We start from the raw sequence: 114,108 nt of genomic DNA, 5'->3' as shown, positions 1-114,108 counted from the left end.
TCCAGACACACCGCCTCAAGCCGTTCAACCTGCTGCAGCGGCAGCACGCGCCGCGCCAAACTGCGGTACTTCGCCAGCAGCGCCTCAAGGCTTAACGGATTAGTTGGCGCACCCGACGGCACCGGCACATGCAGCTGCCACTGCGCGCCCTGCACGGTTTCCAGCCGCACCCACGGCTCGTCGTCGCGGCTTTGCTGCTCATCGATCACCAGATCAATGCGCGCTAGCAAAGCTTCGACATCAGGATGCAGGCGTTTGGCATCGTCATAACTCGCCAGCTCTGCCGAACCGTACAGCGCACGCGCTGCCAGCGCATAAGGTAGGCTCATCTGCGCGGCCGCCAGACTGTGCAGCTCGCGCCCGCCGCACATCTCCAGCAGGAAGGGATTAACGCCCACCACAATGCGCGCAATCTGCTCTACCCGCACAGCATGCTGCTGCAGCAACATCCCCAGTGCATCAATCGCCGCATGGGTACCACGGCACGAGGCGTAGGGCTTGATGGAACAGCGCGCCAGCTTCCACACCTCGCCAAGATCCGCCGTCAGCGCCTGCGGCTGCTGCGTCTCTGGCGCGACGGTTTGCAGGAAGCCGCCCCAGCGTGGCTCAAACACGGCGGAAGGCCCGCTGATACCGCGTTGTGCCAGCAGTGCGGCCTGCACGCCACCTTCCGCAGCCCGCGCGGCATGCAGCTTTTTGGTGTGCGAGCCGTCGTGGATAAAGCCCCATAAACCGCCGCTGAAGCTGGCAGCAATCCCCAGCGCGGAAGCACACTGCGCGCGATCCAGTTGCAGCAGCGAACAGACCGCCGCTGCCGCACCAAACACGCCGCAGCTGGCGGTGGAGTGCCATCCTGCGCCGTTGTGCGCTGAATAGCCGCCGCAGGCTTCTAACACGCGGCGGCCAACATCATAGCCAATCACCATCGCGACGATCAGCGCCTGGCCATCCACCGGCTGCGTCGCCAGCGGCAGTGCCGCCAGCAGCGCCGGGATCACCACCGCGCCGGAGTGATCGCAGCCACCGGTATCGTCGAGTTCATACATGTGCGCGGCCACGCCGTTCAGCCATGCCGCCTGACGCGCATTAACCTGCTGCGCGCTACCCCAAACCTGCGCCTGTTCGCGTCCACCTTCTGCCTGCACCAGCGCCAGACATGCACGCCAAATCGGGCTGTCACAGCCGGCCAGCGAGGCGCCGAGCGTATCGAGCAGATGGCGCTTCGCCTGCTCGACGAGCGGTTCGGGAAGCTGCTCAAAGCGCGTATCGGCGATAAACGCCGCCAGTTGATCAAGCGTGTTCGCCATGCGCACCTCCAATGATGCGGGTAAAGACTTCGGCCGGATGCGAGACTTCATTATCCGGCTGCGTCTGCCAGTGCGTCGCCGCCTGCTCAGCGGTGGCGATCCACACGTTGTGCTGTTGCAGCGTATCGAGCAGCGAGCGCAGCAGCCCAATGCGCCCGGCGGTGCCGATAATTTCCGGGTGCAGGCGCAGCAAATAACACAGGCCAAAGCGGTGGAAGCCGTGGAAATCCTGCGTCAGGTTAGCCAGCGTTTCGGCATAAGGCGCAATGCGCGATTGTCCAGGCGGAATCGCCGGGCTGAGGTTAAAAGCAAAGTACGGCTCATCTTCCAGCGTATAGTGCATCGGCAGTTCAACTAAGCGCGTGCCGGGATGGAAGTACGGCAAATCATCGCCGCGCCAGCTCGATGACCAGCGAATGCCGCGTGCGACCAGCGCCTCAGCCAGTCCTGGTTTCCACTGCCCGGCGGGTGTACGGAAGCCGATAATAGGGCGGCCAGTGATGTGCGCCAGTTTGTCGCAACCGCGCGTGACGCTGGCGATCTGCTGCTCCAGCGTCAACGCCGAGAAATCTTCATGGCTATCGCCGCTACAGGCAATTTCATGGCCATCCGCCACCATGCGCCGCACTAATTCCGGCTGCTCTTCAGCAACAATCGCTGGCATACACCAGGTTGCTTTGAGCTGCTTTTCCGCCAGCAGCGCCAGCAAGCGATCGACGCCGCGCAGGGTGCCGTAGCGCCACACCGACAGCGTTTTATCGCGCCCCGCCACCGCCGGCGCCTGAGTGAGAATGCCGTGAATGTCGTTGAAGTCGATGGTGAGGATCGCCGCCGACTGGAAGCCCAGCGGCCAGCGTGAAGGGTCAGTCATGCTGTTGCTCCTGCAAATACCATTGCGCCACCGCGTCGCAGCGCGCAAACCACACGTCATCGCGCGCCGTCATATGTTCAAACAGCTGTTCGAGCAGCAGCAGGCGTCCCGGCTGACCGGAGATTTTCGGGTGGAACAGCGTAGTGAGGCACAAACCTTCATCCATCGCGCCATCGAACTCGCGCTGCCAGTTATCCTGCGTATGCGCATAGCTGGCGATGCGGTCGCCGCCTTTGGGGAAATCGGGCTGGCGCGTATAGGCCAGCGAGGCGTAATCGTCCATCTCCCATTTGCCGGGGATCTCCACCAGCGGCGTATGGCCCGCCACCGCAATGCTGTAAGGGCGATCGTCGCCGCGCATGCTGCTGGAGTAAATCACACCCGCGTCGCGAAGGATCTGCGGCGTTTCGGCATGCCAGTCGCCCGACGGCGTCCGAAACCCGCAGGCGGTGATGCCGAGATAATGCTTAAAGATCTCAGCGGATTTCGCCATTACCGCGCGCTGTTCTTCCGGTGAAATCGCCCAGAAGGATTCGTGACGATAGCCGTGATAGGCCACTTCGTGGCCCTGTTCGATGATCGCCTGACACTGCTGCGGCCACTGCTCCACCACCCACGCCGGCACAAAGAAGGTGGCGGGGATCTGGAAGGCGCGCAGCAGATCAAGCAGACGCCCGAGCGCGCGGTACGGCCCGTAAGCGCCAAAGGTAAAATACTCTGGCGTTGACCACAGGCTGCCATTCAGCATGGCATCGCCGGTGGGACCGTCGAGGTCAAATGCCAGCGCCATACAGCCGCGTTTACCCTGCGGCCAGCGCACTGCGCCCGGTTGCTGCATCTGTGTGCTCCTTTAGCCTTGGTTGACCGTTGCTTTCGTCACGCCGTTGTCGGCCAGGCCCCATTTGCTGAGGATTTTCTGGTAGGAACCGTCGGCAATCATCGCGTCGATAGCGGCCTGCACCGCCGTGGTCAGCTCGCCCGCATCTTTGCCAATCGCCATGCCGGTGTATTGGAAGGAGAAGGCTTTATCGAGTGGCTTATATTTGCCTTTTTCCAGATCCATGATGTACGGCAGCGTTTCACTGCCCTGCACCACGCCATCGAGACGATTTTGGCGCAGCTGAGTACGCGCATCAGCGGTACCTTCGGCGCCTACGACAATGATCGCGGGCTTACCGGCGGCTTCACAATGCGCTTTGGACCAGTTGGCAATCTCTAACGGGAAGGTGGTGCGGCGGCTGGTGCCGACTTTCTTGCCGCACAGATCCATCGCGCTATTGATATCGCTGCGCGCGGATTGGGTGTAGAACTGCGGGCCGGTTTTAAAGTAATCGATAAAATTCACCACCTGCTGACGCTCTTTGGTGTCAGTCATGCCAGACATCACCAGATCAACGCGTTTGGTCACCACCGCATTTACCATCTGCTCGAAGGCGATCTCCTGCCAGTTGATCTTCACGCCCAACTTTTCACCAATCGCCTGGCCGAGATCGTAATCCACGCCGGTCAGCTGGTTGGTCGCCGGATCTTTGAAATCCATCGGCGGATAGTTCGGCATGATGGCAACCGTCAGCCCTTTCTCTTTAATGGCGGCAGGCACGGCGATATCTGCCCAGGCAGAGGATTGCAGCAGCACGGCGGCACTGATGGCACTCAATAACAGCTTTTTCATATTCACCCCGGTCACGTTAAAGAAGAATCGCGTTAATAAAGTTTTTCATCCGTGGATTTTGCGGGTTCAGCAGAATGTCTTCCGGTGCGCCCTGCTCGATGATGCGTCCCTCGTCCATAAACACCACCTGATTGGCCACCTCGCGGGCAAAGCCCATTTCGTGGGTGACCACCAGCATGGTGGTGCCCTCTTTTGCCAGCTGGCGCATCACCGCCAGCACTTCGCCCACCATCTCCGGATCCAGCGCCGAGGTAGGTTCATCAAACAGCATCAGTTTGGGTTTCATCGCCAGCGCGCGGGCAATTGCCACGCGCTGCTGCTGGCCGCCGGAGAGCGACTGCGGATAGTCGTGCGCTTTGTGCGCCATACCAACGCGATCCAGCAGCGCCATCGCCTCTTCACAGGCTTCGCGTTTCGGGCGCAGCATCACGCGGCACGGCCCTTCGATAATGTTCTCCAGCGCAGTTTTGTGTGGAAACAGGTTGAAGCGCTGGAAAACCATGCCGGTTTGCAGACGCTGACGCGCTATCTGCTTGTCACTTAACGCGTGCAATTTGTTACCGGCGATGCGATAGCCCGCCAGCTCGTTGTCGACCCAAATCCCGCCTTTATCGACTTTCTCCAGCTGATTAATGCAGCGCAAAAAGGTGCTTTTACCGGAGCCGGACGGACCGAGGATGCACATCACCTCGCCGTAATTCACTTCCAGGCTGACATCTTTCAGGGCGTGGAACTGGTCGAAATATTTATTCACCTTAACGGCGCGCACGATGTTTCTCATGTTTGGCTCCTGATTACTGACGCTGACGATGGCCGCGTGAGAAATAACGTTCCAGCCGACTCTGTCCAAACGACAGCAGCGTGACCACAATCAGGTACCAGATGCCCGCCACGAACAGCAGTTCCATTACGCGCGCGTTGGCGAAGTAGATGGTTTGCGTGTTGTAGAGCAGTTCGGAGTACTGAATCATGCTGGCAAGGCTGGTGGTTTTAATCATGCTGATAAATTCGTTGCCCACCGGCGGCAGAATCACGCGCATCGCCTGCGGCAGAATAATGCGATGCAGCGCCTGCAGACGCGGCATGCCGATGGCTTTCGCCGCTTCGTATTGCCCGGTATCCACCGACAGCAGGCCGGCGCGCACCACTTCCGAGGTGTACGCGCCCTGATTGATGCTCAAACCGAGCAGCGCGGCGAGGAACGGCGTCATGATGGTGACGGTTTGCACGCTGAATACGCCGGGAATGCTGATGGTGGGAAACACCAGCGCAAGGTTGAACCACAGCAGCAGCTGCAAAATCAGCGGCGTGCCGCGAAAAATCCACGCGTAGCCCACGGCGATATAGTGCAGCACCGGATTCGGCGACATGTACATGATGGCGGTGATGACGCCAAACAGCACGCCGAGCCCCATCGCCAGCACTGACATGATCAGCGTATTGACCACGCCGTTGAGGATTGCCTGGGCCGTAAAGAACTGGCCGACAAACGACCATTCAATATTGCCGTGAGCAAAGGCGTTCACCAGCAGCGCCAGCAGCACCAAAATCACCGCTGATGCTGTGATGCGGCCGTAATAGCGACGTGGCACCACCTGATAGCGGTCAAGATCGTAATGCGTCTGCTCGCGGCTGTTGTTCAAACTCGGCTCAATGGGCGTTGTCGACATAGCGATCTCCTCAGGCGCGTGGGCCAGCGTAATCTTCAGTCCAGCGCTGCTGGTCCTGCATCAAAGTTTGCAAACGAGCCAACTGTTCACGCACCCGCACCGGCGCGGTGCCGCCGTAGCCGCTGCGCGCGGCCAGCGCGGCTTCCAGCGTCAGCGCGCTGCGCACTTCTGGCGTTAAACGCGCATCCACTGCGTGAAGCTGCGCATCACTGAGATCCGCCAGGCCGCAGCTTTCGCGCTCGCACAGCTGCACCAGTTGGCCGGTGATCTCATGCGCCTCGCGGAAGGGCACGCCGCGCATCGCCAGCCAGTCGGCCACTTCGGTCGCCAGCGTGAAGCCGTCCGGTGCCTGCTCTCGCATCACCTCGGTGTTGAATTTCAGCGTCGCCATCATGCCCGCCATCGCCGGCAGCACCAGCAGCAGCGTATCCACGGCATCTATCACGTTGCGTTTGTCGTCGCTGAGATCGCGGTTGTAGGAGAGCGGCATCGCTTTCATGGTGGTGAGCAGCGCCATCAGGTTGCCGACCAGACGTCCAGATCGACCGCGCGTCAGTTCGGCGATGTCCGGATTTTTCTTTTGCGGCATGATCGAACTGCCGGTGGCGTAGCTGTCGTGCAGCTCCACCCAGCGGAACTGACGTGACGCCCACATGCACACCTCTTCACACAAGCGCGACAGGTTGATGCCAATCATGCTGGTGACAAACAGGAATTCGGCGGCGTAATCGCGACTGGCAACGGCATCGATGGAGTTTTCGCACGGCGCAAGATAGGCAAGATCAGCGGCGGCTTGCTCTGGCTGGCGGGCAATGGCGGAACCGGCCATCGCCGCAGCACCGAGCGGACAACGCGCGCTGCGGCGATCCCAATCCTGCATACGTTCAATATCGCGGGCAAAGGATTGCGCATGCGCCAGCAGTTGATGGCCAAACACAATCGGCTGCGCCTGTTGCAGGTGGGTAAAACCGGGCGCGACGCTTTCGGTATGCTGCGCCGCCTGCTCGACCAGCGCCTGCTGCAAACTCAGCAGCGCGCTAACCACCTTGCGGCCGTTGTCGCGCAGATAGAGACGCAGGTCGTTGACGGTTTGATCGTTACGTGAACGCCCGGCGCGCAGCTTGCCGCCCAGCGGTCCTAAACGTTCGGTCAGCGCACGTTCGATAAAGGTGTGGACGTCTTCGTCAGCGGCAATCGGATGCAGCTGACCGGCGCGGTATTCGGCGTCCAGCGCGTCAATCGCCGCCAGCATGGTGCGGAGTTCTTCTGCGCTCAGCAGATCCCCACGCGCCAGTTCACGGGCATGCGCCCGGCAGCCCGCCAGATCGTAAGGTGCCAATGCAAAGTAATAATCCGGGCTACGAGACAGCGCGGTTAAACTCGCCGCCGGTGCCGCTTTAAAACGCGCGCCCCATAACAGTTCGGCATTATCAGACATGCTATTTCCCCTTACAGATAATTCAGCGATATGAAAAAGATATGAATAATCAATCAGCGATAACAAAAACTTATTTCCTGGCTACGCTGGTATTAAAGTCACATTTCAGGTTCACTGTACAATCACCGTATTTATTCCGGAGTTGAATAGCAAAAATGGAAAGTAAAGTTTCCCAGTCCGGAAACAATGCAAATAATCGCAGCGATAATGCAGTTCTGGCACTGAGTAATATCGATTTAAAATTACTGCGGGTATTTAAATGCGTGGTGGAAGCGGGCGGATTAACCGCCGCCAGTCACGAATTGAATATTGGTCTGGCAGCGATCAGCAAGCAGGTGTCCGATCTGGAGATTCGTCTCGGCATGACACTTTGCAGCCGCGGACGCGAGGGTTTTGAGCTCACCCAATACGGCATCAACGTCTACCAAGCCACGCTGGAACTGTTCGTGTCGTTGAATCTGTTTCGTGAGCGGCTGCACAATAGCCGCAACGAACTGCTGGGCGACATTGCGATTTGCGTGGTGGATAATACCATTTCGGATCCGCAATCGCCGGTCACCGCGGCGGTGCAACAGCTGCACCAGAAAGCGCCAAAAGTGCAAATTCGACTGCAAACCGCCCAGTTAGATGATATTGAGCGCGGCATCAGTGAGGGCCGTTTTCATTGTGGTATTGCACCGGTTTATGAAATGAAAAGTGATTTTGATTACTTTCCGCTTTATACGGAATATTCAAAATTATATTGCTCCATGTCACATCCTTTATATTCAGGCTCCCGTGATAAAACTATCTCTTCCGACATATTACGTGAGCAAAAAATTATTAATCATTTATATGTGACGCCACGCGACGATCATCGCATCGTTCCGTTGCAGGACAGCGGTGCGCAAGCGGTTCAGGTTGAATCTGTCGCCATGTTGATTTTAACCGGCCATTTCATTGGCTATTTACCGGATCATTATGCCGCCACCTTTATTGCGCGCGGTCAGCTATGCGAATTGGGTGATGATTCGATTCGCCGGGAAAACCCGTTTTGTCTGCTGATGAAAAAGGGCCGCAAAATAAACCCGATCATTCGGCTGTTTATGCAGTCGCTGGGGATTGCTGAGGCGGAAGCGGCGCACTGAGTTGGTGCAGGGTTTGCAGAGGTCGCCATGAATGGCGACCCTACGGTAGGGGCGGCATTTATGCCGACCTGGTCAGCGCAGCTGCTTAAACATCACCGTGGTGGCATCCAGCACGCCTTCAGTTGACTCCGCATAATGAGGAATCGATCCGGCAATCTGCCAATCCATCGACAAATACAGATCCGTCGCCACGTCGCCGCTGCGCGTGTCCAGCACCAACAAGGTTTTGCCCTGCTGCGCCGCCCGCTGCTCGGCCTGTTGCATCAAGCGGCGCGCAATGCCCTGACGCCGGGCCTGTGGATGCACCAGCAGCTTGCTGATCTCCGCACGATGGCGACCGTTGGGCATTGCGCTGAAACCCACCATCACCGTCGCCACCATCACGCCCTGCTGATAGGCCACCAGCAGTTGATTATCACCGCTCGCCAGACTGTAAATTTTGTCCTGCCAGAAGCGCTCAATGGCGTCGCGATCGTCTGCATCAATAAAGCCCACACTGGCGCCGTCGGCCACACAAGCTTGCAGCACATCACTCAATGCCGCCAGCAGCGGCTGCGCCTGAGTGGCGCTGAGAGGTTCAATTTCAATCATGGTTTGCATACCACCAAAATGTAGCGCGCGCCGCCTTCCGCATGGGCGGCAAACGCAGATTTGCCGGTGAGATGGAAGCGCAGACAATCGCCCGCCTGCAGCGTCCAGTGCTGATCGTCCATGCTGATGGTCAACTCGCCTGATTGCAGCCAGATATGCTGCTCCAGTCCCTGAATGGGCGGCGCATCGTAATCAATACGCGCGCCCGGACGCAGCACGCCTTCCACCACTTCCGCTTTAAAGTGGCTGGCGGGCGGCGATACGTTACGGCGCTGGAAACCGCTGGCGTCGTCATGCCACACCGGCTGCTGCTCCGCTTTCAGCAGCAGCGCCGCCTCCTCTTCCACCTCGCTGAGCAAGCGCGACATGGTCACACCATAGGCCACGCAAAGTCGGTTAAGCAAAGCGGCTGTGGGGCTAGTTTCGGCGCGTTCAATGCGCGACAATGATGCCCGACTGATGCCGGTCGCCATCGCCAATTCATCTAATGACCAACCGCGTTGTACGCGTAATTCGGCCAGTCGCGCCGCCAATCTATCGTCGGTATCCGAAGCAGACATCTTCACCTCTCATTTATGGGAAATTAATCTCACATATGAGATATGACCGTATTTAAGCCAGCCGGTCAAGTTGTACAACTAAAAAATCATTGTACAACCCAAGCATGGGGGTTAAGGTGTTGTTATGCAGGTCAGAATTTTTGAGGACTTTATGGCCTTATACAGTATCGGGGATGTTGCCGAACGCTGTGGAATCAACCCGGTAACGCTTCGCGCCTGGCAGCGACGTTACGGTCTGTTAAAACCCCAGCGCACCGAAGGTGGTCATCGGCAGTTTGATGATGAAGATGTTCAGCGTATCGAAGAGATAAAACGCTGGATAGAGAGCGGTGTGCCCGTCGGCAAAGTGAAAGCGTTGCTGGAAGGTGCCACCATCAATGTGCATGACGGCTGGTCGGCGTTACAGGAAGAGTTGATGAGCGTGCTGCGGCACGTTCGCCCAGCGAAATTACGCACCAAAATTGCCACCATCGGCCGGGAACATCCGGTGGATGCGCTGATCGATCACGTGTTCGTGCCGGTTCGTCAGCGTCTGGGGTTGGATCAGAATACCGCGCGCACCATGTGCAGCCTGCTTGACGGCGCGCTGATTGACTATGTGGCGTTTTGCCTGGCCGGTGCGCGTAAAAAAGCCGGTAAAGATGCGCTGATGGTGGGCTGGGCGGTGGAAGATCGTACCCGCATCTGGCTGGAAGCCTGGCGCTTGTCGCAGCAAGGCTGGCGCATGGATGTGTTGGCGGAGCCGCTGGACATGCCGCGCCCTGAGCTATTCCCCGGTCAAAACCTGTTTATCTGGACCGGCAAAAAACCGACACGTCGCCAGGTTGAGCAGTTTGAACACTGGCAGGCACAAGGTTTTGCTGTTCACCTGCACGATCCCGCATAAGTAAAAATCGCACACACGGCCTTTGCCTGGCGTGGTGTGCGCGTTATCATGCCGCCCTAAATTTCTTTTCTCAGGTCTCCTCATGAACTGGAATAAACTCCTTATCGGTTCCCTGTTTGCCATCATGGCGCTTGGCGGCATGGGCGGCATGATGCTGGTTGGCTACAGCCTTATTGTGCATACCAACTAAGTTTGCGCTGCACGCGCTCTAACAGGCGATCGCAAATTAACGCCAGCAGCGCCACCAGCAGCGCGCCCTGAATCACATAGGCGGTGTTAAAGCCGCTTAAACCGATGATCACCGGCGATCCCAGACTTTCCGCCCCCACCGTAGAGGCGATGGTTGCTGTGCCGATGTTGATCATCACCGAGGTCCGCACGCCCGCCATGATCACCGGTGCCGCCAGCGCCAGCTCAATCTGCCACAAGCGTCGCCACGGCCCCATGCCAAGCCCCACAGCGATTTCACGATTGCTGGCTGGTACGCTATCTAAGCCCGCCAACGTACCCTGCAAAATCGGCAGCAAACCGTAGAGAAACAGCGCCATCACCGCCGGGGCAGCACCAAACCCCATCACCGGCACCGCAATCGCTAATACCGCAACGGGTGGGAAGGTTTGCCCGGCCGCCGCAACGGTTTCCAGCAGTGGACGAAAGGCGCGTCCGGCATGACGCGTGGCAAACACCGCGCAACCCACGCCGACCACCAATGCCAACACACTGCCGCTCACCACTAACGCCAGATGCGCCAGCGCCAGACGCCAGAAACTCTCCTGCTGATACAACGGGCGCTCCAGCTGCGGAAACCAATGTGCAAACAATGGACCGCTGTGCGGCAAGCCCCACAGCAACAGCAGAAATGCCGCCAACAGCCAGTAAAGCGGATCGCGTAACAGCCGCATCAGCTCGCCTCCCGCTGGCGCAGCAGATCGCTGAAATGCAGCACGCCGAGCGGCTGTTGATGCTGATCGATTACCGGTAATTTGTCAGTGCGGCGTGCAATAAACTGCGACAGCGCTTCACGCAACGTCAGCGATTCGGCAATCGGTTCGACATCAAGCCATTCCCCGCGCCGCGCCGCGTTGCCCGCACGCCCCAGCGCCAGCAACCGCACGCCCAGCTCGCTGCGACCAAAAAACTCACGGGCAAAGTCATTCACCGGTTGAGTCAGCAGATCGATCGGCCTGCCCTGCTGCACAATTTCGCCGCCATCCATCAGCACCAGCTGATCGGCCAGCGTGAGCGCTTCGTCGATGTCGTGCGTCACCAGCACCACGGTACGACCGGACATTTTCTGAATACGTAGCATCTCGTGTTGCAGCGCCAGACGGTTGACCGGATCGAGCGCGCCAAACGGCTCATCCATGAGCAACAGTTCGGGATCGGCCGCCAGCGCGCGCGCCACGCCGACGCGCTGCTGCTGTCCGCCCGACAGCTGATGCGGCATGCGCGTTGCCAAATGGCGATCGAGATTGAGCAGCGCCAACAGTTCGTCGACGCGTTGGTTGATCTTCGCCTGCGGCCAGCCGAGCAGCGATGGCACGGTGCCGATGTTCTTCGCCACGTTCCAGTGCGGAAACAGACCAATTGACTGAATGGCATAACCGATGCGGCGGCGCAACGCACGGGCGTCCATACGTTCGATGGGTTCGCCGGCAAAGCGAATTTCTCCGCTATCGTGTTCCACCAGCCGGTTGATCATCTTCAACGTGGTCGATTTGCCGGAACCTGAGGTGCCGATCAGCACGGTAAAACTGCCCTTCTCAATCTTCAGCGATAAATTGCGTATCGCCTCTTTTCCGGCGAACACTTTGCTCACCTGGTGGAATTCAATCATGACGTCTCTCCAGCAGTGCCGACAGTAAACGCAGCAGTGCATCAAAAATTACCGCCAGCGCCACCACTGGAATCACGCCCAGCAGCACCAGATCCAGCGCGCTGCTCAGCAATCCCTGAAAAACAATGGCGCCGAATCCACCTGCGCCAATTAACGCGGCGACCACTGCCAGGCCAACGGTTTGCACCACCACCACGCGCAAACCGGAGAGCCACACCGGCAGCGCCAGCGGCAGCTCGGCGTGCCAGAACTGTTGCCACGCGCTCATGCCCATAGCGCGCGCGGTTTCACGCACTTCCTGCGGCACCTGCTGCAAACCGGCCACCACGCTGCGCACCAGCGGCAGCAGCGCGTAAAGTACCAAAGCAATCAAGGCCGGTGCGATGCCGATACCGCTAATACCCCAACGCGCCAGCAGTGGGAAATGCGCCACCAATCCCGCCAGTGGCGCAATCAGCAAGCCGAATAGCGCCACCGACGGCACGGTTTGAATCAGGTTGAGCACGCTGAACGCTGCATTTTGCCAGCGCGGACGACGCGCAATCGCCAGACCGAGCGGCAAACCGATCAGCACCGTTGGCAGCAGCGTGCCGCCGAGCAGCCACAAATGCTGCGTGAAGGCCGCATCAAACACCGCCGTGCGGTTAGCGTACTCTTTCATGAGCGAGAGACGATCGAGATGGCCGCTGAGTAACAGCGCCAGCGGCAATAGCCAGATTTGCAGGTTGAGCACAATGCGCCACGGCGTACTGCACGTGATTTGCCGTACCGCTTCCGCCGCCAGCAGCAGTGTTAATGCTGCCGCACACCACAAACCGCTGCCAAACGCGGTGCGTGCAAGCGGGCTGCCGTTGTTCGCCAGTTCGCTGGCCTGCGCACCCGCCAGCCAGATGAGTAAGGCCAGCAGCACTTCGGCCGCCAGCAGCAAGGTAACGGCGCTGATGCGGCGCGGTGGCCACCATAAGCCCTGCCACAGCCACACCAGCGGTAGCAACAACAGTGCGCTGTTGGTCACCTGCCACAACGGCAGCGGCTGGCCGGAGACCAGCCGATTGGCGGCAAAGCTCAGCAGCGGCAAAGCAAACAGCGCCAGCGTGATAAGCACGATCAACACCAGCAGCACCGGCTGCTGGCGCGGTCTCAATAACAGCGACAACACTGCTTACAGCAACTTATTGGTCTGTAACCACTGTTTCGCCACCTGGCTGGCATCCTGACCATCCACCGCGATCTGCGCATTCAGCTGCTGCAGGGTTTTCTCATCCAGCTTGCTGAAGACCGGTTGCAGCCAGTTGCCGATGTCAGGATATTGCTTGAGCACGCTTTCGCGGATCACCGGCGCAGGGGCATAAATCGGCTGCACGCCTTTTGGATCGCTCAACGTTTGCAGACCCAGCGCCGCCACCGGACCATCGGTGCCATACGCCATCGCCGCATTCACGCCGGAGGTTTGTTGCGCCGCCGCTTTGATGGTCACTGCGGTGTCGCCGCCGGCCAGCGACAGTAACTGCGACTGCTCCAGCTTGAAGTTATAGGCTTTCTCAAAGGCCGGAAGCGCGTCGCTACGTTCAATAAATTCGGCTGACGCCGCCAGTTTGAAAGTGCCGCCTTTTTTCAGGTAGGCGCTGAGATCGTCCAGTGAAGTGAGGTTGTTTTTTTGCGCCACATCGCCGCGTACCGCAATGGTCCAGGTATTGTTGGCGGGCGCGGGCGTCAGCCATACCAGATGATTTTTCTCGGCATCGAGTTTTTTCACTTTCTCGTAGCCCTGCTGCGCGTTTTTCCACGCGGCGTCTTTCTCATCGTTAAAGAAGAACGCGCCGTTGCCGGTGTATTCCGGGTAGATATCCAGCTCGCCGGCGGTGATCGCGCCGCGCACCACTTGCGTGGTCCCCAGCTGAATTTTGTTAACGGTTTTCACCCCATGTTTGTCCAGCACCTGCAGGATGATGTTGCCGAGTAACGAGCCTTCGGTATCAATCTTAGAACCGACTTTCACCGCATCCGCTGCATGCGCCGCAGACACGCTCATTGCCAATGCCATCATTCCCCATAAACCCTGCTTTATCATCTCGCTTCCCTCATTTGTTTTCGTTGTGTAACGATCAAGCGTAGCCTGGCGAATGGGGATGGGCGCGGTCAAGCGGCTTACTTCGTGCTTTTTTTGCTATCAATATCGCTTCGGTTATAACCAAATCGCAGCACTTATACCCAAATTGAATTTTCGATGCCGGGCCGGCGGATTATGCTCACAGGCCCACTCATTACAATAAATTACAAAACATCATGACCGATTTAGCATCTCCGGCGCACGTCGCGCAGGCAGGGAATACGCCAACCGGTGAGACCAAGTGGATCCGCAGCGCGGCCGATGTCTCCGGGTTGGTAAATAACAGCAACGAATCGCGCAGCAACGCGCGCATTGTCATCGCCATTGCGCTGGGCGGCGTGTTCCTCGACGCCTACGATCTCGGCGCCCTGGCCTTTGGTATTAAAGACGTCACGCGCGAGTTCCAGCTGACGCCCGCGGGCACCGGCATGGTGGCGTCGGCGATTACCTTTGGTGCGATCGTCGGCGCGCTGATTGGTGGCTACCTCACCGACAAAATTGGTCGTTATCGCGTGTTCATGGCCGATATGTTTTTCTTCGTGGTGGCAGCGTTAGCCTGTGCCTTTGCGCCGAACGAGTATGTGCTAGCGGGCGCGCGTTTTGTGATGGGCCTTGGCGTTGGCATCGATTTGCCGGTGGCAATGGCGTTTCTCGCCGAATTCTCGAAGCTGCGCGGACAAGGTAATAAGGCCGCCAGCGTGGCGATGTGGTGTCCGACGTGGTACGCAGCGATCAGTATTTCTTATCTGCTGGTACTGCTGCTGTATGCGGTATTGCCAGAAACCCACACCGATTGGCTGTGGCGTTTGATTCTGGGTTTTGGTGCGGTGCCTGCGCTGCTGATCATCGCCATTCGCAGCCGCTACATGAGTGAATCGCCGATCTGGGCGGCAAACCAGGGCAACCTTGCAGGGGCGGCCGAGATTCTGCGTAAAGCCTATAACATTAACGCGCAGGTGGCGGATGATGCCGATCTGACGCCGCAGAAAGCGGTACGTAAAGCCAGCTGGCGCAACTACGGCGCGCTGCTGCAGGGCGTCTATCGCCGTCGTACCATTCTGGCTACCGTCACCTCCATCGCCTCGTCATTTGCCTATAACGCGGTGGCGTTTGGCCTGCCGGTGATTATCTCCAGCTTCTTTGCGCAATCGATGCTGACCACCATTCTGGTGTCGCTGGCGCTGAATTTGCTGTTTGCGTTTGTCGGCGGCTTACTGGCGGTGCGGCTGGTGCCGCGTCTCGGCGCGTGGAAGATGTCGGTTGCGGGTTACGCCTGTCAATGCGTGGCGCTGCTTGGGCTGGCGTTGATTGGTCGTCCGGAAGGTGGCGAACAAGCGGCGGTGGCGATTGCCATGCTGGCGCTATTCCTGTTCGGTCAGGGCTTTGGTCCCGGCTCGCATACCATGACGTTTGCGTCGTTGAGTTATCCGGCTTCGCTGCGCGGTGTGGGCGTCGGCTTCAACCAGACGCTGATGCGCGGCAGCTCTACCGTGTCGCTGTTCGCCTTCCCGCTGCTGGTGGCGGCGTTTGGAACTGGCGTGTTCTGGGTGATTTTCCTCGCACCGCTGATTGGTTTACTGGCGCTACTGGCGATTCGCTGGGAACCGTCAGGATACGACGTGGATGCGGAAGATTTTCAGTGATACCTGAACACTGACGTCACCGAGCACATGTTGTAGCGGCGCAATTTATTGCGCCGCTACGGAATGTGCAATCATGCAGTCAGACGGAAATCACCCAGCGTATTGGGAATGCGCGGAAACGTGTGCAGGAACCACGGCGTGAATTGCTGTGGATTTTCCGCCATCTCCTGCTGGATCTGCGCAATCGAGCGATAGCACCATGCATCGGCCTCTTCCGGATTGAGAACCGGCTGCTCGTCGCTGATGGCGAAGAACACGTGGCCGTATTCATGCTCGGTTAAGCCGTTGCTCAGCGGCAAGTTGTAGCTCAATTCAAACACCGGCGTTAGCGCCACATTCATGCCCATCTCTTCACGCAAGCGGCGTTCAGCGGCATCGCGCGTGGATTCCTGCGGATACGGATGACTGCAGCAGGTGTTACTCCACAATCCACCACAATGATATTTACTGCTGGCACGGCGTTGCAGCAGCACTTCATGTCGCGAATTGAATACGTAAACCGTCACCGCGCGATGCAGCAATCCTTTTTCATGCACTTCCAGCTTTTCCATTTTGCCGATAGGGCGATCGAGGTGGTCAACGAGAATAACTTCAATGGCGGACATGACATCTCCTTCGGAAAATTCGCAACTATTGTACACAACCGCCAAAGGGTTGATGGAGGAAATAGCGCACATTCCGTGCGTTAACGTGGGCACATTAAAGCGTAGCAGCCTGCGGAGAATTCAGCATAAAAAGGCGGGGAAAGGTGTTTAGAGAGGAGATTACGGTGTGGCACAGGGCATTAATCTGTAGCGGCGCACTGAACGGCGCCGCTACGATGGGTGTTATCAATTACAACTTAAAGCTCTGCACCACCAGCTCCAGCTGCACGCTCTGCTGCTCCATCGCTTGCGCGGCGGCAGAAACCTGCTCGACCAGCGCGGCGTTTTGCTGGGTGCTGCCATCGAGTTGGGTAATGGCCACGTTAACCTGATCGATACCCAAACTCTGCTCGCGGCTCGCCGACATGATCTCGCTCATCAACGTGGTGACGCTGCTAACGCCCTGCATCAGCTCATCCATGGTTTGACCAGCCTGCTCGACCAAATCGCTGCCGGTATCAATGTTGGCCACCGACTCTTCGATCAGCTTTTTGATTTCACGCGCCGAGTTAGCCGAACGCTGCGCCAGGTTACGCACTTCCGATGCCACCACGGCAAAACCGCGTCCCTGTTCCCCGGCACGTGCCGCTTCTACCGCCGCGTTCAACGCCAGGATATTGGTCTGGAAGGCGATGCTGTCGATGACGCTAATAATATCCACCACTTTACGCGAGGAGTGGTTAATCGCGCCCATGGTACTGACCACCTGACGCACCACTTCCGTGCCGCGTGCAGCAACCTGCGAGGCGCCATCTGCCAGCTGGTTAGCGTGCGTGGCGTTGTCGGCGTTCTGGCGCACCGTGCCCGTTAACTCTTCCATCGACGCGGCCGTCTCAACAATCGAACTGGCCTGCGATTCAGTACGCGCCGAGAGATCGGCGTTGCCGCTGGCGATTTCACGCGAAGCCGCCGTGATGGCCAATGCGCTGTCGCCCACCTGGCGCATCAGGCCTTGCAGATAGGCGATAAACTGGTTGAAGCTCTGCGCCACGGCGTTGAATTCCGGGCTGTTGCTGGCGGGCAGACGCTGCGTCAAATCGGCGCCGCCGGTTGATAAAGCTTCGATGTTACGATGCAGCAAGGCAAGGCGTTTCATCATGGCGCGCACGAAGCCAAGCAGCACCAGCAGCAGGATCACCGCCAGCGGGATTTGCACCAGACCCAGACGCGTCAACATGCTATGCGTTTGCGCATCCAGCAAGCTGGACGGCACATCGCTGGCGAGATACCACGGGCTGCCAGCAATCGCCTGTACGAACAGCGTGTGTTCGCCATCTTCACCCTCAAAGGTGCTTTGCATCGGTTGGCTACCCGCCTGCGCTAACAAACCTTTCAGCGCAGATGCCATCGGCAATTGCGTATCAGCAAGGTTTTCCAGCTTCGGTGCGTCATCCACCAGCGCGGCGTTACCCACCACTTTGCCGTCGGCTTCAACAATCAATACGCGGCCCTGAATCGCCTCGCCCATCTGTTTTGCCAGCTGGTTGAAGAAGCCGAGTGTCACGTCAATCGTTGCCACGCCCCACGCCGTGCCATCGCGATAGATCGCCATGGCGCAGTTGGTTCGCGGCTGCGGGCTGGCGGCATCCTGATAGGCTTTCGCCCAGGCACACTGGCCTTTCGGCGCGGCTAAACCGTCTTTGTACCAGGACTGCTCCCAGTATTTGTCGGCGGCGTCAGAGTTCCAGTAGGTATTAACCTGCAGCTGGTTGCTGGCGTTTCGCGCAAAGAACGAACTGTTTTTCTCTTTCGCCGGATCGCGACGATTAGGTAACGGCCAGATGCCGCCGCCGAACACGTTGCTGTCCTGATATTGGTTGACTAAGGCGGGCAGCAAGATGTCGATGGCGGCGCTGTCCATCACGCCAGCGGCTTCAGTAATAGCGCGCTGCTGCGCCTGCACACGGTTCATCTGCTCGACAATGCGTCCGGCCAGGCCGTCCACTTCGTAACGCACCAAACGACTTTCATTATGTGAGAGCTGCGGAGCGATGAACTGATTGATTACCAGCACGGTAATCAGCATCAGACCCGCAAAAAAAGCGACCAGCGTCGCGGTGAAACGGGATTGTGTTGTTTTGAACATGTTGTGTGCCCTTACCCTGGTTGGCGAGTTGCCTGATCGAGGTTAACGGCGTGTTAAAGGGGATCTTGAGGTGAGCGAGATCACAAAGAAGTGAAATAGTTGATTTGGGTGATAATTTAAAAATCGCAAGGTCGGCACGATGCCGACCTGATTTACGGTGCGGGGGTTTCCACCACTTCCTGCCGTGGCCGAAACACATGGTTATTCCCGTCCACCAGCAAACGCTGCAGCAGCTGCTGGCCACCGCGATCGTCAGCCTGCGCGAACTGGCGTTCGGCTTCGGTTATCGGCGTAGACCACAGCAGATTTACCCGATCGCCCTCGCGTTTCGGCAGGCGGAACTGCGCCGCTTCCGGAGCGAGATCATTCGCCAGCAGGAAACTTTCAAAGCCAACCGGCGCCACTTCTGATGCCAAAGTATGCCCTTCGCCAATCCAGGTCAGACGCGCCCACGGCAGATGAGCAAACTCCGCCAGTGCACTCGCCATCTGCACCGCATTCGCTTCGGTCATCACTTCTCCGTCCACCGCCATCGCCAGCTCAACACGGCGATACTGCGGGGCCAGCTCGTCAAACAGGTGATCGACCTGTGGCATCGGGCGGATCCCCATGCCAAGCGTGAGGAAGTACCAAACACCATTATGCCAATGCTGTGAAATCGCCATCGGCGGCCAGTTACCTTGATCGATGGCGTAATATTTTATCGACTCGCCAAACTGCGCCTGATAGCACTGCATGAGTTCACGCTGCACCACATCCCACAGATGACCGTCGTGCCAGTCACGCCAGAAGTGACGCTGCTGTTCAGCGCGCGCATAGTAATCGTTGGTGGAGGCCGAACCGAGCGGCGCCGTCAGGCGATTCTCTTTGATGCAGGCAGCAGAAAAACTCACCTGCTTATCCTGATACAGACTCCAGCCGGGGATCACCGCCAGCAGTTGGCCGTAATACCACAGCGCGGCGCCGTCATCGCTGGGCTCCCACAGCACCTGTAAGCCGGCGGGATCGAGCATCGGCTCAGCTTCCAGCGTACGGCAATACTCGGCACTCAGCAGCGGCGCAATGCCCTGCTCCATCGCTTCACGATCTTCCTGCGCCGGCGCAGGCAGCAGATTACGCAGCCAGCAGCCGCGCACCGCGTATTGACTGCGAAACAGGTCGTTCGGCCAGATGTAAAAATAGGCCGTACGCGCATCCTGCTCAACGATAGCGGTTAGTGTGTGTTGCTGATTCGGCACCTCAGCAATCAGAGGTTGGTGGGTCATAACGCCTCGATATTACCTGGAGGAATCCATTTTCCCCGAGAATAGAGCAGGATCGGCACTCGTGCCATGTGACACAAGGGTAAAACTCTCAAAGTGCAGGGATGAATAGATGAGCGTAGCTGATGAATAGCCGCATAACGCGCTGACACGCTTCACATTAATTCGCGATTCTTTTGTCATGCCGCATGATATTGTCTGCGCACTCGCCTCAGTGGATCTGTCAACATGGTGCTGCAAAACCTTGATTTGAACGTGCGCGATGTGGTGATTTTCGCGCTTTTGGTGTGGCTGTTTATCCGCTATACGTGGGTGATGTCGGCGCTGAGCATTGTGCTAAGCGGCGTGGCGTTGCTGGTGTTGTTACCCATTGATATCTATTACAGCTTGCTGCCGCTGGCACTTATCGGGCTCGGCTTGGGGATGTTGCTGCATCATTACCAACAGCGTCAGCTGGCGCTGAAACGTGAAGCGCGCACGCCGCGCACCTACACGCAGAAGCAGGATGAGCTAAACCTGTAACGCTAACGGCCCATGCGCTGCATGGCGCGTGAATAAGCGCCGCGCTGAATCGACCAGCGCAGCAGCCCGCCGAGCACCGCAATTTCCCGATCGACTCGCCACTGGCTGAGCGGACCAACCGGCTGCTGGATTTGCTGTTGCGCCCAGTCAGGCAGTAATCCCATCCCCGCTTTCAGCATCACCCGCATTGCCGGTTTTGCCTGCCAGCTCGGTGCAGGCGCGTTGATTAACAGCTGCATCACTTCCCGGGTGCGCGCATCGTAGATCAACGCGGGCCGCATCCTCTGTAGATACTCCTCAACCGCCTGCACGCTTTTTGGCACCTGCTGCGCGCCAAGCGCTTCGGCCACCCGCGCGGCTTCCTGATAATAACGATTCTGATCGGCCAGGCTGAGCTGCGGATTTTTGTAGCGCAGATGTGCCGCCAGAAAGCGGCTGGTTTCGGCGACGTGCACCCAGGTAAGCAGATGGGGATCGCTGGCGGCATAGGGCTTGCCAGCATTATCGACGCCGCTGACGCGCAGATGAATCCGTTTGACGCGCTCGATCAGGATGTTGGCATCTGCGGTATTGCCGAACGTGGTGACGGCAATAAACTGGCTGGTGCGACGCAGGCGGCCCATCATGTCCTGACGGAAATTGGAGTGATCCCACACGCCCGCCAGCGCTGCCGGATGCAGCATCTGCAACATCAGGGCGCTGATGCCGCCACACAGCATCGAAGTGAAGTCGCCGTGTACGCGCCAGATAACATGATCCGGGCCAAATAAGCCGGGATCGCCAGGCGGCTGCGAGATATCGAATTCGTTGAGCGACAGGCCGTTAAGGCGGAAAACTTGCTGTTGGATGCGTTCGCGAATGTTCATGGGTTGATGCGCTCATTGGCCTGGTCGGCATCAATGCCGACCCTACAGATCTGTGAAGCATAACATGTAGGGTCAGCATTCATGCTGACCTGGCCAAACGGCGTTGCCTTACTTAGAGATAATCAAACTGCGCATCCTGGGTGCGCACCGAATCCAGTCCAATCATCACGTTAATTTTGCCTGGCTCGGCAACGTGCTGCATCTTCTGGTTCCAGAATTTCAGCGCATCAACATCGATCCTAAACTTCACGGTCTGCGATTCACCGGCTTTCAGCATGATGCGCTGGAAGCCGCGCAGCTCCTGCACCGGACGGCTAATGCTGGCCACCGGATCGTTAAGATAGAGCTGCACCACAGTGGCACCGTCGCGTTTGCCGCTGTTGGTGACGGTCACTGACGCTTCCACCGAGCCGTTACGCGGCATGGTACGCGAGGACATTTTCACTGGCGACACGGTAAACGTGGTGTAGCTCAGACCGTAACCAAACGGATAGAGCGGACCATTCACCGCGTCGTAATAATGCGAAGTATATTTATTCGGCTTGGCGAAGTTATACGGACGACCGGTTGGCAAATGGTTGTAGTAAATCGGAATCTGACCCACCGAACGCGGGAAGGAGACCGGCAGCTTGCCCGACGGGTTGTAATCGCCAAACAGCACATCGGCAATCGCGTTGCCGCCTTCGGTGCCGCTAAACCAGGTTTCCAGCATCGCATCGGCTTGCTGATCTTCCTTCACCACCGTCAGCGGTCGGCCGTTCATCAACACGATCACCAGCGGTTTACCGGTGGCTTTCAGCGCGGCCAGCAGCTTCTGCTGACTTTCCGGAATCGACAGTTCACTGCGGCTGGATGCTTCGTGCGCCATGCCCTGCGCTTCGCCGACGGCAGCCACCACCACATCGGCTTTTTTCGCCTGCGCTACCGCGTCATCAATCAGCTCCTGCGGTGAACGTTTGTCCACACTCACGGCTTGCTCATACAAATTGAGGAAGTCCTGAACGCCTTTGTTATCGCTAATGTTAGCGCCTTTGGCATACAGCACCGTGCCTTTGCCCGCCATCGCATTACGCACGCCTTGCAGCAGCGGAATCGACTGTTTCGCTACACCTGCGGCCGACCAACTGCCCATAATGTCGCGCTGGCTATCGGCTAACGGTCCCACCAACGCAATGGTGGCGTCTTTCTTCAGCGGCAGCGTTTCACGCCAGTTTTTCAGCAGCACAATGCTTTTACGCGCCACGTCACGCGCTTCAGCGCGATGCAGACGGCTTTCGGCGTTGGTGTCCTGCGGATCGCTTTCTTTCGCGCCCAAATGGCTATAAGGATCGTTAAACAGGCCCATGTCATATTTGACGTTCAGCACATGCCGCGCGGCATCATCCACTTCCGCCATGCTCACCGCGCCGCTTTTCACCAGGCCCGGCAGATATTTGCTGTAGTACTCGTCGCTCATGCTCATGTCGACGCCGGATTTCACCGCAATGCGCACCGCGTCCTGCGGATCGCTGGCCACGCCGTGTTTCAGCAGCTCTTTTATCGCGCCGTGATCGCTGATGGTGATGCCTTTAAACTTCCAGTCGCCGCGCAGCACCTCTTTCAGCAGCCAGCCATCCGCGGTTGCCGGCGTGCCATTGAGCGAGTTGAGCGCCACCATTACGCCGCCGCTGCCGGCATCAAGCGAGGCTTTATACGGGGGCAGATAATCCTGGAACAGCCGCTGCGGACTCATGTCGACGGTGTTGTAATCACGCCCACCTTCCACCGCGCCGTAGGCGGCAAAATGTTTCACGCTGGTCATGATGTTAAAGCGATCCGCCGCGCTTTTGCCCTGCATGGCTTTCACCATGGTGCTGCCCATTTGTGAGGTCAGGAAGGTATCTTCACCAAAACCTTCAGAAAAACGGCCCCAGCGCGGTTCGCGTGATACATCGACCATCGGCGCCCACGTCATGTTCAAACCGTCATCTGCCGCTTCGTAGGCTGAAACGCGCCCCACCTCGGCCACGGCATCCAGATCCCAGCTCGCCGCCAGGCCGAGTGGAATCGGGAAGATGGTGCGCTGACCGTGCACCACGTCATAGGCGAAGAACAGCGGGATTTTCAGGCGGCTGAGCTGCATCACCTGATCCTGCATGGCGCGGATATCCTGGCGCGTCACGGTGTTGAAGATTGCGCCGACCTGACCGTGCTGAATCATGTCGCGAATCGCCGATTTTGGCGTATCCGGTCCTACGCTGATCAAACGCATCTGCCCGATTTTTTCATCAAGGGTCATTTTGCTGAGCAGCTGATTCACAAAGGCGTCGCGCGCCTGTTCAGTCATCGGGTGTGGGCCAAATAGGTCGTCCGCGAAAGCGGGCTGAATGGCTAAGGAGACAGCGAGGCTAACAGAGTAAATCCATTTCATCAGGTCGGGTTCTCTTAAGTGACTGCGCAATATCGAAATAACCGGGGCAGTTTGCCACAAGATGAGGATAGCAGGTAGCCGCCAATGTCACACCGCGCCCCTTGCGGCTTACGCATGCTACAGTAGAAACGCCACGTTAAAGACAAGGACAGGCCAATGAATAACAACACTTCGCACCCTACTCTGCTCGCCGACCTGCGTCGCCTCGTTGGATCGACGAACCTGTTAACCGACGCGGAACAGACCGCACGCTACCGTAAAGGCTTTCGCTCTGGCGAAGGTGAAGCGCTGGCGGTGATTTTCCCCGGTTCACTGCTGGAGCTATGGCGTGCGTTGCAGGCGCTGGTTAGCGCCGATGCGATCATTTTGATGCAGGCCGCCAATACCGGCCTGACGGAAGGTTCCACGCCGAATGGTAACGATTATGATCGTCCAGTGGTAATCATCAGCACCTTGCGTCTGGATAAGTTGCAGCTGATCGACAACGGCAAACAGATCCTCGCCTTCCCTGGCAGCACGCTGTATCAGCTGGAAAAAGCGCTAAAACCGCTCGGGCGTGAGCCGCATTCGGTGATCGGCTCGTCCTGTATTGGCGCGTCGGTGATGGGCGGGATTTGCAATAACTCCGGCGGCTCGCTGATCAAGCGCGGTCCGGCCTACAGCGAAATGGCGCTATTTGCGCAGATTGATGCCAGCGGCAAACTCAAGCTGGTGAACCATCTCGGCATCGATCTCGGCCATTCGCCGGAAGAGATGCTCGGTCGCCTGGATGACGATCGCTGGCAGCAGAATGATGTGCGCTGGGATGAACGTCACGCCTCGGATCACGAGTATGCCGACCGCGTGCGCGATATCAATGCGGATACGCCCGCGCGCTTCAACGCCGATGAGCGCCGCCTGTTTGAAGCGTCTGGCTGCGCCGGTAAGCTGGCGGTTTTTGCGGTACGTTTGGATACCTTCCCCACTGAACCGCAGCAGCAGGTGTTCTATATCGGCACCAACAATCCGGCTGAACTGGGCGATATTCGTCGTCATATTCTGGCGGAATTTACGCATCTGCCGGTGGCGGGCGAATATATGCACCGCGACATTTTCGATATCGCCGAGGTGTATGGCAAAGATACCTTCGTGATGATCGACAAGCTCGGCACGGACAAAATGCCGCTGTTTTTCACCCTCAAAGGCCGTGTTGATGCCTGGCTGGGCAAGCTCAGCTGGGTGAAACCGCATCTCAGCGATCGCCTGTTGCAGCGCGTCAGCAGCTGGCTGCCGGCGCATCTGCCTAAACGCCTGAAACAGTATCGCGATAAATACGAGCATCACCTGATGCTGAAGATGTCTGGCGACGGCGTGGCCGAAGCGCAGGCCTATCTGAGCGAATATTTCCGCGAAGGCGGCGGCGCGTTCTTCGCCTGCGACGCCAAAGAGGGCGCGCACGCGTTCCTGCATCGCTTTGCCGCCGCTGGCGCCGCCGTGCGTTATCACGCGGTACATGCTGATGAAGTGGAAGACATTTTAGCGCTGGATATCGCGCTGCGTCGTAACGATGAAGCGTGGTTCGAGCACCTGCCTGCCGAAATCGACAAGGACTTAAGCCATCGCCTCTATTACGGCCACTTCTTCTGCCACGTGTTCCATCAGGATTACATTGTGAAGAAAGGCGTGGATGCGCATGCGCTGAAAGAGAAGATGTTGGCGATTTTAGCCGCGCGCGGTGCCGAATATCCGGCTGAGCATAACGTTGGCCACCTGTATCAGGCAAAACCGCAGCTGCAGGCGTTTTATCAGCAGCTGGATCCCACCAACAGTTTTAATCCGGGGATTGGTAAAACCAGTAAGCAGAAGGGTTGGGCGGTAAAGGTTTGAATACGTGCGGTTGTTGAAAAGGTGGCCATGAATGGCCACCTTACATGTAGGGTCGGCATTCATGCCGACCTGGTCATATGGGGCGCCGGAATTACGGCAGTTGCTCGCCCTGCTGCTCTTGCGCAGCCGCTGCCAAAGCGCGGCGTTCAATAATCATGGTCTGCGGCGTTGACAGCATAATGCCCTCTTTACGCAGACGCGTCAGGATATCAAACAGCAAATCACTCTTGGCACCGGAAATCTGGCGCTGACCCGAAACGTTACCGGTGACGCTCAACACGATGCCCGCAGGTGTCAAATCTTTGAACGATACCGACGGCTCTGGCGTGTCGAGAATACGCTCGTTCTCCTGATACACTTCCAGCAGGATTTCACGTACTTTCACCGGATCAATATCCAGCGGGAAGGTTAGCTGGATGGTCACCACACCCTGCGCGTTGCCCATGGTAGCGTTACGCACGTTTTGCGAGATGAATTGCGAGTTCGGTACGATCACCGTCGATTTATCGCCCAGCTGAATTTCGGTGGCGCGCACGTTGATACGGCGAATATCCCCTTCAATGCCGCTGATGCTGACTAAATCGCCCACCTTCACCGGACGTTCCGTCAACAGAATCAGACCGGAGATAAAGTTCTTCACAATCTCCTGTAAGCCGAAACCGATACCGACCGACAAGGCGCTGACGATCCATGCCAGTTTGTTCCATTGCAGGCCCATAATCGACAGCGTCAGCAGGATAATCAGCACGTAACCGATGTTACTGAACAGCGTCACCAGCGACACACGCATGCCGACATCCATGGTGGTTTTTGGCAGGAAGTCTTTGTCCAGCCAGCGACGCACCGAGCGCAGCACGTAAATTCCCACCACCAGACACAGAATCGCATTGACCATATGCGCCGGCACAATGTTCAGCGACTCCAGCCCTTTGCCGCCCCAGAACTCAATCACCTTCTGGATCAGCTCAATTGGCGTTGAGGAGGCAAACGTGCCGTTCAACAATGCCAGCGCGAGGATGGCAATCAACAAGGTTTTACCCAGCGCGCTCAGCAGCGTTGCCGCCTGCTGTAAATGACGCTCGTCGATGTTAAGCGACGTTTGCAGACGCTTGCCGGTCACATTACTGGTGGAGAACAGACTTTCGCAGCCGTCCTGCACCAGATGGCTGAGGAAATAGAACGAGCCAAACAGAATGCCGCACCAAATCAACTCATAGCTGAGGAAGCGCGCCAGCGTAACATAACCGATGATCAGTGAAATCAGGACCGCCAGTGCGGTTAGCATTAACGCCAACTGCACCAATCCCACCAACGTCGAGCGCGCTTCGGGCTGATTGCCTTCCAGCGCCATACGGCGACGCACGCGGTTTACGCGCATGCTAATAGCAAGACCGGTGCAGCCAATCAGCAGTGCGGTCAGGCCGTTAGCAAAAATGGTGGTGTTAAGGCTGGTGCCCACGCTGTAGTTAAAGGCTTCAACCGTCTGGAAAACAAACACCAGCGCCGCGGTAAACGGCGGGAACGGCTTCAACGCCTGCGCCACTTCGTTGGAAATGGCAGGTAAACGCCAGCTTGGACGACGCGTAGAGAGGAAGGCGCGCCCTAAACCGGCAATCAAGCCGCAATAAACGCTAAGCTGCACCAGACGATCAACAAAATCCTGCACATCGCCAGAAACTTCATCACGGCGCGTAAAGGCCAGCGCGATAAAGTTGAAAGTCAGCACCACCGCGGCCAGCGTGGTCAGTGCCGTTGTTGATGCCAGGAAGCTACGCCGTAAACGTCCTTCCGGCATTTTATGAATGCTGACCCAGGCAAAGAACTCTTCGCTGTAACGGCGACCCAGCGTCATCACCAATACCGCCGCCATCAGCCAGGCGACAGTGCCAACGCGCCAGCCTGATTCCCATGACAGCGCTGCCGTGTCTTTAAGTTCGTCGCGGAAGTCACTGATTTTTTCGCCATCAAGATCCTGACTGCTGACCAACGGCGCCCAGAAACGCGGGCCGAGAATACTGCCGGAATTGAGCGCCAGTTGGCTTTTCAGCTGGTCACGCCGCAGGTTGACAATCTGCGACGACAGCACCAGCGCGCCGTTTTTGATGCCATCGGCCTGCTTGATTTGATCGTCCAGTTTGGCTTTCTGGCTCTCCAGCGCCGCACGTTTGCGTGTGACTTCAGGCGTCTCTTTCACGCCGCTGTCGGCTTTTGGCGCCGGGCCAAGCACCGCCAGTTGCGCATCCAGCTGCTGACGCTGTGGGACCAGCGCCTGGCCGAGGGTTTCGGCATTTCCGGACAGCTCCAGCGCCATCTCATTGAGTTGGTTAAGCTGGCTTTCATTGGTATCGCCCGACACCTGACCTTTAATTTTGTCGAGAATTTTCTGCATTTTAGGCAGCTCGACCGACGCATTAACTTTCGGTGCAGCGTCCTCTTGCTGGTCGGTGACGGCACTATCGGCCGCAAAGCTCAGCGCCGGGGTTAACCACACCAGCAGCAGTAAAAACGGGGTAAGTAAGCAACGGAACGTGAACATATTTAATAAGATTCCAGCGTAATAACAGCCGATAAACGCAAGTGCGATGGTGAATGGCGGCTAGTTTAAGACGTTGCCGACACTGAAACTATAGGAATGAAGGTGTAAAACTTTGGCGCTAACGATAAGCGTTTTTGCAGGTGAGCCGAGCTGAATGGAGTCGCCATGAATGGCGACCCTACGACATACCGCCGATGACCTGTAGGGTCGCCATTCATGGCGACCAAAACAAGCGCGCTATTCCGCCTCGCTATTGCTGGCGGTCAGACCCGACTTCTGCTTTTTATACGCCAGCGCAGCGGCCGGAACCGGTGCGGCTTTGCCCGTTTCCAGCCAGTCGCGCAGGCGATTGGCATCTGCGAAATGGGTGTATTTACCAAAGGCATCCAGCACCACCAGTGCCACTGGACGGTTATTAATCACCGTGCGCATCACCAGGCAGTGCCCGGCTTCATCGGTGTAACCGGTTTTGGTCAGCTGAATACGCCAGTCGTTTTTGTACACCAGATGATTGGTGTTACGGAACGGCAGCGCATAGTTCGGATGCTTGAAGACGGCGGTGTCTTCTTTGGTGGTGCTCAGTTCGCCAATCAGCGGATACTGGCGCGTGGCTTTCACCAGCTTCACCAGGTCTTCCGCGCTGGAAACGTTCTGAGTCGACAGGCCCGTCGGCTCGACATAACGCGTATGCGTCATGCCCAGCGCACGTGCTTTGGCGTTCATCGCGCGAATAAAGGCATCGTAACCGCCCGGATAGTGATGCGCCAGGCTGGCAGCAGCACGGTTTTCCGAGGACATCAGCGCCAGCAGCAGCATGTTGCGGCGACTGATTTCACTGTTCAATTTGACGCGGGAAAACACGCCGCGCATTTCAGCGGTATGGCTGATATCCACCGACAGCATCTCATCCATCGGCAATTTGGCATCCAGCACCACCATCGCCGTCATTACTTTGGTCAATGAAGCAATCGGACGCACGCGATTAGGATGGCTGGAAAACAGTACTTTGTTGTTTTCCAGATCGACAATCATGGCACTCCCCGAGGCGATTTGCGGTTGAGCAATCGGCGCGAGGTTAGAGAGTGCCGCCGGCGCAGCGAGCGCGGGCGTCACAGCGGCTGGCGCGGCGACAAACAGTGCCAGCGACAGCAAGGAAATACGCATTTTTGCAGACATCGTGTCAAAAAAGTCCGGTAAGGAGTTTTGCGCTGTGTTAGGACACAGGCCGCCCGCAACAATCCAGACTGGATGCGGGCTGGCAGCAGTATCATACGCACTTACCTGAGAAATTTCTTAACGAGATTGTTTCTGAGCGTTAAAAAGGTCGCCATGAATGGTGACCTTTTGGTTTGGGTGCAATTTTACGTGTAGGTCGCCATAAATGGCGACCCGGCGAGCGTTAGAACAACCGTGGCCCATAACCCCACAGAATTACCGTCAGCGCCAGCAGCACCTCAAACACCAGCACACCAATCGCCAGCGTTGAACCGGAGAAGCGCAGGCTCTCTTCACGATCGATACTCAGGAATACCGGAATGCCGACGTAAAGCAGATAACCGGTGTAAACCAGCGCAATGGCGCCCACCAGTACGCACAACCACACCAGCGGATAGAGCGCCACCAGCCCGCTGAGGAACAACGGCGTCGCCACATAGCCGGCAAACACCGTACAGCGCTGCAGACTGGGACGTTGCGGGTAATTACGCGCCATCCAGTGGATCACGCGGCCCATCACCGCCACACCGCCGAGAATAATCAGATAGAACAGAATGCCCAGACCGATACCGGTCAGTAGATTGAGTTGTACGAATTGCCCTTCGCCCAGATTCCAGCCCAGTTGCGTGGTGCCGATAAAAGCGCAGATCACCGGGATCGCCGCCATTAGCAGAACATGATGGGTGTAATGGTGCGAAACGCTCTCATTTTCCTGTTTAATATCGCGCATTTCCTGACCTGGATGCGCCAGTAAACCCCAGACATGATTCATACAGTTGCTCCTCTCATGCTATGGGCTGCCCCTAAAGCAAAAGACCTCGTCAACGCAGGCAGCGTCCCTCAAGTATAATCGTCGCCGTCGTTTTTGCGGGCCGCCACACAAATTAAGCCGCTGGTATACACTAATAGCGTTTTCACTATTTGCAGGGAGAAAAATTTGCATCTTGATATCAATGGATTAATCACGCAATACGGTTATCTGGCGCTACTGATTGGTTGTATCGCTGAAGGGGAAACGTTCACGCTATTGGGCGGTGTGGCGGCGCATGAAGGCTTATTGCACTTTAGCGGCGTGGTGCTGGCGGCGATGATCGGCGGCATTATTGGCGATCAGTTGCTGTTCTGGCTGGGACGGCGTTATGGCACGCGTATTTTGCGTCGTTTTAGTAAACATCAGGAAACTATCGGCAAGGCCAAGCGCCTGATCCAAAAACACCCGAGTTTATTCGTGATTGGCGTGCGCTTTATGTATGGCTTCCGCATTGTCGGACCGATTATTATCGGCACCAGCCGCCTCAAGCCGCTGCGCTTCTTTATTCTGAACGTGATTGGGGCAGCGCTGTGGGCGCTAATCTTTGTCTCGCTCGGCTACTTTGCCGGACAGATTGTCGCGCCGTGGCTGCATAAGATCGATCAGCATCTCAAGCCGGTATTATGGTTGGCGGCGGCGGTGATTTTCGGCATCGTACTGCGCTACATTATTCGCCACTGGAACCACCGCCGCGCGGGTTGATTACGGGTGGTAACCCTTGAACTGCGGATTGGCCAGCATAAAACCACCGTCGACAATAAACGATTGTCCGGTGGTATAAGTTGCCCACTCCGAACAGAGCCACGCCACTAAACTCGCCACTTCACGCGTATCGCCGGGACGCCCAATCGGGATTTCCGGCATACGTCGCCCTTGCTGGTCATCTTTCATATCGTTCATCGCCGTGGCAATCGCGCCCGGTGCCACCGCGTTGACCAGAATGTGGTGCGGCAACAAACTCAGCGCCATCGACTTAGTCAGGCCGCCGAGCGCATGTTTTGCGGCGGTATAGGCGGTGGCATCCGGCAATGGCGTGTGTTCATGTACCGAAGTAATGTTGATAATGCGTCCGCCGTCGCCCTGATCGACCATATGGCGTGCGGCAATCTGCCCGCAAATAAATGCGCCATCGACATCCACATCGAACACTTTGCGCCAATCTTCAAAGGTGACATCAAGAAAGTCGGCTTTGGTCATCACGCCCGCGTTACTCACCAGCACGTCAATGCGCCCCAGCGAGTTGATCAACTGCGCCAGTTGCTGTCCGCCGGCTTGCGGATCGGCGAGGTCGACCTGCCGCACCTGCGCGATCTGTCCGCGGCTCTCCACCAACCGTGCGGTTTCCTGGGCGCCCTCTTCATCCGCACTCCAGGTGATGCCAAGCGTATAGCCCGCTTCGGCCAGCATCACCGCACAGCTGCGACCAATGCCAGAACTGGATCCGGTAACCACAGCGACTTTCTGTTTTCCTGCGCTCATAACGTTCTCCTGATTGAGGGTGTCTTAACAGTATAGAAGTTATCCTTCTGTGCCTCGTGGCCGCCGAATCTGCCGTTTCGTCTATAGTTAACAATTACATACGGCGAAGGGGGCACGATGAGCGAGATTAAACGCAGAATAGACGACCACGGCGTGATTGGTGATTTACGCACCTGCGCACTGATTGCCAACGATGGCACCATCGATTACCTCTGCTGGCCAGCACTCGATAGTCCTTCCATATTTGCCGCCCTGCTCGATAGCGATGAAGCCGGCCTTTTTTCCCTCGCACCCGACTGGAAACATGCCCGCCAGCAGCAACTCTACTTGCCTGATACCAATATTTTGCAGACCCGCTGGCTGGATGATGCGGGCGTGGCGGAAATCACCGATTACATGCCGATCTGCGATGAGCACCGCAAAACGCCGCGTCTGGTACGCCGTGTGAAAATGGTGCGCGGCACGGCGAAATTTCATCTGCTGTGCGCGCCGCGTCACGACTATGCGCGTGCGGAAACCACCACCGAACTGCGCCCCGGCGGCATCGCCTTCCTGGCCAGCGGTCAACCCACGCTGCGCCTCAGCGCTACGGTGGTGATGACGCGCGAAAATCACAGCGCGGTGGCCGAATTTACCCTTAAAGCCGGCGAATCCGCCGAATTTGTTTTCGGCAACGATGACGATCCTCACGTGGCAGTGATCGCCACCGAGCAGTGTTTCCACGACACGCTGGAGTACTGGCGCCGCTGGAGTAGCCACAGTTCATATCGCGGGCGCTGGCAGGAAATGGTCACGAGATCGGCGCTGGCACTGAAACTATTGACGTCGCATCAGCACGGCTCAATCGCCGCTGCCGCCACTTTTGGTTTACCGGAAGAGTTGGGCGGCGAACGTAACTGGGATTACCGCGCCTCGTGGATCCGCGATGCCTCATTCAGCATGTACGCGCTGATGCGCCTCGGCTACACCGAGGAGGCGCGCGACTTCACCAAATGGGTCGGCCGTTGCGTCGAGCACAGCCACCACGACACGCCGCATCTGCAGGTGATGTATCGCCTCGACAGCGGCACCGAATTACACGAAACCGAGTTGCTCAATCTTTCCGGCTACGCCAATTCGCGTCCGGTGCGCATCGGTAATGACGCATGGCGGCAAACCCAGCTCGATATTTACGGCGAATTGATGGACGCCATCTACCTCGCTAATAAATACGGCGAAGCGATTTCGCATCGCGGCTGGAAGTACGTCTCCGATATGATCGATTACGTCTGCGTGAACTGGAACCAGCCCGATGCCGGGATTTGGGAGATGCGCGGTGAGCCAGAGCATTTCCTGCATTCACGCCTGATGTGCTGGGTGGCGCTCGACCGCGCACTGCGTCTCGGCCTGAAACGCTCGCTGCCAATGCCCTACGAACGCTGGGATAAGGTGCGCAGCGAAATCCGCGACGATATCTGGCAGAACTTCTGGAACCCGGAACTGGGCCATTTCACCGCCACGCGCGGCGGCAATTTCCTGGATGCGTCGATGCTGCTGATGCCGCTGGTGCGCTTTGTGAGTTCGACCGATCCCGACTGGATTTCAACGCTGGACGCGATTAAAACCCATCTGGTGAGCGATGGTTTAGTCAGACGCTATAACATTCACGAGACGCCTGCCGATGCTTTAGAAGGCGGAGAAGGCTCGTTTGCTGCCTGTTCATTCTGGTATGTGGAGTGTCTGGCGCGAGCGGGTCGCGTGCATGAGGCGCATTTTGAGTTTGAAAAGCTGCTGAGTTACGCCAATCCACTGGGTTTGTATGCCGAAGAATTTACGTCGCATGGCGAAGCATTGGGTAACATGCCGCAGGCGTTAACGCATCTGGCATTAATCAGTGCCGCTTTTTTCCTCAATCGTAAACTGAGTAATGAAGTGACGCTGTGGCAGCCGTGAAATTCACATTTTGGGCGGCGGATCCAAGAGAATATTCGGGTAAAGACAAGGATTTGAGTAAAGTATCCGCAGCCAGCAAAAATCCTGATTTCCATCAATGCACCAATGCACATATAATGCGCAGCGGGTCATACTGACCACGATGGATTCGACACACTGACAAGCCTGAAACATGGCCATAACGACTTGAAAAACATGAAAATGAGCATTCGCGCGTTCGCTTCACTCGCCCTCGCACTGGCGGCGTTCAGCCAGTCGGCACTTGCAGTAGTCTATCCGCTGCCGCCGGCTAATAGCCGTCTGATCGGCGAAAATATTGAAATCACTGTCCCTGATGACAGCAAACTTCCGCTGGAAGCCTTTGCTGCGCAGTATCAGATGGGCCTCAGCAATATGCTGGAAGCCAATCCGGGTGTTGACGTTTATCTGCCAAAAGCTGGCACTAAAATGATCATTCCTCAGCAGTTGATTCTGCCTGACGCACCGCGTGAAGGCATCATCATCAACAGTGCTGAAATGCGTCTTTATTACTATCCGAAAGGCACCAAGACCGTGGTTGTGCTGCCAATCGGCATCGGTGAGTTGGGTAAAGACACGCCAATGAACTGGACAACGAAGGTTGAGCGTAAGAAAGATGGCCCAACCTGGACGCCAACCAAAGCGATGCATGCGGAATATGCGGCACGCGGCGAGAGCATCCCAGCGGTGTTCCCTGCGGGCCCGGATAACCCGATGGGTCTGCACGCGCTGTATATCGGCCGCCTGTATGCGATTCACGGCACGAACGCCAACTTCGGTATTGGTCTGCGCGTGAGCCACGGCTGTGTGCGTCTGCGTTCTGATGACATCAAATGGCTGTTCGATAACGTGCCGGTCGGCACACGCGTTCAGTTCATCGATCAGCCGGTGAAAGCGTCCGTTGAGCCAGACGGTTCGCGCTATGTGGAAGTCCACAACCCGCTGTCGACCACGGAAGAGCAGTTCAACTCGCGTGAACTGGTGCCAATCAACCTGACGTCTGCCGTGACCAAAGTGATTGCCGATGCCAGCACCAACCAGGATGCCGTCAACAACGCTATCCAGGCGCGTAACGGTATGCCGATCAAAATTAACGGTCCAGCAGGCGAAGTACAGCCAACACCGGTTCCGGTGCAGGAATCTTCTGATGCATTGCCGAAAGAAGAGCCCATGACCCCGCAAGGTGCAAACGACGCTGCGCCTGCTGCGCAGCCGGCGACCAGCCTGTAATCGCGATTCAAGCGCAATAAATTGCGCCGCTACAAATACGTGCACATACCGTAGCGGCGCGATTCATCGCGCATTATGACTCAATCCCGCGGGCGTCGAAACGCCAGCCAACCCGCCACCAGCGTAAACGCCAGCACCACTAATACCAGCAGCAGAAAACCGTGCGGATTATTCGCCAGCGGAATGCCACCCACGTTCATGCCAAAAAATCCCGCCACGATATTGATCGGCAGCGCCAGCACGGTAATCACCGTCAGCAAAAACAGCGTGCGGTTGCTTTGCTCCATCAGACGCGCGGCAATCTCTTCCTGCAGCAAGCGAATCCGCTCCATCAAACTCGCCAAATCATTCAATGCTACGCTGAACTCTTCGGTGAAAATCCGCAGTTCGCCTAACGGTTCGCGCTTCAGCCATTTAGGCGGACGATTCAACAGGCGAAATAGCGCCGCCGGTTCCGGTGCCAGCAGACGCTGCACGCGCAGCAGCATGCGCCGCAGTTGCCCCAACTCACGGCGATTGGTTTTGATCGCCGCACTCAGCAAGCGCTCTTCTATGGCATCCACCGCCTGACTGGAGCGGCGCACCACCTGCTCAAGCTGCGCTTCCTGCTCGCCGAGCAGCCACAGCAGCATCGCATCTGGCTCAGCGAACGTCAGACGATCCATCTGCTGATGCATACGTTCGATCATGCCCACCGGGCGAAAACGCGCAGTAACCACCACACGCGGGCAGCACCACATCCACAGCGTGGCGTTCTGCGTGCTGCGTTCCTCTTTACTGAAGGTGACGTCGTTGAGCACCGCCAGCAGCGCATCGTTTTGATGAGCTAAACGGGTGCGCGGCGAAGCCGAATGTATCTCGTCGAAAAAGTCGTGGTCTACGCCAAAGTGGTCCTGAACCCAGCGCTCCGCACGCGCGTGATTAAGGTTGATATGCAGCCAGATAAAGTAGGACGCGGGCAGCTGCTGCTGCGCCAGTTGGGCCGCTTCACGGGCATTCAGCCGCTGTGGCGGCAACGCGGGGGTAAACAGATAACCGTGGATTAATCCGGCGACTTCGTTATTAAAGTCCGGCAGAGAAGTAAGCGGTAATACGGGCTGGAGCATGGCAACAGATCATTCCGTAGCGGTCAGATCCACAGCGTGCGACAGGGATGTTGCAGCAAGATGACATTGGGCGTGCGCCATCATCATTCTGTCATACAAACCCCGTATCACACTGGAAGTCACAGGGTGCCGTTCGAGCATCGTGATTTAACACTGAGGTGTTTTATGGCTGAAAACAGTTTACCTGCATCGACATCCTCGTCCCACAGCGGACGCCCGAACCTTAACCGCGGCAACGGCCCTGCCTCACGCCTGATCTTTGTGCTGTTGCTGATTGCTGGCCTGATGTATGCCGGCATTAACCTGTTCAATGACGTTGAAGAGACTGGCGCGGTGGTCACCAGTTACACGCCGTTCGTGCTGCTCGGCGTCGCGCTGATCATTGCGCTCGGTTTTGAATTTGTGAACGGCTTCCACGATACCGCCAACGCGGTTGCGACGGTGATCTACACCCATTCGCTGTCGCCGGGCGTGGCGGTGATGTGGTCCGGTTTCTGTAACTTCCTCGGTGTGCTGCTTTCCAGCGGGGTGGTGGCATTCGGCATTATCTCGCTGCTGCCGGTCGAGCTGATTTTGCAGGCGGGCAGCGGCAACGGCTTTGCCATGGTGTATGCACTGCTGTTCTCAGCGATTATCTGGAACCTCGGCACCTGGTATTTTGGTTTGCCAGCCTCCTCTTCGCATACGCTGATCGGTTCGATTATCGGCGTCGGCGTGGCGAACGCGTTGCTACATGGCCGAAGCGGCACCAGCGGCGTGGACTGGGATCAGGCGATCAAAGTCGGCTACGCGCTGCTGCTGTCGCCGATTGTCGGTTTTATCTGCGCTGGATTGCTGCTGCTGGCAATGAAAGCCTTTATCCGTAACCGCCAACTGTATGAAGCGCCAACAGGCAACCAGCCGCCGCCAATATGGATTCGCGGCTTGCTGATTCTCACCTGCACCGGCGTTTCCTTCGCACACGGCTCGAATGACGGTCAGAAAGGCATGGGCTTAATTATGCTGATTCTGGTCGGCACCATGCCGATTGCCTACGCCCTAAACCGTTCGCTGCCGCCGGATCAAATCCCGCGCGTCGCCGCATTAACCCAAGTCACCGAACAGCAATTGTTGACGCTGCAACCCACGCCAGCGGCGATGCCCGCCCCGCGTGAGGTGCTGACCGAATTCGTGCGTACCAACCAGAATCGTCCTCACGTGTTGCCCGCGCTCGGCATGATGCTGGGTGATATCGGCGACCAGATTCGCCGCTACGGCGCGGTGGAGAATATTCCGGCGCAGGCGGTGACCAATACGCGTAATGACATGTATCTGGCATCGGAAACCATTAAGCATCTGCAAAATGCCAAAGTAGCGCTGCCGGAAGAGACCGCACGCAACCTGACGGCGGTGAAAAAAGAGCTGGATGCCGCGACGCGCTTTATCCCGATGTGGGTGAAAGTGGTCGTAGCGATTGCGCTGGGCCTCGGCACCATGGTCGGCTGGCGCCGCATTGTGGTCACCGTAGGTGAACGTATCGGTAAAACGCATCTCACTTACGCGCAAGGGGCCAGCGCCGAATTGGTGGCAATGGCGACCATCGGCGCGGCCGACGTGTTCGGCCTGCCGGTTTCCACCACGCACGTGCTCTCTTCCGGCGTCGCCGGTTCCATGGCCGCCAACCGCTCAGGTCTGCAACTCGCCACCCTTCGCAATCTGGCGATGGCGTGGGTGCTGACGCTGCCGGTCTCCGTTTTACTTTCGGGGCTGCTGTACGCCCTGTTTATCCACCTGTAACGGGAGAAAATGATGGCGACACACGACAATAGTTTCCATAGCGAGACCTTTAACCAGCGTCTGCTGCAGGAATTTTACGACAGCTACGACGAAGAGCTGGAGATGGAACTGGATGACCTGCGTTTTAACCACAGCGGCGAAACACAGGCTGAGGACGATAAAGCCTTTCGTCGCCGCTATTTCCGCGAACTGCTGCATCTGCAAGGCGAGCTGGTCAAGCTGCAAGATTGGGTGATGCGTACCGGACATCGCGTGGTGATTCTGTTTGAAGGGCGCGATGCGGCGGGTAAAGGCGGCGTGATCAAACGCATCACCCAGCGCCTCAATCCGCGCACCTGCCGCGTGGCCGCCCTGCCCGCGCCCAACGATCGCGAGAAAACCCAATGGTATTTTCAGCGCTATATCGCCCATCTTCCAGCCGCCGGTGAGATCGTGATGTTTGACCGTAGCTGGTACAACCGTGCGGGCGTCGAACGCGTGATGGGTTTCTGCGACGAAGATGAAGTGGAAGAGTTTTACCGCAGCGTGCCGGAGTTTGAAAAAATGCTGACGCGCAGCGGCATTCAGATTATCAAATATTGGTTCTCGATCACCGATGAAGAGCAGGAACTGCGTTTTCTCAGCCGCATTCACGATCCGCTCAAGCAGTGGAAGCTGAGCCCGATGGATTTGGAAAGCCGGCGTCGTTGGGAAGACTACACCGAGGCGAAAGAGGAGATGCTGGAGCGCACTAACATTGCGGAAGCGCCGTGGTGGGTGGTGCAGGGCGTAGATAAGAAACGTGCGCGCCTCAACTGCATCAGCCATCTGCTGCAGCAGATGCCGTACGAAGAGAGCGAAGCCAAACCGATTATGTTACCGACGCGCGAACGTTCTGAAGACTATCGCCGCGCGCCGGTACCCGAGCACATGGTGGTGCCGGAGAAGTATTAATCGCTCACCGCTTGCGCGGCCGACGGGCGGCCGTGCTGCTGGAGCAGACGCAGCGTGATCGCAAACGCGCCCAGCACCATCAGCGCCGCCGCCAGATAGACCGACTGCATGCCCCAATGCCCAATCAGCAACCCCGCCACCGGCCCGGTTAATCCCAGCCCTAAATCGAGAAAGGCTGAATAGGTGCCCAGCGCCGAGCCCTGATCCTGCTGCTGTACGCGTTTCACCGCTTCCACGCCCAACGCCGGGAACACCAGCGAGAAGCCGCCGCCGGTGAGGAATGCCCCTAAATCTACCAACCACACGCTATCGGCCTGCCAAATGAGCAGTAATCCGGCGCACTCCAGCACGAACGACATCAGCGCCACTTTTAAGCCACCAAACCGCGTGATATAGCGGCCAAAACCGAGACGCACGATCACGAAACCGAGGCTAAATAAGGTGAGTGCGAACGCCGCACCGCTCCAGTCGCGGCTGGCAAAATAGAGGGTAATAAAGGTGGAGATCACGCCAAAGCCGATGGTGCCAAAACCGAGCGCCAGGCCAAACATCCATACGCGGCTGACCACGCGATGAAACGGGATACGCACGCCCGCAGTGACGCTGACGCCCGCTTTGCGGCTCGCCATCCAGAATCCGGCAACGCCCATGATCGCCACCAAACCAGCAAAGCCGCTGATGCCAAACCACTGATTAAGCAGCACGCCAAGCGGCGCACCAATCGCCATAGCGAAGTAAGTCGCCACGCCGTTCCACGAAATGACGCGCGCGGTTTGTAGCGGACCGACAATGTTCATGCCCCACAAGGTCGATCCGGTGCTGCTAAAGCTTTCACCCACGCCGAGGAACAAGCGCCCCGCCGCCAGCAGCGCCAGGCTCAGCAGCGGTACATCGCTGCACAGCGCGGCGATTATCGATAACACGCCGCTCATGCCACAGAACACCAATCCCATCATCACCACGCGTTTTGGACCAAAACGATCTGCCAGACGACCGGAGTGCGGGCGGCTTAACAGCGTGGCAAAGTATTGCAGGCTGATGATCAATCCGGCGATAAACGAGCTGAATCCAAGCTGGTTATGCACAAATCCCGGCAGCACCGCGAGCGGCAAACCCACCGAAAGGTAGCAAAAGAAGGTAAACACAATCACGGAGAGAATACGTTTATTTAACTGAGCATTACTCAGTACAGCGGCGTCAGACATGGAAGATGGCGTCGGGAACGGTGATGAATTGAGGCGTCACTATAACCTTAGCCTGCTAATAGATCGCGGATTTTTTAGTTATAAAGTTTTAACCAGCTTGAGGAAATAATGAACGCACATGTCGTAGCGGCGCGATTTATCGCGCAATAAATTGCGCCGCTACGACATGTGCGTGATGTGAGTTAAACAACAATCACCGATGCATGCCGCTCAATCGCTGTGGCGATCTCGGCGGAAACTTTGAGGGTGCGGACTTCACTGAATAAGCCATCGGCTTCGTGATACGCCTTGCGCAGATAGCCAAGCCACTGCTTGATGCGTGCCACGTGATACATGCCGGTATCGCCCTGCTTCTCCAGCTGGGTGTATTTCAACAGCAAAGCGACCACGTCAGGCCATGCCATCGGCGCTTCATTGTACTTCACCACGCGCGCCAGATTTGGCACGTTAAGCGCACCGCGTCCAATCATTACTGCATCGCAACCGGTAATACGCATGCAATCCTGCGCGTCCTGCCAGTTCCAGATTTCACCGTTAGCGATCACCGGAATACGCAGACGCTGGCGGATTTCGCCAATCGCCTGCCAGTTAATACTTTCGGCGCGATAGCCATCTTCTTTGGTACGACCGTGCACGACCAACTCGCTGGCACCGGCTTGCTGCACTGCATCGGCGATTTCAAAGCGACGATCGCCGGAATCCCAGCCAAGGCGCACTTTTACCGTCACCGGCAGATGATCCGGCACCGCCTCACGCATCGCTTTTGCGCCGCGGTAGATCAGTTCGGGATCTTTCAACAAAGTAGCACCGCCGCCGCTGCCGTTGACCAACTTCGACGGACAGCCGCAGTTGAGATCAACGCCCCAGGAACCGAGTTCCACCGCGCGCGCGGCATTCTCTGCCAGCCACTCGGGATATTGCCCGAGCAGCTGCATACGAACGCGCGTGCCTGACGGTGTGCGGCTGTAGTTATGCAGCTCAGGACACAAACGATAGAAGGATTTTACCGGCAGCAGCTGATCGACCACGCGTAAAAACTCAGTCACGCATAAGTCATAATCATTTACCCCGGAGAGCAGCTCACGCACCAGCGAATCGAGCACGCCCTCCATTGGCGCCAGCAAAACCCTCATGACGTTAGGCGTTCCCGGTTTTCTTCGGTGCCGGACGACGACGACCGCTGTTGGCTGCTGGCGCGGCCTGGCTGGCGCCCTGCGCTGGACGACGCGCTGAACGCGCTTCACCCTGCGGACGTGGTGCATTGCCGCTGTGCGGACGAGAGACATTGCCGCCCTGACCGCGACCCTGACCTTGACCACGCCCCTGGCCCTGACCGCGACCACCGCCCTGCTGCTGACGACCGTTCTGGATTGGCTCCGCTTTGATGCTTGGATCGACTTCGAAACCAGGCAGCTCAATACGCGGAATTTCACGCTTCAGCAGACGCTCGATATCACGCAGCAGTTTGTGTTCATCGACGCACACTAGCGACAGTGCCACGCCGGTTGCCGCTGCACGGCCGGTACGACCGATGCGGTGAACGTAATCTTCCGCCACGTTTGGCAGCTCGTAGTTCACCACGTGCGGCAGCTCTTCGATATCCAGACCGCGCGCCGCGATGTCGGTGGCAACCAACACGCGAATGCCGCCGGATTTGAAGTCAGCCAATGCACGGGTACGTGCGCCCTGGCTCTTGTTGCCGTGAATCGCTGCGGCGGTAATGCCGTCTTTGTTCAGCTGTTCAGCCAGGTGATTTGCACCGTGTTTGGTACGGGTGAACACCAGCACTTGCTGCCAGTTATCACGACCAATCATCAGCGACAGCAGTTCCCGCTTGCGCTTCTTATCAACGAAATGTACTTGCTGTGAAACTTGCTCAGACGCGGTATTACGACGCGCGACTTCAACCTGTTCTGGGTTGGTGAGCAGTTTTTCCGCCAGTGTTTTGATCTCGTCGGAGAAGGTCGCGGAGAACAGCAGGTTTTGACGCTTAGCGGGCAGACGTGCCAGCACGCGACGGATGTCGTGGATGAAGCCCATATCGAGCATACGATCTGCTTCATCCAGCACGAGGATTTCAACCTGTGACAGATCAACCGCGTTCTGGTGCGCCAGATCGAGCAGACGGCCCGGTGTGGCCACCAGCACGTCAACGCCGCCGCGCAGTTTCATCATCTGCGGGTTAATGCTGACGCCGCCGAATACCACCAGCGAACGGATATCGAGATATTGGCTGTACTCACGCACGTTCTCGCCAACCTGAGCCGCCAGTTCGCGGGTCGGGGTGAGGATCAACGCACGCACCGGACGGCGGCCACGCGCCGCTGACGGTTTTGCCGTGAGACGCTGCAGCAATGGCAGCGTAAAGCCGGCGGTTTTACCCGTGCCGGTTTGGGCGCTCGCCAACAGGTCACGACCTGCCAGCACTACAGGAATGGCCTGACGCTGAATTGGCGTCGGCTCTTGGTAGCCTTGTTCTGCTACCGCACGCAAAATATCGGCACTTAAGCCGAGAGAGTCAAATGACATGCAGGTGTATTACTCCGAACCGTCCTGACCGCCGTTAGCGGTGTAGTTTTCAGGAGGGATATGACGCAAGCGCGGGGCTCACGTGTGAAAAGGGCACAAACTACCATGCGTAAGGGCGCGAGTTTAGCAGCTTTCCGCCGTTACAGCATCCATAAAAAAAGGAGCCGCGTGTGGCTCCTATTTATTGAGTCCGCATTGCAGCGGTCCTCAATCGATCAACTGCGCTTCTTCTCGATGCGGCGAACCGGTTCTTTCGCCAGCAGAGAAACCAGCGCCGGCCCCACCAACATCACCACGCCGAGCATACCAATCAGCAAATTATTGTGGATAAAGCGGGAGATCAGGAACAGCGTTAACATTGCTGCACCAAAGTAGTAAGTGGTGGTCACCTCTTCGAGGGAATCACCCATTCTACGTAAACGGGCACTACGCTGCATGACCAGCATGGTAATAAATACCACCGCATAAGCTGCCACCAGGGTACTGCTCACTTCAACCAGCGCCCTATGTTTCCAGCCCCAAACCAGCGCAGCAACCACCAGCAGGTGCATTGCAATGTGCAAACAGGTTTGTCCGGTAACAATCTGAACACGATTAGACCATTTCATTCTCTTCTCCTGGCAGACCCAATAGGTCGCCCAAGTGTATCTGGCTGGAGGCCAGACGAACGTCCTCAATGTAAAGCAAATTTCGGATTACGCCCTAATTTTCTGCCCTTAACACCACTCATTTGTGACAAAGACTACACTTTGTGCTGTTGATGATGAAAAGGAGCGCGTCGCAGTATGCCACAAAATAAGCAAGGATTTTCATTTAAAGTCCTGACGATCAATACCCACAAGGGGTTCACCAGCTTCAATCGTCGCTTTATCCTGCCGGAGTTGCGTGACGCTGTCCGTGCAACCTCAGCGGATATTGTCTTCCTGCAAGAGGTGATGGGCACCCACGCTATCCATTCGCTAAACGTTAATAACTGGCCGGAAACCTCGCATTACGAGTTTCTGGCCGATACCATGTGGGACGATTTCGCCTACGGCCGCAACGCCGTTTATCCTGAGGGACATCACGGGAACGCGATATTGTCACGATTTCCCATCATTGAATATGAAAACCGCGATATTTCCGTCGCCGGGAGTGAAAAGCGCGGCATGTTGCACTGCAAGATCCGCCTGCCGGATCGGGCCGAGCCGCTGCATGTGTTTTGCGTGCATCTCGGCCTGAAGGAGAAGCATCGCCAGGCGCAAATGAAGATGATGTGCGACTTCATTGATACGCTGCCACCCGATGCGCCATTGGTCGTGGCAGGTGATTTCAATGACTGGCAGGTTAGCGCCAATCGCTTTCTTAAACGCGCGGTCGGCTTAGAGGAAGTATTCAGTATCAAAACCGGTCGCCCTGCCCGCACCTTCCCGGCACGTTTCCCGTTGCTGAGGCTCGATCGTATCTACATCCGCAACGCCACGGTGAGTAAACCCTGGGCGTTACCGGTTAAACCCTGGTCCCACCTGTCCGATCATGCGCCGTTAGCGGTGGAGATTTTCCTATGAGTTTCAATTGGCGCGACGGTAACCAGCTCCGTCTATTAGAAAATGGGGACCAATTTTTCCCGCGCGTATTGGGCGCGATCCAACGCGCCGAGCGCACGCTGCTGCTGGAAACCTTCATTCTGTTTGAAGATGAAGTGGGCACAGACCTGCACGAAGCACTGTTGCAGGCGGCGCAGCGTGGCGTGAAAGTCGAAGTGATGGTGGATGGCTACGGCTCGCCAGATCTGTCCGATCGGTTTGTTGATAGCCTGACGGCCGCCGGCGTGCGTTTTATCTATTACGATCCGCGTCCGCTGGTACTCGGCATGCGTACCAATGTGTTTCGTCGTCTGCACCGCAAAATTGTGGTGATCGATGACGCGATCGCCTTTGTCGGCGGCATTAATTTCTCTGCCGAACACAACATCGATTTCGGTGCGCAAGCCAAACAGGATTATGCGGTGGAGGTGAAAGGTCCGGTGGTGCTGGATATTACCCAATATGTGCAGCAACAAATGGGCAGCGAACAGCACACCCGGCGCTGGTGGGGCGCGCGTTCCCATCGTCCGGCGGTGAATGCGATGCCCGGCGAAGCGCAGGTGCTGTTTGTGTATCGCGATAACGACGAACACCGCGATGACATTGAGCAGCATTATCTCGCCATGCTGCGCAAGGCACAGAAGGACGTGATCATCGCGAATGCCTACTTCTTCCCGGGCTATCGCCTGCTGCGTGAGATGCGCAGCGCGGCACAGCGCGGCGTACGTGTGAGGCTAATTGTGCAAGGCGAACCCGATATGCCGATTGTGAAAGTCGGGGCCGAGTTGTTGTACAACTATCTGGTCGATGGCGGCGTAGAAGTGTATGAATACTGTCGCCGCCCGCTGCACGGCAAAATTGCGGTACAGGATCAGCAGTGGTCTACCGTCGGCTCCAGTAACCTCGATCCGCTGAGTTTGTCGCTCAATCTGGAAGCCAATTTGATGGTGCACGATCGCGCCTTCAACCAGACGCTGCGTGACAATCTGGAATTGCTGATTCAGCAGGACTGCGTACGCGTGGACGATGACAAACTGCCGCCGCGCAACTGGTGGCAGCTGACCAAAGGCGTGATTGTGTTCCACTTTTTACGCCATTTCCCGGCCATCGCTGGCTGGTTGCCTGCGCATACGCCGCGTTTGTCACAGGTCGCTCCACCGGTACAACCCGAAATGGAAACCCAGGATCGGGTTGAAGCCGATAACTCAGGAGCAAAACCCTCATGACGAAAAAGAATCCGCGCTGGCAACTGACGAAGAAAATCCTTACCTGGCTGTTTTTTATCGCGGTGATTGTGCTGCTGGTGGTGTATGCGCGCAAGGTGAACTGGGAAGATGTCTATACCGTCATCGTCGGCTATAACCGCTATGTGGTGTTGAGCGCCGCCGCCCTGGTGGTGGTGAGTTATCTCACCTATGGCCTGTACGATTTGATCGGGCGCGCTTACTGCGGTCATAAGCTGGCAAAGCGTCAGGTGATGCTGGTGTCGTTTATCTGTTATGCCTTTAACCTGACGCTCAGTACCTGGGTTGGCGGTGTGGCGATGCGCTATCGGCTCTACTCACGACTCGGTTTGCCGGGTAACACCATTACGCGCATTTTCTCACTGAGTATCGCCACCAACTGGCTTGGCTATATTTTGCTGGCGGGCGTCGTGTTTGCAGCGGGCATGGTGCCGATCCCGTCCGGTTGGTTTATTGGTGAAACCACGCTGCGCATCATCGGTGCCGCGCTATTAGTGGTCGTCGCAATCTACTTGTGGGCCTGTGCGTTCTCAAAGAAACGTCGCTGGACGGTGAAAGGCCAACATCTGCAGTTGCCTTCGCTGCGCATGGCATTGTTCCAGTTTGCGGTGTCCTGCGCCAACTGGATGGTGATGGGGATGATTATCTGGCTGCTATTGGCGCGGCAAGTAGATTATCCCATCGTGCTGGGCGTGCTGTTGATCAGCAGTATTGCTGGGGTGATTATTCATATTCCGGCTGGGATTGGCGTTCTTGAAGCGGTATTTTTGGCGCTGTTAAGCGGGCAGCATGCGTCACACGGCACCATCATCGCGGCGCTACTGGCTTATCGTGTGCTCTACTTTATTCTGCCGCTGTTGGTGGCGCTGGTGCTGTATTTGTGGCTGGAAAGTCGCGCAAAACATTTGCGGCAGAAGAATGAACAGAAGATGGAGAAATCAGTTTCGCGCTAGAGATCTTCGTAGGGTCGGCATTGATGCCGACCCTACGAAAATATGCGAGATTTAACGGCGGTTGCCGAAAATACGCAGCAGCATCAGGAACAGGTTGATGAAGTCGAGATACAGCGTCAGCGCGCCCATGATTGAGGTGCGACGCAGGTTCTCTTTGTCATTCACATTGATGTTTTCACCAATCGCTTTCAGCTTTTGCGTGTCATAGGCGGTTAAGCCGACAAACACCACCACGCCAATGTAGGTAATCGCCCACATTAACGCCGGGCTTTTCAGCCAGAAGTTCACCAGTGACGCCAGCAGAATACCAATCAGCGCCATAAACAGCAGGCTGCCAAAGCGGCTCAGATCGCGCTTAGTGGTGTAGCCGTAGAAGCTCATCGCCCCGAACATCCCGGCCGTTACAAAGAAAGTGCTGGCAATGGATGAATAGGTGTAGACGAGGAAAATACTCGCCATGGTTAAGCCGGTTAGCGCCGAATAGAGCATAAACAGTGCGGTCGCCACCGCGCCACTCATACGTTGCACCATGCCAGACAGTACAAACACCAGCGCCAGCTGTGCGATGATCAAACCGAAGAAAGTGATGCGATTCGCAAATACCAGTTCCATTACTGCAGGTGTGCGGGCAGCAAACCACGATACAAACGCGGTGAGCAGCAAGCCGCAGGTCATCCAGCCATACACCTGTGCCATGTAGGTCTGCAGCGAGGTGGAAGCCTGTTGCACGATTGAATCATTACGTGGATATCGATCCATGAAGCGCCTCATTAAATGTTAGACAAACTCTGTAAGTGTGGAGTGTACACCCGTTTGCGTCAACGGCGTGTCAAGCACTGTTGATAGCGGCCATTTACGCGCTGAGCAAACCACGCGGTGGTGAGATTGCGGGTAATTTTCGGGCTTTCCAATTTGATACCCGGCAGCATTTCTCGTGGCAGACGTTTACCGGCCATCTTATCGGCGAGAATAAAGGTCTGTTTCCACAGTGTGCTGCTGGCGAAGTCGGCTGTGTCACCCTTCTCCAGATCGCGGCGGATTTCACGATTGCTCATGTCCAACTGCTTGCTCAGGCTGCGTACCGCCAGTTCAGTGGAACCGGCCTGCTCGCTTCCATAGACGATCAGGTCGCCATCAAGTGCCAGCTTGATGCCGCTGGCTCGGGCGATGGCCGCCTGGAATGCGGCGTTGCGGCTGGCATACCAACCGGCGTTGAAGTCGGCGAAACGGTACAGCGGCTGGCTGTAATCGGCGGGATAGCCGAGCAAATGCAGCGTGCCGAAGTAGATGCCACCGCGTCGGGTAAAGACTTCACGGCGAATCGAGCCGTCAACCGCATACGGATAACCTTTGGCGTGCGCTTCAGCAAACTCAATGCTGACCTGCATCGGCCCGCCGGTGTGAATTGGGTTGAGGTTACCAAACAGCTTCTGCCCCATCGGCACCATATCAATGAAATCATCAAAGATGGCGCTCAGCTCTTTTTCGCTGCGCACTTTATCCAGACGCGACGCATAGCTCTCACCGTTCGGTGATTTGATCAGCAGCGCGGTGCGCACCAGAAACGCCGGAACGTGGACTTTGGCGGCGCGGCGATCGATTTCACCCCAGGCAATTTTCGGTAAGCCCGGCACCACCGCATCGGCGCTGAAGTTAGATTCCTGATCGGTAACGGCAATCACCGCACAGATATTGCTGACGCTGGCATCGATTTGCTGCACGCGGAACGCGGTATAGATGTCGTCGGCCCAGGCCGATTTTTGCGTCACGTCGCTGGGCAACAGCTGTTGAATTTGGCTCTTCACATCGGCGGGCTGTCGCGCCGGTGCCTGCGGCTCTTTTTTCGTGCTACAACCGGCCAGCACCAGCGCAGCCAGCAATGCTGCGCCTTTCATTATCTTGCTCGTGTTCATCATAATCCCTGACGCCAACAAAAACCGTACCTTAACGTTTTCAGTGGCCTGCCGCTATCGGAGCGGGAAGATTTTGCGCGCTAGCTCCAGCGCTCAGCGGCCTGATGATCGCTGTCGCGGGCATCAACCCAACGATCGCCTGCGGCAGTGGCTTCGCGCTTCCAGAACGGCGCGCGGGTTTTCAGGTAGTCCATGATGAACTCGGTGGCGGCGAAGGCGCTGCCACGATGCGCGCTGCTGACGCCAACAAACACAATTTCGTCGCCGGGGAACAGTTCGCCAACGCGATGAATCACCGTCACCTGCTGCAGTGCCCAGCGCTGACGTGCGTCCGCGACGATATCCGCTAGCGCCTTTTCTGTCATGCCGGGGTAGTGTTCCAGCGTCAATGCCGCCACGCTGGCGCCGAGATTGTGATTGCGCACTTTACCGGTGAATGTCACGACCGCGCCGTCGCTGTCATGCGCGGCGAGTTTTTCATACTCTTCGCCGACGTTGAAAGGCTCTGCACTCACACGAATCCGCGTTTCCATCATCAGCCTCCGGTGACCGGCGGGAAAAAGGCCACTTCATCACCCGCACGCAGCGGATGATTCATCGGCACCAGCGTTTGGTTGACCGCGGCCAGCAACTTGCCGGACTCCAGCGCCAGCGCCCAGCGATCGCCCTTCTCCGCTAACGCCGCTCGCAAGGTCGCGACGTCGCCATATTCAGCTGCCAACTCAAGCGCGCTGGTGCCGGTCAGTTCACGTACCTGGGCAAAAAACAGCACCTTAATCATGGCTCACCGCCTTGAAGTCGCCGGACTTGCCGCCGCTTTTGCTCAGCAGACGTAGTTGGTCAATGACGATGTCCTTTTGCACTGCTTTGCACATGTCATAGATGGTAAGTGCCGCGACGGATGCCGCCGTCAACGCTTCCATCTCGACGCCGGTTTTACCGGTCAGACGACAGAGCGAGGTGACGCGCACGCGGCTATGTTGCGGTTCCGCCAGCAAGGTGACTTCCACTTTGCTCAGCATCAGCGGATGACAGAGCGGAATCAGTTCCCAGGTGCGTTTTGCCGCCTGAATACCGGCGATGCGCGCGGTGGCGAACACGTCACCTTTATGATGGCTGCCGTCAATAATCATCTGCAGCGTTTCGACGCTCATCAGCACCAGCGCTTCAGCCTGAGCCTCGCGCACCGTTTCGGTTTTGCTGGAGACATCCACCATGTGGGCTTCGCCAGCGGCATTGATATGGGTTAAGGATGACATACTTACAACTTCTTCAAATGTGAGACGAAATTACACGGACGCGTACGCGCATCCAGTTGATCTTCAATAATGCGTTCCCAGGCGCTGCGGCAGGCATTGGTCGATCCCGGCACGGCAAAAATCAGCGTCTGATTGGCTAATCCGGCCACCGCACGCGACTGTAGCGTCGAGCTGCCAATTTCTTCATAAGAGATCATGCGGAACAGCTCGCCAAAGCCTTCAATTTCGCGATCGAGCAGCGGCAGCAATGCTTCTGGCGTGCTGTTTTTACTGTTAAAACCGGTGCCGCCATTGACGATCACGACTTGCACATCGTCGCTGGCAATCCAGCGCGACACCGTGGCACGAATGCGGTAGCGGTTATCCGGCACAAGCGCGCGATCCACCACCTGATGCCCGGCTTCCGCCAGCGCTTCGCGCAGATAATCGCCCGATGTGTCATTGCCGGCATCGCGGCTATCAGAGACGGTCATCACCGCCACATTTAAGGCGACAAAGTCGCCGGTAGGTTTACCCATGGCCGTAACTCCTGTGTTTAGCCACCAATAAAGGAGAGATTTTGCGTGATGCCGGTATTGCCCTGATGCAGGAAATGCGTCTGCTTTTTCTGTCCAAGGCTGTGCGCAATGCGCGCCTGCAACTCATCCTGCTGATCGTCAGAGGCCAACAGATCGCGCAACGAGACGCCGCCGTCACCAAACAGGCACAGATGCAGATTGCCCAGTGCCGACACGCGCAGGCGGTTGCAGCTGGCGCAGAAATCTTTCTCATAAGGCATGATCAGGCCCACTTCGCCCTGATAATCGGGATGTCGGAACACCTGCGCCGGACCGTCGCTGCGGCCGCGCGGCTGGCGCTGCCAACCTTGCAGAATCAGTTGATCGCGGATCACTTCACCGGAGATATGATGGCGGCGGAACAGATCGCTGCCTTCGCCGGTTTCCATCAGCTCGATAAAGCGTAATTGAATCGGTCGCAGGCGCAGCCATTCAAGGAAGGTACTGAGACTATGGCTGTTCACGTCGCGCATCAACACGCTGTTGACTTTCACTTTCTCGAAACCGGCCTCAAAAGCTGCATCAATTCCCGCCATCACTTCGGCAAATTTGTCCTGCCCGGTAATAGCGTGAAACTGGCGCGCATCGAGGCTATCGACGCTGACGTTGATATGGGTGAGGCCGGCAGCGCGCCACGCACCCACGTCGCGCGCCATGCGGTAACCGTTCGTGGTCATCGCTATCTGGCGAATGGCGGCGTTTTCACGCACGGCGGCGATTATGTCGGTGAAATCACGACGCATGGAGGGTTCGCCACCGGTCAGGCGCACTTTTTCCGTGCCCGCAGCCGCAAAGGCACGCGTCACGCGACGAATCTCATCCAGCGAGAGAAAGCTCTTATTATGCGTACCGTTCGGCTTGTAGCCGTTTGGTAAGCAGTAGGTACAACGGAAGTTACACACATCCGTGACCGACAGGCGCAGATAGTAAAAGCTGCGCGCGTAGGCATCTGTAAATTGTGGCACCTGAACACCTTTCCAAAGTCGGGAGATGCAGTCATTTCTTTCTGCACCCTGGCAGCTCAAGGCTGCGGCCTGCATTCCCTATCGTTAACGACTTAGGAACCCAGGCTTGGGAGTTTGTTGTCATTGTGGACAACACGGTTAAAACGAATGGTAGCGCGATTAGCGATTCGCATCCATCAGTGAATTTCGCTATATATCTTGATGTATAACGTATTTTTCACCGCATTTTCGCGACAGGATACGGTAAAATGCACCCCAGATATTGATGCACATCAGTTCAACTGCGCCTCAACGCGAGGATGTCGGTGACAAAGGAGAAACATGAATCGAACCCTGGCAGATTTGGATCGCGTAGTGGCATTAGGTGGCGGGCACGGTCTGGGCCGCGTGATGTCGGCGCTGGCGCCGTTAGGCTCGCGCTTAACCGGCATCGTCACCACCACCGATAACGGCGGCTCCACCGGCCGCATTCGCCGCTCGGAAGGCGGCATTGCGTGGGGCGATATGCGTAACTGCATCAATCAGCTGATCACCGAACCGAGCGTCGCTACCGCAATGTTTGAGTATCGTTTTAGCGGTAATGGCGAGCTGGCCGGACACAATCTTGGCAACCTGATGCTGAAGGCGCTGGATCACCTTAGCGTGCGCCCGCTGGAAGCCATCAATATCATCCGCAATCTCCTCAAGGTAGATGCCTTTCTGATTCCAATGTCAGAACAGCCGGTCGATCTGGTGGCGCAGGATGGTGAAGGCAATATGGTGTACGGCGAAACCGCGATTGATGAGATGAAGCAGCCGCCGGAAGAGTTGATGTTGCATCCAAACGTATTGCCAACGCGCGAAGCCATAGACGCGGTGGGCGAAGCGGATTTGATTCTCATTGGGCCTGGCAGCTTTTACACCAGCCTGATGCCGATCTTGCTGATGGAAGATATGGCCCGCGCACTGCGTCGTACGCCAGCCACCATGGTATTTATTGGCAACCTGGGTCGCGAGCTGAGCGCCGCAGCGGCCAGCCTGAATGTGGCCGATAAACTGGCGATCATGGAAAAAGCCATTGGTAAGCGCGTTATCGATGCCGTGGTGGTGAGCCCGGCAGCCGATATTAGCGGTGTGGAACAGCGTTTAATCATTCGTGAACCGCTGGAAGCCGCCGATATCAAATATCGCCACGACCGCCAGCTGCTGCGCATTGCGCTGGAACACGCCATTCAAGCCGTTTAGTTTCCAGGTGCGCATCAATGCGCACCCTACGAAAACCCCACTGAATTCGCGTAGGGGCGCCATTCATGGCGACCTAAATACAACGATCACGAAGCCGCAATAAACAGCTCGCGCAGTTGATGTAGCTGATCGCGCACGCTGGCGGCTTCTTCAAACTCCAGATTCTGCGCGTGTTGCTGCATCTGCCCTTCCAGCTCGTGAATTTTCTTCTGCATCGCCTGCGGCGTAAGCGCCATGTAATTGGCTTCCGCTTCTGCTGCAGTACGTGACGCGGTTTTGCCTTTTCCGCGCGTTTTAACCACGTTTTTGCCGAGCTCAAGAATATCGGTGATTTTCTTGTTGAGCCCTTGCGGCACGATGCCGTTCTCTTCGTTGTATTTTTGCTGCTTCTCGCGACGGCGCTCGGTTTCGCCCATCGCGCGTTCCATCGACGGCGTGATTTTGTCGGCGTAGAGAATCGCCCGGCCGTTAATGTTACGCGCGGCGCGGCCTATGGTCTGAATCAACGAACGCTCCGAGCGCAGGAAGCCCTCTTTATCGGCATCCAGAATCGCCACCAGCGACACTTCCGGCATATCCAGGCCTTCTCGCAGTAGGTTAATGCCGACCAGCACATCAAATTCGCCAAGGCGTAAATCGCGGATAATCTCCATACGTTCCACAGTATCGATATCCGAGTGCAGATAGCGCACCTTCTCGCCGTGCTCAACCAGATATTCAGTGAGATCTTCCGCCATGCGCTTGGTCAATACGGTGACCAGCACGCGCTCATTGATCTCGACACGCTTGCGAATTTCCGACAGCAAATCGTCGACCTGCGTCGCCACCGGACGCACTTCCAGAATCGGATCCAGCAGGCCCGTTGGACGTACCAGCTGATCAATCACTTCGCTGCCAGATTTTTCCAGCTCGTAGTTGCCCGGCGTCGCCGAAACATAAATGGTTTGTGGGGCTGCCGCTTCAAACTCTTCAAACTTCATCGGGCGGTTATCCAGCGCCGACGGCAAACGGAAACCGTATTCTACTAGCGTCTCTTTACGCGCGCGGTCACCGCGATACATGCCGCCAATCTGCGGAATGGTCACGTGCGATTCGTCGACCACCAGCAGGCCATCAGCCGGTAAGTAGTCGAACAAGGTCGGCGGCGGCTCACCCGGTCCGCGTCCCGAGAGATAGCGGGAGTAGTTTTCGATACCAGAGCAGTACCCCAACTCGTTCATCATCTCGAGATCGAACTGAGTACGCTGGGAAATACGCTGCTCTTCAAGCAGCTTATTGTTCTCCATAAGCACCTTGCGGCGGTCCACCAGTTCGACTTTGATGTCTTCCATCGCCTGCAGAATACGCTCGCGCGGCGTCACGTAGTGCGTTTTGGGATAGACGGTAAAACGCGGGATCACCGAATCGATCTGACCCGTCAGCGGATCGAACAGCGATAGCCGTTCAACTTCTTCATCAAACAGTTCGATACGCAGCGCAATGTCATCCGATTCCGCCGGGAACACATCGATCACCTCGCCGCGCACGCGGAAGGTACCGCGCTGGAAGGCCTGATCGTTGCGACTATATTGCAACTCCGCCAGACGACGCAGAATACTGCGCTGATCGATAATCATGCCGCGCGTCAGATGCAGCATCATTTTCAAGTAGAGATCGGGATCGCCCAAACCGTAGATCGCCGACACCGAGGCCACCACAATCACATCACGACGCTCCAGCAGTGCTTTGGTCGCCGACAGACGCATCTGTTCAATGTGCTCATTCACCGACGCGTCTTTTTCAATAAAGGTGTCAGAGCTCGGCACATAGGCTTCAGGCTGATAGTAATCGTAATAAGAGACGAAAAACTCCACCGCGTTATCCGGGAAAAACTCCTTCATTTCACCGTACAGCTGCGCCGCCAATGTTTTATTAGGCGCCAGCACCATGGTGGGTCGATTGAGATCGGCAATCACGTTCGCCACGGTAAAGGTTTTACCTGAGCCCGTAACGCCCAACAGCGTTTGATGCGCGAGTCCATCTTCCAGCCCCTCTTCGAGACGGCGAATCGCCTCAGGTTGATCGCCTGAAGGCTTAAAATCGGAGTTGAGTTTGAAGGCTTTGCTCATGTTTTGGCGGTTCCAGCTGGTGAAGTCGGCGGGCAGGCTGCTAATTCTACTCTGCTATGGGGAATTTGCCAGAAAAAAATACTGGACATAATCACAGTAAAATTGGACGATAATGACACCTTCGGACGATTTTCTTCAGCGTAATTGAAGCAGCGAGCAGCAAGCTGTTGTTGCGTAATGTTATCCCCAAGTGGAGGACGCTTTTAACATTTGTCAATAGAGTGTCATTAAATTGCAGTTCGATGACAAGGCAGATAATTCGCATGCTTGATTTTAACTAACCTGCTGTTTTAATTGAAATTGACCCAAAAGCCCAGTTTCTCATCATAATGTGTTAAGGCCGCGAATTTACTCGCTTCCACACGGTTTTCAGTCGCTAATGCACAAGGTTATCCACAGTAATGGTGGATAAGTGGATCGAGCCCCGAGCCCATCGGCTGTGTATAATTTTCTCGCGCCCATCCTTAAGCGCGAAAAAAAATTTTTTCGTATTTATTTTTATCTCCCTGCGTGTCGCAGTAACCCTTCTTTTTGCCTCTTTACACTCTCTTGCCTGCAGAGAACCCAGGCATTAAGGCCACTTATTTCCGCAGTTAATGCCTTACGAACGATCAAATGCACCAGAAACGTTAAGCCTTCAGCACCGTCAAAGTGCAGCCAATTTATCACCGCTGGCAATTGTTAAGCATTACTCAACTTTTAGCGGCCTATTTGCTTCATTTCAGATTGAGAGATGCCTAAATCCTTAACCTGGCCTGGGAATTGCAACGTTCATCGTATGGAGTGACGAGTCCATATCGGCGTGTGCCGATAACAGCGGTGTCCATCAATCGTGCACGACTGTATGCCAGACGACACAGAGCGGGAGCATTCAGGCTAATAATCTGGAAGGAGTATGTCAGATGCTGAGTTTACGTTCGGTGAATCAGTTTTACGGTCAAAATCACATTCTGTGGGATGTGGATCTCGATCTGCCGCCGGGCACCTGCACCGGCGTGCTGGGCAGCCCCGGCATGGGCAAAACCACCTTGGTGAACTGCATTATGGGGCGTTTGCCGATCAACAGCGGCTCGATGACCTGGCAGGAAGATGGCGCGCCGCCGGAAGATTTGCTGCTGCAACCTGCCGAGCTGCGCGCGCGTACCGGCATAGGTTATGTGCCGCAAGGACGGCATATATTCTCGCAGATGAGCGTGGAAGATAACCTGCTGATTGCCCTGATGGCGGCGCAGGATGATCGGAGCCGCGCCATTCCTGAAATGGTTTTTGACCTGTTTCCAGCGCTCTATTCGTTGCGCCATCAACGCAGCGGTGAGTTGCCGATGGAACAACAGCAACATTTGGCATTGGCACGCGCACTGGTGCTGCAGCCAAAACTGGTGATTCTGGATGAGCCGACGGAAGGGATGTCGCCGTGGCTGGAAGAAGAGATGGGCAACCTGATTCGTCGGTTAAACCGTGAATATGGTTTAACCATTTTGTTGCTTGAGCAGCACGTTTCATTTATCCGCCGCGTCGCCGACTATTTCCTGCTATTACATCAAGGACGCAATGTGGCACACGGTAAAGTGGCGCAGCTGGATGACATCACCGTCAACAAGTGGCTAACGGCGACGTGATTATCTTAGGTCGCCATGAATGGCGTAATGCTTGTCAGTTAAGAGATGAAATCCTATTACCGAGCGCACATATTGTAGCGGCGCAATTCATTGCGCGATAAATCGCGCCGCTACGGAATGTGCGGTGGTTAGATACGGTGCTTAACTGATCGGCATTACGCCATGAATAGCCCCCTACAAAATGGCTTCAAGCAATGTAGGGTCGCCATTTATGGCGACCTGGGTTATTGCGGTAGTGTCAAATAGCGCCCGCACTCGGCCTGCTGCGCCTCATCAGTAAGATGTGGGATCTCCCCCAGAAACGGCGCTTCAATACGCTGTCGCAGCGTGGCGATATACTCCTGATGGCGTTTGCCGGGTGGCTGGATATCATTGGCTACCCAACCCGCAAGGCGCAATCCGCGCGCTTTCACCGCCTCGGCAGTGAGCATCGCATGGTTGATGCAGCCTAACTTCACGCCCACCACCAGAATCACCGGCAACTGCTCAGCTGCCACCCAATCGGCGTAAGTTTGCGTCTCGGAGAGCGGTGTGAACCAACCGCCTGCGCCTTCAACTAACACCCATTCCGCCTGCTGCTCCAGTGCGCGCAACCCTGCTGACAGTGCCGCAAAGGTAATCGGTCGGCCCTCTTCTGCGCTGATGATATGCGGCGAGGTCGGTTCGAGAAACGCCAGTGGATTGACCTGCTCGTAGCTTAACGTCAGGCTGCTGTAGCGCTGCAACGCCAGCGCGTCGCTGTTGCGGATGCCTTCCGGCGTCATCTCGCAGCCGGATGCCACCGGCTTGTAGCCAGCGGTGCGTAAACCGGCGGCGCGCGCCGCCTGCAGCAGCGCGCCGCTGGCCACGGTTTTGCCCACTTCAGTATCCGTTCCGGTAATAAACCAGCGTGTCATTTGCTTAAAACTCCATACATCAGGTGATAACTCAGGCGATATCCGGCCTCATCCTGCGGCCAGTGCTGCTCAAGCTGTGCTAGCTGGGATCGGGTCAGCACGCTGGCGCCGCGTCCATCGTGCAGATGTGTGGCACCAATCCCTTTCAGGGAGCGCATAGCGCTGAGCGCACTGGGAAAGTGCAGCGTGATAACCTGCTGCTGCGCCGTCATCGGCAGCGTTGCAGTGGCCGCGTGAAACTGCGCGGTACTGAGAAAACGGTTGGCATGCTGGCGACCATCCAGCTGCGCCCACGCGTGATGCACTTCATGCAGCGATCCGTCGAGCAGCGTGGAAAACAGCACCGTGCCACCCGGCCGCGTAACGCGCAAAAACTGCTGTAACGCAGTGTGTAGATCGCTGCTCCACTGCACCGCCAGATTGCTCCACACGCCGTCAACGCTGGCGTCGGGCAGCGGCACTTCATCGATATCGCCCAGCAGATAGTGCTGCGCCGATTGCTGATCGCACGCGGTTTGCAGCATGTTGGGCGACAAATCGAGCGCCGTCAGAGTACGTCCGCGATCGCGCCAGTAGCGGCTATACCAACCCGTGCCGCAACCGGCATCCAGCAGATGCGGGCCAAAGCTTGCGGGTGCCCGCGCCAGTAACGCATCGCCGCTCAGCCGCTGTAATTGCGCGTGCTGCTCGTAATGCGCAGCCGCGCGACCAAAGGCGTGCGCTACGGCCTGCTTGTTAACCTGCAGCGTCATACAGCGCCTCCAGCAAACGATCAATATCATCGGGGTGATGCGCAGCAGTAAGCGTGATGCGCAGCCGCGCCGTGCCTGGCGGCACGGTCGGCGGACGAATGGCGCTCACCCAACTGCCGGCTTTAGCTAGCCGCTGCGACAACGCCAGCGCCGCACTGTTTTCGCCGACGATGAGCGGCTGAATCGCGCTATTTGAGGCCACCAACTGCCACGGCAAATCCGCCGCACCGGCGCGGAAACGCGCAATGTGGCTGTGCAGTTTTTCACGTAGCGCATCGCCTTGTTGAATCTGCCGCAGTGCTGCCAGCAGCGCGTAGCACTGCGCCGGAGGCATCGCGGTGGAATAGATCAGATGGCGAGAAAACTGTTCAACATAATCGGCGGTGGCGTCATCACACAGCAGCGCCGCGCCGCTGACGCCAAACCCTTTACCAAAGGTGACGATCAGCAGCTCCGGTTTTACCTGCTGCTGCCAGCAGCTGCCACGCCCTTGCGCACCGGTCACACCGATGCCGTGCGCATCATCCACCAGCAGCCAGCCGTTGCCGCGCCGCGTCTCCTCAGCGATCGACGTCAGTGGCGCGCTGTCGCCGTCCATGCTGAATACACCTTCGGTCACCACCAGCGTGCCGCCTTCTGACGGCGTGGCCAGCAGTTTCGCCAGACTTTCCGGCTGATTATGAGCAAAGCGACGCAAGCTCGCCGGGCTGTGGCTGGCGGCATCCAGCAGTGAAGCGTGCGCCAGCTTATCGGCAAAGATGCGATCCTGCTTTTCCGCCAGCAGATGAATCACCGCCTGATTGGCGGCAAATCCCGAAATGAACAGCAGCGCGCGCGAATAGCCAAGCCAGTCTGCTAATTCCGCTTCCAGCTGCGCATGATGACGGCTGTAACCGGTGACATGACCGGATGCACCCGCCCCTGCGCCCGTCTCGGCCGCGCCCTGCTGCCACGCGGCGATCACCGCTGGATGCTGACTGAGTCCGAGATAGTCATTGCTGGAGAAATGGCGATAACGCTGACCGTCGAGCGTAATTTCCCGCACGTTGTTGTGCTCGATGGGACGCCGCAGACGCCAGCCATCAGCAGCACGCCGCGCCGTCAGCGCCTGATCAATACGTTGTGTCCAGCCCATTTACACAGCCGCGTTGTAGAACTGCTCGGTATCGGCGTGCAGCAGCTGCTCGCTGAGCTGATATTGCTGCTCGTTGTCACCCGCGGTGGTCGCGGTATGTTCCGGATTGAGCCCCAGCTTGCGGAATAGAATCAGATCTTTATCCTCTTCCGGATTTGGCGTGGTGAGCAGTTTGCAGCCGTAGAAAATCGAGTTAGCCCCGGCCATAAAGCACATCGCCTGGGTTTGCTCGCTCATTTGCTCGCGACCGGCTGAAAGGCGCACGTGTGATGATGGCATCATGATGCGCGCCACCGCGATGGTGCGGATAAAGTCGAACGGTTCAACGTCATCGTTATCGGCCAGCGGTGTGCCTTTGACCTTCACCAGCATGTTGATCGGTACGCTTTCAGGCGGCGTCGGCAAATTGGCCAACTGCACCAGTAAGCCCGCGCGATCTTTCACGGTTTCACCCAGGCCAACGATGCCGCCCGAACAGACTTTAATGCCCGCGCCGCGCACTTTATCCAGCGTATCCAGACGTTCCTGATAGCTGCGCGTGGTGATGATGTTGCCGTAGAATTCTGGTGAGGTATCAAGGTTGTGGTTGTAGAAATCGAGCCCGGCTTCGGCAAGGCGCTGCGCCTGGCTGCCGTCCAGCGTGCCAAGCGTCATGCAGGTCTCCATGCCCATCGCTTTTACGCCCTGCACCATCTGCTGAAGGTAGGGCATGTCGCGTTCGTGCGGGTTTTTCCATGCAGCTCCCATGCAGAAACGGCTCGATCCCGCCGCTTTGGCTTTGCGCGCCGATTCCAGTACCGCATCTACTTCCATCAGACGCTCGGATTCCAGACCGGTCTTATAACGCGCGCTCTGCGGACAGTATTTGCAGTCTTCCGGGCAGGCGCCAGTTTTGATCGATAGCAGCGTGCTGACCTGCACCTGGCGCGGATCGAAATGTTGACGATGCACTTGCTGCGCTTCAAACATCAACTCAAGGAAAGGTTTATCGAAAAGTGCCTGAGCTTGTGTCAGTGTCCAGCGGTTTGCCATTGCTTACTCCAGAAAAAGGGGGTTCATCCCGACGATTAACGTGGTTATACTTGTAAACTAAATCTTTTTAAAATGGTTTACAACTTACATGTTCACTCAGGACGACCTCAATTTTGACCGCCAGCATATCTGGCATCCCTACACGTCGATGCGCGATCCCCTGCCCTGTTATCCGGTTGTGGCGGCGCACGGCTGCCAGCTGCAGTTGGCCGATGGACGTGAACTGGTGGATGGCATGTCGTCATGGTGGGCGGCGATTCACGGCTATAACCATCCGCGCCTTAACCAGGCGCTGCAGCAGCAAATGACGCAGATGTCGCATGTGATGTTTGGCGGCATTACCCATCCGGCGGCGGTGGAACTGAGCCGCCAGTTGGTTGCTATCACGCCTGACGCGTTGGAGTGCGTGTTCCTTGCCGATTCAGGTTCCATCGCCGTTGAAGTGTCGATGAAGATGGCGCTGCAATACTGGCTGGGACGCAACCAAACGCGACAGAAATTTCTCACGCTGAAGCGCGGCTATCATGGCGATACCTTTGCCGCTATGTCGGTGTGCGATCCGGAAAACTCGATGCACAGCCTGTGGCGCGGCTATCTGCCAGAACATCTGTTCGCCAACGCGCCGCAAAGCGCCTTTGATGATGAGTGGAACGAGGCGGATTTTGCTGATTTCGCGCAGTTGGCAGAAACTCACCATCGTGAGATTGCGGCAGTGATTCTGGAGCCGATCGTGCAAGGCGCAGGCGGGATGCGTTTCTACCATCCGCGCTATCTGCAACAGGTGCGCGCGCTGTGCGACCGCTACGGTTTGCTGCTGATTGCCGATGAGATCGCCACCGGCTTTGGCCGCAGCGGCAAGCTGTTTGCCTGCGAACATGCTGGCATCACGCCGGACATTCTCTGCCTGGGGAAAGCGCTGACCGGCGGAACCATGACGCTCTCCGCCACGCTAACCACACGAGAAGTCGCCGATACCATCAGCCGCAGCGCGGCAGGCTGCTTTATGCATGGGCCCACCTTTATGGGCAATCCGCTGGCCTGCGCGGTGGCGGTGGAAAGTCTGGCGCTGATCGCTGAAGACGGCTGGACAACCCAGGTGCCGACCATTGAACGGCAATTACGCGCCGAACTGCTGCCGTTGCGTAGCCATCATGCGGTGGCCGATGCACGCGTGCTGGGCGCGATTGGCGTGATCGAAACGCATCAGGCGGTGAACATGGCCGCGCTGCAGCAGTTCTTCGTCGAGCGCGGCGTGTGGATTCGTCCGTTTGGCCGATTGATCTACCTGATGCCACCTTATCTGATTTCTGCCGCTGAACTGACGAAACTGACGCAAGCGGTCAGTGCGGCACTGGATGTTGCCGCGCATTTCCACCATGATTGACGGCACTGCACAACCAAAAAGGAGAGATCATGCGCGTATTTAGCCAGGATTTTAACGATGGCGATAAGATGCCAGAACGACACGTTTTCAACGGCATGGGTTACCAGGGCGACAATTTGTCACCGCATCTGGCGTGGGATGATGTGCCAGCAGGCACCAAAAGCTTTGTGGTCACCTGCTACGATCCCGACGCACCCACCGGTTCCGGCTGGTGGCATTGGGTAGTCGCGAACATTCCGGCCGAGGTGACCGTGTTGCCGCAAGGTGCCGGTTCCGGCGTGGCGGAACTGCCGGAGAGCGCCATCCAGACGCGCACCGATTTTGGCCAAACTGGCTATGGCGGCGCGGCCCCACCGCAGGGTGAATCGCATCGCTACATCTTTACCGTGCATGCGCTGGATACGGACAAAATTGAGGTGGATGAAGGCGCGAGCGGCGCGATGGTTGGTTTTAACGTGCATTTCCATGCGCTGGCGAGTGCGTCGATGACGGTGAAGTACGCGTAATAAGAAAGGTCGCCATGAATGGCGACCCTACGACGGATTTTGTAGGGTGCGCATTTATTCGCACCTGGTCGCCATCAATGGCGACCCTACGACGGATTTTGTAGGGTGCGCATTTATACGCACCTGGTCGCCATCAATGGCGACCCTACGGCGGATTTTGTAGGGGGCGCTTTTATGCGCACCTGGTCGCCATCAATGATGACCCTACTAAATATCACAGTTGGTGGATGACAACCCACATTGGGCCTTGTCCTACCGCATAACGCGCCAGCGGATTGAGCAGGCCGCGCGCCTCAATCTTATACACTTCGATATGGTGCGATTTCTGTCCCGCCGCCACCAGATATTGACCGCTGTGATCGATGTTAAAACCGCGCGGTTGCGTTTCGGTCGGCTGGAAACCTTCAATCGCCAGTACGGATCCATCTTCACTGATGCTGAACACCGTAATGGTGCTGCTGGTACGGTCACAGGCGTAAAGGAAACGGCCATCCGGCGTGATATGGATGTCAGCCGCCCAACGCGTGTCACTAAAATCTTTTGGCATCATGTCGAGGCTCTGCACGCGCTCAACCTGACCGTGCACGTTGTTCAGCGCCCAGACATCCACGGTGCTATCCAGCTCGTTCACTACGTAGCCATAGGCGCCGTTCGGGTGGAAGGCCATGTGACGCGGACCCGCACCTTCAACGGTGGTGACCTGCGCTTGTTCACGCGGCGCCAGCGTTCCCTCTGCATTCAGCTGATACAGGCAGATGCGATCCTGTTTCAATGCCGGTACAAACAGCGTTTGGTTGTTCAGATCGATATTCGCTGAGTGACAACCCTCCAATCCGCTAATTACCTGACTCGGCGCCTGCGGCAAGCCATCGCTGCCAATTGGGCTAATACTGACGCAGGCATCGTTGTACGAGCCGCAGAACAGATAGTTACCCTGACGATCGGTGGAAATGTGCGTTGGGCTGCCCGGTAACGGCGCTTCACCGGCGAGGCTCAGCGTACCGTCGGCCGCAATGCGGAACGCCAGCACGCGAAAATTCGGACGAACACCTACATAGAGGAAATCTTTCTTCGGGCTCACCACCATCGGCTGCACCTGGCCGGCAACATCCGTTACCTGCAATAACGTCAGTGCGCCATCTTCCTGCAACTGCCAGGCATGAATCTGCTGGCTCTCGGGACTGGCGGTATACACGACTTGTTTCATGCGTTTTCCTTATTCGCTGCCTGATGAAAGGGATAACTGTAGCGCGTTTCATTTTGTCGCGCTGGATTCATTTGTGCCCTGTTTTTTGTCTCAGGGCCGCTGCCGGGTGTAGACTCAATGCTTTGCCAACTCCCGGACGGAAAGTGTAATGAGCTACCGCGTAATCGCCCTTGACCTCGACGGCACCCTGCTGACCCCGAATAAAACCATTCTGCCTGAATCCATTGAAGCGCTGGCCCGCGCGCAACAGGCGGGCGTGAAAGTGTTGATCGTCACCGGTCGCCATCACTGCGCCATCCACCCTTTTTATCAGGCACTGAATCTCGATACCCCCGCCATCTGCTGTAACGGCACCTATTTGTATGATTATCCAGCGAAAAAGGTGCTGGCCGCCGATCCACTTGATAAAAACCAAGCCGCGCGTGTGATTGAGATGCTGGATGAAGAGAACATCCACGGTCTGCTGTATGTCGATGATGCGATGCTGTATCAGACGCCAACCGGCCATGTAACGCGAACGCTTAACTGGGCGCAGTCGCTGCCAGAAGCGCAGCGTCCGCTGTTCCTGCAGGTGCCAAGTCTGGCGCAGGCCGCGCATGAAGCCACATCAATCTGGAAGTTCGCCTTGTCGCACCCGGATACGCGCGCGCTGCAGCAGTTTGCCGAACGCACCGAAGCCGAATTGGGTTTGGCCTGTGAATGGTCGTGGCACGATCAGGTCGATATTGCCAAAGGTGGCAACAGCAAAGGCAAGCGCCTGGCGCAATGGGTGGAAAGTCAGGGCTTCAGCATGCAAGACGTGCTGGCGTTTGGCGATAACTACAACGATCTCAGCATGCTGGAACAGGTGGGATTGGGCGTGGCGATGGGCAATGCCGATGACGCCATCAAAGCGCGCGCCAAAAAGGTGATTGGCACCAATCTGGAGCCGGGCATCGCCGACGTGATTTATCAGGAAGTGCTGTAATATCAAAAAGGTGCGCATAAATGCGCACCCTACAAAACCGGTATAACGCATTGTAGGGTCGCTATTCATGGCGACCTGTTGCTCACGCCGCTATCGACACACTTTTAATCTGCGCATACAGCCACTGATCGGGCCGGATGCCCAGCTCATCCCGCGCCCACGGCGAGATGCGCGCCCACAATTCGCTTATCCCAATACGCAGCTTAACTTCCACCTGATCGTCAATCTCCAGCAGCTCAACCACCTGCGCCGGTAAAATATTGCGTATCGAGGTGTTATGCGGCGGCTGCAATGCCAGCGACACATCCGCCGAGGCGATACGAATGCGCAGCGGGGTTTTCAGCGGCTGATTCACCCGACTGACCCAAATATGCTGATCGCCGAGCGACAGCGCGGTCATCGGGTAATCCGGATGCTGCTCTAACACCTGCACGCGCAGCACGCTGGTACGCTCGGCAAGCGGCAACCACGGACGCATCGCCGAACTGCTCCACACCTTCTCCAGCGCACCAAAGGCTTTCACCTGGCCCGCATCCAGAACCAGCACGTTATCCGCCAGCTGCAGGATTTCGTCGAGGCTGTGCGACACGTAAAGAATCGGAATATCAACCTGCTTCGCCAGCTTTTGCAGATAGGGCATCAGTTCACGTTTACGCGGCAGATCAAGCGACGCCAGCGGTTCGTCCATCAGCAGAATATCGGGCGCAGTCAGCAAGGCGCGGCCAATCGCCACGCGCTGTTTTTCACCGCCCGACAGCGATGCCGGATAGCGCGTTAACAGCGATTCAAGGCCGAGCAGCGCCACCAGCGCGTTGAACTGTGACTTCATCGACGGTGCCATGCCGTATTGCAGATTGCCGCGTACACGATAGTGCGGGAACAGCCGCGCATCCTGAAACACGTAGCCGATGCGACGCTTTTCCGGCGGTAAATTCACGCGCGATGCTGAATCAAACAGCAAACGATCGTTCAGTTCAATACGCCCGCTTTGCGGCTGCGTTAAGCCACCAATCGCGTTAATCAACGAGGTCTTTCCCGCACCCGACACGCCAAAGATGGCGGTGATGCCGCTGGCGGGAATATTGACGTTGACGTCGAGCCGATGATCACCCAACTGCTGAGAAAGTTGCAGATTTAACATTACGCCGCTCCCAGCCGCTTGCGGCCCCAGCGCGCCAGCAGCTCAGAAGCCACCAGCGACATCAGCGCCAGCGCAATTGCCACCGCACACAGTCGCGCAGCGGTGCCTTCGGCGCCTGGCGTTTCGATCAAGGTAAACATCGCCGACGGAATGGTGCGTGTCTCACCGGGAATGTTGGAAACAAAAGTGATGGTGGCGCCAAATTCGCCCAGCGAACGGGCAAAGGCCAAAACCGTACCGACAATGATGCCAGGCAAGGTGAGCGGCAGGGTAATGGTGAAAAACACGCGCCAGCGACCCGCACCAAGCGTGCGAGCGGCCTGCTCAAGTTTGGTATCAACCGCCTCCAGCGCGAGCCGAATCGCTCGCACCATTAGCGGAAACGCCATTACCGCCGAAGCGATCACCGCGCCGCGCCAGCTAAAGGCAAACGTGAAGCCGAACCAGTCATACAACCTTTCGCCGATGAAACCGCGGCGGCCTAAAGCGATCAGCAGCAGATAACCGACCACCACCGGCGGCAGCACCAGCGGCAGGTGGACGATACTATCGAGCAAGGTTTTGCCTGGAAACCGGCAGCGCGCCAGAATCCAGGCCATCATGATGCCAAACGGCAAGCTGCACAGCACCGCTACACAGGACACTTTCAGGCTGAGAAACACGGCCTGCCATTCGGGATCGCTCAATATCATTTCTTCGGCGTAAATCCATACTGTTTAAACACGGCAGCGGCATCCGGCCCCTGCAAATAGTTATAGAAGGCGGTTACCGTTGCGTTCTGATGTTCTTTGACGATCGCCATCGGATATTCCACCGGCTTGTGGCTCTCTTCCGGGAAACGTCCGACTACCTGCACTTTTTGGCTGGCAACCGCGTCTGAACCATACACGATGCCGTACGGCGTTTCATTGCGTTCAACCAGCGCCAGCGCAGCACGTACATTGTTAGCGGGTGCCAGCTGCGAAGATAAAGCGTCCCACGCGCCGAGTTTTTGTAATGCTTCTTTGGCATAAATCCCGGCCGGTACGTGATCGGGATCGCCCACCGCCAGTCGCTCACCTTTCAGCAGGCTTCTCCAGTCGGTTTTACTATCAATGGTCACCGCTTTGGCGGCATCGCTTTTCGGGGCGATCAGCACTAAGTCATTGCCAAGCAGCGTATAGCGCGTGTTGGTCACCACGCTGTTTTTTGCCACTACATCGTCCATCCACTGCTGGTCGGCAGAGATGAACAGATCGGCAGGCGCGCCCTGATCAATCTGGCGCGCTAACACTGATGAAGAGGCAAATGAAGAGACCACTTCAACGCCCGTTTTCTTCTGGTACTGCGTAGCGATCTCCTGCAACGCATTAGTCAGTGACGCAGCAGCGAACACGGTGATTTTTTCCGCAGCAACCGCTTGACCGGCCAGAGAAAGAGTCAGTGCAGTGACAGCAGCCCAGCGGTAATGATTTTTTTGCATTTGTTGCTCCTTGTTACGTTATATATTTGATAATACAACGTCGGCACAAATGCGTCATGAGATAGTTATCGGCAGGATTTTACGGAAGTTAATAACAAAACGCCCGCAGGGTGCGGGCGTGGGGAAATCAGTGTTGCGAGCTGTTGGCGGGACGATCGTCGCGGCGGCCAAATTTAGAGATGACGTTGAAAAGTTCACCCAGGCCGTAAATCAGACCGAGCATAATCGCCATCACAATCGGCACCATGATGATAGCCACAGCCAGGCTTTTTAACAGTTCCAGCATGGAAACCTCACGCAGAAAATAAAAAAGTGATTGTAACGGTTAGCGAAAAAAACGCACTGCCCTTTTCGTGCTTTTACTTTTAAGCAGTAAACTGAGCGGATTAACCTAAGGAGCTGACATGCAGGCAGAACTTTCTCTCCATATTCGTCTTCAGCAAAAACTGTTTGCCGATCCGCGCCGCATCGAATTATTGAAACGCGTGCAGCAAACCGGCTCTATCAGCCAGGGCGCGAAATTGGCGGGTATCAGCTACAAAAGTGCCTGGGACGCGATCAATGAGATGAATCAACTGGCCGATCAAACACTGGTGGATCGCGCGACCGGCGGCAAAGGCGGCGGCGGTGCACAACTTACACGCTATGGCGAACGACTGATTCAGCTTTTCCAACTGATGGAACAGATTCAGCAGAAAGCCTTTGATGCGTTGCAAAACGACAGTTTGCCGCTCGACAGCCTACTGGCAGCGATTGCGCGTTTCTCGCTACAAACCAGTGCGCGCAATCAGCTGTTTGGCACGGTGCTGGCCAGCGACCATCAACAGGTTCAGCAACACATTGAGGTACTGCTCGCCGACGGCACCACGCGTTTGCAGGTGGCGATCACCGAGCGCAGCGCCGAACGTTTGCAGCTCGACAGCGGTAAAGAGGTGCTGGTGCTGATTAAAGCGCCGTGGATTCACATCAGTCACTCCGCAGACAGCAGCGATAACCAGCTGGCCGCGCAGATTAGTGCCATCGAACCCGGCGAGCAGGTCAGCGAAGTATTGATGGCGTTGCCGAGCGGCGAAACGCTGTGTGCTACCGTCACCAATGACGCAGTGAAGCAGCAGAATCTGCAGGTTGGCGCCCATGTCACCGCCAGTTTTAATGCCGAACATGCCATCATTGCCACGCTGCTCTGAAATCCGCGCCATGATTTGACTTCGTCTGCATCACTGGCTAAAACTGAGCGACACGATGCATAAAACGGAATAGATGATGTCTTCATTGCAAATTTCGCAAGGCACGTTTCACCTTAGCGACACCCGAGCTCTGTCACTCAACGATTTGACCCTCAACAGCGGCGAAAGCTGGGCTTTTGTCGGCGCCAATGGCAGCGGCAAATCGTCGCTGGCGCGCGCGCTCTCCGGCGAACTGCTGCCCGGTAAAGGCAGCGTGCAGCAGAATTTTCAGCGCCGTACGCGCCTGTCGCTGGAGCAGCTCCAGAAGCTGGTCAGCGATGAATGGGAACGCAATAACACCGACCTGCTCAGTGAAGGCGAAGACGATACCGGTCGCACTGCGGCGCAAATCATTCAGGACGAAGTGAAAGATGAGGCGCGCTGTCAGGCACTGGCGCAGCAGTTTGGTATCACTTATCTGCTCGATCGCCGCTTCAAATATCTTTCTACCGGTGAGACGCGCAAAACGCTGCTGTGTCAGGCGCTGATGGCGCAGCCAGATCTGCTGATTCTCGATGAGCCTTTTGATGGACTGGATGTGGGGTCGCGCGCCAGCCTGGCAAACACCCTCAACAATTTGCACCGCAACGGTTACAGCGTGGTGCTGGTGCTCAATCGCTTTGACGATATTCCTGATTTTGTTGAAAAAGTCGGCGTATTAGCCGAATGCACGCTAACGCACGTTGGCGAGCGCCGCGCGATATTGGCCGAAGCGCTGGTGGCGCAGCTGGCACACAGTGAAAAACTCGCAGGCATGGCACTGCCGGAAGCGGATCAACCCGATCAATTGCCGCAGCTGGCTGAAGATGCGCCGCGGGTGATTCTGCGTAACGGCGTGGTGTCATACAACGATGTCGCGGTGATTAATGGCCTGAACTGGCAGGTCAATCCAGGTGAACACTGGCAGATTGTTGGGCCGAATGGCGCGGGTAAATCCACCTTGCTTAGTTTAGTGACCGGCGATCATCCGCAAGGTTACAGCAACGATTTGACGCTGTTTGGCATCCGCCGTGGCAGCGGTGAAACCATCTGGGACATCAAGCAGCATATCGGCTATGTCAGCAGCAGCCTGCACCTTGATTATCGCGTCAGCTGCAATGTGCGCACCGTGGTGCTCTCCGGCTTCTTCGATTCAATTGGCTTATATCAGGCGGTGTCGGACCGGCAGAAAGCGTTGGCGCTTCAGTGGCTGGCGCTGCTTGGTATGGACAATCAGTTGGCGGATGCGCCGTTCCACAGTTTGTCGTGGGGCCAGCAGCGGCTGGTGCTGATTGCGCGTGCGCTGGTGAAACATCCGACGCTGCTGATTCTCGATGAACCGCTGCAAGGACTGGATCCCATTAACCGCCAGCTGGTGCGCCGTTTTGTAGATGTGCTGATCGGCGAAGGCCGCACGCAACTGCTGTTTGTGTCGCATCACGCTGAAGACGCCCCGCAGTGCATCTCCCACCGCCTGAGTTTTGTTGCGCAGGAACACGGTTACGGTTTCCTGCAAGAAACACTGCGTTAATGAGTGGTCGCCATAAATGGCGACCCTACAAATCTCTGCGTATTCATGCGCACCAACCCTGAAATGACGCTTCGATGTAACCGCTACCATTTCATTGCCTGGTATTTCAACAAATGCACGCGATAACCCCACAAAATGAGAATCGTCACCTTGTGTAAACGATACCATTTATCCAGACTGGATCACGCTTTCCCGCTGGTCTTTGTGCTACTTTGATCAAAATCATTTTTATCTGTTTGCTGTTTACCAGGACTCATCATGGAAAAATTTAATCCGGTCGATCATCCGCATCGCCGCTATAACCCATTGATCGATCAATGGGTACTGGTTTCACCCCACCGCGCTAAACGTCCGTGGCAAGGTGCGCAGGAAACGCCGGCGCTGGAACAACTGCCCGCGCACGATCCGGACTGTTTCCTCTGTGCGGGAAACACCCGCATTACCGGTGACAAAAATCCAAACTATAAAAGCACTTACGTGTTCACCAACGATTTTGCCGCGCTGATGACCAACACGCCAGATGCACCGCAGAGCGACGATGTGTTGATGCGCTGCGAAAGCGCGCGTGGCACCAGCCGGGTGATCTGTTTCTCGCCGGATCACAGCAAAACGCTGCCAGAACTGCCGCTAAGCGGGCTGGAAGATATTGTGCGCACCTGGCAGGAACAGACCGCCGATCTCGGTCAGCATTATCCGTGGGTGCAAGTGTTTGAAAATAAAGGTGCAGCGATGGGCTGCTCCAATCCGCATCCGCACGGCCAGATTTGGGCCAACAGCTTCCTGCCGAATGAAGCGCAGAAAGAAGATGACCATCAGCGTCGTTATTTTGCTGAGAAAGGGTCGCCGATGCTGGTCGATTACGCTGCACGTGAGCTGAATGATGGCAGCCGCACGGTGGTGGAAACTGAACACTGGCTGGCCGTGGTGCCGTGGTGGGCGGCGTGGCCGTTTGAAACGCTGCTGTTGCCAAAAGCCCATGTAAAACGCATCACCGATCTCACGGAGCCGCAGCGCACCGATCTGGCGCTGGCGCTGAAGCAGTTGACCAGCCGCTACGACAACCTGTTCCAGTGCTCATTCCCCTATTCAATGGGTTGGCACGGCGCGCCGTTCAACGGCGAAGCCAACGATCACTGGCAGCTGCATGCCCACTTCTACCCGCCGCTGCTACGTTCAGCCACGGTACGCAAATTTATGGTTGGCTATGAAATGCTGGCCGAAACCCAACGTGATTTAACGGCAGAACAGGCGGCTGAACGTCTGCGTTCTGTCAGCGATATCCATTTCCGCGAGGCGCAATAAATGTCATTAAAATCCATTACTCAACAGGTTTTCGCTGACACCTTTGGCTATCAGCCTACGCATAGCATTCAGGCGCCGGGCCGCGTCAATCTGATCGGCGAACACACCGACTACAACGATGGCTTCGTGCTGCCGTGCGCCATCGATTATCAAACTGTGATTGCCTGCGCCAAACGCGACGATCGCCAGGTGCGCGTGATTGCCGTCGATTACGACAATCAGCAGGACAGTTTCTCGCTCGATGCGCCGATTGAGCCGTTAAAAGAGCCAATGTGGGCCAACTACGTGCGCGGCGTGGTGAAACACCTGCAGAAACGCGATGCCAGCTTGGGCGGCGTCGATATGGTGATCAGCGGCAACGTGCCACAAGGTGCGGGGCTGAGTTCATCAGCCTCACTGGAAGTGGCGGTTGGGACCGTATTCCAGCAGCTGTATGCATTGAAACTGGACGGCGCAGCAATTGCGGTGAACGGCCAGGAAGCGGAAAACCAGTTTGTCGGCTGCAACTGCGGCATCATGGATCAGCTGATTTCCGCGCTGGGTCAGCCGGATCACGCCATGCTGCTGGATTGCCGCACGCTCGGCACGCGCGCAGTATCAATGCCAGAAGATGTTGCGGTGGTGATCATCAACTCCAACTTCAAACGCAGCCTGGTGGGCAGCGAATACAATACGCGTCGCGAACAGTGTGAAATCGGCGCGCGCTTCTTCAATAAACCGGCGCTGCGCGATGTTACGCTGGAAGAATTTGAAGCCTCTGCCGGTGAGCTGGATGCATTAGTGGCAAAACGCGTCCGTCATGTGATTACCGAGAATGCACGCACGCTGGAAGCAGCAGAGGCGTTAAGCGCAGGCGATCTGAAACGTATGGGCGAATTGATGGCCGAATCGCACGCCTCAATGCGTGATGATTTTGAAATCACCGTGCCGCAAATTGACCAGCTGGTTGAGATTGTGAAAGCAGAAATCGGCCCGCGCGGCGGCGTGCGCATGACCGGCGGCGGCTTCGGCGGCTGCATCGTGGCGCTGATGCCGACCGATCTGGTCGATGCAGTGAAAGCGGTGGTGGCTGAGAAGTATGAAGCGCAAACCGGCATCAAAGAGACGTTCTACGTGTGCAAAGCCTCCGCAGGAGCCGGCCAATGGTAAGTGATGTGAATTCACACGCGCCAGACGGGCAACCGTGGCGTATCACCGTGTTGCGCAATCGCAACGGCATGGTCGCCACCTTTATGGATTGGGGCGCGACCTGGCTTTCCGCGCGCGTACCGATGCAGGATCACAGCGTGCGTGAAGCGCTACTCGGCTGCGCGACACCATCAGATTATCTGCATCAGGATGCCTATCTTGGCGCCACCATTGGCCGCTACGCTAATCGTATTGCCTCGGCAGAACTCAAGCCGCTCAATCTGCTGCTGGCCGCTAACCAGGCCGCGCATCAGCTGCACGGCGGACCGGAAGGGTTTGATAAACGTCGCTGGCAGATTCTCAGTCAGAGCGAAACCGAGGTGCATTATCGCCTCGATTCACCGGATGGCGATCAGGGTTATCCCGGCAATTTGATTGCCGATGTCATCTATCAACTTGATGATGATAATTGCCTGTCGATTCGCTACGAAGCGAAAACCGATAAGCCTTGCCCGGTCAATCTGACCAACCATGCTTACTTTAATCTTGATGCGCATCATGGTGATGCGCGCCAGCATCGCTTACAACTGCACGCCGATCATTACTTGCCAGTGGATAGCGAAGGTATTCCGAATGCGCCGCTGAAAGCAGTGGCAGGAAACAGTTTTGATTTCCGCCAGCCGAAGCGCGTGGCCGACGAATTCCTCGCCGATGACGATCAAAAAGCGGTGAAAGGCTACGATCATGCCTTTTTACTTAACACCGCCGGTGACAGCAGCCAACCTGCTGCCCATTTGTGGTCAGCCGATGGCAAGCTTGAGCTGAGCGTGTTTACTGCCGCCCCGGCGCTGCAGTTCTACACCGGCAACTATCTGGCGGGAACACGCGCCCGTGAGCAGGACAGCTATACTGCTTTCCAGGGCATCGCTCTGGAGAGCGAATTTTTACCGGATTCGCCCAACCATGCAGAGTGGCCACAGCCCGATTGCTGGCTGCAACCCGGCGACAGCTGGCAGTCCGTGACGCGTTATCGCTTCACGCCGCACTGAGCCACCGGATGAAAAACGCGCACTGCGCTGCCGACAGGCTTACGCAGTGCGATGTTTTCCGCTATGGTATGGCGCTATTAGTGAGCCGCTTCTCAGTGGCCGCAGCCGGTTTCAATACTAATCGTAAATCGAGCATTAAGGAGTAAAGCTATGGCCGTAACTAAGCTGGTACTGGTGCGACACGGCGAAAGCCAGTGGAACCAGGAAAACCGCTTCACCGGATGGTACGACGTTGACCTGTCTGACAAAGGTCGCACTGAAGCCAAAGCAGCCGGTCAGCTGCTGAAGAAAGAAGGTTTCGTGTTTGATTTCGCTTACACCTCAGTGCTGAAGCGCGCTATCCACACCCTGTGGAACGTGCTGGATGAGCTGGATCAGGCATGGCTGCCGGTTGAGAAAACCTGGCGTCTGAACGAGCGTCATTACGGTGCGCTGCAAGGTCTGGATAAAGCTGAAACCGCCGCCAAATACGGTGACGAGCAAGTTAAACAATGGCGTCGTGGCTTTGCCATCACCCCACCAGAACTGGATCGCGCTGATGAGCGTTTCCCAGGCCACGATCCGCGTTATGCGTCACTGACTGATGCGCAGCTGCCAACCACTGAAAGCCTGGCGCTGACCATCGAACGCGTGATCCCATACTGGAACGAAAGCATTCTGCCGCGCATTAAGAGCGGTGAAAAAGTGATCGTTGCTGCGCACGGTAACTCCCTGCGTGCGCTGGTTAAATACCTCGATAACCTGAGCGAAGACGAGATCCTTGAGCTGAACATCCCAACTGGCGTGCCGTTGGTGTATGAGTTTGATGAGAACTTCAAGCCGATTAAACGTTACTATCTGGGCGATGCTGACGAGATTGCTGCGAAAGCAGCAGCTGTAGCAAACCAGGGTAAAGCGAAGTAAGCGACCGCTGAAACGCAAAAAGGCCAGACGCAAGTCTGGCCTTTTTTTATTGCGGTAACGGCTTAGTCGCGACGCTGTTTGACCGCCTGAGCCAGCTGACGCAACGCTTTCTCGGTGTCTTCCCAGCCAATACACGCATCGGTAACGCTCTGGCCGTACACCAGCGATTTGCCGCTTTCGAGGCTCTGATTCCCTTCCACCAGATGGCTTTCGATCATCACGCCGGTAATCGCCTGCTCGCCACCGGCAATTTGCTGTGCCACGTCAGCAGCAACCACCATCTGACGCTGGAACTGCTTGCTGCTGTTAGCGTGGCTAAAGTCGATCATCACCTGTGGACGCAGACCTGCTTTCTCCAGACCGGTTTTCACCGCCGCCACGTGTTCGGCGCTGTAGTTCGGCTCTTTGCCGCCGCGCAGAATGATGTGGCAATCTTCGTTACCGCTGGTTTCAACAATCGCCGAATGACCATATTTGGTGACAGAGAGGAAGCAGTGTGGCGCGCTGGCCGCACCGATCGCGTCAATCGCCACTTTAATGGTGCCGTCGGTGCCGTTTTTGAAACCTACCGGACAAGAGAGGCCAGAAGAGAGTTCGCGATGCACTTGCGATTCAGTCGTACGCGCGCCAATCGCGCCCCAACTCATCAGATCGGCCATATATTGTGGCGTGATCATATCGAGGAACTCACCCGCCGCAGGCAAACCGATATCGTTGATATCCACCAGCAGTTTACGCGCCAGACGCAGGCCGTCGTTAATCTGGAAACTGCCATCCATAAAGGGATCGTTAATCAGCCCTTTCCACCCTACGGTGGTGCGCGGTTTTTCAAAATAAACACGCATCACCACTTCCAGATCGTCTTTCAGCTCATCACGCAGTTTCAGCAGGCGATTCGCATACTCTTTCGCCGCTTCGGTGTCGTGAATCGAGCAAGGGCCGATCACCACCAGCAGACGATCGTCTTCGCCATGCAGAATGCGGTGAATTGCCTGACGTGACTGCGCGACGGTTTCGGCAGCTTTATCGGTAGCGGGAAATTTTTCAAGCAGGGCAACAGGAGGAAGTAACTCTTTGATCTCTCTGATGCGTAAGTCATCGTTCTGGTAATCCATACACCATTCCATTCAAATTTCTGGCCCAGCGTCCGCCGGGCGCAACCTGCCCACTTTAGCCCTTCGCGCCACAGGTGTAAATTCCACAACGCGGTTAAAATGTACATCTCAAATTTGCATTTATATATCCATGCACTAAGCTTTTTAAATGTAAGCACTAAGGAATGACGTGTTTGCAAAATTTAATATTTGAGCGAAGCGTATAAGGTGGATTTTATTCCATCGCGGCACGCTATTTTCGTCACTTAACACCAGTGCGTGTTTGACGGCAACTATCCATTAATTACTGGAGCATAATGATGAATAAGTTTGCAATTATCTTTCTGACGGCAGCGATGACTTTAGGTAGCGGTGCAGCGATGGCTGCTGATAACAACGGCGCGGCGAATGCTTCTGCGGAAGCAGGTGCTGCAGCGGGTGGTGCAAAAGAGAACCTGCCACCCAATAAAGTTGATAATAGCCAAATTAATAACACTGGCACCAATACCAATAGCGCGGCCACGTCTGGCACAGATTCAGGTAATATGTCCGCCAACCAGGTGCACAAAAACAGCATGTGTAAAGACGGCAAATGCCCGGATATGAATAAAAAAGTCGACACCAAAGAGGGTGGCGGCCACGTGAAACATAAAACAGACGGCACCTCACAATAATCATGCCGTCAGTTTTAAATAAGGGAGAGCTTCGGCTCTCCCTTTTATTTTGCCCCCCGCCCTTTTCCGCTATGCTGAAGCAATGAAATTCACAGGAACCGTTTCATGGCTTCATTGCTGCTTATTGATGATCATCCGTTAGTTGAAGTCGCACTGGAAGCGGCTTGCGTTAACGCTCCCATCCCTTTGAAAATTCTCGCCGCTGGCGATGAAGCACAGGCGCGCCAACTGCTTCAGCAACACGCTATCGATTTGATTGTGCTGGATATCGGCTTACCCGATTGCGATGGGCTGGAGCTGTTACGCCGCTTGCGCGTGCGCCATCAACAATGTCCGGTACTGATCTATTCCGCGCAGCAGAGCCGCCACACCTTGCTCAGCGCGGTATCCCTTGGCGCGGCGGGTTACGTGGTGAAGAGTCAAAGCATGATGCAACTGCTGAGTGCGATTCTGGCGGTACTCGGTGGCCAACAGGCGTTCCCGCCACTACCAGAACGTATCGAATTGCCGTTGACCGAGAAGGAACAGCAGATTGTGGCATTACTGGTGCGCGGTTTATCGAATTTACAGATTGGCGAGCAGCTGCACATCAGCAATAAAACCGTGAGCACGCATAAGAAGAACATTCTGGAGAAAACCGGCGTGCAATCGGTCGTTGAACTGGCTGAACTGTGGAAAGCGCAGCAGTGAGGATGTATCTGCTACTCAGCATGCTGTTGCTGAGTGTCATGGCTAAAGCCGATCTGCAACCCGCCAGCAGCGTGATGTTACCCGCAATGATGCCTGCGCCGCATGCCGAGCCATGGCCGGGCGCAACGTTACGTGTTGCCGTTCCGGCACAAAATAGCGCGCCCTGGGCGATGCGCATTGGCGACCATATTTGGGGCATCGATGCTGATTATCTCAGCGCCCTTAGCCAATTGACGGGCACTCGTTTCACGCTACAAAGTTATAGCGACCGCGCTCAGCAATTGCAGGCGCTGCAGCGCGGCGAGGTGGATTTGGTATTAAGTAATCAACACACTCCGCTCCCGCCCGATATTCTGCTGAGCGACAGCTGGTACAGCAGCCCAATTCGTATCTATCGTAATCGCGATAATCAGCGCGCGGTGATGTTCAACAGCGATACCGCGCAGCTCACCATCGCCGAAGCGACATTAACGCAACTGCCTGCCAGGTTTGTACAACAGCATCGCTGGCACACCTTGCCAGGCGATTTGCAGGCGCTGTATGCGCTGCTCAATCAGCAGAGCGATTATCTGGTCGCTGATGAGGCCAGCGCGGGCTTTTTGCTGGGCCAGTTGCAGCAAGGCCAGATTTACCAAATTACCGCCGATCCCGGCGCAGGCGAGCTGACGCTTCGTGCGTTAGCGCGCGATGCAGCATTGATCCACTGGCTTAACAGCCAGCTGCGCCTGCTGCCCGCCGAGTTCAGCAGTCGCGTTCAACAACGCTGGAGTCCGCCGCTGCTGCGCTATCAGGACACGCAAACCTTGATGTTCTCGGCCAGCGAAAAGCGGTGGCTGGCGCAGCATAGTGAAGTTCCCTATGCGGTTGAGGCGGATAACGCGCCGTGGAGCTATCGCGACAGCAACGGCAACGCGCGCGGCTTCGGCATCGATCTGCTAAACGCATTGAGCCAAACTACCGGCCTGCGTTTTACGCCGCGCTGGGTCAACAATCCGCAACAGGCGGCTACGCTATTGCAACAACAGCAGGTGATGCTCAACCTCTTACAGCCTTTGTATGGCGACGATCCCGGCAGCAATACGCTGCCGGTATGGCGCGCTATTTGGGGGATTTATACGCTTTCCACCTATCAGCCGATGAACTGGCAATCGTTACAAGGCCAGCGCGTCGGGATATTGCGCGATGATTTAGCCATGCGTTTATTGCCATCGGGCATCACGCCGCAGCCGTTCGACGATCGGGCGCAGCTTTGGCAGGCGCTGAATAACGGCCAGATTGATGCACTGGTTGATAACGTGCTGTCCGCCCGCTGGCGCATGGCGAATCATGAAGAGAATCGTGTACATCTGGCATTTGCTGCCAGTGATATTGCCTGGCCGCTGGCGCCGCAGGTGAGCGCACATCAGCCTGAGCTTAGCGCCCTGCTCGATCATGCATTGCAGCAGATCCCGCCCGATACGCTTAATCAGATGCGTGTGAGTTGGTCGCAGCCGCCGCAGCCCGGCACAACGATGGCGATGCGCAACATTCCGTTAATGATTTTGATTGCGGCTGGCGTGATTATTGTGTTGTTGTTGGGATTACTGTTACGCCGCTACTGGCAACAGCGTCGCGATCGGTTGCAGCGTGAACAAGCAGAACGTGCCAATGCGGCCAAGAGCCAGTTTCTCGCCACCGCCAGCCACGAGCTACGCACGCCGATGCAGGCTATTCTCGGTTTACTGGAGCTGGAACAGCAGCAGCATCCGAGCGAACGTCTGGCGCTGATGCACAGCAGCGCGCGATCGCTGATGGCGCTGCTTAACGACCTGCAGGATCACGCGCGTATTGAGAGCCAGAGCTTTCGCCTTGCGCCGCGCCCGCTCAATCTGACGCTTTGGCTACAGCAACAGCAGCAGTTCTATCATCCCTTGATGCGCGATGACGGACCGAACTTGATTGCCGAAGCGCTGACGCCGCTGCCTGCCCGCGTGTTACTCGATGGCGATCGCCTGCAGCAAGTGGTGAATAATCTGGTGGCAAACGCGTTGAAGTTTACCCGTGAAGGCGAAGTACGTCTGACGCTGGCGGTTGATGAACAAATCCAGCTTACGGTCGCCGACAGCGGTAGCGGCATTCCGCTCAACGAACAGGCTCAGCTGTTCGAAGCGTGGTACCAGGCGCCATCGGGTAAACGTCATGCGGTGCAAGGCAGTGGGCTGGGCTTGTTTATCTGTCGTGAAATTGTGCAACGTATGGGCGGTTCGCTAACGCTCACTTCAGAACCGGGACAGGGCACTACCGTCAGCGTGACGTTGCCGCTGATACTGAGCGAAGAACCGTTAACCGAACGCACAGCAAGCTGGCCACTGTACCCGCAACTGCGCGTGGCGATCGTAGACGATCACCCAACCAATCTTTTGGTGATGCAACAGCAGTTGGCGAACTTTGGCGTGGAGGCGCAGGTGTTTGAAGAGGGCCGAGCGCTGCTGCGCGCTGATGCTCAACACCCCTTCGATATTCTGTTTATCGATCAAATGATGCCGCGCCCAGATGGTTTGGCGCTGTTGCGTATTCTGCGCCGTCGCCAACGCCAGCGCGGCACAGCCATGCTGCGCGTGCTCTGCTCTGCTGACGTGCAACTGCTGAAAATCAATTTGCAAGACGATGAAGCGTTACTGCTCAAACCCATCGAACTCGATCACCTGGCGCCGCTGCTGGCGCGAGCGGTGCAGGATCCCCTTGCCGCGCTGCCAAACAGCTTATTGATTCTGGCACAGCATAATCAGGCGTTTATTCCGCGCATCTGCCAAACGTTGCAGCGCACGCTGCAACAAGATCGGGATTCGCTGCTGAACGCGTGTGACACCCAGGATTGGTCGGCGCTGGAACACGCGGCACACCGTATGAAAGGCAGCGGGTTGATGCTGGGTATGGATGAGGTTGTCGAGCGCAGTGAACTGTTGATGATGCAGGCTAAACAGCAGCAGTTGCAGCTTGATAATCTCAATTTACTGATATCATTAACAAACAGGTTACTCAAACAACTGGAAAACTATGGCACACACTCATTCCCACGGTGCGGGTAACAGCAATCGCACGCGACTGGCTGCGGCGTTTGGCGTAACGGCGCTGTTTATGGTGGCCGAAGTGTTCGGCGGGCTGATTTCTGGCTCGCTGGCGCTGTTAGCCGACGCCGGACATATGTTGACCGATGCTGCGGCGCTGCTAATGGCGTTGTTGGCGGTGCAGTTCGCGCAGCGCAAGCCTAACGCGCGTCATACCTTCGGCTTACTGCGCCTGACAACCTTAGCCGCGTTTGTCAACGCTATCGCGCTGCTGGTCATTACCGTCTTTATCGTCTGGGAAGCGCTGCGTCGCTTTTATCAGCCGCAGCCGATTCAAGGCGGTTTGATGCTAAGCATCGCCATCGCCGGATTGCTGGCGAACCTGCTCTCCTTCTGGATATTGCATCGCGGTAGTGAAGAAAAGAATCTCAACGTGCGCGCCGCAGCACTGCATGTGATGGGGGATTTGCTGGGCTCGATCGGTGCCATTGCAGCGGCGGTGATCATTATGCTGACCGGCTGGACGCCGATTGACCCGATTCTGTCGCTGCTGGTGTCATTGCTGGTAGTCCGCAGCGCGTGGTCGCTGCTGCGTGAAAGTCTGCATGAATTACTTGAAGGTGCGCCGGGCCATATTGATGCGGATAAGCTGTCGCGCGAGTTGACGCGCAATATTGATGAAGTGCGTAACGTGCATCATGTGCATCTGTGGCAAGTGGGTGAAAAACCGGTACTGACACTGCACGTGCAGGTGATTCCGCCGTACGATCATGACGGCCTGCTTCAGCGTATTCACCACTATCTGCATGAGCACTATCAAATTGTCCATGCTACGGTGCAAATGGAGTATCAGCCGTGTAGCGGCCCCGACTGCGAGCTCTGTTTAGATAACAGCGCCGCGCAGCACGATCACCATGATCATGCTGCGCTGGAAGGACATGCGCATCACCATCACTGATGTGACAGCGCGCGTGAGCCATGTTCGCGCGCGCTTTGCATCCACAAGCGCGAACCGTTAAGCGCAATCAACGTCAGAATCGCGTACTCGAGTGACATGGCATACACGCCCTGACGCGCAAAGATCATTACGCTAATCACGTTGATCACCACCCACAATAGCCAGTTCTCAACGTATTTACGTGTCATCAGGATCATCGCCACAATCGACAGCACCATCATGCACGAATCCCAGAACGGGAAGGCATCCGGCTGCAGTTGCGGCATCGCCACGTTGAGACCGACACTTTGCATGATGCTTACGGCAGTTTTGGTGAGTAAGGCAAAGACCGGATCGATATAAAGCGTCATCAGCGCAATCGCCACCACACACGCCGCGCCCCAGCCCAAGGCTTTTGACCGCGGCAGCCAGCGAATTTGCAGCTCAGTTTCATTGTTGGCGGTTTGCCGACTCCATGCGTACCAGCCGTAAACGTTGGCGACGAAGAAGAACAGCTGCAGCAATAAGCTGGCGTAAAGCTGGATTTGGAAGAAGATCACCGCGAACAGCGTGACGTTAATCAGCCCGAAAAAGTAGTTGATGATCTTTTCGAGGCTGGCGAGCCAGATGCACAGCAAGCCCGCCACGGTGCCGACGGCTTCAATCCACGACAGATCGTAACCGCCAACGCCGAGCGGAATGTGAACCAGAATGTTTTGCGTGCTAAAGAAGTCCATAACGGGCACCTGTGTTAAGGGTGCGCGTCATGCGTTCCCTTTTACCTTGAGTTTGAGATCTGCTGCAAAGGATAGCATGCGGTTGAGCGGTCGCAACGCGGCCTCACGCAATGCGCTATCCACATGAATTTCATGCTCGCTGCCACCACGCTCCAACCCTTCGGCAATCGCTTTCAGACCGTTCATCGCCATCCATGGACAGTGCGCACAGCTGCGGCAGGTTGCGCCTTCACCCGCCGTTGGCGCTTCCAGCAGCTCTTTGTTCGGTACCGCTTGCTGCATTTTGTAGAAGATGCCGCGATCGGTGGCGACGATCATTTGCGGATGCGGCAAGCTTTGCGCCGCCTGAATCAGCTGACTGGTGGAACCCACCGCATCGGCCAGATCAACAATTGCCTGTGGCGATTCAGGATGGACTAACACCGCCGCCTCAGGATAAAGCGCCTTCATGCGGTGCAAAGCCTGGGTTTTGAATTCATCATGCACGATGCAGGCGCCTTGCCAGCACAGCACATCCGCGCCGGACTTTTGTGTGACGTAACGACCAAGATGGCGATCCGGTGCCCAGATAATTTTCTCGCCGAGGCTGTCGAGATGTTCAATCAGCTCTACTGCGATGCTGGACGTTACCACCCAATCTGCACGCGCTTTAACAGCGGCCGAGGTGTTGGCATACACTACCACGGTACGATCGGGATGCTGATCGCAGAAGCGATTAAACTCTTCAATGGGGCAACCGAGATCGAGTGAGCATTCCGCCTGCAAGGTGGGCATCAGCACGGTTTTTTCCGGACTGAGGATTTTTGCGGTTTCGCCCATGAAACGCACGCCCGCCACCAGCAAGGTTTTGGCGGGGTGCGTGCTGCCGAAACGCGCCATTTCCAGTGAGTCAGATACGCAGCCGCCGGTCTCTTCCGCCAGCGCCTGAATTTCGGGATCGGTGTAGTAATGCGCCACCATTACCGCATCACGTTCTTTCAGCAAGCGTTTGATTTTATTTTTATAGTAGGATTTTTCATCGTCACTGAGACGTGCCGGTTTCGGCGGGAAAGGATAGATCGCGCTTTCAGGATCGAACATCAGACTCATGACACGGCTCTCGTTTTATCAATTTAACAAAATTGCCTGTTACGGCAATGATGCGGCATCAAAACCGCTATCGTGTTTTATATGCTAAACACGATAGCGGAATTGCGCGAGAGTGTCGTCCCTTTTTTGCGCGCGCTATAGCAACAATGCGCTGCTTAACGACTTCTGCGGACTTTCCAGCTGCAGCAGGAACGCTTTGACTGTGAGTCCACCGGCGAAGCCAGTGAGCTTACCGTTGCTACCGATCACACGATGGCACGGCGCCATAATCGATAGCGGGTTTTTACCGTTCGCCGCGCCCACGGCGCGCACCGCTTTGGGATGGCCAATCTGCTCGGCGATTTGCTGGTAGCTGCGAGTTTCACCAAATGGGATAGTGAGCAGGGCTTGCCAGACTTTTTTCTGGAACTCGGTGCCGACGGTGTCGTACGGCATATCAAACTGCTGCCGCTCGCCGGCAAAATATTCGCGCAGCTGGCGTTCGGCCTCACACAGAATCGGATGCTGATCGTTACGGCTGATTGGCTTCAGCGGCACGCGCTGCGCCCCTTCGTTTTCCCACAGGATTGCCGACAATCCATTATCGGTGGCTACAAGTGTTAGCTCGCCAACCGGCGTCGCGATGATTTTGGCATGATACATGGTGCACCTCCGGCGTAATCTCTGCTGGCGATTATCGCATTTCCGCCGCAGGAAACTGGCTGTTTTCGGTCATCAGCATAAACTGGTTAGCTGTCCGAAAGCAGCGAGTTTTCCTGTTCTATTTGCGCAACCATGCCGTTTATTTGCCGGAGACGATGATGTTTGATGCTGAAATTGCTTACCAGGCGCTGACCTCGCGCGACAGTCGCTTCGATGGGCTGTTTTTTGTGGGCGTGACATCAACCGGCATTTATTGCCGGCCAATTTGTCCGGTGAAAGCGCCGATGCAGAAGAATTGCCTGTTTTTCAGCAGCGCAGAGGCCGCAGAGAAAGCGCACTTTCGCCCCTGTTTACGCTGTCGTCCGGAACTGGCACCCGGCTTTGCGCCGGTAGATAGTCATCATCGCATTGCCGATCGTTTGATTCGACGCATCGAAGAGGGCTTGCTGGAAGAGCAGGAGACGCTCGCAGACATCGCCCGCGAGTTCAACCTCAGCGAACGTCAATTACGTCGTGTGGTGCAGCAGGAGCTGGGTGTTTCGCCATTAGAATTGCGTCAGACGCGCCGTATGCTGCTCGCTAAGCAACTTCTGACGGAAACCTCGCTACCGGTAACGGAAATTGCCTACGCCAGCGGCTTCCGTAGCCTGAGACGTTTTAATGATGTGTTTCAGGCGCGCTACCGCATGACGCCTTCCCGCCTGCGCAAGCAGAGTCAGCCCGATTCTACTACTACGGTTCAGGAAAGCGCCGAACTGCGCCTGAGTTATCGTCCGCCTTACGATTGGGACGCGATGCTCGATTTTCTGCAACAGCGCGTCATGAAGGAGGTGGAATGGGTCAACGACGGCATGTATCACCGTACCGTGGCGTTGGGCAATTGTCGCGGCTGGGTGCGCGTGAGCCATATTGCTGAGAAACAGTCGTTGAAAGTGCAATTCACCACGTCGTTGACGCCAGTGCTACCCGCCCTATTGCGTCGTCTACGCGATCTGTTTGATTTGGATGCGCAGCCACAGCGCATAGCAGAGCATCTCAGCCACGATGCGCTGCTGGCGGAGAGTTTATCGCGCTTTCCCGGTTTACGCGTTCCTGGTGCGTTTGACGGCTTCGAGCTAGGTGTACGGGCGATACTCGGCCAACAAGTAACGGTGAAAGCTGCAACTACGCTGAGTAGTCGCATGGCACAACGCTTTGGCGAACCGCTGGCAACGCCATGGCCAGAGTTGTCTCGTTTGCCGCCCAATGCCGAGGCGCTGGCAACAGCAAGTATTGATGATATCGCTAGCCTTGGGATTGTGAGTGCACGTTCTCATGCTATTCAGGCATTGGCACAGGCGTGTGCTTCTGGTGCCTTGCGATTCAACGCTGCGGTGAATCCTGATGTGGTTCAGCAGCAGTTGCTGGCGCTGAAAGGAATTGGGCCGTGGACAGCGAGTTATATCGCAATGCGCGCGCTGCGTTGGCCTGATGCGTTTCCCAAAGAGGATATTGCGATTCGTAATAATCTCGGCGGCGTGAGTGCCAAAGTGGCGGAGCAGTTATCACAGGTTTGGCGACCGTGGCGCAGCTATGCGGTGCTGCATATCTGGAAAAGTCTGACGCAGGTTAAGAGCAACTAAACCGAGTCAACAGCCGAAAGGACCAGGCGGTTCCGTAAAGGCGCCGTGGATACATCCCTGTAGGCTCTGCCGGCGCATCCATGCGCCGGAAGCTTTACTCCACCGCCCGGCCCTTCCGTCTTCATTAAATCTGGGTGCGGTTATTAAAACCAACGACAAATCGTATGGGCCAGATAAGGCGGGGGCGGAAGGAGCGAAGCGTCCGAGCCATGGACAAAAACGCCGGGAGCGTTTTTGCACAACGCGAAGCGTTGCCCGCTTGCGGGCGAGCCTCATGGATGAGGCGAGTACTTGCGAGGCCGATCCACAGGGATGTGAGGTTTCTTCGCGATCCGCCCCGCCTTATCTGGTCGGTGCACAATCTCACAGCGAATCCGCCTAACATTTAAAAAGCGTAGAAAAGCAAAAAGGCGCCTTTAGGGCGCCTTTCTACATAACTGGTGGGTCGTGCAGGATTCGAACCTGCGACCAATTGATTAAAAGTCAACTGCTCTACCAACTGAGCTAACGACCCGCTGTGGGGCTTACAACCTTATACTTGATGGTGGGTCGTGCAGGATTCGAACCTGCGACCAATTGATTAAAAGTCAACTGCTCTACCAACTGAGCTAACGACCCATCAAGGTTGTGAAGCTTACTGAAGAAATCATCTCACTTACAACGGGTTGAGATGGTGGGTCGTGCAGGATTCGAACCTGCGACCAATTGATTAAAAGTCAACTGCTCTACCAACTGAGCTAACGACCCATCTTCAGTGCTGCCGATACTTGTTAAGATATGTCCCGGCAACGGCGGCATATATTACTGATTTAGCGGGAGGGCGCAACCCTTATTTTCCACTAAATGTCTCAATTGCTTACCTTTCATGCTGTAAGACCAGAAATCACACGAAATCCGGTCTTTTAAGCACAAATTACAACCCGGCGAGGCGTTTTTGCGCCTGCTTAGCAGAATCACTATTTGGGAATTGTTTGATCACTTGTTGGAAAACGGCCTTGGCTTTCGCCGTGTCGTTTTTCTCTTGCATGATCACGCCAACCTTAAACAGCGCTTCCGGGGCTTTTGGCGATTTCGCGTAATTTTTTACCACAGTGGCAAAATAGTAGGCCGAATCGTCTTTTTTACCCTTGTTGTAAAACAGCTGACCTAACCAATAATTGGCGTTCGGCTGATAGGTAGAATCAGGATATTTCTTCACCCAAGCCTGCAGGGCAGTAATCGCCTGATCGTACTGCTTCTTCTCCAGAATCAGCGCAACAGCAGCATTGTAATCCGTGTTCGCATCGCCGGTTTGAGCTGGCGCGGCTGCACTGGCAGTATTGCTGTTACCGCTATCAGAAGCCGCAGCACCCGCTGCAGCGGCATCTGCACCACCACTGGCCTGCGCACCGTTACTGCTGGAGCTGAGGCTGTCGATTTGCTGATAGAGCTGTTTCTGGCGCTCAATCACCTGATTAAGCTGATAGCTGTTTTGCTGGATTTGCCCGCGCAGCGAATCGATATCGCTTTGATTGTCGCTCATCTGCTGCTGCAACTGCTGCAGAAGCTGAGCCTGGGCATTAGAGATACGTTCAAGAGTGGTGACGCGGTCTTCGACCGAGCCTGAGCCAACGCTACTGATTGACGCCTGGGCATTAGCGGCCCAGGGGGCCGCTAAACCAACCAGTAACGACAGACTCAACAGATGAAGTCTGAAGTTACTCATCATAGGATTATCTTAGTAAACCAGTACGGCACGACGGTTTTTGGCATATGCCGCTTCGTCATGACCCAGTACAGCTGGTTTTTCTTTACCGTAAGAAACGATAGACATCTGGTCAGCAGAAACGCCTTTGCCTTGCAGATACATCTTAACAGCGCTTGCGCGACGTTCGCCCAGGGCGATGTTGTATTCCGGTGTACCGCGCTCATCCGCGTGACCTTCGATGGTCACTTTGTAAGACGGGTTGCCACGCAGGAATGCAGCATGCTGATCCAGCATCTGAGCGTAATCAGACTGCACGTCATACTTGTCCAGACCGAAGTAAACGATGTTGTTCTGCTGCAGCTGCTGCATCTGCAGGCGCGCTTGCTCGTCAGAAGACATGTTACCGTTCTGGCCCGCACCAGCACCGTAAGCGCCGTCGTTAGCGCCCATACCAGTCTGATCGTTGTTGTTGTTTTTGTGTGAGCTACATGCAGCTACTGCGATAACTGGCAGAGCCAGCATCAAACCTTTCAGCACTTTGTTCAGTTGCATTTCTTTATCCTATTATTTTGTTTGCCATACATTTTAATCCCCCGCCGTGCAGGGGACCTATGCATCACAGATACGGCGACCAGGCAGGGAATTTGACCTGTCCATCAGTTGCCGGAAGACGCGCTTTGAAACGCCCGTCGGTTGAAACCAACTGCAACACGGAACCCATCCCCTGAGTAGAGCTATAGATTACCATCGTGCCGTTTGGCGCCAGACTTGGCGTCTCATCCAGGAACGTGTCCGTTATTGTTTGAACGGCTCCCGTTACCAGATCCTGTTTGGCGACATGCTGAGCGCCACCGGCGCTGCTGATCATCACCATTGTTTTACCGTCGGTTGACACGTCCGAATCCTGGTTTTGCGCACCTTCCCAGGTAATACGTTGTGGCGCACCGCCGTTAACTCCAATTTTATAAATCTGAGGCGCACCGGCCTGATCCGAGGTATAAGCCAAGGTCTGGCTATCCGGGAACCACGTCGGTTCAGTGCTGTTGTAGCGACCATCAGTCACCTGACGCGTCTGACCTGAAGCCAGATCCATCACGTACAAGTTCAGGCTACCGGTTTTCGACAGCGCGAAGGCCAGTTTAGAACCGTCTGGTGAGAAAGCTGGCGCACCGTTGTGACGCGGATAAGAAGCAACCTGACGGATTGCACCGTTAGATAGCGTCTGAACCACCAGCGCAGATTTGCCGCTCTCGAAGGTCACGTAAGCCACTTTGCTGCCATCTGGCGACCAGGCCGGAGACATCAATGGCTGCGGTGAACGGTGAACCACAAACTGGTTGTAGCCATCGTAATCCGACACGCGCAACTCATACGGGAACTGACCGCCATTGGTCTGAACCACATATGCAATACGGGTACGGAATGCGCCTTTGATGCCGGTCAGCTTCTCGAACACTTCGTCACTGGCGGTGTGCGCTGCATAACGCAACCACTGCTTCGTCACTTTGTAAGAGTTCTGCGCCAATACGGTGCCTGGTGCGCCGCCAGTATCCACCAGCTGATAGGCAATTTGATAGCTGCCGTCAGCGTTTGGTGTGACCTGACCCACCACGACGGCATCAATACCTAATGCGCTCCATGCGGCAGGTTGAACTTCCTGCGCGCTAGCGGGTTGTTGTGGCAGACGCGAACGATCCAGCGGGTTGAATTTGCCGCTGTTGCGTAAGTCGGCGGAAACAATACCGCCGATGTCTTCTGGTGCCGCGCCTGGGCCAGCCCATTGGAACGGAACCACACCAATAGGACGTGCGGTGTTAACGCCCTGCGTAATTTCGATACGGACTTCTGCATGGAGCATGGCTGCCCACAGCAGTACAAAAAAACCTAAGGTTACACGAAGTGCCTGCTTCATTTTTTCTCCCTTACCTGAACCAGAGGTTCATGATAATTCGCACAGTTCCTGAAAAACACGAGTACTCATAGAGTACGGCAAGCTAACCTTAGTTCAACCTGCCGTACGTTACTGCATTATTCTGGTTTGAAACGCATGGGTGCGTTTTTAAACACTTCATATACAGCCTGCGAAGGCGGCTTTGGAATACGTGCCTGCTTCGCAGCAGCGATAGCCGCCTGACACAAGGCGGGGTCACCACCTTCCGATTTAACATCAATCAGCAAACCATCCGGTGCCAGCTTGATGCGCAGGTTGCACTCTTTACCTTTATACAAATCCGCATCGTAGAAACGGCTCTGAATGGCTCCGACAACCTGGCCCAGATAAGAATTAATCTCCGCACCTGACGCACCCGCTTTCTTCTGATTGCCCTGCCCGGCAGCGCCACCCGATGCGGTGCCACTTTTCGGTGCATTCTTGCCAGAAGACAGTCCACCTAACAGATCGTCAACCGCGTTTTCGTTCTTCGCTGCTTCAGCGGCAGCTTTTTTCGCATCAGCCGCCGCTTTCGCTTTTGCATCCGCTTTTGCCTTCGCTGCGGCATCGGCCTTGGCTTTCGCCTCGGCAGCAGCCTTCTCTTTTGCTGCTGCAGCGGCTTTCTCTTTCGCCTCAGCAGCCGCTTGCTCTTTAGCCTCTTTCGCTTCCTGAGCCGCTTTCGCCTTTGCCTCGGCAGCAGCCTGCGCTTTGGCTTCAGCATCCGCTTTAGCTTTTGATTCTGCCGCCGCTTTTGCCTGCTGCGCCGCTTTCTCTTTCGCTGCTTCAGCGGCAGCTGCTTTCGCTTGCTCTTCCGCTTTCTTCTTCGCGTCTGCCGCGGCTTGCTTGGCTTCTTCTACCGCTTTGGCTTTGGCATCGGCGGCCGCTTTTGCCTGCGCATCGGCTTCCGCTTTAGCATCAGCCTTAGCTTTCGCTGCGGCGGCTTCAGCCGTTTTCTGCTGTTCCTGCGCCTGCTTCGCAGCGGCTTCAGCGGCTTTCTGCTGCTCGGCCTGCTGTTTCGCCTGCTCTTTGGCTTCCTGCTGTGCCTGCAAGCGCTCTTTTTCCATCTCTTTCAAGCGCTGCTGCTCAGCAGCTTGTTTCTGTTGTAACTCTTCGGCCTGCTGCTGCGACTGTTTCTGCCGCTGCTGCTCGGCACGCTGACTGTCTCTTTGCTGATTCTGCTGGCGGTTGTATTGCTCAACCACGGCGCCTGAATCGACCATCACTGCGTCAATATCACTGCCGCCACCCCCGCCGCTGGATTCGATTTTCTCGTTAAACGAGCTCCAAATCAGTAAGGCGATCAGCACGATGTGCAGAATCACCGAAACGATTATCGCGCGCTTTAACTTGTCGTTCTGCTCGGTTGCCTTCGACACACTCGGTTCCCAAAAACGGTTCGCTTTAAATCGGCTGCGTCATCAAACCGACAGATTTCACGCCTGCCTGATGTAACAGGTTCAGCGCCTTGATGATTTCGTCGTAAGGGACGTCTTTCGCACCGCCGATCAGGAAGACCGTTTTCGGATTGGCTTCAATCCGGCGCTGCGCTTCGCTCACCACCTGCTCCGGCGGCAACTGCGTCATACGATCGTGATCCACGACCAGGCTGTACTGGCCGACGCCAGACACTTCCACAATCACCGGTGGATTATCATCAGTTGAGACGGTTTTCGAATCTGTCGCATCTGGCAGATCCACTTCCACGCTCTGGGTAATAATCGGCGCGGTTGCCATAAAGATGAGCAGCAACACCAACAATACGTCCAACAGCGGAACAATGTTGATTTCCGACTTAAGGTCGCGCTTACCGCGACCACGGGTTCTGGCCATCGTAAACCTCGACTTACTTCGTGTTGTCGGTGGAGAAAGCCTGACGATGCAGGATAGCCGTGAACTCTTCCATAAAGTTGTCGTAGCCCTGTTCCAGCTTGTTAACACGCTGGTTCAGACGGTTGTACGCCATAACAGCAGGAATGGCCGCGAACAGACCGATTGCAGTGGCGATCAGCGCTTCGGCGATACCCGGCGCAACCATCTGCAGCGTCGCCTGTTTTACCGCACCGAGGGCGATAAAGGCGTGCATGATCCCCCACACCGTACCAAACAGACCGATATACGGACTGATAGAACCTACGGTGCCAAGGAAAGGAATGTGGTTTTCCAGCGTTTCCAGTTCACGATTGAAGGAGATACGCATTGCACGGCTTGCACCCTCCACTACCGCTTCTGGCGCGTGATTGTTAGCACGGTGCAAACGCGCAAACTCTTTGAAACCGGAATAAAAAATTTGCTCAGATCCGCTCAATTCATCACGGCGTCCCTGGCTTTCCTGATACAGGCGAGACAGCTCAATCCCCGACCAGAACTTATCTTCAAACGCTTCGGCTTCGCGCCCCGCCGCATTTAAAATGCGCGTACGCTGAATAATGATCGCCCATGAGGCAATAGAAAAGCCGATCAAAATCAACATGATAAGTTTGACCAGAAGGCTCGCCTTCAGGAACAAATCAAGAACATTCATGTCAGTCACTGCTTGAACTCCGCGACAATAGACTTGGGAAGCGCAATTGGCTTCATTAGATGTGGGTTGATGCAGGCAATCAGGACTTCTGCTTCATTTAGCACTTTGCCTTCGGCATTCACGATACGCTGCGAAAATGTCATCGTTGCTCGCGTCATTGAAGTTACTTCTGTTTGAATTTCCAGAAGATCATCCAGACGTGCAGCCGCAACAAAATCGATCGTCATGCGTCGTACCACAAAAGCCACCTGCTCTTCCAACAGGACCTGCTGATTGAAATGGCGCTGGCGCAACATTTCGGTACGTGCTCGTTCATAGAAAGCAAGATAACTGGCGTGGTAAACCACACCACCGGCATCGGTGTCTTCGTAATAGACACGAACCGGCCAGCGAAACAGCGTTGTACTCACTCTACATCCCGGTCTCATTTTAAACGTTGCTACTATACGCAAGTGAGATCAGCTTGGGAATGGTCCGCCAGAGCCAGGAGAAAATAATTATCACAGGTTAACAACTGGAAGGATTTTTAGGATGTTTCTTGACCGGACGCTGACAAAACCTCACGTCAGCGCCTGAAAATGCAGCATTTTTAAGTCCTGAGCATGGACTTAATGGTAGAACCAGAAAATTCCTGCGACTAAAACCATCATTGCCGGCAAGGGTGAGAACCAAGCTTGCCAGCGCAGGCGCTGAGGACGAAACCCGGTACCGTGAATAACGCCAGTGCAGACGGCCCAAATCAGCAGCATTCCGTGCCCTATCGCTAAATCACTGGTGCGCGCGGCAAAGCGTGCGGGCTGCCAAATGACACAGCCCGCCAACCACAACGCGAGGATGAGCGAAAGGGCCCGAAGCGGGCCCTTATCCATCAGACGATACAGTGTCTGAATCAGTGTGCGCATTAGACTTGCTCGTCCTTCGCGCTGCTCTCTTCAACATGCTCCAGCGCCAGCGCCGTAATCACACCGAACGCACAGGCCAGCAAGGTGCCAAGAATCCAGGCAAAATACCACATGCTTAATCTCCTTAATCAGTACAGGGAGTGCGTATTGCTCTCAATGTGTTCTTTGGTGATACGGCCAAACATCTTGTAATAACACCAGGCGGTGTACGCCAGGATAATCGGTACAAAGATGATGGCAGCAATGGTCATTACTTTTAGGGTCAGTAGGCTAGACGTGGCATCCCACATTGTCAGGCTGATGCCCGGCACGGTGCTGGATGGCATGATGAACGGGAACATCGCAATACCGGCCGTCATGATCACGCAGGCTAACGTCAGTGAAGAGAAGATGAACGCCCAGGCGCCCTTCTCGATGCGCGAGCAGAGAATGGTCAGCAGCGGCAACACCACGCCCAACAGCGGGAATAACCACAACACCGGCGTCTGCTCAAAGTTCACCATCCATGCACCGGCTGCACGCACTACGTCTTTGCCCAGCGGGTTAGAGGCCGCGTGATGATCGATGACGCTTTTCACCACGTAGCCGTCGATGCCGTATTTAACCCAAACGCCTGCCAGTACAAAGCACACCATCATCACCAGCGCAGAGATTTGCGCAGTGCTGCGGCTACGCAGGTGCAGATCGCCTGCGGTACGCATCTGCAGATAGGTTGCGCCCTGCGTCAGGATCATCGCCACACTGATCACGCCCGCCAGCAAGCCAAACGGATTCAGCAGTTGGAAGAAGTTGCCGGTATAGAAGAGGCGCAGATATTCGTCAGCATGGAACGGCACACCTTGCAGCAGGTTACCGAACGCCACACCAATCACCAGCGGCGGCACAAAGCTGCCGATGAAAATGCCCCAATCCCACATGCCGCGCCAGCGCATATCTTCAATCTTCGAGCGGTAGTCAAAACCGACCGGACGGAAGAACAGTGACGCTAGCACCAGAATCATCGCCACGTAGAAACCCGAGAACGCCGCAGCATAGACCATCGGCCAGGCAGCAAACAGCGCGCCACCGGCGGTGATCAGCCAAACCTGGTTACCGTCCCAGTGCGGCGCAATACTGTTAATCATGATGCGGCGTTCGGTATCGGTACGACCCAGAATACGGGTCAGCATACCCACACCCATATCAAAGCCGTCGGTGACGGCGAAACCGATCAGCAACACGCCAATCAGCAGCCACCAGACAAAACGCAATACTTCATAGTCAAACATGGTAGCTCTCCTTATCCACGCACCGGCTGAGATGATGGTTTCAGCGTTTCATGATGATAGCGCCCCGTTTTCAGGCTGCTTGGACCAAGGCGCGCGAATTTGAACATCAGGTACATTTCCGCCACGAGGAACAAGGTATAGAGACCGCAAATCAGCGTCATCGAGAACAGGAGATCGCCCACGGTCAGTGAGGAGTTAGCGACTGCGGTGGGCAGCACCTCACCAATCGCCCATGGTTGACGCCCGTATTCAGCAACGAACCAACCGGCTTCAATTGCAATCCACGGCAATGGAATGCCGTACAATGCCGCTTTCAACAGCCAGCGGGACTTACCGATACGGTTGCGGATCACGCTCCAGAAGGAGAGCGCAATAATGCCCAACATCAGCACGCCACCCAGCACCATGATGCGGAAGGCAAAATACAACGGCGCAACGCGCGGAATAGAGTCCTGCTTGGCTTGCTGAATTTGCTCTTCAGTGGCATTCGCCACATCTGCGGTATAACGCTTCAGCAATAAGCCATAACCGAGATCCTGTTTGGTGGCTTCGAACTGGCTACGAACAGCAGGATCTTTACTGCCACCACGTAGTTCGTTTAACAGTGCGTAAGCTTTCATACCGTTACGAATACGCACTTCATGCTGCGCCAGCAAATCTTTCAAACCGGTCACCGGCGTATCGACTGAACGTGTAGCGATCAAGCCGAGCAGATACGGAATCTGAATCGCATATTTGTTTTCCTGCGTCTCCTGATCCGGAATACCGAATAGCGTAAACGCAGCCGGTGCCGGTTGGGTTTCCCATTCCGCTTCAATCGCTGCGAGTTTGGTTTTCTGCACGTCGCCAATTTCATAACCGGATTCGTCACCCAGTACGATCACCGACAAAATCGCGGCCATACCGAAGCTGGCTGCAATAGCAAAAGAGCGCTTAGCAAAAGCCATATCGCGCCCTTTTAGCAGATACCATGCGCTGATACCGAGAATGAACATCGCGCCGGTGGTGTAACCGGCGGCCACGGTATGCACAAACTTCACCTGCGCAACCGGATTAAGCACCAGTTCGGAGAAGCTCAACATCTCCATACGCATGGTTTCGAAATTGAATTCCGATGCGATCGGGTTCTGCATCCAGCCATTCGCCACCAGAATCCACAGTGCGGACATGTTCGAGCCGAGCGCCACCAACCAGGTCACCGCGAGGTGTTGCACCTTGCCCAGGCGATCCCAGCCGAAGAAGAACAGACCAACAAAGGTGGATTCGAGGAAGAACGCCATCAAACCTTCAATGGCGAGCGGCGCACCAAAGATATCGCCGACGTAATGTGAGTAATATGACCAGTTGGTACCGAACTGGAATTCCATGGTCAGGCCGGTAGCCACGCCGAGCGCAAAGTTGATACCAAACAACTTGCCCCAGAACTTGGTCATATCTTTATAAATTTGTTTCCCTGTGAGGACATACACGGTTTCCATGATCGCCAACAAAAACGCCATACCCAGCGTTAATGGCACGAACAGGAAATGGTACATCGCCGTCAGGGCAAACTGTAAACGCGACAGCTCGACAATATCTAACATGGTGACTCCTTGCTCCTCGCATGAACTTCCCCTGCGGATGACAACGGCAAACAACAGACATTGACGCGCAGAATAAGATTCAGGAACGACTGATTATTGATTCCAGTTTTATTACTGAGATAACAGAGAAAATCTGTTGCCCGATATGCGTGAGTAACAGTGATATAAATTTCCCGAAAAACCGATCTTTTCAGTCTGGTTCAAGCAGGAGTGTCTCGAGGAGGCGACAGAATTGATTTAACAACGCCTGGCACAAACTCCTGAAAAATTATGAAGAAGACTGAATTGATGCAGCGCAATTTATACCGGTTGGCCCGTGCTTAGCCAGTGGTAAAGTTTGTTATAACTCGCCATTTATTGATCTGGATTAAGACTATAAATTTCCAGATATGTATCGTAAGAATGGTTGTTAATTAGTTGTCACAACCCGTGGGTTAAATTAAGAATATAATTACCTTTTCCGCAATTATTTAACCTCTATCTGGAAAGTCACGCATCAATTCTTTGACAGAGATCTAGCGCCTTTTCCCTTCTTTACCTCGATGACAACGTAAGCATAGCCGCACTTTCTTCACCCGTTGCGCTTTTCCCCCTAATTTTTAGCAGGATATTGCCAAAAAAAAGACCACCCGAAGGTGGCCTTTCTGCATCACAACCGTGATGAATTATTGGATGGGCAGAACCGCTTTAACTGCGTCACCAATGTCTGCCAGGCTGCGTACGGTTTTCACACCGGCCGCTTCCAGCGCAGCGAATTTCTCATCAGCGGTACCTTTACCACCGGCAATGATGGCACCAGCGTGGCCCATACGTTTGCCTTTCGGTGCAGTTACACCGGCGATGTAGCCGACAACGGGCTTGGTCACGTGTGCTTTGATGTAGGCAGCCGCTTCTTCTTCCGCGCTACCACCGATCTCACCGATCATCACGATCGCTTCGGTCTGTGGATCTTCCTGGAACAGTTTCAGGATGTCGATGAAGTTAGAGCCCGGGATCGGGTCACCACCGATACCGACGCAGGTTGACTGGCCGTAGCCGATGTCAGTGGTCTGCTTAACCGCTTCATAGGTCAGCGTACCTGAACGCGAGACGATACCCACGCGTCCCGGCTGGTGAATGTGGCCCGGCATGATACCGATCTTACATTCGCCTGGGGTGATCACGCCTGGGCAGTTCGGGCCGATCATACGCACGCCGGCTTCATCCAGCTTCACTTTCACGGTCAGCATATCCAGCGTTGGGATACCTTCGGTGATGGTGATGATCAGTTTGATGCCCGCATCGATGGCTTCCAGGATACCGTCTTTGCAGAACGGAGCCGGAACGTAGATCACGGTGGCGGTTGCGCCCGTCGCTTCTACCGCTTCACGCACGGTGTTGAACACCGGCAGACCGAGATGCGTGGTGCCGCCTTTGCCTGGCGTGACACCGCCAACCAGCTGCGTACCGTAGGCCAGCGCCTGCTCAGAGTGAAACGTCCCTTGACCACCGGTGAAACCCTGGCAAATGACTTTGGTGTTTTTGTCGATCAAAATGGACATTATTTACCCTCCGCTGCAGCGACAACACGCTGTGCAGCGTCTGTCAGGCTAGTTGCTGCAATGATGTTCAGACCGCTGTCCGCCAGTTTCTTAGCGCCCAGCTCGGCGTTGTTACCTTCGAGACGTACCACTACCGGCACGTTGACACCCACTTCTGCCACTGCACCGATGATGCCGTCTGCAATCAGGTCGCAACGCACGATGCCGCCGAAGATGTTAACGAATACCGCTTTAACGGCATCATCAGACAGGATGATTTTGAAGGCTTCGGTCACGCGCTCTTTGGTTGCGCCGCCGCCAACGTCAAGGAAGTTCGCTGGCTCACCGCCGTGGTGTTTCACGATGTCCATGGTGCCCATCGCCAGACCGGCGCCGTTCACCATACAACCGATGTTGCCATCCAGCGCAACGTAGTTCAGTTCCCACTGCGTAGCGTGTGCTTCGCGTGGATCTTCCTGGCTCGGATCGCGCATTTCACGCAACTCCGGCTGACGGAACAGTGCGTTACCATCCGCGCCCAATTTGCCGTCGAGGCAGATCAGATCGCCCTGCTTGGTGATCACCAGCGGGTTGATCTCAACCATCGCCAGATCGCGCTCGAGGAACATGGTCGCCAGACCCATAAAGATTTTGGTGAACTGGCTCACTTGCTTACCGGTCAGGCCGAGTTTGAACGCCAACTCGCGGCCCTGATACGGTTGTGGGCCTGCCAACGGATCCAGTGCCATCTTGTGGATCAAGTGTGGCGTTTCTTCTGCCACTTTCTCGATCTCAACACCGCCTTCCGTCGAAGCCATGAAGATCACGCGACGGGTCGCGCGGTCAACAACCGCACCCAGATACAGCTCTTGATCGATGTCAGTCGCGGCTTCAACCAGAATCTGGTTTACCGGCTGTCCATGCGCATCAGTTTGATAGGTCACCAGACGTTTGCCCAGCCAATGCTCAGCAAAAGCACGAATATCTTCTTTGCTGTTAACGACTTTCACGCCGCCCGCTTTACCGCGGCCACCGGCATGAACCTGGCATTTCACTACCCACGGACCGGCGCCAATTTTAGACGCGGCTTCTTCGGCCTCACGTGGCGTAGTGCAGGCGTAGCCTGTCGGCGCTGGCATGCCATAGCGTGCAAACAGCTGCTTCGCCTGGTATTCATGTAAGTTCATGATGTTCTATCCATTCAGGTAAGATTTTGGGCGCGCCTTCACACCGCGCGCCCGGCGAAATTAGACGTCCAGCAGCAGGCGAGCTGGATCTTCCAGCATCTCTTTCACCGCGACCAGATAGCCAACGGATTCACGACCATCAATCAGACGGTGATCGTAAGAGAGTGCCAGATACATCATTGGCAGAATCACCACCTGACCATTGACCGCCATTGGGCGCTCTTTGATGGCGTGCATGCCCAGAATCGCACTCTGCGGTGGGTTGATGATTGGCGTAGACATCAGCGAACCAAACACACCACCGTTGGTGATGGTGAAGTTACCGCCGGTCAACTCTTCAACCGTCAATTTGCCGTCACGGCCTTTCACCGCCAGCTCTTTAATTTTCTTCTCAATGTCGGCCATGCTCAGCGCATCGACATCTTTCAGCACTGGCGTAACCAGACCACGCGGGGTAGAAACCGCAATGCTCACATCGAAATAGTTGTGATAAACCACATCTTCGCCATCAATAGACGCGTTAACTTCCGGGAAGCGTTTCAGCGCTTCAACCACCGCTTTGATGTAGAAGGACATGAAGCCCAGACGCACGCCGTGACGCTTCTCGAACGCATCGCCGTACTGCTTACGCAGGTCCATGATTGGCTTCATGTTGATTTCGTTGAAGGTGGTCAACATCGCGGTGCTGTTTTTCGCTTCCAGCAGACGCTCGGCCACACGCTTACGCAGACGCGTCATCGGTACGCGTTTTTCGCTGCGGTTAGCCACAGCGGCCTGCGGCGCAGCAGCGGCTGGCGCTGAGGCGGGTGCGGCTTTGCCGCTGTCGGCTTTCTTCGCCAGATGTTTTTCCACATCTTCACGCGTCAGACGGCCGCCAACGCCGGTGCCTTTAATCTGGCTGGCATCGAGGTTGTTTTCAGCGATCAGGCGGCGTACCGCTGGGCTAAGCGCATCGTTGCTCTCTTCTTCCAGAGAAGCAGTCTGGCGCTGTGCAGGAGTAGACTCGTTGCTTTCCGCTTTCGCTGCAGTCTCTTTCCCGCCGCTGTTGCCTTCTTTCAGTCGGCCCAGAATCTGGCGAGAAGTAACGGTCGCGCCTTCATCTTCCAGCACGGCTTCCAGGATGCCGTCAGCAGATGCAGGCACTTCCAGAACCACTTTATCAGTTTCAATCTCTACCAGTACTTCATCGCGGCTCACAGAGTCGCCAGGTTTTTTGTGCCAGGTTGCAACCGTTGCGTCCGCTACGGATTCAGGCAAATCGGGAACGAGAATTTCTACGCTACTCATTTTCTTTCCTTTTTATTAACCAAGGTTCAGCGCGTCATTAACCAGGTCTTGCTGCTGTTTTTGATGTACGGACATGTAGCCCACGGCCGGTGAAGCAGAAGCCGGACGGCCTGCATAACGCAGTGACGCACCAAATGGAACCACTTCGCGGAAATGATGCTGACTGCAATACCATGCGCCCTGATTCAGCGGCTCTTCCTGACACCACACGAAATCCTGCACATGAGCATAGTTTTTCAATACGTCCTGCACGACTTTGTGCGGGAACGGATAGAGTTGTTCGATACGCACGATGGCCACGTCGGTCTGCTCGTTTTTACGACGCTGATCCAGCAGATCGTAATAAACTTTGCCCGAACACAGCACCACACGTTTTACCTGCTGCGGATCCAGATCGTCGATCTCACCAATGGCCGGCTGGAAGCTACCGGTGGCCAACTCTTCCAGGGAAGAAATTGCCAGCGGATGACGCAGCAGCGATTTCGGCGACATCACGATCAGCGGACGGCGCATACCGCGCAGTGCCTGACGACGAAGCATGTGGTAAACCTGCGCTGGTGTGGAAGGTACGCACACCTGCATGTTCTGCTCAGCACAGAGTTGCAGATAACGCTCCAGACGCGCCGAGGAGTGCTCAGGGCCCTGGCCTTCATAGCCGTGCGGGAGCAACATCACCAGGCCACACATCCGGCCCCATTTCTGCTCGCCGGAGCTGATGAACTGGTCGATGACGACCTGCGCACCGTTAGCGAAGTCGCCGAACTGCGCTTCCCAAATGGTCAGCACGCGCGGCTCTGCGGTGGCGTAACCGTATTCGAAGGCCAGTACCGCTTCTTCAGATAACACGGAATCCCACACTTTAAACTGACCCTGACCGTTATGGACATGGTGCAGCGGCGTGTAAGTTGAACCGTTTGTCTGGTTATGGATCACCGCATGACGGTGGAAGAAGGTACCGCGACCGGTATCTTCACCGGAAAGACGCACCGGAATCCCCTCGTCAACCAGCGTGGCGTAAGCGAGGTTTTCTGCTCCACCCCAGTCGAACGCTTTGTTGCCTTCGGCCATCTCTTTACGATCGTTGTAAATCTTCGCGACGCGTGATTGCACTTCTACCGATTCCGGTACGCTGCTGATGCGGCGCGCCAGTTCCTGCAGACGTTTCAGTTCAACGGTGGCTGGATAGCTTTCGTCCCATTCGTGGTTCAGGTACGGTGACCAGGTGAAGGAGTGCAGGCTCATTGGGCGCCATTCCGGCACCACGCATTCGCCTTCATCCAGCGCATCGCGGTACAGATTCACCATCTCGGTGGCATCTTCGCTGGTCGCTACACCTTCGCTTTCCAGCTGATCGGCATAGAGTTTACGCGGCGTTGGATGCTTTTTGATTTTCTGGTACATCAACGGCTGAGTGGCACTTGGCTCGTCGGCTTCGTTGTGGCCGTGACGGCGATAGCACACCAGGTCGATGAAGACATCACGTTTGAAGGTGTTGCGATAGTCCAGCGCCAGGCGAGTGACAAACGCCACGGCTTCTGGATCGTCCGCATTAACGTGGAAAATCGGTGCCAGCACCATTTTGCCGATGTCAGTACAGTACGGTGTAGAGCGCGCATCTTTCGGGTTGGAAGTGGTAAAGCCAACCTGGTTGTTAATCACGATGCGAACGGTACCGCCCACTTCGTAGCCGCGCGCCTGCGACATGTTCAGGGTTTCCTGCACCACGCCCTGGCCGATAACCGCCGCATCACCGTGAATGGTGATCGGCAGAACCTTATTGCTGCTTGGCTCAGCCAGACGATCCAGACGCGCACGCACCGAACCCATGACTACCGGGCTAACGATTTCCAGATGCGACGGGTTGAATGCCAGCGCCAGATGCACCAGGCCGCCTTCGGTTTCCACGTCAGACGAGAAGCCCATGTGGTACTTCACGTCGCCGGTGCCGAGATGTTCTTTGTGCTTACCGGAGAATTCGTCAAACAGATCCTGCGGCTTTTTACCCAATACGTTGATCAGTACGTTCAAGCGACCACGGTGCGCCATACCCAGCACCACTTCGCGCGTACCGCTCTTGCCGGCGTGACGAATCATCTCGCGCAGCATTGGCACCAGCGCATCACCGCCTTCCAGCGAGAAGCGCTTCGCACCTGGGAATTTCGCACCCAGATATTTCTCCAGGCCTTCTGCCGCGGTCAGCTCTTTCAGGAAACCTTTTTTCTCGTCGTTGCTGAAAGACGCGTGGCCCACCACCGATTCCAGACGCTGTTGAATCCAGCGTTTCTCATCGGTGTTGTTGATGTGCATATACTCTGCACCAATCGAGCCACAATACGTCTGCTGCAATGCCGCGAACAGATCGGCCAGCTTCATGGTCTCTTTGCCGATAGCAAAGGAGCCTACGTTAAAGCTTTCCTGAAAATCGGCGTCGGTCAGATCGTGATAAGCCGGATCGAGATCCGATACAGCGTCCTGTTTCCACAGGCCGAGCGGGTCAAGGTTGGCTTGCTGATGCCCGCGGAAGCGGAATGCATTGATCAGCTGCAGCACTTTAACCTGCTTGGAATTGGTCGCCGGATCGGTCACGGTTGAGGTGTAACGCGTAGCGTCTTTTGCCAGGCGGCGGAAGTAATCACGCGTGGTGGAGTGAAATTGCTCAGGTTTCACGCCAGTGCCCGGCAGCTGTTGGAACAGCTCGCGCCACATGTCATCAACTGAGTCAGGATCGGTCAGGAAATCCTCATAGAGTTGCTCTATGTAAGATTGGTTCGCGCCGGCCAGCCAGGAGGAGTCCAGCCAGGGTTTCATCGCGCTGTTCTGCATTGTGATCCCTTAAGCATTAATCTGCTTTTTATGAGGTTTCATTTGTTACCGCTTACGCGGCTTGCCGTAGTGAGTTCAGCGATACGAACCTGTGCGCGACCGGCGCCTGGCTCGTAAGGGAACCTTTATAAGCGTGGTCAGTACCGCGCTTATAGAGGCTTCCGTAAACATCCGGGAACCGCAGTTCCCGGACAGTGACTTCTTTGTTACGCCCCGCGTTGCAGCAGCATCGACTTAATATGGCCGATGGCGCGCGTTGGGTTTAGGCCTTTCGGGCACACGCTCACACAGTTCATGATGCTGTGACAGCGGAAAACACTGAAAGCATCGTTTAGATTGTCGAGACGCGCATTGGTTTCCGTGTCGCGGCTGTCGATCAGGAAACGGTAAGCCGCCAGCAGGCCTGCCGGACCCACAAATTTGTCCGGGTTCCACCAGAACGACGGGCACGAGGTTGAGCAGCAGGCGCAGAGAATACACTCGTACAAACCATCAAGGTGCTCACGCTCAGCCGGGCTTTGTAGATGCTCGCGCGCCGGAGGATTTTCCCCATTATTCAACAGGAAAGGCTTAATCTTCTCATACTGTGCATAGAATTGTCCCATGTCTACCACGAGGTCGCGGATCACCGGCAAACCCGGGAGTGGACGGATGACAATTTTCTTCGAGCCGTTGCCCAGCGCAGAGATCGGCGTGATACACGCCAGACCATTTTTACCGTTCATGTTCAGACCATCTGAACCGCACACGCCTTCACGGCAAGAGCGACGGAAAGCCAGCGTCGGGTCTTTCTCTTTCAGACGGATCAGCGCATCCAACAGCATCATGTCGCGACCATCTTCCGACTCCAGGGTGTATTCCTGCATGCGGGGCTTGGCATCGACTTCTGGGTTGTAACGATAGATTGAAAATTCGAGTCTCATGATGATCTCCGCAATTAGTAAGTACGTGCTTTCGGCGGGAAGGCCGCACGCAGTTTCGGTTGCATGTTCACCTCACGGCGCGTCATGCTTTCCGTCTGCGGAACATAGAGACTGTGGCACAGCCAATTAGCATCATCGCGCTCCGGATAGTCGAAGCGGCTGTGTGCGCCACGGCTTTCGGTACGGAAGTTGGCGGCTACAGCTGTCGCGTAGGCGGTTTCCATCAGATTATCCAGCTCAAGGCACTCAATACGCTGGGTGTTGAAGTCTGGCGAACGGTCGTCAAGGCGCGCAGATTTCAGGCGCTCACGAATCACTTTCAGCTCTTCCAGACCTTCACGCATCGCCTCGCCGTCGCGGAAAACCGAGAAGTTATTCTGCATGCAACGCTGCAGCGCTTTACGGATTTCGACAGGATCTTCACCGGTGGTGTTATTTTCCCAACGGTTGAAGCGTGCCATCGCTTCATTGAGATTTTCCTGCGTGGCTTCACGCAGTTCACCCTGTTCTTCAATACACTCCAGCAGATGTACGCCGGCAGCGCGGCCGAACACCACCAGATCGAGCAGCGAGTTACCGCCGAGGCGGTTAGCACCGTGTACCGATACGCAGGCGATTTCGCCGACGGCAAACAGCCCCGGAATCACCACATCTTCGCCCTGCTCGTTTACGCGCAGCGCCTGCCCAGTCACTTTGGTCGGCACGCCGCCCATCATGTAGTGGCAAGTTGGGATCACCGGAATCGGTTCTTTAATCGGATCGACGTGAGCAAAGGTACGCGACAGCTCAAGGATGCCTGGCAGACGCGATTCCAGGACTTCAGCACCGAGATGATCGAGCTTCAGTTTAATATGCGGGCCCCACGGACCATCGCAGCCGCGACCTTCACGGATTTCCACCATCATCGAACGTGCTACCACGTCACGACCCGCCAGATCTTTGGCGTTCGGCGCATAACGTTCCATGAAGCGTTCACCGTGCTTATTCAGCAGGTAACCACCTTCACCACGGCAACCTTCGGTGACCAATACGCCCGCACCGGCAATGCCGGTTGGGTGGAACTGCCACATTTCCATATCCTGCACCGGCACGCCTGCGCGCAGCGCCATACCGACGCCGTCACCGGTGTTGATGTGGGCGTTAGTGGTGGATTGGTAAATACGGCCCGCGCCGCCGGTGGCGAGAATGGTCGCCTTGGCTTTGAAGTAGACGGTTTCGCCGGTTTCCATGCAGATGGCCGTACAGCCGACAATCGCACCGTCTTCGTTTTTCACCAGATCCAGCGCATACCATTCGGAGAAGATGGTGGTTTTGTTCTTCAGATTCTGCTGATACAGCGTATGCAGCAAGGCGTGGCCGGTACGGTCGGCAGCCGCAGCGGTACGCGCCGCCTGCTCACCGCCAAAGTTCTTCGACTGACCACCAAACGGACGCTGATAAACGCGGCCGTCATCCAGACGGGAGAATGGCAATCCCATATGTTCCAGTTCCAGAATCGCTTCCGGACCGACATGACACATATATTCGATCGCGTCCTGGTCGCCGATAAAGTCGGAACCTTTGACGGTGTCGTACATGTGCCATTCCCAGTTGTCTTCATGGGTGTTACCGAGCGCAACGGTGATACCGCCCTGCGCCGATACGGTATGGGAACGGGTTGGGAAAACTTTGGATAACAGGGCACAGGTTTGGCCCGATTGGGAGATTTGCAGAGCGGCGCGCATACCTGCACCACCCGCGCCGATCACCACGGCATCAAATTCTCTGACTGGCAAACTCATTTACACACCCCACACCACAACGATTCCATAAATTGCATACGACAACAGCGCAACCACAATCACAAACTGCAGCAGCAAACGGGTTGCTACCGGTTTCACATAGTCAGTCAACACCTGCCACATCCCAATCCAGCCGTGGATCAGAATCGAGAACAGCGTCAACATGGTGAACACTTTAGTGAAGGCGGATGAGAAGAAGCCGTGCCAGACGTCATACGTCAGCGTGCCTGTCATCACGACGAAACCGAGGATGTAGATAATGTAGAGCGTAATTAAGATTGCAGCAGCACGCAGTAACAGCCAGTCATGGATACCGTTGCGTCCTAATGCAGAAGCATTGCTTACCATACGAGGACTCCAGCCAAAATTGAGAGCACGACAGTGATAACAAAAGCCGCTTGCGCGGAACGGGTTCCCACCTGCAGGGTTTCTTCCATAAAGCCAAAATCAGCCAACATATGACGAATACCGCCCACAGCGTGATACGCCAGCGCAGTTAAAATGCCCCACATGATGAATTTGGCGAAGAAGCTATCCATGATGGATGCCGCTTGCTGGAAACCTTCTGGAGAGGAGAGAGAGAGACCCAGTAACCAGAGCAGAATTCCGAGGGCGACAAAGGTGATCACGCCGGAGACGCGGTGGAGAATGGACGATATTGCAGTAACGGGAAACCGGATCGTCGAGAGATCCAAGTTAACAGGTCTTTGTTTTTTCACGGTTTTGCCCACACAGCTCTTTTTTATTTTGCTTCCTCCGGTCCTGAGTTGCAACAGAGACACAGCATGTGTTCAGACTGCAACCGCCACCAAAATAGCAACATCCAGTGTTAATAAAGCGGGTAAAACGCTGGGTGGCTCCTGGTGTCAGGGTGTTCCGGAGACCTGGCCGCAGTATAGGAGGATCACATTCTGATTACAATTCCCCTACAATCTCTTTGGTCACATTTAGGTTGAACAGTGATCATGCTCACGAATTTCACAATTAATACATTTTTAATTATCTGATTTGACAAAAGATCAACATTTCAGTTACAAACAATCGCATTAAAGCCCTATGATGCACAAAAGTTATGGGGATACACTTTCCCCTAAGCTCAAGTTATGTAACATTGCCAATACAAGCATTACAAAGCATCAGGTTATTGGTTACCAAGAAGTTATGTCGTGACAGGAACTTTAACATCCTCGATGTGCAGCATGTCATGCCCCGATGCCACCGAATGGCCCAAATTCAGCGTTCACTCTGTAACCCTGCACGAACCACGTTACCGCAGAGTGATGCTGTGAAGATTGTGGTTTTATGCAACATGAAGGCTATTCTGGTGTCTAAGATCCTTACCTTAAAGGCGCTATGGAGACGAAATAATGACAGATAAAAAAGTGACGCTAACCCTACAAGATAATACGTCTGTTGAACTGGACGTGATGCAAGGCACGCTGGGACAAGATGTTGTTGATGTGCGCGCCCTTGGCTCACAAGGCCTGTTCACCTTCGATCCCGGCTTCACCTCTACGGCGTCCTGCGAATCTAAGATCACCTTTATCGACGGTGACGAAGGCATTCTGTTACACCGCGGTTTCCCGATTGACCAGCTGGCAACCCACTCTAACTATCTCGAAGTGTGTTACATCTTGCTGAATGGCGAAGCCCCGACCCAAGCCCAGTTTGAAGAGTTCCGCACCACCGTTACCCGCCACACCATGATTCATGAGCAAATTACTCGACTGTTCCACGGCTTCCGTCGCGATTCGCATCCAATGGCAGTGATGTGCGGTGTGACCGGGGCGCTGGCAGCGTTTTATCACGACTCCTTAGACGTCAACATTGAGCGTCACCGTGAAATCGCTGCATTCCGCCTGCTGTCGAAAATGCCGACCATGGCGGCGATGTGCTACAAATACTCGATTGGTCAGCCGTTTGTGTATCCACGCAACGACCTCTCTTATGCCGGTAACTTCCTGCACATGATGTTCGCCACGCCGTGCGAAGAGTACAAAGTGAACCCGGTACTGGAACGTGCGATGGATCGTATTCTGATTCTGCACGCCGACCACGAGCAAAACGCGTCTACTTCTACCGTACGTACCGCAGGCTCTTCAGGCGCCAACCCGTTTGCCTGTATCGCCGCCGGTATCGCTTCACTGTGGGGACCGGCGCACGGCGGTGCCAACGAAGCGACACTGCGCATGCTGGAAGAGATCAGCACCGTTGATCACATCCCAGAATTCGTTAAACGCGCGAAAGACAAGAACGACTCGTTCCGTCTGATGGGCTTTGGCCACCGCGTGTACAAAAACTACGATCCGCGTGCCACCGTGATGCGCGATACCTGTCACGAAGTGCTGAATGAACTGGGCATGAAAGATGATCTGCTGGAAGTGGCGATGGAGCTGGAACACATTGCGCTGAACGACCCGTACTTCATTGAACGTAAACTCTATCCAAACGTCGATTTCTACTCAGGCATTATTCTGAAAGCGATGGGTATTCCGTCTTCCATGTTTACCGTTATCTTCGCGATGGCGCGTACCGTGGGCTGGATTGCACACTGGAAAGAGATGCACGACGAAGGCATGAAGATTGCGCGTCCGCGTCAGCTGTATACCGGTTACACCGAGCGTCCCTTTACCTCGGCGCTGGATAAATAAGAGAAAGGCGGCCAAATGGCCGCCTTTTTTATTGCGTGATAAATCGCGCCGCTACGACTGGCATCCCGGACACCAGTAAAACGGCCGCGATGACAACACGCCCTTCTCAATCACCGCGCCGCACCGCCGACATTTCTTACCCTGCCGATGAAACACCTCGAAGCGAAAAGCCGCATCCTCGTGATACTTCTTCATACTGCCACGCATCTGATACGACAAGCGCGGCACCGCCAGCATCGCCTCACTCAGCGCCGTTAACTGCTGTTCGCTCAGATCCTGGGCCCGATGTGACGCCAGCAGTCCGGCGTGCCACAAAATCTCCACCCGCAGATAATTTCCCAAGCCGGCGAGAAAAGCCTGATCGAGCAGCAAGCCGCTGAACTGGCGACGACGAAAACGTGGCGACAGCAGACGATCGCGCACCTCCTCAACCGTTAAGCTGGCATCCAGCACATCCGGGCCCACGCGCTGCAAAAACGGATGCGCGGCTAAGGTATCGGCATTGAGCAGCTCAATATCCGACGCGCTATACAGCAAAATGGTTTTATCCGCAGTTGCGAGCCGCACGCGTAGCTGGCGCGTGGTATTCGGCTGCGTACCGGTGGGCACCACACGCCACACGCCGTACAGCTGATTGTGGCTGTAGAGCGTTAACCCGTTGGAGAAGTGTGTGAGCAGCGCTTTACCGCGCGTTTCGAAGGCATTGATGGTGGCGTCCATCAATGCCGGTTCGTAGGTCTTTAGCGCCGGAAAGGCAAACCACACATCGGTGAGCGGTTTGCCAACCATTGCCTCTGCCAGTTGATCCGCTGCGCGGCGGATCTCCGGTCCCTCAGGCATAAAAACTCCGGTTAATGGGTGGCGCCACCAACGACGCGGATATCACTTTCCGTGCTCAGGATAACCTGCAGCGAAGTCTCCAGCACCTGAATGACGCTGGCGGTGGCCATACTTGCCACACCAGGGTGATTTACCGCTTGTTCCGGCATGTACGGGATGTGAATAAAGCCGCCGCGCGCCTTGCTGTTAGTGGTATGAATCCAGTGCAGCAGGCTGTACATCACGTGATTACAAGTGAAGGTACCGGCAGTTTGCGATACCGAAGCCGGCACGCCCACTTCGCGCAGTGCGGCAACCATCGCTTTGATCGGCAGCGTAGAGAAATAGGCTGCCGGGCCATCGGCCTCAATCGGCTGATCGATCGGCTGCTGCTGATCGTTATCCGCAATGCGTGCGTCATCCACGTTAATAGCGACGCGTTCAACGGTAATATCGGCGCGGCCTCCGGCTTGCCCAACGCACAACACGCGATCGGGTTGAATCTCCTCCAGTGCGCGCGTCAGCACCTCACCACAGGTGGCAAATACCACCGGCAGCTGGCGCACCACAATGCGCGCACCGGCGATCTCTTTACCGTCGAAGCTGCGCACCGCTTCCCACGAAGGATTGATACTTTCGCCACCAAAGGGCTCAAATGCCGTCATTAACACCGTTTTCATGGCAACCTCACAAGAACATCAGGAAGTAGAGCAGGAAAATATTCACTACCAACAGTAGCACACCGGTTGGCACCTGAGCCTTGATCACCGCGTTGCGGTCTGGCAGCTCCAGCAGGCGCGCCGGCACGATGTTGAAGTTGGCCGCCATCGGCGTCATCAGCGTGCCGCAATAGCCGGAGAACATACCAATCGCCGCCATCACCGCCGGATTACCGCCGTGTTGCAGCACCAGAATCGGAATACCAATGCCCGCCGTGACGATCGGGAAGGCGGCAAACGCATTGCCCATTACCATGGTCAGCAACGCCATGCCACCCGCATAGACCGCGACGGCAATCAGACGATTATCAACCGCCAGATACTGCTCGGTGAGATGCGAAATCGCCGTGCCGACCCCGGCGCTGGTGAACAGCAGGCCGAGCGTGGCCAGGATCTGCGGAAGAATAAACGCCCAACCCACAGCGTCCAGCAGGCGACGGGTTTCCTGCATCGACTGCAGCGGCTTTTCATGGGTAATTTTCAACGCAATCAGCCAGCCCAGCAGGCAGCCAATCATCATTGAGAACAGTGTCACCAGCGTGGAGTGATTGCCCGGGCCAAACACGGTGTCCTGCAAACCGGGAATATGGTTAAACGCCAGTACGCCAATCACTGTCACCAGCGGAATCGCCAGCGCCGGCAGGAACAGTTTGTTGCGCAGACGCATTGCGCTTTCCTGCTTCTGCTCATCACTGCGCTGATGATAGCGGCCCAAACGCACGCCGCCGAAACCGGCGATTAACGCCATCAACACCACGGCAACGCCCACGCCGATATGCAACCAGCGGCGGCCCAGTTCGGCATCACCCGCCCATTGCCCCATCAGCTGATAGGCACCATCACCAATCAGGAAAATCAGACCATACAGTGCCCAGAACAGGCCAGTGGTGAAACGGCGCGGGTTGGCGCTGTCACGCCAGGAAAGTACCGCGACAACCAGCAGGATCACCCCTGCCAGCCACATCAAATATTGTTGCTGGAACATTACTTTCCTCCTTTGGCGTTCAGCGCCTGCTGGTTCAACGCGCCCAATTCACGCGAGAGTTGACGATCAAGACGCACCAGACGGGCTGAATGAATGAGGAAAGCACAAATTGCGGTAGGAATGCCCCACAGCGCGATATGCAGCGGTTCAGTGCTGATACCGGCAGATTCCTGCATAAAGTTATGCATGAAGATAATCGCGCCAAAGGCAACGAAGATATCCTCGCCAAAGAACAGACCAATGTTATCGGTCGCCGCAGACATGGCGCGCAGACGGTGACGCACTTCTGGCGGGACTTCACCGTAGCGATTTTCCGTGGCGCCTTCCGCCATCGGTGCCAGCAGCGGACGCACCATCTGCGGATGGCCGCCAAGGCTGGTTAAGCCCAGCGCGGCGGTAGCTTCACGCACGAACAGGTAGACGATCAGCAAGCGACCCGCCGTAGCGGTTTTGATCTGCGCGATCCAGCTTTGCGCGCGCTCTTTCAAGCCATGACGCTCCAGCAGGCCGATAACCGCCAGCGGCAGCAGCAGAATCAGCGGCAGGTTACGCGTATTGAGGAAGCCAGAACCGAGTTTTTCCAAAATATCCGCCAGCGGCAGATGCGCCGCCAGCCCGGTGACGAAGCCCGCTACAATGACCACCAGCACCGGGTTAAAGCGCAGCACAAAACCCACAATGATGGCGGCAATGCCCAGCAGCGGCCAGAGGTTAACCACGTTATCCATGTTGTTCCCTTATGTGAAAAGACAAAGCCCGGCATGATGCCGGGCAATAAGTAAAAAGTTATGCGCTGGTGACAGCAATCCGATGCGTCGCAAATGCCGCACGCAATGTGCGGGCGAACTGCAGCGCATGCGCGCCGTCACCGTGTAAACAAACGGTTTCCGCGTTGACCTTCACCCATTCGCCGCTGATGCTTAGCACCTGACGCTGCTGCACCATCGCCAGCGTTTGCGCCAGCGCCTGATCGGCATCTTCAATCATCGCCTTAGGCTGACTGCGGGGTACTAAAGCCCCGCTTGCCAGATAGCCACGATCGGCAAACACCTCTTCGCGCGTGCGCAAACCATGATGCGCCGCCGCCGTAATCGAGGCGCTGCCCGCCAATCCCACCAGAATCAATCCGCTATCCACGGCTTTTACCGCGCGCGCGATAGCATCTGCTAACTGCGGATCGCCCGCAGCCTGGTTATACAGCATGCCGTGCGGCTTGACGTGCACCAGTCGTTCACCTTCACTTTCCGCAATACTTTTTAGCGCACCAATCTGATAGATCATCTGCGCATACACCGTTTCGGGCGGCAGCTGCATGGCGGTGCGGCCAAAGTTTTCCCGATCGGGGAAGCTCGGATGGGCACCGATCGCCACGCCAGACGCTTTCGCCCAGCGCACCGATTGCAGCATGGTTTGTGCATCACCGGCGTGGAAGCCACAGGCGATATTGGCTGAACTGACCAGCGTCAGCAGCGCCTGATCGCTGGCGCTGCCTTCGCCGAGATCGGCGTTAAGATCAATCTTCATGTGCCAGTCCCCAAGCCATTTGGTCGAACGAACGTTGTTGATGCTGTTTGGCGCTGATCGCATCCTCCAGCGTGCAGTGAATAAAGTGAATGGGCTCGCCAAGGCGAATTTGCGCCAGATGGTAGAGATCGGCTTCGATAACGCAGGCAATGCGTGGATAACCGCCGGTGGTCTGGGCATCGGCCATCAACACAATCGGTTGGCCGTTAGGCGGTACCTGCACCACGCCGGGCACCAAACCGTGTGATAGCAAATCGCGCGTGGCATCGCGCTTCAGTTCACGTCCCTGCAAGCGATAGCCCATACGGTTGCTTTGTGGGCTGAGTTTCCACGGACTGCGCCAGAAACCTTGCTGCGCCTCACGGGAGAACTCGTTATATTCCGGGCCCGCTAAGGCACGAATGCGGTTGCCCCACAGCAACTGGCGCACGCCGGCTTTATCATGGAAGTCACGCGTCGGTTTGCCCAACGGCAGTTCGTCGCCGTCCTGCAATTTACGTCCCTGCCAGCCGCCAAATGCCGCCTTGAGATCGGTACTAACCGAACCGAGCATTTCCGGCACGGCAAAGCCACCGTTCACCGCCAGATAACTGCGCATACCGCGCGTTGGCGTCGCCAGCGTCAGCACCTGACCTTTTTTCATCGGTAGTCGCCAGCCGGTCCAGACGGGATTGCCATCCAGATCTGCATTGCAGCCGGCGCCCGTCAGCGCAAACCAGCCATCGCGGGTAAACTGCACTTTAAGTTGTCCCAGCACGATTTCCAGCACCGCGCTCTGCTCGGGGTTGCCCACCAGCATATTGGCGGTACGCATTGCCGGTTGATCGAGCGCGCCGCCAACGCTGATGCCATATTGGCGGAAGCCGGTGCGGCCGTAGTCCTGTAGCGAGGTCATCATGCCTGCGCGAAGAATTTTTAACATACGCCCTCCTGCTGCGGCACAAAACGCACACTATCGCCGGGACGTAGCAGTGTTGGCGGATGCTGAAGCGGATCGAAGAGGCTAAGCGGCGTGTGTCCAATCAGTTGCCAACCGCCGGGCGCGGCTAGTGGATAGATGCCGGTTTGGCTGCCGCCAATGCCCACGGAGCCACTCGGTACAATCACACGCGGTTCGGCGCGGCGCGGCGTGTGTAAACGCTCATCCAAACCACCGAGGTACGGGAAACCGGGCTGGAAGCCGATGAAATAGACCACGTAATCGATGCTGCTGTGCAGTTCTACCGCTTGCTTTGGCGTCATATTGGCGCGATCGGCGACCACTTGCAGATCCGGTCCGCCTGCACCGCCGTACACCACAGGGATTTCGACCCGGCGCGACTCAGGCAGTTGCGCTTCACTCTCCTCCCACCAACGCTGCAAACGTTCAATGGCATCCAATGCATTGAGTTGCGGATCGCGCAGCAGCAGCGTCAGGTTGTTCATTCCAGGAATGACTTCCTCTACCTGCTCGTTCTGCTGCAAACGCTGACATAATCCCCAGATGCGCTGCTGGCTGGCCAACGAAACCGGCGGTTCCAGCTCCAGCACCACCGCGCGCTCACCTAGCAGATAACAACGTGCTCGTTGCAAAAACAACCTCCTGGTAAAAGTCAAAACATGTCGCGGAACGAATGTTATAGGGGCGCCATGAATGGCAACCGCATGTATCGTTTATGCGTAAAGGCCATAAGTTATGCGAAAGTGACAGAGATGTGTCAACAGATTTGCGCCCCTAACGCAGGTTAAGGGCGTGAAAGGGGAGAAATCAGGCAGGATTGTCGATGTCGATAAAGGTCACATCAAGGCCGTGATGGGCAGCTAACCACTCGCCCAGCGCCTTGATTCCACCGCGTTCGGTTGCGTGGTGTCCAGCGGCAAAGAAATGTAAACCTTGTTCGCGTGCGCTGTGGATGGTTTGCTCAGACACTTCACCGGTAATAAAGGCATCGACGCCAAAGGCGGCTGCGCTATCGATAAAGCCCTGACCGCCGCCGCTGCACCACGCAATGCGCTTTATCAGCGCAGGGGCGTTGTCACTGCAGTGCAGCGGCGTGCGGCCTAAACGCTGGGCAATTTTCTCTGCCAGCGCCGCGCCACTTAAGGGTGCTGCCAGCTCGCCCCACGGCACCAGCGGCTGAATCTCGCCTTTAACTTCAATATCAAACAAGCGCGCCAGCTGTGCGTTGTTACCCAACTCGGGATGCGCATCCAGCGGCAGATGCCAGCCGTACAGGTTGATATCATTTGCCAATAACGTACGCAGACGCTGGCGCTTCATGCCTTTAATTACCGGCGCTTCGCTCTTCCAGAAGTAACCGTGATGCACCAGCACTGCATCGGCGTTGCGCTTTACCGCTTCATCCAGCAACGCCTGACAGGCGGTAACGCCGGTGATGATGGTTTTCACCTCGGCGCGCCCTTCAACCTGCAAACCGTTCGGCGCATAGTCGCTGAAGGCGCTGTTATTCAATTGCTGGTTGACGATCTGTTCTAACTCGACATTATTCATTACGGCTCCCTGACCGCCTTAAGCCGCGCTGCGAGCGCGCTCAAAGGCGTCTAGTGTCTTTTTACGTGCTTCCTTATGTTCCACGATTGGCGCTGGATAATCGAGTTTCTTGTTATTTTTCTGCGCCCATACCTGCGGCTGATGGATATCACTGTCGGGCACTTCGCTGAGTTCAGGCAGCCACTGCCGGATAAAGTCGCCCTGTTTATCGAAGCGCTCGCCCTGCGTGGTCGGATTGAAAATACGAAAATAGGGCGCGGCATCGGTGCCAGTTGACGCGGCCCACTGCCAGCCGCCGTTATTGGCGGCAAGATCGCCATCGATCAACTGTTGCATGAAATAACGCTCGCCTTCACGCCAGTCGATTAACAGATCCTTCACCAGGAAACTGGCGGTAATCATGCGCAGACGGTTATGCATCCAGCCCAGCGTGTTGAGCTGACGCATCGCCGCATCAACAATGGGATAGCCGGTTTTGCCCTGTTGCCAGGCTTTAAGATGCGCTTCGTTTTGCTGCCAATCCACGTTGCGCGTCCAGTCGACAAATGGCTGATGCTTACACAAGGCCGGAAACGCCACCATCAGATGACGGTAAAACTCGCGCCAGATCAGTTCGTTCAGCCAGGTAAAGGCTTTGCCTTCGTTAAGCGCATCAGGATGCTCTTTTAACACCCGGTGCAAGCACTGGCGCGGCGACAGCACGCCAATCGCCAGATAGGCCGATAAACGGCTGGTGCCATCAATGGCCGGTAAATCACGCTGCTCCGGATAATGTTGCACCGCCTGTTGGGCAAAGTGACGCAGCTGTTTTAACGCCGCCTCTTCACCAGCCGGAAACCAGCTTTCATCAAAGGCTTCACAAGGATAATCAAAGGCGGGAATCTTTTTTTCGATGCTGATAGGCGCACCGTCACGCGCTTTCGGTGCGTGATAGCACTCCGGAAGTCCTTGATGCAAGCGACGAACATAGGCTCTGCTAAACGGCGTGAACACTTTGAACATGGTATTACTGCCGGTTTGCACACTGCCCGGCGGCAGTAGCAGACTGTCGTCGAATCCCTGACAAATTACGCCTTGCGCGTCCAGGCGCTTTTCTGCCTGAGCATCGCGTTCTCGTTCGTTGATTTCGTACTGATAGTTATAGAACAGCGCATCAACCTGCTGTTGCTGGCAAAATTCGGCCAGGTAATCAATTGAAGCGGCAAAGTCATCGCACTGATGGTAATGCAATGGAATGCCGCGTTCGGCCAGCGATTGCTGCAATAAACAGAGATTTTGCTGGATGAATGCGGCCTGCTTCGGCGCCATCTGATGCTGCTGCCATTGCTGCGGTGTGGCGATGAACAGCGCAATCACTTTGGTTTGACTATCGCGGCAGGCAGCGGCCAGCGCCATGTTGTCATTGATGCGCAGATCGTTACGCAACCAAACTAAATGGGTGGTCATAAAGCCCCGAAATTATTGCCCGTAGCGCAAACGTAGCGCTTCCGGGTAAGGATCAAAGTAACGTTGCTGAGCCAGCCACGGGTGTGGATACTCCGCCATGTAGTGTTTCAGCATGGTTATCGGCGCTAATAAAGGTTGCACGCCAAGACGATAGCGATCGATAAGTTGTGCCAGCTCCTGCCGCTGTGGCGAACTCAGTTGCGGACGGAAATAGCCTTGTACATGCATCAGCACATTGGTGTGATTACGACGTGATGCCTGATGCGACATAAGATGCATCAGGCGATTGCGGTACTCGCAGGCATAATCTTCAAGCGAATCCCACTGATCCATCGCCGCGACAAAGCGGCCCATTTCACGGTATTCATCCTGCGCATGAGAGAG

Annotated in this window: 108 protein-coding genes, 3 tRNA genes and 1 riboswitch (2 of these 112 running past the window's edge); of the genes, 31 read left to right on the top strand and 80 right to left on the bottom strand. The window is 56.1% G+C overall.

What is annotated here, in order from left to right; translation table 11 throughout:
• The 7 genes in view from AC6I8K_RS06095 to argH are tightly spaced (at most 16 nt apart) and all read right to left on the bottom strand, a layout consistent with a single transcriptional unit that may run on beyond the window.
• Positions 1 to 1,307, bottom strand: the 5' portion of a protein-coding gene (locus tag AC6I8K_RS06095; protein ID WP_497826386.1) for an MmgE/PrpD family protein. 55 nt of this gene lie to the left of the window's left edge; 1,307 of the gene's 1,362 nt are visible here — the first part of the coding sequence; the start codon lies at positions 1,305 to 1,307; the stop codon falls past the left edge of the window.
• Complete coding sequence (locus tag AC6I8K_RS06090; protein WP_497826385.1) at positions 1,291 to 2,178, bottom strand: polysaccharide deacetylase family protein; 888 nt, start codon at positions 2,176 to 2,178, stop codon at positions 1,291 to 1,293. The genes AC6I8K_RS06095 and AC6I8K_RS06090 overlap by 17 nt, the downstream gene beginning before the upstream one ends.
• Entirely contained in the window at positions 2,171 to 3,016 is an 846-nt protein-coding gene (locus AC6I8K_RS06085) for a polysaccharide deacetylase family protein (RefSeq protein WP_497826384.1), read from the bottom strand. The genes AC6I8K_RS06090 and AC6I8K_RS06085 overlap by 8 nt, the downstream gene beginning before the upstream one ends.
• Before the next feature lie 12 nt (positions 3,017 to 3,028).
• Positions 3,029 to 3,850, bottom strand: a complete 822-nt coding sequence (locus tag AC6I8K_RS06080; protein ID WP_483817059.1) for an ABC transporter substrate-binding protein — start codon at positions 3,848 to 3,850, stop codon at positions 3,029 to 3,031.
• A gap of 16 nt (positions 3,851 to 3,866) precedes the next feature.
• Positions 3,867 to 4,631 (bottom strand): amino acid ABC transporter ATP-binding protein, encoded by a 765-nt coding sequence (locus AC6I8K_RS06075; protein WP_007887797.1) that lies wholly within the window; start codon positions 4,629 to 4,631, stop codon positions 3,867 to 3,869.
• Between the two features lie 13 nt (positions 4,632 to 4,644).
• Positions 4,645 to 5,520, bottom strand: coding sequence for an amino acid ABC transporter permease (locus AC6I8K_RS06070; protein WP_483817058.1), 876 nt, complete (start codon positions 5,518 to 5,520; stop codon positions 4,645 to 4,647).
• Between the two features lie 10 nt (positions 5,521 to 5,530).
• On the bottom strand, positions 5,531 to 6,958 hold the full coding sequence (gene argH / locus AC6I8K_RS06065) for an argininosuccinate lyase (protein ID WP_497826383.1): 1,428 nt from the start codon (positions 6,956 to 6,958) through the stop codon (positions 5,531 to 5,533).
• 155 nt (positions 6,959 to 7,113) lie between these two features.
• Between argH and AC6I8K_RS06060 the strand changes: the two genes are divergently transcribed.
• Positions 7,114 to 8,085, top strand: a complete 972-nt coding sequence (locus AC6I8K_RS06060; protein ID WP_497826382.1) for a LysR family transcriptional regulator — start codon at positions 7,114 to 7,116, stop codon at positions 8,083 to 8,085.
• A 72-nt stretch (positions 8,086 to 8,157) separates the two neighbouring features.
• On the opposite strand, the gene AC6I8K_RS06055 is transcribed toward AC6I8K_RS06060, so the two are convergent.
• Positions 8,158 to 8,676 carry a GNAT family N-acetyltransferase gene (locus AC6I8K_RS06055; RefSeq protein ID WP_497826381.1) on the bottom strand — a complete coding sequence of 173 codons (519 nt, stop codon included), beginning with the start codon at positions 8,674 to 8,676 and terminating at the stop codon, positions 8,158 to 8,160.
• Positions 8,673 to 9,236, bottom strand: coding sequence for a helix-turn-helix domain-containing protein (locus AC6I8K_RS06050; protein WP_483817054.1), 564 nt, complete (start codon positions 9,234 to 9,236; stop codon positions 8,673 to 8,675). The genes AC6I8K_RS06055 and AC6I8K_RS06050 overlap by 4 nt, the downstream gene beginning before the upstream one ends.
• Positions 9,237 to 9,387: 151 nt before the next feature.
• Here AC6I8K_RS06050 and AC6I8K_RS06045 point away from each other — a divergent pair, with 151 nt between their 5' ends.
• Together AC6I8K_RS06045 and AC6I8K_RS06040 are read left to right on the top strand one after the other, a co-directional pair.
• Positions 9,388 to 10,122 (top strand): MerR family transcriptional regulator, encoded by a 735-nt coding sequence (locus AC6I8K_RS06045; protein WP_497826380.1) that lies wholly within the window; start codon positions 9,388 to 9,390, stop codon positions 10,120 to 10,122.
• Between the two features lie 82 nt (positions 10,123 to 10,204).
• On the top strand, positions 10,205 to 10,312 hold the full coding sequence (locus AC6I8K_RS06040) for a YohO family small membrane protein (protein ID WP_007887822.1): 108 nt from the start codon (positions 10,205 to 10,207) through the stop codon (positions 10,310 to 10,312).
• Here AC6I8K_RS06040 and AC6I8K_RS06035 read toward each other — a convergent pair.
• The 4 genes from AC6I8K_RS06035 to osmF are packed head-to-tail and all read right to left on the bottom strand — an operon-like array spanning position 10,293 to position 14,030.
• Positions 10,293 to 11,024, bottom strand: a complete 732-nt coding sequence (locus tag AC6I8K_RS06035; protein WP_483817053.1) for an ABC transporter permease — start codon at positions 11,022 to 11,024, stop codon at positions 10,293 to 10,295. The genes AC6I8K_RS06040 and AC6I8K_RS06035 overlap by 20 nt on opposite strands.
• Complete coding sequence (locus AC6I8K_RS06030) at positions 11,024 to 11,959, bottom strand: ABC transporter ATP-binding protein (protein ID WP_483817052.1); 936 nt, start codon at positions 11,957 to 11,959, stop codon at positions 11,024 to 11,026. The genes AC6I8K_RS06035 and AC6I8K_RS06030 overlap by 1 nt, the downstream gene beginning before the upstream one ends.
• Positions 11,952 to 13,118 (bottom strand): ABC transporter permease, encoded by a 1,167-nt coding sequence (locus tag AC6I8K_RS06025; RefSeq protein ID WP_497826379.1) that lies wholly within the window; start codon positions 13,116 to 13,118, stop codon positions 11,952 to 11,954. The genes AC6I8K_RS06030 and AC6I8K_RS06025 overlap by 8 nt, the downstream gene beginning before the upstream one ends.
• Before the next feature lie 3 nt (positions 13,119 to 13,121).
• Complete coding sequence (osmF, locus tag AC6I8K_RS06020) at positions 13,122 to 14,030, bottom strand: glycine betaine ABC transporter substrate-binding protein OsmF (protein WP_483817050.1); 909 nt, start codon at positions 14,028 to 14,030, stop codon at positions 13,122 to 13,124.
• Positions 14,031 to 14,245: 215 nt separating this feature from the next.
• Here osmF and AC6I8K_RS06015 point away from each other — a divergent pair, with 215 nt between their 5' ends.
• A complete protein-coding gene (locus tag AC6I8K_RS06015) occupies positions 14,246 to 15,712 on the top strand; it encodes an MFS transporter (RefSeq protein ID WP_497826378.1) in 1,467 nt (488 codons plus the stop codon).
• Positions 15,713 to 15,783: 71 nt separating this feature from the next.
• On the opposite strand, the gene idi is transcribed toward AC6I8K_RS06015, so the two are convergent.
• The 3 genes from idi to AC6I8K_RS06000 all read right to left on the bottom strand — a co-directional run bounded on the left by idi (position 15,784) and on the right by AC6I8K_RS06000 (position 19,707).
• Positions 15,784 to 16,317 carry an isopentenyl-diphosphate Delta-isomerase gene (idi, locus tag AC6I8K_RS06010; RefSeq protein WP_064740653.1) on the bottom strand — a complete coding sequence of 178 codons (534 nt, stop codon included), beginning with the start codon at positions 16,315 to 16,317 and terminating at the stop codon, positions 15,784 to 15,786.
• Between the two features lie 229 nt (positions 16,318 to 16,546).
• Entirely contained in the window at positions 16,547 to 18,442 is a 1,896-nt protein-coding gene (locus tag AC6I8K_RS06005; protein ID WP_497826377.1) for a methyl-accepting chemotaxis protein, read from the bottom strand.
• Positions 18,443 to 18,594: 152 nt separating this feature from the next.
• Positions 18,595 to 19,707 carry a suppressor of fused domain protein gene (locus tag AC6I8K_RS06000; protein ID WP_497826376.1) on the bottom strand — a complete coding sequence of 371 codons (1,113 nt, stop codon included), beginning with the start codon at positions 19,705 to 19,707 and terminating at the stop codon, positions 18,595 to 18,597.
• A 225-nt stretch (positions 19,708 to 19,932) separates the two neighbouring features.
• Here AC6I8K_RS06000 and AC6I8K_RS05995 point away from each other — a divergent pair, with 225 nt between their 5' ends.
• Positions 19,933 to 20,226 carry a hypothetical protein gene (locus tag AC6I8K_RS05995; RefSeq protein ID WP_064740650.1) on the top strand — a complete coding sequence of 98 codons (294 nt, stop codon included), beginning with the start codon at positions 19,933 to 19,935 and terminating at the stop codon, positions 20,224 to 20,226.
• Between the two features lie 2 nt (positions 20,227 to 20,228).
• On the opposite strand, the gene AC6I8K_RS05990 is transcribed toward AC6I8K_RS05995, so the two are convergent.
• Both AC6I8K_RS05990 and bglX read right to left on the bottom strand, forming a co-directional pair.
• Entirely contained in the window at positions 20,229 to 21,092 is an 864-nt protein-coding gene (locus AC6I8K_RS05990) for an oxygenase MpaB family protein (RefSeq protein WP_064740649.1), read from the bottom strand.
• A gap of 112 nt (positions 21,093 to 21,204) precedes the next feature.
• Complete coding sequence (bglX, locus tag AC6I8K_RS05985; protein WP_497826375.1) at positions 21,205 to 23,502, bottom strand: beta-glucosidase BglX; 2,298 nt, start codon at positions 23,500 to 23,502, stop codon at positions 21,205 to 21,207.
• Between the two features lie 156 nt (positions 23,503 to 23,658).
• On the opposite strand from bglX, the gene dld reads away from it, so the two are divergent.
• Positions 23,659 to 25,368, top strand: coding sequence for a D-lactate dehydrogenase (dld, locus tag AC6I8K_RS05980; RefSeq protein ID WP_483817046.1), 1,710 nt, complete (start codon positions 23,659 to 23,661; stop codon positions 25,366 to 25,368).
• 91 nt (positions 25,369 to 25,459) lie between these two features.
• On the opposite strand, the gene AC6I8K_RS05975 is transcribed toward dld, so the two are convergent.
• From AC6I8K_RS05975 to AC6I8K_RS05965, 3 genes are all read right to left on the bottom strand, one after another.
• Positions 25,460 to 27,904, bottom strand: coding sequence for a DUF3772 domain-containing protein (locus AC6I8K_RS05975; protein WP_483817045.1), 2,445 nt, complete (start codon positions 27,902 to 27,904; stop codon positions 25,460 to 25,462).
• Positions 27,905 to 28,141: 237 nt separating this feature from the next.
• On the bottom strand, positions 28,142 to 29,080 hold the full coding sequence (pbpG, locus tag AC6I8K_RS05970; protein WP_497826374.1) for a D-alanyl-D-alanine endopeptidase: 939 nt from the start codon (positions 29,078 to 29,080) through the stop codon (positions 28,142 to 28,144).
• A gap of 223 nt (positions 29,081 to 29,303) precedes the next feature.
• Positions 29,304 to 29,891: a Yip1 family protein gene (locus tag AC6I8K_RS05965; protein WP_064740644.1), complete on the bottom strand. Its 588-nt coding sequence runs from the start codon at positions 29,889 to 29,891 to the stop codon at positions 29,304 to 29,306.
• Between the two features lie 165 nt (positions 29,892 to 30,056).
• Between AC6I8K_RS05965 and AC6I8K_RS05960 the strand changes: the two genes are divergently transcribed.
• Positions 30,057 to 30,632, top strand: a complete 576-nt coding sequence (locus tag AC6I8K_RS05960; RefSeq protein WP_277975792.1) for a DedA family protein — start codon at positions 30,057 to 30,059, stop codon at positions 30,630 to 30,632.
• Here AC6I8K_RS05960 and AC6I8K_RS05955 read toward each other — a convergent pair whose 3' ends face one another.
• Positions 30,633 to 31,409: an SDR family oxidoreductase gene (locus AC6I8K_RS05955; RefSeq protein ID WP_483817044.1), complete on the bottom strand. Its 777-nt coding sequence runs from the start codon at positions 31,407 to 31,409 to the stop codon at positions 30,633 to 30,635.
• Positions 31,410 to 31,526: 117 nt separating this feature from the next.
• Between AC6I8K_RS05955 and AC6I8K_RS05950 the strand changes: the two genes are divergently transcribed.
• Positions 31,527 to 33,341 carry a glycoside hydrolase family 15 protein gene (locus AC6I8K_RS05950; protein WP_483817043.1) on the top strand — a complete coding sequence of 605 codons (1,815 nt, stop codon included), beginning with the start codon at positions 31,527 to 31,529 and terminating at the stop codon, positions 33,339 to 33,341.
• A 195-nt stretch (positions 33,342 to 33,536) separates the two neighbouring features.
• Positions 33,537 to 34,589, top strand: coding sequence for a L,D-transpeptidase family protein (locus tag AC6I8K_RS05945; protein WP_483817042.1), 1,053 nt, complete (start codon positions 33,537 to 33,539; stop codon positions 34,587 to 34,589).
• A gap of 80 nt (positions 34,590 to 34,669) precedes the next feature.
• Here the strand turns inward: AC6I8K_RS05945 and AC6I8K_RS05940 are convergent, their stop codons facing one another.
• Positions 34,670 to 35,695, bottom strand: coding sequence for a transporter (locus AC6I8K_RS05940; RefSeq protein WP_497826373.1), 1,026 nt, complete (start codon positions 35,693 to 35,695; stop codon positions 34,670 to 34,672).
• 165 nt (positions 35,696 to 35,860) lie between these two features.
• On the opposite strand from AC6I8K_RS05940, the gene AC6I8K_RS05935 reads away from it, so the two are divergent.
• A complete protein-coding gene (locus tag AC6I8K_RS05935; protein ID WP_497826372.1) occupies positions 35,861 to 37,471 on the top strand; it encodes an inorganic phosphate transporter in 1,611 nt (536 codons plus the stop codon).
• A 12-nt stretch (positions 37,472 to 37,483) separates the two neighbouring features.
• Positions 37,484 to 38,404: a polyphosphate kinase 2 gene (ppk2, locus tag AC6I8K_RS05930; RefSeq protein ID WP_497827224.1), complete on the top strand. Its 921-nt coding sequence runs from the start codon at positions 37,484 to 37,486 to the stop codon at positions 38,402 to 38,404.
• Here ppk2 and AC6I8K_RS05925 read toward each other — a convergent pair.
• The 4 genes from AC6I8K_RS05925 to AC6I8K_RS05910 all read right to left on the bottom strand — a co-directional run bounded on the left by AC6I8K_RS05925 (position 38,401) and on the right by AC6I8K_RS05910 (position 42,746).
• Positions 38,401 to 39,609 carry an MFS transporter gene (locus tag AC6I8K_RS05925; protein WP_497826371.1) on the bottom strand — a complete coding sequence of 403 codons (1,209 nt, stop codon included), beginning with the start codon at positions 39,607 to 39,609 and terminating at the stop codon, positions 38,401 to 38,403. The two genes, ppk2 and AC6I8K_RS05925, sit on opposite strands and share 4 nt — an antisense overlap.
• A 182-nt stretch (positions 39,610 to 39,791) precedes the next feature.
• Positions 39,792 to 40,742 carry a tRNA dihydrouridine(16) synthase DusC gene (dusC, locus tag AC6I8K_RS05920; RefSeq protein ID WP_483817038.1) on the bottom strand — a complete coding sequence of 317 codons (951 nt, stop codon included), beginning with the start codon at positions 40,740 to 40,742 and terminating at the stop codon, positions 39,792 to 39,794.
• A gap of 4 nt (positions 40,743 to 40,746) precedes the next feature.
• Positions 40,747 to 42,138, bottom strand: coding sequence for an ATP-dependent RNA helicase RhlE (gene rhlE, locus AC6I8K_RS05915; RefSeq protein ID WP_064740635.1), 1,392 nt, complete (start codon positions 42,136 to 42,138; stop codon positions 40,747 to 40,749).
• Positions 42,139 to 42,353: 215 nt separating this feature from the next.
• Positions 42,354 to 42,746, bottom strand: coding sequence for a YbhQ family protein (locus tag AC6I8K_RS05910; protein ID WP_064740634.1), 393 nt, complete (start codon positions 42,744 to 42,746; stop codon positions 42,354 to 42,356).
• A gap of 177 nt (positions 42,747 to 42,923) precedes the next feature.
• On the opposite strand from AC6I8K_RS05910, the gene AC6I8K_RS05905 reads away from it, so the two are divergent.
• Genes AC6I8K_RS05905 through AC6I8K_RS05895 form a run of 3 tightly spaced genes read left to right on the top strand, consistent with a single transcriptional unit; the run spans position 42,924 to position 45,900 of the window.
• The gene (locus AC6I8K_RS05905) at positions 42,924 to 43,685 is read left to right on the top strand and encodes an endonuclease/exonuclease/phosphatase family protein (RefSeq protein WP_483817037.1); all 762 of its coding nucleotides are present in this window, start codon (positions 42,924 to 42,926) and stop codon (positions 43,683 to 43,685) included.
• Positions 43,682 to 44,929: a cardiolipin synthase ClsB gene (gene clsB, locus AC6I8K_RS05900; RefSeq protein WP_064740632.1), complete on the top strand. Its 1,248-nt coding sequence runs from the start codon at positions 43,682 to 43,684 to the stop codon at positions 44,927 to 44,929. Before AC6I8K_RS05905 ends, clsB begins: the two co-directional genes overlap by 4 nt.
• Positions 44,926 to 45,900, top strand: coding sequence for a lysylphosphatidylglycerol synthase domain-containing protein (locus AC6I8K_RS05895; RefSeq protein ID WP_064740631.1), 975 nt, complete (start codon positions 44,926 to 44,928; stop codon positions 45,898 to 45,900). Before clsB ends, AC6I8K_RS05895 begins: the two co-directional genes overlap by 4 nt.
• Before the next feature lie 51 nt (positions 45,901 to 45,951).
• Here AC6I8K_RS05895 and AC6I8K_RS05890 read toward each other — a convergent pair whose 3' ends face one another.
• The 7 genes from AC6I8K_RS05890 to moaA all read right to left on the bottom strand — a co-directional run bounded on the left by AC6I8K_RS05890 (position 45,952) and on the right by moaA (position 50,594).
• Positions 45,952 to 46,659 (bottom strand): Bax inhibitor-1/YccA family protein, encoded by a 708-nt coding sequence (locus AC6I8K_RS05890; protein ID WP_008102687.1) that lies wholly within the window; start codon positions 46,657 to 46,659, stop codon positions 45,952 to 45,954.
• A gap of 59 nt (positions 46,660 to 46,718) precedes the next feature.
• A complete protein-coding gene (locus tag AC6I8K_RS05885; RefSeq protein ID WP_483817867.1) occupies positions 46,719 to 47,813 on the bottom strand; it encodes a DUF1615 domain-containing protein in 1,095 nt (364 codons plus the stop codon).
• Positions 47,814 to 47,893: 80 nt separating this feature from the next.
• The gene (gene moaE / locus AC6I8K_RS05880; protein ID WP_483817036.1) at positions 47,894 to 48,349 is read right to left on the bottom strand and encodes a molybdopterin synthase catalytic subunit MoaE; all 456 of its coding nucleotides are present in this window, start codon (positions 48,347 to 48,349) and stop codon (positions 47,894 to 47,896) included.
• Positions 48,349 to 48,594, bottom strand: a complete 246-nt coding sequence (gene moaD, locus AC6I8K_RS05875) for a molybdopterin synthase sulfur carrier subunit (RefSeq protein ID WP_064740628.1) — start codon at positions 48,592 to 48,594, stop codon at positions 48,349 to 48,351. Before moaD ends, moaE begins: the two co-directional genes overlap by 1 nt.
• The gene (moaC, locus tag AC6I8K_RS05870; protein WP_497826370.1) at positions 48,587 to 49,072 is read right to left on the bottom strand and encodes a cyclic pyranopterin monophosphate synthase MoaC; all 486 of its coding nucleotides are present in this window, start codon (positions 49,070 to 49,072) and stop codon (positions 48,587 to 48,589) included. The genes moaD and moaC overlap by 8 nt, the downstream gene beginning before the upstream one ends.
• Positions 49,073 to 49,074: 2 nt before the next feature.
• Complete coding sequence (gene moaB / locus AC6I8K_RS05865; protein ID WP_064740626.1) at positions 49,075 to 49,590, bottom strand: molybdenum cofactor biosynthesis protein B; 516 nt, start codon at positions 49,588 to 49,590, stop codon at positions 49,075 to 49,077.
• Between the two features lie 17 nt (positions 49,591 to 49,607).
• Positions 49,608 to 50,594: a GTP 3',8-cyclase MoaA gene (gene moaA / locus AC6I8K_RS05860; RefSeq protein WP_064740625.1), complete on the bottom strand. Its 987-nt coding sequence runs from the start codon at positions 50,592 to 50,594 to the stop codon at positions 49,608 to 49,610.
• A riboswitch (molybdenum cofactor riboswitch) is annotated at positions 50,583 to 50,719 on the bottom strand. Its footprint overlaps the gene before it by 12 nt.
• A 196-nt stretch (positions 50,720 to 50,915) precedes the next feature.
• On the opposite strand from moaA, the gene AC6I8K_RS05855 reads away from it, so the two are divergent.
• Positions 50,916 to 51,818 (top strand): gluconeogenesis factor YvcK family protein, encoded by a 903-nt coding sequence (locus AC6I8K_RS05855; protein WP_483817033.1) that lies wholly within the window; start codon positions 50,916 to 50,918, stop codon positions 51,816 to 51,818.
• Positions 51,819 to 51,904: 86 nt separating this feature from the next.
• Here the strand turns inward: AC6I8K_RS05855 and uvrB are convergent, their stop codons facing one another.
• Positions 51,905 to 53,926, bottom strand: coding sequence for an excinuclease ABC subunit UvrB (gene uvrB / locus AC6I8K_RS05850; RefSeq protein WP_497826369.1), 2,022 nt, complete (start codon positions 53,924 to 53,926; stop codon positions 51,905 to 51,907).
• Positions 53,927 to 54,828: 902 nt separating this feature from the next.
• Between uvrB and AC6I8K_RS05845 the strand changes: the two genes are divergently transcribed.
• Positions 54,829 to 55,545: an ABC transporter ATP-binding protein gene (locus AC6I8K_RS05845; RefSeq protein ID WP_064740622.1), complete on the top strand. Its 717-nt coding sequence runs from the start codon at positions 54,829 to 54,831 to the stop codon at positions 55,543 to 55,545.
• Positions 55,546 to 55,769: 224 nt separating this feature from the next.
• Here AC6I8K_RS05845 and bioD read toward each other — a convergent pair whose 3' ends face one another.
• Genes bioD through bioB form a run of 4 tightly spaced genes read right to left on the bottom strand, consistent with a single transcriptional unit; the run spans position 55,770 to position 59,360 of the window.
• Positions 55,770 to 56,441, bottom strand: a complete 672-nt coding sequence (bioD, locus tag AC6I8K_RS05840; protein ID WP_483817031.1) for a dethiobiotin synthase — start codon at positions 56,439 to 56,441, stop codon at positions 55,770 to 55,772.
• Positions 56,438 to 57,193: a malonyl-ACP O-methyltransferase BioC gene (gene bioC / locus AC6I8K_RS05835; RefSeq protein ID WP_497826368.1), complete on the bottom strand. Its 756-nt coding sequence runs from the start codon at positions 57,191 to 57,193 to the stop codon at positions 56,438 to 56,440. Before bioC ends, bioD begins: the two co-directional genes overlap by 4 nt.
• Positions 57,177 to 58,328, bottom strand: a complete 1,152-nt coding sequence (gene bioF / locus AC6I8K_RS05830) for an 8-amino-7-oxononanoate synthase (protein WP_497826367.1) — start codon at positions 58,326 to 58,328, stop codon at positions 57,177 to 57,179. Before bioF ends, bioC begins: the two co-directional genes overlap by 17 nt.
• Positions 58,329 to 59,360, bottom strand: coding sequence for a biotin synthase BioB (gene bioB, locus AC6I8K_RS05825; RefSeq protein ID WP_007890608.1), 1,032 nt, complete (start codon positions 59,358 to 59,360; stop codon positions 58,329 to 58,331).
• A gap of 88 nt (positions 59,361 to 59,448) precedes the next feature.
• Between bioB and bioA the strand changes: the two genes are divergently transcribed.
• Together bioA and AC6I8K_RS05815 are read left to right on the top strand one after the other, a co-directional pair.
• Positions 59,449 to 60,744 (top strand): adenosylmethionine--8-amino-7-oxononanoate transaminase, encoded by a 1,296-nt coding sequence (gene bioA, locus AC6I8K_RS05820; RefSeq protein ID WP_497826366.1) that lies wholly within the window; start codon positions 59,449 to 59,451, stop codon positions 60,742 to 60,744.
• A gap of 29 nt (positions 60,745 to 60,773) precedes the next feature.
• Positions 60,774 to 61,250, top strand: coding sequence for a kinase inhibitor (locus AC6I8K_RS05815; protein ID WP_064740617.1), 477 nt, complete (start codon positions 60,774 to 60,776; stop codon positions 61,248 to 61,250).
• A gap of 214 nt (positions 61,251 to 61,464) precedes the next feature.
• Here the strand turns inward: AC6I8K_RS05815 and pgl are convergent, their stop codons facing one another.
• On the bottom strand, positions 61,465 to 62,457 hold the full coding sequence (gene pgl, locus AC6I8K_RS05810; protein WP_497826365.1) for a 6-phosphogluconolactonase: 993 nt from the start codon (positions 62,455 to 62,457) through the stop codon (positions 61,465 to 61,467).
• 148 nt (positions 62,458 to 62,605) lie between these two features.
• On the opposite strand from pgl, the gene AC6I8K_RS05805 reads away from it, so the two are divergent.
• The gene (locus tag AC6I8K_RS05805; RefSeq protein ID WP_497826364.1) at positions 62,606 to 63,424 is read left to right on the top strand and encodes a pyridoxal phosphatase; all 819 of its coding nucleotides are present in this window, start codon (positions 62,606 to 62,608) and stop codon (positions 63,422 to 63,424) included.
• An 82-nt stretch (positions 63,425 to 63,506) separates the two neighbouring features.
• Here AC6I8K_RS05805 and modC read toward each other — a convergent pair whose 3' ends face one another.
• The 4 genes from modC to AC6I8K_RS05785 all read right to left on the bottom strand — a co-directional run bounded on the left by modC (position 63,507) and on the right by AC6I8K_RS05785 (position 66,313).
• A complete protein-coding gene (modC, locus tag AC6I8K_RS05800; protein WP_497826363.1) occupies positions 63,507 to 64,565 on the bottom strand; it encodes a molybdenum ABC transporter ATP-binding protein ModC in 1,059 nt (352 codons plus the stop codon).
• The gene (gene modB, locus AC6I8K_RS05795) at positions 64,565 to 65,257 is read right to left on the bottom strand and encodes a molybdate ABC transporter permease subunit (protein ID WP_064740613.1); all 693 of its coding nucleotides are present in this window, start codon (positions 65,255 to 65,257) and stop codon (positions 64,565 to 64,567) included. The genes modC and modB overlap by 1 nt, the downstream gene beginning before the upstream one ends.
• The gene (modA, locus tag AC6I8K_RS05790) at positions 65,254 to 66,027 is read right to left on the bottom strand and encodes a molybdate ABC transporter substrate-binding protein (protein ID WP_064740612.1); all 774 of its coding nucleotides are present in this window, start codon (positions 66,025 to 66,027) and stop codon (positions 65,254 to 65,256) included. The genes modB and modA overlap by 4 nt, the downstream gene beginning before the upstream one ends.
• Before the next feature lie 127 nt (positions 66,028 to 66,154).
• Positions 66,155 to 66,313, bottom strand: a complete 159-nt coding sequence (locus tag AC6I8K_RS05785; protein WP_497826362.1) for an AcrZ family multidrug efflux pump-associated protein — start codon at positions 66,311 to 66,313, stop codon at positions 66,155 to 66,157.
• 118 nt (positions 66,314 to 66,431) lie between these two features.
• On the opposite strand from AC6I8K_RS05785, the gene modE reads away from it, so the two are divergent.
• The 6 genes from modE (at position 66,432) to gpmA (ending at position 73,145) form a co-directional block, all read left to right on the top strand.
• Positions 66,432 to 67,214 (top strand): molybdenum-dependent transcriptional regulator, encoded by a 783-nt coding sequence (gene modE, locus AC6I8K_RS05780; protein ID WP_064740611.1) that lies wholly within the window; start codon positions 66,432 to 66,434, stop codon positions 67,212 to 67,214.
• Between the two features lie 76 nt (positions 67,215 to 67,290).
• Complete coding sequence (gene modF / locus AC6I8K_RS05775; RefSeq protein WP_497827223.1) at positions 67,291 to 68,763, top strand: molybdate ABC transporter ATP-binding protein ModF; 1,473 nt, start codon at positions 67,291 to 67,293, stop codon at positions 68,761 to 68,763.
• A 258-nt stretch (positions 68,764 to 69,021) separates the two neighbouring features.
• Positions 69,022 to 70,065 carry a galactose-1-phosphate uridylyltransferase gene (galT, locus tag AC6I8K_RS05770; protein ID WP_064740609.1) on the top strand — a complete coding sequence of 348 codons (1,044 nt, stop codon included), beginning with the start codon at positions 69,022 to 69,024 and terminating at the stop codon, positions 70,063 to 70,065.
• Positions 70,066 to 71,214, top strand: coding sequence for a galactokinase (gene galK / locus AC6I8K_RS05765; protein ID WP_497826361.1), 1,149 nt, complete (start codon positions 70,066 to 70,068; stop codon positions 71,212 to 71,214). It begins immediately after the preceding gene.
• On the top strand, positions 71,208 to 72,242 hold the full coding sequence (gene galM, locus AC6I8K_RS05760) for a galactose-1-epimerase (RefSeq protein WP_497826360.1): 1,035 nt from the start codon (positions 71,208 to 71,210) through the stop codon (positions 72,240 to 72,242). Before galK ends, galM begins: the two co-directional genes overlap by 7 nt.
• A 150-nt stretch (positions 72,243 to 72,392) precedes the next feature.
• Positions 72,393 to 73,145, top strand: a complete 753-nt coding sequence (gene gpmA, locus AC6I8K_RS05755; protein ID WP_064740606.1) for a 2,3-diphosphoglycerate-dependent phosphoglycerate mutase — start codon at positions 72,393 to 72,395, stop codon at positions 73,143 to 73,145.
• A 62-nt stretch (positions 73,146 to 73,207) separates the two neighbouring features.
• On the opposite strand, the gene aroG is transcribed toward gpmA, so the two are convergent.
• Positions 73,208 to 74,260 (bottom strand): 3-deoxy-7-phosphoheptulonate synthase AroG, encoded by a 1,053-nt coding sequence (aroG, locus tag AC6I8K_RS05750; protein WP_497826359.1) that lies wholly within the window; start codon positions 74,258 to 74,260, stop codon positions 73,208 to 73,210.
• 296 nt (positions 74,261 to 74,556) lie between these two features.
• Here aroG and AC6I8K_RS05745 point away from each other — a divergent pair, with 296 nt between their 5' ends.
• From AC6I8K_RS05745 to zitB, 4 genes are all read left to right on the top strand, one after another.
• Positions 74,557 to 74,913, top strand: coding sequence for a YbgS-like family protein (locus AC6I8K_RS05745; RefSeq protein WP_483817020.1), 357 nt, complete (start codon positions 74,557 to 74,559; stop codon positions 74,911 to 74,913).
• 105 nt (positions 74,914 to 75,018) lie between these two features.
• Positions 75,019 to 75,603, top strand: a complete 585-nt coding sequence (locus tag AC6I8K_RS05740; protein ID WP_064740603.1) for a response regulator — start codon at positions 75,019 to 75,021, stop codon at positions 75,601 to 75,603.
• 2 nt (positions 75,604 to 75,605) lie between these two features.
• Complete coding sequence (locus tag AC6I8K_RS05735) at positions 75,606 to 78,671, top strand: hybrid sensor histidine kinase/response regulator (protein WP_497826358.1); 3,066 nt, start codon at positions 75,606 to 75,608, stop codon at positions 78,669 to 78,671.
• Positions 78,640 to 79,608, top strand: a complete 969-nt coding sequence (gene zitB / locus AC6I8K_RS05730; protein ID WP_064740601.1) for a CDF family zinc transporter ZitB — start codon at positions 78,640 to 78,642, stop codon at positions 79,606 to 79,608. Before AC6I8K_RS05735 ends, zitB begins: the two co-directional genes overlap by 32 nt.
• On the opposite strand, the gene pnuC is transcribed toward zitB, so the two are convergent.
• From pnuC to AC6I8K_RS05715, 3 genes are all read right to left on the bottom strand, one after another.
• Entirely contained in the window at positions 79,602 to 80,324 is a 723-nt protein-coding gene (gene pnuC, locus AC6I8K_RS05725) for a nicotinamide riboside transporter PnuC (protein ID WP_483817018.1), read from the bottom strand. The two genes, zitB and pnuC, sit on opposite strands and share 7 nt — an antisense overlap.
• A gap of 27 nt (positions 80,325 to 80,351) precedes the next feature.
• Positions 80,352 to 81,413, bottom strand: coding sequence for a quinolinate synthase NadA (gene nadA, locus AC6I8K_RS05720; RefSeq protein ID WP_483817017.1), 1,062 nt, complete (start codon positions 81,411 to 81,413; stop codon positions 80,352 to 80,354).
• Between the two features lie 135 nt (positions 81,414 to 81,548).
• Complete coding sequence (locus AC6I8K_RS05715) at positions 81,549 to 82,055, bottom strand: methylated-DNA--[protein]-cysteine S-methyltransferase (RefSeq protein WP_483817016.1); 507 nt, start codon at positions 82,053 to 82,055, stop codon at positions 81,549 to 81,551.
• A gap of 158 nt (positions 82,056 to 82,213) precedes the next feature.
• Between AC6I8K_RS05715 and AC6I8K_RS05710 the strand changes: the two genes are divergently transcribed.
• Positions 82,214 to 83,677, top strand: coding sequence for an AlkA N-terminal domain-containing protein (locus tag AC6I8K_RS05710; protein WP_497827222.1), 1,464 nt, complete (start codon positions 82,214 to 82,216; stop codon positions 83,675 to 83,677).
• 438 nt (positions 83,678 to 84,115) lie between these two features.
• Here AC6I8K_RS05710 and AC6I8K_RS05705 read toward each other — a convergent pair.
• From AC6I8K_RS05705 to sdhC, 22 genes are all read right to left on the bottom strand, one after another.
• Positions 84,116 to 84,191 (bottom strand) — tRNA-Lys (locus AC6I8K_RS05705).
• Between the two features lie 28 nt (positions 84,192 to 84,219).
• Positions 84,220 to 84,295: transfer RNA gene (locus AC6I8K_RS05700), tRNA-Lys, on the bottom strand.
• A gap of 53 nt (positions 84,296 to 84,348) precedes the next feature.
• Positions 84,349 to 84,424, bottom strand: a tRNA-Lys gene (locus AC6I8K_RS05695).
• 166 nt (positions 84,425 to 84,590) lie between these two features.
• Positions 84,591 to 85,385 carry a cell division protein CpoB gene (gene cpoB, locus AC6I8K_RS05690; protein ID WP_064740596.1) on the bottom strand — a complete coding sequence of 265 codons (795 nt, stop codon included), beginning with the start codon at positions 85,383 to 85,385 and terminating at the stop codon, positions 84,591 to 84,593.
• Positions 85,386 to 85,394: 9 nt separating this feature from the next.
• The gene (pal, locus tag AC6I8K_RS05685; protein ID WP_007890635.1) at positions 85,395 to 85,916 is read right to left on the bottom strand and encodes a peptidoglycan-associated lipoprotein Pal; all 522 of its coding nucleotides are present in this window, start codon (positions 85,914 to 85,916) and stop codon (positions 85,395 to 85,397) included.
• A gap of 64 nt (positions 85,917 to 85,980) precedes the next feature.
• Entirely contained in the window at positions 85,981 to 87,276 is a 1,296-nt protein-coding gene (gene tolB, locus AC6I8K_RS05680) for a Tol-Pal system beta propeller repeat protein TolB (RefSeq protein WP_064740595.1), read from the bottom strand.
• A gap of 116 nt (positions 87,277 to 87,392) precedes the next feature.
• A complete protein-coding gene (gene tolA / locus AC6I8K_RS05675) occupies positions 87,393 to 88,670 on the bottom strand; it encodes a cell envelope integrity protein TolA (protein WP_064740594.1) in 1,278 nt (425 codons plus the stop codon).
• Positions 88,671 to 88,695: 25 nt separating this feature from the next.
• The gene (gene tolR / locus AC6I8K_RS05670) at positions 88,696 to 89,124 is read right to left on the bottom strand and encodes a colicin uptake protein TolR (RefSeq protein ID WP_008107389.1); all 429 of its coding nucleotides are present in this window, start codon (positions 89,122 to 89,124) and stop codon (positions 88,696 to 88,698) included.
• Between the two features lie 13 nt (positions 89,125 to 89,137).
• A complete protein-coding gene (tolQ, locus tag AC6I8K_RS05665; protein WP_007890639.1) occupies positions 89,138 to 89,824 on the bottom strand; it encodes a Tol-Pal system protein TolQ in 687 nt (228 codons plus the stop codon).
• A complete protein-coding gene (ybgC, locus tag AC6I8K_RS05660) occupies positions 89,821 to 90,243 on the bottom strand; it encodes a tol-pal system-associated acyl-CoA thioesterase (RefSeq protein ID WP_191322252.1) in 423 nt (140 codons plus the stop codon). The genes tolQ and ybgC overlap by 4 nt, the downstream gene beginning before the upstream one ends.
• Before the next feature lie 180 nt (positions 90,244 to 90,423).
• Positions 90,424 to 90,717 carry a cyd operon protein YbgE gene (ybgE, locus tag AC6I8K_RS05655; protein WP_483817014.1) on the bottom strand — a complete coding sequence of 98 codons (294 nt, stop codon included), beginning with the start codon at positions 90,715 to 90,717 and terminating at the stop codon, positions 90,424 to 90,426.
• Positions 90,717 to 90,830 carry a cytochrome bd-I oxidase subunit CydX gene (gene cydX / locus AC6I8K_RS05650; protein ID WP_007890642.1) on the bottom strand — a complete coding sequence of 38 codons (114 nt, stop codon included), beginning with the start codon at positions 90,828 to 90,830 and terminating at the stop codon, positions 90,717 to 90,719. Before cydX ends, ybgE begins: the two co-directional genes overlap by 1 nt.
• A gap of 15 nt (positions 90,831 to 90,845) precedes the next feature.
• Positions 90,846 to 91,985 carry a cytochrome d ubiquinol oxidase subunit II gene (gene cydB / locus AC6I8K_RS05645; protein WP_483817013.1) on the bottom strand — a complete coding sequence of 380 codons (1,140 nt, stop codon included), beginning with the start codon at positions 91,983 to 91,985 and terminating at the stop codon, positions 90,846 to 90,848.
• An 11-nt stretch (positions 91,986 to 91,996) separates the two neighbouring features.
• The gene (cydA, locus tag AC6I8K_RS05640) at positions 91,997 to 93,568 is read right to left on the bottom strand and encodes a cytochrome ubiquinol oxidase subunit I (protein ID WP_483817012.1); all 1,572 of its coding nucleotides are present in this window, start codon (positions 93,566 to 93,568) and stop codon (positions 91,997 to 91,999) included.
• A 665-nt stretch (positions 93,569 to 94,233) separates the two neighbouring features.
• Positions 94,234 to 95,109, bottom strand: a complete 876-nt coding sequence (gene sucD, locus AC6I8K_RS05635) for a succinate--CoA ligase subunit alpha (RefSeq protein WP_064740590.1) — start codon at positions 95,107 to 95,109, stop codon at positions 94,234 to 94,236.
• Positions 95,109 to 96,275, bottom strand: coding sequence for an ADP-forming succinate--CoA ligase subunit beta (gene sucC, locus AC6I8K_RS05630; RefSeq protein ID WP_007890646.1), 1,167 nt, complete (start codon positions 96,273 to 96,275; stop codon positions 95,109 to 95,111). The genes sucD and sucC overlap by 1 nt, the downstream gene beginning before the upstream one ends.
• 60 nt (positions 96,276 to 96,335) lie before the next feature.
• A complete protein-coding gene (gene odhB, locus AC6I8K_RS05625) occupies positions 96,336 to 97,562 on the bottom strand; it encodes a 2-oxoglutarate dehydrogenase complex dihydrolipoyllysine-residue succinyltransferase (protein ID WP_064740589.1) in 1,227 nt (408 codons plus the stop codon).
• A gap of 15 nt (positions 97,563 to 97,577) precedes the next feature.
• Complete coding sequence (sucA, locus tag AC6I8K_RS05620; RefSeq protein ID WP_064740588.1) at positions 97,578 to 100,385, bottom strand: 2-oxoglutarate dehydrogenase E1 component; 2,808 nt, start codon at positions 100,383 to 100,385, stop codon at positions 97,578 to 97,580.
• A gap of 206 nt (positions 100,386 to 100,591) precedes the next feature.
• Positions 100,592 to 101,308 (bottom strand): succinate dehydrogenase iron-sulfur subunit, encoded by a 717-nt coding sequence (locus AC6I8K_RS05615; protein WP_007890649.1) that lies wholly within the window; start codon positions 101,306 to 101,308, stop codon positions 100,592 to 100,594.
• Positions 101,309 to 101,322: 14 nt separating this feature from the next.
• The gene (gene sdhA, locus AC6I8K_RS05610) at positions 101,323 to 103,089 is read right to left on the bottom strand and encodes a succinate dehydrogenase flavoprotein subunit (RefSeq protein WP_497826357.1); all 1,767 of its coding nucleotides are present in this window, start codon (positions 103,087 to 103,089) and stop codon (positions 101,323 to 101,325) included.
• The gene (sdhD, locus tag AC6I8K_RS05605; RefSeq protein WP_064740586.1) at positions 103,090 to 103,437 is read right to left on the bottom strand and encodes a succinate dehydrogenase membrane anchor subunit; all 348 of its coding nucleotides are present in this window, start codon (positions 103,435 to 103,437) and stop codon (positions 103,090 to 103,092) included.
• A complete protein-coding gene (gene sdhC, locus AC6I8K_RS05600; protein WP_036621571.1) occupies positions 103,431 to 103,820 on the bottom strand; it encodes a succinate dehydrogenase cytochrome b556 subunit in 390 nt (129 codons plus the stop codon). Before sdhC ends, sdhD begins: the two co-directional genes overlap by 7 nt.
• A 636-nt stretch (positions 103,821 to 104,456) precedes the next feature.
• Between sdhC and AC6I8K_RS05595 the strand changes: the two genes are divergently transcribed.
• Positions 104,457 to 105,740, top strand: a complete 1,284-nt coding sequence (locus AC6I8K_RS05595; protein ID WP_008107361.1) for a citrate synthase — start codon at positions 104,457 to 104,459, stop codon at positions 105,738 to 105,740.
• Between the two features lie 51 nt (positions 105,741 to 105,791).
• Here the strand turns inward: AC6I8K_RS05595 and nei are convergent, their stop codons facing one another.
• The 10 genes from nei to AC6I8K_RS05545 form a co-directional block, all read right to left on the bottom strand.
• Entirely contained in the window at positions 105,792 to 106,580 is a 789-nt protein-coding gene (nei, locus tag AC6I8K_RS05590) for an endonuclease VIII (RefSeq protein WP_064740584.1), read from the bottom strand.
• Between the two features lie 11 nt (positions 106,581 to 106,591).
• Entirely contained in the window at positions 106,592 to 107,239 is a 648-nt protein-coding gene (gene pcp, locus AC6I8K_RS05585) for a pyroglutamyl-peptidase I (RefSeq protein ID WP_497826356.1), read from the bottom strand.
• Positions 107,240 to 107,246: 7 nt separating this feature from the next.
• Positions 107,247 to 108,263: a DUF979 domain-containing protein gene (locus AC6I8K_RS05580; RefSeq protein ID WP_483817009.1), complete on the bottom strand. Its 1,017-nt coding sequence runs from the start codon at positions 108,261 to 108,263 to the stop codon at positions 107,247 to 107,249.
• Entirely contained in the window at positions 108,263 to 108,991 is a 729-nt protein-coding gene (locus tag AC6I8K_RS05575; protein ID WP_064740581.1) for a DUF969 domain-containing protein, read from the bottom strand. The genes AC6I8K_RS05580 and AC6I8K_RS05575 overlap by 1 nt, the downstream gene beginning before the upstream one ends.
• 58 nt (positions 108,992 to 109,049) lie before the next feature.
• Positions 109,050 to 109,787 carry a 5-oxoprolinase subunit PxpA gene (gene pxpA / locus AC6I8K_RS05570; protein WP_483817008.1) on the bottom strand — a complete coding sequence of 246 codons (738 nt, stop codon included), beginning with the start codon at positions 109,785 to 109,787 and terminating at the stop codon, positions 109,050 to 109,052.
• Positions 109,777 to 110,709: a 5-oxoprolinase subunit PxpC gene (gene pxpC, locus AC6I8K_RS05565; RefSeq protein ID WP_497826355.1), complete on the bottom strand. Its 933-nt coding sequence runs from the start codon at positions 110,707 to 110,709 to the stop codon at positions 109,777 to 109,779. Before pxpC ends, pxpA begins: the two co-directional genes overlap by 11 nt.
• A complete protein-coding gene (pxpB, locus tag AC6I8K_RS05560; protein ID WP_497826354.1) occupies positions 110,703 to 111,359 on the bottom strand; it encodes a 5-oxoprolinase subunit PxpB in 657 nt (218 codons plus the stop codon). Before pxpB ends, pxpC begins: the two co-directional genes overlap by 7 nt.
• Positions 111,360 to 111,534: 175 nt before the next feature.
• Positions 111,535 to 112,278 carry a type 2 GTP cyclohydrolase I gene (locus AC6I8K_RS05555; protein WP_064740577.1) on the bottom strand — a complete coding sequence of 248 codons (744 nt, stop codon included), beginning with the start codon at positions 112,276 to 112,278 and terminating at the stop codon, positions 111,535 to 111,537.
• An 18-nt stretch (positions 112,279 to 112,296) separates the two neighbouring features.
• Positions 112,297 to 113,724: a deoxyribodipyrimidine photo-lyase gene (gene phrB, locus AC6I8K_RS05550; protein WP_483817005.1), complete on the bottom strand. Its 1,428-nt coding sequence runs from the start codon at positions 113,722 to 113,724 to the stop codon at positions 112,297 to 112,299.
• Between the two features lie 12 nt (positions 113,725 to 113,736).
• Positions 113,737 to 114,108: the final stretch of a YbgA family protein gene (locus AC6I8K_RS05545; protein WP_064740575.1), read on the bottom strand. Its footprint extends 585 nt past the window's final position; only the last 372 of its 957 coding nucleotides appear in the window; its start codon lies off the right edge, out of view — the gene reads right to left on this strand; the stop codon is at positions 113,737 to 113,739.

The organism is Pantoea sp. X-Soil-ISGK-421, assembly GCF_059730785.1.
This window is presented reverse-complemented; position numbering and strand designations above follow the sequence as displayed.

Excerpts from the sequence above, each read along its gene's own strand:
- AC6I8K_RS06090 (WP_497826385.1), bottom strand. The coding sequence starts at position 2,178 with ATGACTGACCCTTCACGCTGGCCGCTGGGCTTCCAGTCGGCGGCGATC.
- AC6I8K_RS06085 (WP_497826384.1), bottom strand. The coding sequence starts at position 3,016 with ATGCAGCAACCGGGCGCAGTGCGCTGGCCGCAGGGTAAACGCGGCTGT.
- AC6I8K_RS06080 (WP_483817059.1), bottom strand. The coding sequence starts at position 3,850 with ATGAAAAAGCTGTTATTGAGTGCCATCAGTGCCGCCGTGCTGCTGCAA.
- AC6I8K_RS06075 (WP_007887797.1), bottom strand. The coding sequence starts at position 4,631 with ATGAGAAACATCGTGCGCGCCGTTAAGGTGAATAAATATTTCGACCAG.
- AC6I8K_RS06070 (WP_483817058.1), bottom strand. The coding sequence starts at position 5,520 with ATGTCGACAACGCCCATTGAGCCGAGTTTGAACAACAGCCGCGAGCAG.
- argH (WP_497826383.1), bottom strand. The coding sequence starts at position 6,958 with ATGTCTGATAATGCCGAACTGTTATGGGGCGCGCGTTTTAAAGCGGCA.
- AC6I8K_RS06060 (WP_497826382.1), top strand. The coding sequence starts at position 7,114 with ATGGAAAGTAAAGTTTCCCAGTCCGGAAACAATGCAAATAATCGCAGC.
- AC6I8K_RS06055 (WP_497826381.1), bottom strand. The coding sequence starts at position 8,676 with ATGATTGAAATTGAACCTCTCAGCGCCACTCAGGCGCAGCCGCTGCTG.
- AC6I8K_RS06050 (WP_483817054.1), bottom strand. The coding sequence starts at position 9,236 with ATGTCTGCTTCGGATACCGACGATAGATTGGCGGCGCGACTGGCCGAA.
- AC6I8K_RS06045 (WP_497826380.1), top strand. The coding sequence starts at position 9,388 with ATGGCCTTATACAGTATCGGGGATGTTGCCGAACGCTGTGGAATCAAC.
- AC6I8K_RS06040 (WP_007887822.1), top strand. The coding sequence starts at position 10,205 with ATGAACTGGAATAAACTCCTTATCGGTTCCCTGTTTGCCATCATGGCG.
- AC6I8K_RS06035 (WP_483817053.1), bottom strand. The coding sequence starts at position 11,024 with ATGCGGCTGTTACGCGATCCGCTTTACTGGCTGTTGGCGGCATTTCTG.
- AC6I8K_RS06030 (WP_483817052.1), bottom strand. The coding sequence starts at position 11,959 with ATGATTGAATTCCACCAGGTGAGCAAAGTGTTCGCCGGAAAAGAGGCG.
- osmF (WP_483817050.1), bottom strand. The coding sequence starts at position 14,030 with ATGATAAAGCAGGGTTTATGGGGAATGATGGCATTGGCAATGAGCGTG.
- AC6I8K_RS06015 (WP_497826378.1), top strand. The coding sequence starts at position 14,246 with ATGACCGATTTAGCATCTCCGGCGCACGTCGCGCAGGCAGGGAATACG.
- idi (WP_064740653.1), bottom strand. The coding sequence starts at position 16,317 with ATGTCCGCCATTGAAGTTATTCTCGTTGACCACCTCGATCGCCCTATC.
- AC6I8K_RS06005 (WP_497826377.1), bottom strand. The coding sequence starts at position 18,442 with ATGTTCAAAACAACACAATCCCGTTTCACCGCGACGCTGGTCGCTTTT.
- AC6I8K_RS06000 (WP_497826376.1), bottom strand. The coding sequence starts at position 19,707 with ATGACCCACCAACCTCTGATTGCTGAGGTGCCGAATCAGCAACACACA.
- AC6I8K_RS05995 (WP_064740650.1), top strand. The coding sequence starts at position 19,933 with ATGGTGCTGCAAAACCTTGATTTGAACGTGCGCGATGTGGTGATTTTC.
- AC6I8K_RS05990 (WP_064740649.1), bottom strand. The coding sequence starts at position 21,092 with ATGAACATTCGCGAACGCATCCAACAGCAAGTTTTCCGCCTTAACGGC.
- bglX (WP_497826375.1), bottom strand. The coding sequence starts at position 23,502 with ATGAAATGGATTTACTCTGTTAGCCTCGCTGTCTCCTTAGCCATTCAG.
- dld (WP_483817046.1), top strand. The coding sequence starts at position 23,659 with ATGAATAACAACACTTCGCACCCTACTCTGCTCGCCGACCTGCGTCGC.
- AC6I8K_RS05975 (WP_483817045.1), bottom strand. The coding sequence starts at position 27,904 with ATGTTCACGTTCCGTTGCTTACTTACCCCGTTTTTACTGCTGCTGGTG.
- pbpG (WP_497826374.1), bottom strand. The coding sequence starts at position 29,080 with ATGTCTGCAAAAATGCGTATTTCCTTGCTGTCGCTGGCACTGTTTGTC.
- AC6I8K_RS05965 (WP_064740644.1), bottom strand. The coding sequence starts at position 29,891 with ATGAATCATGTCTGGGGTTTACTGGCGCATCCAGGTCAGGAAATGCGC.
- AC6I8K_RS05955 (WP_483817044.1), bottom strand. The coding sequence starts at position 31,409 with ATGAGCGCAGGAAAACAGAAAGTCGCTGTGGTTACCGGATCCAGTTCT.
- AC6I8K_RS05950 (WP_483817043.1), top strand. The coding sequence starts at position 31,527 with ATGAGCGAGATTAAACGCAGAATAGACGACCACGGCGTGATTGGTGAT.
- AC6I8K_RS05945 (WP_483817042.1), top strand. The coding sequence starts at position 33,537 with ATGAAAATGAGCATTCGCGCGTTCGCTTCACTCGCCCTCGCACTGGCG.
- AC6I8K_RS05940 (WP_497826373.1), bottom strand. The coding sequence starts at position 35,695 with ATGCTCCAGCCCGTATTACCGCTTACTTCTCTGCCGGACTTTAATAAC.
- AC6I8K_RS05935 (WP_497826372.1), top strand. The coding sequence starts at position 35,861 with ATGGCTGAAAACAGTTTACCTGCATCGACATCCTCGTCCCACAGCGGA.
- ppk2 (WP_497827224.1), top strand. The coding sequence starts at position 37,484 with ATGGCGACACACGACAATAGTTTCCATAGCGAGACCTTTAACCAGCGT.
- AC6I8K_RS05925 (WP_497826371.1), bottom strand. The coding sequence starts at position 39,609 with ATGTCTGACGCCGCTGTACTGAGTAATGCTCAGTTAAATAAACGTATT.
- dusC (WP_483817038.1), bottom strand. The coding sequence starts at position 40,742 with ATGAGGGTTTTGCTGGCGCCAATGGAGGGCGTGCTCGATTCGCTGGTG.
- rhlE (WP_064740635.1), bottom strand. The coding sequence starts at position 42,138 with ATGTCATTTGACTCTCTCGGCTTAAGTGCCGATATTTTGCGTGCGGTA.
- AC6I8K_RS05910 (WP_064740634.1), bottom strand. The coding sequence starts at position 42,746 with ATGAAATGGTCTAATCGTGTTCAGATTGTTACCGGACAAACCTGTTTG.
- AC6I8K_RS05905 (WP_483817037.1), top strand. The coding sequence starts at position 42,924 with ATGCCACAAAATAAGCAAGGATTTTCATTTAAAGTCCTGACGATCAAT.
- clsB (WP_064740632.1), top strand. The coding sequence starts at position 43,682 with ATGAGTTTCAATTGGCGCGACGGTAACCAGCTCCGTCTATTAGAAAAT.
- AC6I8K_RS05895 (WP_064740631.1), top strand. The coding sequence starts at position 44,926 with ATGACGAAAAAGAATCCGCGCTGGCAACTGACGAAGAAAATCCTTACC.
- AC6I8K_RS05890 (WP_008102687.1), bottom strand. The coding sequence starts at position 46,659 with ATGGATCGATATCCACGTAATGATTCAATCGTGCAACAGGCTTCCACC.
- AC6I8K_RS05885 (WP_483817867.1), bottom strand. The coding sequence starts at position 47,813 with ATGAACACGAGCAAGATAATGAAAGGCGCAGCATTGCTGGCTGCGCTG.
- moaE (WP_483817036.1), bottom strand. The coding sequence starts at position 48,349 with ATGATGGAAACGCGGATTCGTGTGAGTGCAGAGCCTTTCAACGTCGGC.
- moaD (WP_064740628.1), bottom strand. The coding sequence starts at position 48,594 with ATGATTAAGGTGCTGTTTTTTGCCCAGGTACGTGAACTGACCGGCACC.
- moaC (WP_497826370.1), bottom strand. The coding sequence starts at position 49,072 with ATGTCATCCTTAACCCATATCAATGCCGCTGGCGAAGCCCACATGGTG.
- moaB (WP_064740626.1), bottom strand. The coding sequence starts at position 49,590 with ATGGGTAAACCTACCGGCGACTTTGTCGCCTTAAATGTGGCGGTGATG.
- AC6I8K_RS05855 (WP_483817033.1), top strand. The coding sequence starts at position 50,916 with ATGAATCGAACCCTGGCAGATTTGGATCGCGTAGTGGCATTAGGTGGC.
- uvrB (WP_497826369.1), bottom strand. The coding sequence starts at position 53,926 with ATGAGCAAAGCCTTCAAACTCAACTCCGATTTTAAGCCTTCAGGCGAT.
- AC6I8K_RS05845 (WP_064740622.1), top strand. The coding sequence starts at position 54,829 with ATGCTGAGTTTACGTTCGGTGAATCAGTTTTACGGTCAAAATCACATT.
- bioD (WP_483817031.1), bottom strand. The coding sequence starts at position 56,441 with ATGACACGCTGGTTTATTACCGGAACGGATACTGAAGTGGGCAAAACC.
- bioC (WP_497826368.1), bottom strand. The coding sequence starts at position 57,193 with ATGACGCTGCAGGTTAACAAGCAGGCCGTAGCGCACGCCTTTGGTCGC.
- bioF (WP_497826367.1), bottom strand. The coding sequence starts at position 58,328 with ATGGGCTGGACACAACGTATTGATCAGGCGCTGACGGCGCGGCGTGCT.
- bioB (WP_007890608.1), bottom strand. The coding sequence starts at position 59,360 with ATGGCAAACCGCTGGACACTGACACAAGCTCAGGCACTTTTCGATAAA.
- bioA (WP_497826366.1), top strand. The coding sequence starts at position 59,449 with ATGTTCACTCAGGACGACCTCAATTTTGACCGCCAGCATATCTGGCAT.
- AC6I8K_RS05815 (WP_064740617.1), top strand. The coding sequence starts at position 60,774 with ATGCGCGTATTTAGCCAGGATTTTAACGATGGCGATAAGATGCCAGAA.
- pgl (WP_497826365.1), bottom strand. The coding sequence starts at position 62,457 with ATGAAACAAGTCGTGTATACCGCCAGTCCCGAGAGCCAGCAGATTCAT.
- AC6I8K_RS05805 (WP_497826364.1), top strand. The coding sequence starts at position 62,606 with ATGAGCTACCGCGTAATCGCCCTTGACCTCGACGGCACCCTGCTGACC.
- modC (WP_497826363.1), bottom strand. The coding sequence starts at position 64,565 with ATGTTAAATCTGCAACTTTCTCAGCAGTTGGGTGATCATCGGCTCGAC.
- modB (WP_064740613.1), bottom strand. The coding sequence starts at position 65,257 with ATGATATTGAGCGATCCCGAATGGCAGGCCGTGTTTCTCAGCCTGAAA.
- modA (WP_064740612.1), bottom strand. The coding sequence starts at position 66,027 with ATGCAAAAAAATCATTACCGCTGGGCTGCTGTCACTGCACTGACTCTT.
- AC6I8K_RS05785 (WP_497826362.1), bottom strand. The coding sequence starts at position 66,313 with ATGCTGGAACTGTTAAAAAGCCTGGCTGTGGCTATCATCATGGTGCCG.
- modE (WP_064740611.1), top strand. The coding sequence starts at position 66,432 with ATGCAGGCAGAACTTTCTCTCCATATTCGTCTTCAGCAAAAACTGTTT.
- modF (WP_497827223.1), top strand. The coding sequence starts at position 67,291 with ATGTCTTCATTGCAAATTTCGCAAGGCACGTTTCACCTTAGCGACACC.
- galT (WP_064740609.1), top strand. The coding sequence starts at position 69,022 with ATGGAAAAATTTAATCCGGTCGATCATCCGCATCGCCGCTATAACCCA.
- galK (WP_497826361.1), top strand. The coding sequence starts at position 70,066 with ATGTCATTAAAATCCATTACTCAACAGGTTTTCGCTGACACCTTTGGC.
- galM (WP_497826360.1), top strand. The coding sequence starts at position 71,208 with ATGGTAAGTGATGTGAATTCACACGCGCCAGACGGGCAACCGTGGCGT.
- gpmA (WP_064740606.1), top strand. The coding sequence starts at position 72,393 with ATGGCCGTAACTAAGCTGGTACTGGTGCGACACGGCGAAAGCCAGTGG.
- aroG (WP_497826359.1), bottom strand. The coding sequence starts at position 74,260 with ATGGATTACCAGAACGATGACTTACGCATCAGAGAGATCAAAGAGTTA.
- AC6I8K_RS05745 (WP_483817020.1), top strand. The coding sequence starts at position 74,557 with ATGATGAATAAGTTTGCAATTATCTTTCTGACGGCAGCGATGACTTTA.
- AC6I8K_RS05740 (WP_064740603.1), top strand. The coding sequence starts at position 75,019 with ATGGCTTCATTGCTGCTTATTGATGATCATCCGTTAGTTGAAGTCGCA.
- AC6I8K_RS05735 (WP_497826358.1), top strand. The coding sequence starts at position 75,606 with ATGTATCTGCTACTCAGCATGCTGTTGCTGAGTGTCATGGCTAAAGCC.
- zitB (WP_064740601.1), top strand. The coding sequence starts at position 78,640 with ATGGCACACACTCATTCCCACGGTGCGGGTAACAGCAATCGCACGCGA.
- pnuC (WP_483817018.1), bottom strand. The coding sequence starts at position 80,324 with ATGGACTTCTTTAGCACGCAAAACATTCTGGTTCACATTCCGCTCGGC.
- nadA (WP_483817017.1), bottom strand. The coding sequence starts at position 81,413 with ATGAGTCTGATGTTCGATCCTGAAAGCGCGATCTATCCTTTCCCGCCG.
- AC6I8K_RS05715 (WP_483817016.1), bottom strand. The coding sequence starts at position 82,055 with ATGTATCATGCCAAAATCATCGCGACGCCGGTTGGCGAGCTAACACTT.
- AC6I8K_RS05710 (WP_497827222.1), top strand. The coding sequence starts at position 82,214 with ATGTTTGATGCTGAAATTGCTTACCAGGCGCTGACCTCGCGCGACAGT.
- cpoB (WP_064740596.1), bottom strand. The coding sequence starts at position 85,385 with ATGATGAGTAACTTCAGACTTCATCTGTTGAGTCTGTCGTTACTGGTT.
- pal (WP_007890635.1), bottom strand. The coding sequence starts at position 85,916 with ATGCAACTGAACAAAGTGCTGAAAGGTTTGATGCTGGCTCTGCCAGTT.
- tolB (WP_064740595.1), bottom strand. The coding sequence starts at position 87,276 with ATGAAGCAGGCACTTCGTGTAACCTTAGGTTTTTTTGTACTGCTGTGG.
- tolR (WP_008107389.1), bottom strand. The coding sequence starts at position 89,124 with ATGGCCAGAACCCGTGGTCGCGGTAAGCGCGACCTTAAGTCGGAAATC.
- ybgC (WP_191322252.1), bottom strand. The coding sequence starts at position 90,243 with ATGAGACCGGGATGTAGAGTGAGTACAACGCTGTTTCGCTGGCCGGTT.
- ybgE (WP_483817014.1), bottom strand. The coding sequence starts at position 90,717 with ATGCGCACACTGATTCAGACACTGTATCGTCTGATGGATAAGGGCCCG.
- cydX (WP_007890642.1), bottom strand. The coding sequence starts at position 90,830 with ATGTGGTATTTTGCCTGGATTCTTGGCACCTTGCTGGCCTGTGCGTTC.
- cydB (WP_483817013.1), bottom strand. The coding sequence starts at position 91,985 with ATGTTTGACTATGAAGTATTGCGTTTTGTCTGGTGGCTGCTGATTGGC.
- cydA (WP_483817012.1), bottom strand. The coding sequence starts at position 93,568 with ATGTTAGATATTGTCGAGCTGTCGCGTTTACAGTTTGCCCTGACGGCG.
- sucD (WP_064740590.1), bottom strand. The coding sequence starts at position 95,109 with ATGTCCATTTTGATCGACAAAAACACCAAAGTCATTTGCCAGGGTTTC.
- sucC (WP_007890646.1), bottom strand. The coding sequence starts at position 96,275 with ATGAACTTACATGAATACCAGGCGAAGCAGCTGTTTGCACGCTATGGC.
- odhB (WP_064740589.1), bottom strand. The coding sequence starts at position 97,562 with ATGAGTAGCGTAGAAATTCTCGTTCCCGATTTGCCTGAATCCGTAGCG.
- sucA (WP_064740588.1), bottom strand. The coding sequence starts at position 100,385 with ATGCAGAACAGCGCGATGAAACCCTGGCTGGACTCCTCCTGGCTGGCC.
- AC6I8K_RS05615 (WP_007890649.1), bottom strand. The coding sequence starts at position 101,308 with ATGAGACTCGAATTTTCAATCTATCGTTACAACCCAGAAGTCGATGCC.
- sdhA (WP_497826357.1), bottom strand. The coding sequence starts at position 103,089 with ATGAGTTTGCCAGTCAGAGAATTTGATGCCGTGGTGATCGGCGCGGGT.
- sdhD (WP_064740586.1), bottom strand. The coding sequence starts at position 103,437 with ATGGTAAGCAATGCTTCTGCATTAGGACGCAACGGTATCCATGACTGG.
- AC6I8K_RS05595 (WP_008107361.1), top strand. The coding sequence starts at position 104,457 with ATGACAGATAAAAAAGTGACGCTAACCCTACAAGATAATACGTCTGTT.
- nei (WP_064740584.1), bottom strand. The coding sequence starts at position 106,580 with ATGCCTGAGGGACCGGAGATCCGCCGCGCAGCGGATCAACTGGCAGAG.
- pcp (WP_497826356.1), bottom strand. The coding sequence starts at position 107,239 with ATGAAAACGGTGTTAATGACGGCATTTGAGCCCTTTGGTGGCGAAAGT.
- AC6I8K_RS05580 (WP_483817009.1), bottom strand. The coding sequence starts at position 108,263 with ATGTTCCAGCAACAATATTTGATGTGGCTGGCAGGGGTGATCCTGCTG.
- AC6I8K_RS05575 (WP_064740581.1), bottom strand. The coding sequence starts at position 108,991 with ATGGATAACGTGGTTAACCTCTGGCCGCTGCTGGGCATTGCCGCCATC.
- pxpA (WP_483817008.1), bottom strand. The coding sequence starts at position 109,787 with ATGAAGATTGATCTTAACGCCGATCTCGGCGAAGGCAGCGCCAGCGAT.
- pxpC (WP_497826355.1), bottom strand. The coding sequence starts at position 110,709 with ATGTTAAAAATTCTTCGCGCAGGCATGATGACCTCGCTACAGGACTAC.
- AC6I8K_RS05555 (WP_064740577.1), bottom strand. The coding sequence starts at position 112,278 with ATGAATAATGTCGAGTTAGAACAGATCGTCAACCAGCAATTGAATAAC.
- phrB (WP_483817005.1), bottom strand. The coding sequence starts at position 113,724 with ATGACCACCCATTTAGTTTGGTTGCGTAACGATCTGCGCATCAATGAC.